This window comes from Arthrobacter sp. ok909 (genome assembly GCF_900104405.1).
GTDB classification, from domain to species: Bacteria; Actinomycetota; Actinomycetes; order Actinomycetales; family Micrococcaceae; genus Arthrobacter; species Arthrobacter humicola.
This window is the reverse complement of the sequence record NZ_FNJS01000002.1, coordinates 1-113,391: the sequence shown is the minus strand read 5'-3', so window position 1 is coordinate 113,391 and position 113,391 is coordinate 1. Positions and strand designations below refer to the sequence as shown.

Here is a 113,391-nt window from a genome sequence, read left to right as displayed (position 1 = left end):
GCTGCGGCGGCCGCCTTCGCCGCGGCCGGCAGGGCCTCGAAGATCCGGTTCATCGCGGCGTCGTCGTGCGCGGCGGAGAGGAACCAGGCTTCAAAGACCGACGGCGGCAGGTAGACGCCCGAGTCCAGCATCGAGTGGAAGAACGGGGCGTAGCGGAACACTTCCTGGCCCCGGGCGTCGTCGTAGTTGTGCACGCCCCGGGCGCCCGTGCCGAAGGCCACGGAGAACAGGTTGCCGGCGCGCTGGATGGAGTGGTCCACGCCGGCGGCGTCGAGGGCAGAGGACAGCGCTGCGGAGAGCTCCAGGGAGCGGGCGTCCACGAACGAGTACACCTCGGGGGTGGCGTGGGTGAGCGTCGCGACGCCGGCGGCCATGGCCACCGGGTTACCGGAGAGGGTGCCGGCCTGGTAGACGGGGCCCAGCGGTGCCAGGTAGTCCATAACCTCGGCGCGTCCGCCGAGGGCCGCCGTCGGCATGCCTCCGCCGATCACCTTTCCGAAGGTCAGCAGGTCCGGGGTCCACGGCTCGGCGGCGTCGGCGGCCCCGCCGGTCAGGCCCCAGTACCCGGAGTAGCCGGTGCGGAACCCGGTGAGTACCTCGTCAAGGATCAGCAGGGCGCCGTGCTCGCGGGTGATCCGGGAAAGACCTGCGTTGAAGCCCTCGCCGGGGGTGACCACGCCCATGTTGGCCGGGGCGGCCTCGGTGATGACAGCGGCGATGCTGTCACCGTGCTTGGCGAAGGCGGCCTCGACGGCGTCGAGGTCGTTGTAGGGCAGCACGAGGGTTTCGGCCGCCGTCGCGGCCGTGACACCGGCCGAGCCGGGCAGCGCGAGGGTCGCCAGGCCGGAACCTGCCGCGGCGAGGAGGCCGTCGAGGTGGCCGTGGTAGCAGCCGGCGAACTTGATGACGAGGTTCCGGCCGGTGAAGCCGCGGGCCAGCCGGATGGCGGTCATGGTGGCTTCCGTGCCGGTGGAGACCATCCGGACGCGTTCGGCAGCCGGGACGCGCTCCTTGACGATCGCGGCCAGGTTGGCCTCGTCGGGCGTGGACGCGCCGAAGGACAGCCCGCGGTCGACGGCGGCATGCACGGCGGCGATGACCTCCGGGTGGGCGTGCCCCAGCAGCGCCGGACCCCAGGAGCAGACGAGGTCGACGTAGTCCGCGCCGTCGGCGTCGGTGAGGTAGGCACCCTTGGCGGACACCATGAACCGCGGCGTCCCGCCCACGGAGCCGAAGGCGCGCACGGGTGAGTTCACGCCGCCCGGCATCAGCTGGCGGGCGCGGTCAAAGAGTTCCTCGTTGCGAGGCATGCTGGAAGTCATGGTTCCTATTCTTTCAGTTTTGCGGCCGGGTCATTTTCCTGCGGCCTTGGCCAGCAGTGCGGTGACGCGGGGCGCCACTTCGGTGCCAAACAGTTCGATCGAGCGCATCATGGCCGGGTGCGGCAGGGTGCCGTTGCTGTATTTGAGGTCGAAGCGGTCCACGCCCAGGTTCTTCTTCAGCAGCGCGATTTTTGCGGCCACGGTATCCGGTGACCCCACGTAGAGTGCTCCCTCGGGCATGCACATGGCATCAAACTCGGCCCGGTTGCCGGGGCCCCAGCCCCGCTCCGCGCCAATCCGGTTGCGCATCGCGATCCAGTGCGGGAAGAACTCCTCGCGTGCTTCCTCGTCGGTAGCGGCGATGTGGCCGGGTGAATGCGTGGCCATCTGCTGCATCGGGTGCCCGTATTTGGCCATGGCCTCGCGGTAGAGGCCGGCCAGCGGGGCGAAGGACCGTGGCTGGCCGCCGATGATGGCGAAGATGATCGGATAGCCGTATTCTGCGCAGCGCAGCACGGATTCGGGGGTGCCGCCGACGCCGATCCAGGTTGGCAGCAGATGGTGTTCCAGAGGCGGGTAGACGCTCAGGCCGTTGATGGCGGGCCGGGTGCGCCCTTCCCAGTGGACCGGCTTCTGTGCTCGGACCTTGTCGAAGAGCTCGAGCTTTTCCTCGAAGAGGACGTCGTAGTCGGCCAGGTCCAGACCGAACAGCGGGAAGGATTCGATGAACGAACCGCGGCCCAGCATGATTTCGGCCCGGCCGCTGGAGATGGCGTCCACGGTGGCAAAGCGCTGGAAGACCCGGATGGGGTCATCGGAGCTGAGGACGGTGACGGCCGAGCCGAGCCGGATGTGCCGGGTGCGGGCGGCCGCCGCGGCGAGGAAGACTTCCGGGGCCGAGACTGCGAAGTCGCGGCGGTGGTGCTCCCCCACGGCGAAGGCGTGCAGGCCGACCTCGTCCGCGAGCTCGGCCTGTTCGAGCAGCTGGCGCAGGACCTGGGCGTGCGGGACGGGATGGCCGTCGGGGAAAACGCCGACGTCACCGAAGGTGTTCAGGCCAAGGAGAATGCGTTCCGGCCCCACCGGGGCCGTGGGGTTCTCCCCGGATGCCGGCTCAGGCGCAGTCGCGGTGTTCACCGGGATTCCTTCAGCCAACCGGCGAGCTCGCTGGCCCAGTAGGTCAGCACCATGTTGGCGCCGGCGCGCTTGATGCCCAGGACGGATTCGGTGATGGCGGCCCGGCGGTCGATCCAGCCGTTCGCGGCGGCGGCCTCGATCATCGAGTACTCACCGGAAATCTGGTACGCGGCGACGGGCACCGGGCTCATGGCGGCGACGTCGGCGAGGATGTCCAGGTAGCTCATGGCGGGCTTCACCATGACCATGTCGGCGCCTTCGGCCAGGTCCAGGTCCACTTCGAGGATGGCTTCCCGGCGGTTGGCGGCATCCATCTGGTATGTGCGGCGGTCGCCGGTCAGCTGCGAGTCGACGGCCTCGCGGAAGGGGCCGTAGAACGCCGAGGCGTACTTAGCGGCGTAAGCGACCACGGCGGTGGTGGCGTGCCCGGATTCCTCGAGGGCCTGCCGAATGACGGCGACCTGGCCGTCCATCATGCCGGACGGGCCCAGGACGTGGGCGCCGGCGTCGGCCTGTGCGACGGCCATCTGGCCGTAGATTTCCAGGGTCGCGTCGTTGTCGACGTAGCCGTTGGCGTCCAGGACGCCGCAGTGGCCGTGGTCGGTGAATTCGTCGAGGCACACATCGCTCATGATCACGAGCTCGTCGCCAACTTCGGCGCGGACGTCCCTGATGGCTTTGTTCAGCACACCGTCAGGGTCCAGGGAGGCGGTGCCGCGCGCATCCCGGACGGCGGGGACACCGAACAGCATGATGCCGCCGAGGCCCAGCTGCACGGCCTCGGCAGCGGCCCGCTTGAGCGAATCGGTGGTGTGCTGCTGCACGCCGGGCATCGAGGCAATCGGGTTGGGCTCGGTCAGGCCTTCGCGGATGAAGGCGGGAAGGATCAGTTCCGCAGCGGAGAGGCGGTGCTCCGCGGTCAGGCGCCGCATGGCGGGGGTGGTGCGGAGCCTGCGGGGCCGGTGGGTCGGGAAGCTCATGTGTTGTCCTTCGCTGGATGCTGGGATGGTTGGGAGCGGACGACGGCGGCGACGAGGCCGGACGCGGTAGGAGCTTCGGCGACGGCGGCGACGGCGAGTCCAAGACCGGCCGCCTCCCCTGCCGTCGAGCGCCCGATCGCAACGAACCGGCACGCGCCGAGCGGGGCGAGGTCCGCGTGGATACGGCGGGCCGCGCTCGGCGAGGCGGCGACGACGGCGTCGAGCCGTCCGGCCCGGATCTCACGATTCGCGTCGGCGGCCGTGAGGACTTCTGCCGGCGGCCCGGCGTCGACCTCCTCCAGCGGGGGCCTGCAGGCCGGGAGCCTCAGGCCGGGATCGGCCGGGTAGTCCACCGTCCGGTAGGCGGTGACGGCCTGCACCGAGGCGCCGCGGGCTTCCAACCCGCGGCGGAGCCGGGAATCGGCGATGTCCGCCTGGGGCAGGAACACGCTGTTGCGGCCTTCGGGCCAGACGCCGAGCAGGCCGGCGCCGGACTGCAGTGCCGTCGGTGCAAGGTCTACGCTGACACCCCGGGATTCGAGGATCTGCCGCGTCGCGGGGCCGATCGTGGCCACCTGGACGTGGCCGGGAAGCCAGGCGCCCAGGGTAGAGCCACGCTCCGCGGCCTTGGCCTCCAGCACCTGGACGGTGGTCGCGCTGCTGATGACGAGCCAGTTGTAGGCGCCGGCGCCCAAGGCATCGAAGGCGACGTCGAGGGAGTGCTGGTCGCGTGCCACCTCGAAGTCGATCAGGGGCAGCAGCACCGGCTCGGCGCCCAGGCGGCGCAGGGCCGCGACCAGCTCGCCGGCGCGGTCCGGACTGCGGGCGATCAGGATCCGGGCTCCCGCGAGGGCCCCCTGGCCGTGGGTGGCCGGCCCGCTGCTGCCCTCATTGAGGGCATTGTCCCGTCCCATGATGCGGTCCCGTCCCATAATGCGCTGGATCCCCCGGGTCAGGATGCGGTCAGGTCCGCGATATCGGCGGCGCCGCGGGCCAGCAGGACTTCCGCCAGTTCGATCCCCAGCAGGGTGGCCCCGACCTCGGTCAGTCCGTCGGTGGCCTTCCGGTCCCGGACGGTGGCGGTGCCGTCGACGGCGCAGACCACGGCTTCGAGGTGCAGCATGCTTCCCTTGCGGTAGGCGTAGGCGCCCACCGGTGCGGCACAGCCTGCCTCGAGGCGGCCCAGGAGCGCCCGCTCGGCGGTGACGGCGAGCCGGGTGTCGTGATCGTCGAGGGCTGCGAGGGCCTGGCCGAGGACGCCCTGGGACCCTTCGGTGGACCCGGCCTTGCGGGGCGCGTCGGCCGTGCGGCATTCGATCGCGAGGGATCCCTGCCCGGCGGCGGGCAGCATGATGTCCGTCTCGAGGTATTCGCTGACCGAGTCCAGCCGGCCGATCCGGTGCAGCCCGGCGGCGGCGAGGACGACGGCGTCGAGGTCGCAGGACTTGCCGTCCACCACGGCGTCGGTCGTGTTGCCCGGCAGGCCGGGGACTCGTCCGAGCCGGGTGTCGACGTTGCCGCGGATGTCCCGGATGTCCAGGTCGGGTCGGGCGGCGCGCAGCTGGGCTGCGCGTCGCGGGGAACCGGTGCCCACGCTGGCGCCGGCGGGCAGGTCCGCGAGCTTGAGCCCGTCGCGGGCGCAGAGCACATCGCGGACGTCGACGCGTTTCGGCGTCGCCGCGAGCGTCAGGCCAAGCGCAGGCCCGGTGGGCAGGTCCTTGAGCGAGTGCACGGCGACGTCGCATGCGTTCTGCAGCAGGGCGTCGCGCAGGGCTGCCACGAACACGCCGGTTCCGCCCATTTGGGACAGCGATCCGGTGAGGACATCGCCGTCGGTCCGGATGTGGACAAGCTCCACGGCGAACCCGCCGACGGCGGCCAGCTGGTCCGCGGTCTGCTGCGTCTGGGTGAGGGCCAGTTTGCTGGCGCGGGTTCCGATCCGGACGGTCACGGCGTCGCCTGACCAGCCGCCGGGGTCGCCATATCCGCGGCTGCGGGCGTTGCGGCGGGGTAGGGATCGTGGCCCGTGCCGATGCTGTTGTCCGCGCCCGCGATGGTGGGCTTTTCGCCGCGGAAGTTGGCGCAGCAGCCGGGCCGGCAGACGTCGTACCAGGGGCCGAGTTTGGTCAGGTGGGGCCGGTCAGCGATGTTGTTCGCCGCGGTCCGTTCGCAGATCAGGTCCACGATCCCGCCGACGAACTTCCGGTGCGTCCCGGGGGTGGGGACGCGGGTGGCCGCCAGGCCCAGCTTGCCGCAGGTCTCCAGCGCCTCGGTGTCCAGGTCCCAGACAACCTCCATGTGGTCGCTGACGAAGCCCAGCGGCACGATCACGACGCCCTTGACGCCCTGGCCGGCGAGCTCCTCGATGGCGTCGTTGATGTCGGGTTCGAGCCACGGGACGTGCGGGGCGCCGGAGCGGGACTGGTAGACGAGGGACCACGGTGCGGTCAGGCCGGTCTCGGCCTCGACGCGGCGGATAACCTCGGTTCCGGTGGCCAGGTGCTGGGCCACGTAGGCGGAGTCTTCCTCGAAGTGGCGGGGCTCGCCCTCGGAGCGGCCGGCGGCTTCGGCGTCGCGGGTCGGGATGGAGTGGGTGGCGAACAGGATGTGCACCGGGGCATCGGGGGTGCCGGCCGCGGCGAGCTGTGCGCGGACGTCGGCCAGGCCGGCGGCGGTGCCCTCGATGAACGGCTCCACGAAGCCGGGGTGGTCAAAGTACTGCCGCACCTTGTCCACTTCGAGTTTTCCGTCCAGCCCGGTTTCTGTCAGTGCCATGCCAATGTCCTCGCGGTACTGGCGGCAGCTGGAGTAGCAGGAGTAGGCGCTCGTGGTGACCATGAGGACCTTGCGGTGCCCGGCGTCGTACATCTCTTGGAGCGTCTGCGGGATGTAGGGATCCCAGTTGCGGTTGCCCCAGAAGACCGGCAGTTCGATGCCGCGGGTGGCAAGTTCGGCCTCCATGGCGGCCTTGAGGGCGCGGTTCTGCTGGTTGATGGGGCTGATGCCGCCGTTGGCGCGGTAGTGGTGCGAGACCGCTTCGAGCCGCTCGTCCGGGATGCCGCGGCCGCGGGTGACATTGCGGAGGAACGGGATGACGTCCTCCTGGCCTTCCGGGCCGCCGAAGGAGGCGAGGAGGACGGCGTCGTACCCCTTGGGAGCCATTCGGCCTGCCTCGGTGACAGGGTTCACGACGGTCTCCTGGGGATCCAGCGGACTCATGCAAGGACCTCGGCGATCTCGGCGGCGCTGACGCGCCGGCCGGTGTAGAAGGGGATTTCCTCGCGGACATGGTGACGCGCCTCGGTGGCGCGCAGGTGGCGCATCAGGTCGACGAGGTCAACGAGTTCGGGAGCTTCCAGGCCGAGGATCCATTCCCAGTCGCCCAGGGCGAAGGAGGAGACGGTGTTGGAGATGACCTGCGGGAAGTCGCGGCCCAGGAGGCCGTGGTCGCGAAGCATAGCGCCGCGCTCGGCGTCCGGGAGGAGGTACCACTCGTAGGAGCGGACGAACGGGTAGACGCACAACCACTCTGCCGGTTCGACGCCGCGGGAGAACGCGGGCGTGTGGTTCTTGGCGAACTCCGCCTCGCGGTGGACGCCCATGGCGGACCAGGCGATCTCGGTCCCGGTGAAGAGCTTGCTGCGGCGGATGTCCCGGATGGCCCGCTGCAGGGCCTCGGGCTTGGGCCCGTGGAGCCAGATCATGATGTCCGCGTCCGCGCGCATGGCGGAAACGTCGTAGCTGCCGCGGTGGACCACGCCGGCGTCGGCGAGGCGTGCCAGCAGGGACTCGAAGTCCTGGGCCGCATCCGCGTCGCGGGCGGTGCCCGCGGACCGCTTGAAAACGGTCCAGAGGGTAAAGAACTGCTCGGTTGAATCGTCGGGCGCCGATGCCCCGGCGACTGATTCTCCGGGGACGGGTGTTCCGGTTTTAGTGACAGATTCGGCAGATGTGTGGCTCATGGTTACCAGTCTGCCTCCTCTCCCCAGCTAAGTCGAAAAAAAGCACTTCTACAACGCGTAGAAGTGCTTTATTTCACAAGCCGGGGGCGACTGCTTTGGAATCCGGGCCGCGGGGATGTCGTCAGGCCCTGCGCATCCGGACCGCGATGACGCCGGCGCCGACTGACAGCGCCACCAGGCAGACGCCCCAGCCGATCAGCGGGGACGGTCCGGCCGGTTCCACGGCGGACGTGGCCTGCAGCGACGTGCTGCCGGCGTGGCCCGGGCCTGTGGCCGGCGCTGTTTTCGAACCGGCCGCGTTCGAACCGGTGGAGGAGGACCGGGGCGTTGCATTATTCGATGCCGGCGACGGCGTGCCAGCGCCGCTTCCGGCTTGCCCGGCAGTTCCGGACCCGGTCCCGGCGGCAGGGACTGCACCGCTGCCAGCCGCGGACGGCTTGCCGGGCATCTGGCCGGCGACGGGCACGGATCCGGCTGCGGTCCCGTCCACGGGCGGCGCTCCCGGCGCTGTGCCGGGGTTTTGCGGTGCGGAGGGCGGGGCTACGTTCGCCGACGGGGTGCCGGATGGCGGCGCGCTGGTACTGGGAGCCGTGGACCCGGGGTTGCTGGGCTCCGGACTGCCGGACTCGGGGATCGTGGGTTGCGGGCTGCTGCTGCGGGACGGCGGCTGCGTAGGCTCGGCCTCTTCGTCCGAGCCGGAGGACGGCGAGGGGCTCGGTGTTGGCGACGGGCTCTGCGTCGGCGAAGAGCCGAGCAGGCTGTCCAGCACGTCACCCAGGCCGAGGGTTAAGGAGCCCTGGGTCGACGCCGGGGTGGATGCCGCTGCGGACAAACCAGTGGCAGCATTCGAGGCAGGAACTCCTGCGGAAACAGCCAGTACCGCCCCGAGCGCGGCTGCTGCTGCGCCGCGTCGAAGGCTCCTATGGCGCCGGGTCGTCGTTGTTGACACGTTGGACCTGAAAATAACCATGGTCATCGAGCCTAGCCGGAATCGACCGCGAGGAAAAACCGGCGGAATTCCGCGGAATACCGGGCAGTAGCCCAGGGGGCTAGAGGGGTACAGGATGCATTTGGGGCCGCTGTGATTCCTGTGACTGAGGGGGCGTCAGGGACTCCGATATGGGTCCCCGACGTGGCTGCAGGCGACGGTTCGACAGCCGCATGTGGGGCACCAGCGTCTATGGAAACAGCGGTCGGGGCGGCACCCTTTAGGCCAGGAGTGTGCGCACCTTAGGCCAAGAGGGTGCGCACCTGCTGGGGGGTGTCGGCCACGATCGCGGCCAGCCCGTTGCCGGACAGCCATCCCCCCACGACGGCGAGGGTGCCGTCCGCGGCACAGACGCGGCGGACGGCGGCGACACGCTGTTTGTGGCCGAGGGATGCAAACGGCAACGCACCGGCCCAGCGGACCACGTCCCAGCCCACCACGACTCCGGCAGTGACCGGGACCGACAGCAGGGCCGAGGCGTCGGCCAAGGCTGCGCTGAACAGTTCCTCGTCCGAGCGCGGCGGTTCTGAGCGCGGCACCGCCGCCCCCGGGCCGTGGGCTTCCGGCGTCGCGACGGGGTTAGCACCCCGTCCGTAGGAGAGCCGGAGCACGTGCCTCCCTGGTCCGGTCCGGTCCGCCAGCCAGGACCATTTGGCGGTGCCGTGCGTCAATGCCTTGGCCTGTATCCCGGGGCTCTGCGGGGCCACCAGCACGCCCGTACCGCGCGGTGCAGCGTCGAGCGCCGGGAGATCCACCACGAGGGTGACCAGGCTGACATCGGGTCCGGCATCGGGGCGGAGGCCCGCAAGCTCCGGCAGGGATTCTTCAAGCAGCCCCGCGGCGGCGGGTCCTTCGACCGCAACCACGAGCAACCCGGCGTCGAACGTGGTCTGGTCCGTGGTGACCCGCCAGCCGCCGGCTGTGCGCTGAACGGACCGGGCCGGAGTGGCGCTGAGCAGGATGACGCCGCGCCGGCGCAGGTCGGCCAGCAGGGCGGTCACCAGGGTGTGCATCCCGCCGCGCAGGCCGGCGACGGCGGAGCCGGCTTTCTGGAGCCCGGCGGGGCTGCCCGTCCCCGGTGCGGCTGCGCCGGTGCTCGAGTCGGCTCCACCCCTGCGTTGGGCCGCGACGGCGGCAGCGAGGGAACCGTGCCGGCGGATGCCGGCCCGCAGCCCGGGGGCCACCATGTCGACGTCGAGCACGGAGGGATCGGCCGAGTGGACGCCGCCGACCACCGGCGCAACGAGCCTGTCCAGCACGCGCCTGCCCATTCGCGCGCGGACCAGTGCTGACACACTGGTGGGCTCGTCGGCGGTACCAAGCGAGGCCGGCAGCACGGCATCCATGGAGGCGCGGAGGGAGCCCAGCAGGCCCAGGGACCGGCGGACTTCGGGGTCCCATGGGCTGGCCGGGATGCCCAGCACCCCGGTTTTGGGCAGTTCCCGCGGGCCGTCGGGCAGTTGCACCCAGGCACCGCCGGGGTTCGGTGCGACGATGTCGCCGGCAATCCCAAGCTCGGCGGCGAGATCGGCCACCGCGGCCGTTCGGGTGGCGAAGGACTCCGCGCCGCTGTCCAGGGTCAGCCCCGCCACAGCGTGGCTGCCGACGCAGCCACCCCAGGCGTCGCTGGCTTCCAGGACTGTGGTGCGGAGGCCCGCCCGGGCGAATTCCCTAGCCGCAAGCAGGCCGGAGATCCCTCCCCCGACCACGACGGCGGTCCCGTCCCGGGAGGTGCCCTCTGCGGCGGTACCCGCCGCGGACGTTACGGCGGCGCCTGCGTCCATGTTCCTACTCCGGTGAAATGGAGTGGATGAGTTCGACGACGCGCGTCAGCACCTCGGGATCCGTCTCCGGAGGCACGCCGTGGCCAAGATTCAACACGTGGCCGGGCGCTGCGGAACCGGCTGCGATCACCTCGCGGACGTGCGCTTCCAGGATCTCCCAGGGTGCGGAGAGGAGTGCGGGATCGATGTTGCCCTGCAGCGGAACGGTCCCGCCGAGGCGGCGGTTGGCCTCGTCCAGCGGCAGCCGGTAGTCGACCCCCACGACGTCGACGCCGACGTCGCGCATGGCGACGAGCAGTTCCGAGGTGCCGGTGCCGAAGTGGATGAGGGGTGCGCCGAGGTCCCGGACGTGGTCCAGGGCCCGGGACGACGCCGGGGCAACGTAGCGCTGGTAGTCGGCCAACCCCAGCGAACCAGCCCAGGAGTCGAAGAGCTGCGCGGCGGAGGCTCCGGCTTCCAACTGCGCCCGAAGGAACATGCCGGAGGCGTCGGCGGCCCAGTTGGCCAATGCCGTCCAGGTTTCCGGGTCGGCGTGCATCATGGTGCGCGGGCCGAGGTGGTCGCGGGAAGGCTTGCCTTCCACCATGTACGCGGCGAGCGTGAAGGGCGCGCCGGCGAAGCCGATCAGCGGAGTGCTGCCGAGCTCGGCCACGGTCAGCCGGACGGCTTCACGAATGGGTTCCAGGGCCTCCCACGTCAGTTGCGGCAGGGCGGCGACGTCCGCCGCCGTGCGCACCGGCACGTCCAGGACGGGGCCGACGCCGGGCACGATGTCCACGCCGACGCCGGCCAGCTTGAGCGGAATGACGATGTCGGAGAAAAAAATGGCGGCATCGACGTCGTGACGGCGGACCGGCTGCAGGGTGATCTCGGAAGCCAGTTCCGGGCGCAGGCACGAGTCCAGCATGGCGACGCCCTCGCGGACCTTGAGGTATTCGGGCAGCGAGCGGCCCGCCTGACGCATGAACCAGACGGGACGGCGGGAAGGCTTGCCGCCGCGGTAGGCGGTGATCAGCGGTGAGTCCGCGGTGCGGCCGTCCATCAGCGGGTGTCCGGCGTCGAGGCCGCCGGCGCCGGCCACTGAGCCTTCTACTGCGGCGGCGGCGTTTACTGCCCCATCGGCGGATGTTCCATGATCGGACGTACTGAATTTTGTCGTGCCGGCATGTGCCGCAGCGCTTGGAGTCATGACTTCGATTGTGCCCAAATTTGCGCCCAAAAGATAACGACAGCCTGTCACGCGGGCTGTCACACTGGCCACGAGTGCCCCGCCGTGGCGGGGATCACAGCCCTGGGTGCCGGACCCCACGCCGGGATAGTTGTTCTACACAGGCGCGAAAAAGCTATGATGGTCCTGCTGTGGTTCTTTTCTCATTGGTGGCTACACACGCCGACATCGACCTCGAAACCGTTGCTCAGTTGAGCACCGGCGCTTCCGGGCTTGCCACATCCGCCCTCGCCGGATCTCCGGCCGTAGCGGGTGCCGTTGTCCTTGCCACCTGCAACCGCTTCGAAATCTATGGGGAAGCCCCGCATCCGGACGCCGTCGACGCGGCCCGGGCTGCCCTTATCTCCCAGATCAGCGGAGCCAGCGGACTCAACGATCAGCTGGTCTCCCGCGCCTTCAGCACCCGCACGGGTGCCGAGGTCAGCCAGCACCTCTTCGCGGTGAGCTCCGGACTGGACTCCGCCGTGGTGGGCGAACGCGAAATCGCCGGCCAGGTCCGCCGCGCGTTGATCACGGCCCAGCATGAAGGCACGGCCAGCTCCGGCCTGGTGCGGCTCTTCCAGGCGGCGTCCAAGACCGCCAAGGACGTCGGCGCCCAGACGGCGCTTGGTTCCCGCGGCCTCTCCATCGTCTCCGTAGCACTGGACCTTGCCACCGACCTGTCGGAAGACCCGGACTGGTCCGCCAAGAAGGCCGTCGTCTTCGGGACCGGCGCCTACGCCGGGGCCACCATGTCACTGTTGCGCGAACGCGGCTGCACCGATGTCTCGGTCTACTCCTCCTCCGGCCGTGCGCCCGGTTTCGTCGCCACCCGGGGCGGCACCGCCCTGGATGAGGACACCCTTCCGACCGCCGTCGCCGCTGCCGATGTCATGATCGGCTGCAGCGGCTCGGACAGCCGAGTCGAAGCGGACGACCTCGCCCGGATCCGGTCGGGCGCGGCCCAGCCGCTCATTGCGATCGACCTCGCCCTGACGCACGACTTCGACCCCGCGGTCGGCGAGCTCGACGGCGTCGAACTCCTCACACTGGAATCCGTCCGGCTCGCCGCGCCCCAGGAACAGGCCGAGTCGCTCGCCCAGGCCAGCAGCATTGTGTCCGGTGCGGCCAGCGCCTTCGAGCAGGAGCGCGAGGCACGCTCCGTTGACTCGGCGATCGTCGCGTTGCGCCGCCACACGATGAACGTCCTGGATGCGGAAATGGAAAAGGTCCGCGCCCGGCACGGCTGCACCGCCGCCGCCGAGGAAGTCGAATTCGCCCTGCGCCGCATGGTGAAGCAATTACTGCATGTCCCCACCGTCCGGGCCCGCGAACTCGCCGCCAACGGACAGCAGGACGCCTACGTTGCCGGTCTTGAAGCGCTGTACGGCATTACGGTGGACCCCTCCCCCGCGACGACCGCTGCGACGGTCCCGGGTCCTGCAGCCTCCGAGGCCGACTGCCCTGTGGAGCACAGCCACGCGGAGCACGGCCCCGCCGCCGGCGACATCCGCGAAACCGCGTAACTGCCCTCGGCCCTAACTCCTGCCCCGCGGCTGCTGCCCCGCGGTGCTAGCTCGTGATGGCGACGCTCGTTGTTGCCCATTGGCTAGTTACCCAGTTGGGCCAGTTGCTTCCGGCAGCGCCACCAGGCTCACATCCCTTGGGCGGCTTACCCGGCGAACGCGTTAATTCCGGTCATGTCGGCCGACACCTGCCACAGCTGTGCGGCAGCCTCCCGGTCCACGGCATGGGCATCCACGCCCCTGATCCTCGCCTCTGGCGATCCCGGCACCGTGGGTTCGGCAATGTCGCAGTCCTCGCAGTAGACGCCGCCCATGCCTTCCAGGCCCGGTGACGTTGCGGCCCAGACCGAGGTGGCCGCACCTTGCGCCGGGGTCTTGAACCGGGCGTCGACGGTGCCGTTCTCATCCATCCAGCCCGCGGCGATCATTTCCTCGCGCGGCAGGTGCCGCTGCAGCTCCGTCATGATGCCGCCGGGATGCACGGCGAAGGCCCGCACGCCAAAGTCCCGACCCAGGGCGTCGAGCTGGACGGCGAAGAGCGCGTTGGCCGTCTTGGCCTGGCCGTAGGCCCGCCATTTGTCGTAGCCGGCGTCGAAGTTGATGTCATCGAAACGGATCCCCGAGAGCTTGTGCCCGGTGGAGGACAGCGAGACCACGCGGGCACCCTCCGCCGCGGTGAGCGCGGGCCACAGCAGGTTGGTGAGGGCATAGTGACCCAAGTGGTTTGTGGCGAACTGGGACTCCCAGCCGGGCCCCACCCGGTGCTCCGGACTTGCCATGATGGCCGCGTTGTTGATGAGGATGTCCAGGCTGCGCCGGGTGCCGGGTTCCGCGCCGGCCAGGAAGCCGGCGGCGAACTCCTTCACGCTGGCCTGGTCCGCAAGGTCCAGCTCGGCCACGCTGACATCGCCTCCGCGGGTTCCCGGCGTCAGCCCGGCCGCAGCGAGGACGTCGCGGGCGTGCTCCGGTCGTCGGGCCGGCACCACAACGGTGGCGCCGGCCGACGCCAGAGCCCGCACGGTCTCCAGGCCGAGCCCGGAGTAGCCGCCCGTGACCATCGCGGTCTTCCCGGTCAGGTCGATGCCGGCAACGACCTCGGCCGCCGTCGAATCCCGGCCGAAGCCGGAGCCAATCTTCTGCTGGGGCGTCAGGGTGTTTTCCTCGCTCATGACCAAGCCTTTCGCTGCAGGTGCCTTCGACAGGTAGTTGTTTTCAGGTGCCGTGGATGGACGGCCCGAAGGCCGCGACACCTGGGGGCCGGAAGTCCTCAGTACACCGGTTTCCCGGGTTCCACGTCGCGCACCCAGGCGAGGATGCCGCCTTCGAGGTGGCTGACGCGCTCGTACCCGGCCGCGCGGGCCGCGGCCAGGACGGCCGCGGAACGTGTTCCGGCCTTGCAGTGGAAGACGATTTCCGCGTCCTGGGGCAGGTCCTGCCACGCTTCGCCGGCCAGGATGCGGCCCTGCGGGATCAGCACCGAGCCCTCGATGCGGACGATCTCGTACTCCCCGCTCTCCCGCACGTCCACCAGGTGGAAGTCCTTGAGGCCGGCATTGCGCGAGGCCAGCATCGTGGCGAGCTGGGTCGCCGTCACGGTGTGTTCGGTGCCCGCATCCGCCGTGGGGGCGATCCCGCAGAACGCCTCGTAATCGGTGAGTTCCGTGATGCGCTCGGCTTCGGGGTCCCGGGCCACCTTGATCTCGCGCCAGGTGCCGCCCAGCGCGTCATAGAGCGCCAGCCGGCCCAGCAGGGACCGCCCGACGCCGGTGATCAGCTTGACGGCCTCGGTCACCATGAGCGATCCGACGGCGGCGCACAGCATGCCGAATACGCCGCCCTCCCCGCAGGACGGCACTGAACCGGCCGGCGGCGCCTCCGGGTAGAGGTCCCGGTAGGTGGGCCCGTGTTGTTCCCAAAAGACGCTGACCTGGCCGTCGAAGCGGAAGATCGATCCCCAGACGTAGGGCTTGCCGAGAATGGCGGCGGCATCGTTGACGAGGTAGCGGGTGGCGAAGTTGTCCGCGCCGTCGAGGATGAGGTCGTAGCCGGCGAAGAGCTCCAGGGCGTTGGATGCGTCGAGGCGGACGTTGTGGAGCCGGACGTCCACGAGCGGGTTCAGGGCCGCTATGGCGTCACGGGCGGACTCGATCTTGGGCCGGCCCACGTCCGCGATGCCGTGGATGATCTGCCGCTGGAGGTTGCTGAGGTCGACGTCGTCGTCATCGACAATGCCGAGGGTGCCGACCCCGGCGGCGGCGAGGTAGAGGAGGGCCGGAGAACCGAGGCCGCCGGCCCCAATCACCAGGACTTTCGCGTTCTTGAGCCGGCGCTGCCCGATTGCGCCGATTTCCGGAATGATCAGGTGCCGCGAGTAGCGTTCCACCTCGTCCGGGCTGAGATCCGTTGCCGGGTCAACCAGCGGTCCGGGCCGCGTATCCTGCTGCGTCTGTAGGGTTGCGGGGGCGGTGAACTTGGAGGCCATACTTCAATCTATGCCCGAAGATACCACCAGGTCATATTACCCGCGCGTAAAGTGTAGTTCAGTGCAATGTAGTTCAGTGCAATGCTGCTGAGTGTACTTGCGCGTTATTGGGTGAAGAGGGAAAGAAGGCCGACAGTGGTTCATCAGGCACCGGTGGAGCGGGACGAGACCGGCAAGCCGCCGGCCGGGCAGACGCGCAGCGGACAGCGCTCGGCACGTCTCCCCCGCGACGAACGCCGGGCGCAGCTCTTGGCGGCTGCGCAGGAAGTCTTCGTGGCGAACGGCTACCACGGTGCCGCCATGGATGAGATCGCCGAGACCGCCCATGTCAGCAAGCCTGTCCTGTACCAGCACTTCCCGTCCAAGCGGGACCTCTATCTGGCCCTGCTGGACAGCCATCTCAGCAAGCTGATCGAGCTCCTGCTGGGCGCCCTGAATTCCACCAGCGACAACGACGAGCGCGTCCAGGCGGTCATGCGCGCCTACTTCCGATTCATTGCCAACGACGACCAGGCACACCGGCTCGTCTTCGAATCGGACCTGATCAACGATCCCGACGTCAGCGCACGGTTGGAAACGTTCAACAAAACTTTTGCCGACGCCGTCGCGCGCGTGATCGCGGAGGACACCAAGCTGCCGGAACTCGAGGCCCAGCTCCTGGGCCGCGGACTCGCCGGAATGGCACACGTGAGTGCCCGGTACTGGCTGGAAACCGACGGGGACCTGGACCTCGATGTGGCGAGCGACCTCATCTACCGTTTAGCTTGGCGCGGAATCTCCCGCTTCCCCAAAGAGACCTAGACTACAACTAGAGATTGACCTTAGACATTTATTCGACTTTGACTGGCTGGGAGGCCCCCCTGTGGAAGTAAAGATTGGTATTCAGAACATCGGCCGCGAAATTGTGCTCGAATCGGCCCAAGACGCCGACGCCGTCGCCAAGGTGGTGGGCGACGCGATCGCCAAGGGCAGCGAGCTTCGGCTGACGGACGACAAGGGCCGCCTCGTCATCGTCCCCGCCAATGTGCTGGGTTACGTGGAAATCGGCGCAGAAGAGGCCCGCCGCGTCGGTTTCGGAGCCCTCTAGCACTGTTCTTCACTGCGGTTTCTGCACTGTCGTTTTCTTAGCCCGAGGGGTCCTGAATGCTTTCCCTGATTGTGGTCGCCATGGTCACCGTTGCTGTGGGCTTTGTTGTGTGGGCCAACGACAAGCGGCACACGAAGTACGGCATCAGCGTGCCGGCCGGAGTGGCTGCCTTCGTTGGCATGCTGAGCTGGATCATCTTCATGGCGGCCGGGTTCGGCTACCAGCCGGGCCTGACCTGGATTCCGTGGATCCTGCCGCTGATCCTGGGTGCCGCAGCCTCCGTCGCGGCCGTGGTGTACCTCGGCAGGACCCGGACCCGGCACGACACCGAGCGTCTCACCGCCATCCTGAAGCTTTAGCGGGTCCTCGCCGGCAGCGAGCAGGACGGGGCCCGCTCTCGGGCGAGTCCGGCCGTGTCCGTTCTCGTTAGGCCGGCACAGCCGGTTCCCCCGCGCAAACGTGACCACGTGCCCATTAGGGTGCGTGGCCATGTTGCGTTGAGGCGACGTCGGCGTCGGGGGCCCGCGCGCGGGGATGAAGCTTAAGTCCGGCTGGGCAGCGGGTGGGGTTCCAACGGTCTGACCCGCCACAGCGCCGGGAGTCCCTCGCAAGGGCAGAACTCAGGAGCCTGCTGGGCTGCGACGCGGTGGGAAGAAGATGCGTACAGGGAGCACGAGCCCGATCAACGCCCCGAAAAGGCCGAGTCCGGTCGAGGCGAGACCGTCCGCACGATACAAGGCAGCGTCCCCACCCATCGGAACGACCGCGACCACGACACCAAACACGAGGATGGCCAAGCTCACGATCGCGAGGCAGATCCAACCTATCTGCACCGTCAGCTTGATCGCGAGCACGACGTCACCTTACACCCCGCACGGGAATTGACGACCGTAGGAGCATCGTCGTAGGCGAACAGGGACAGGGATGGCCGGGGCCCGGCGACGGACAGCACTGGACCCCGACAGCCGGCCGCGCCAGCGACCGAAAGAGGAACGCGGGCGTTACAGGAACTCGGCCCGGCCTTCCATCGCCGACGACGCCAGCGCGTGCTCGCGCCGCGGGATCCTGCCGGCCGCTTTCGCCAGCCTGCCGGCGATGACGGCATGCTTAAAGGCCTCCCCCATGAGCGCGGGATTCTGGGCACGGGTCACGGCCGTGGCCAGCAGCACAGCGTCGCAGCCAAGTTCCATCGCCAGGGCCGCGTCCGAGGCCGTGCCGATTCCGGCGTCGAGCACCACGGGCACGGACGCCCGCGAGACGATCAGTTCGATGTTGTGGGGGTTCAGGATGCCCAGGCCGGTGCCGATCGGGGCGCCCAGCGGCATCACCGCCGTCGCCCCGAGGTTTTCGAGCCGCAGGGCCAGCACGGGGTCATCGTTGGTGTAGGCGAAGACCTTGAAGCCGCGGGCCACGAGCTGCTCAGTTGCGTCCACGAGTTCGACTGCGTCCGGCAGCAGGGTGTGCTCGTCGGCAATGACTTCGAGCTTGACCCAGTCCGTCTCCAGCGCCTCGCGGGCCAGTTCGGCCGTGAGTACGGCGTCCTTGGCGGTGAAGCAACCGGCAGTGTTCGGCAGTACGCGGATGTTGTGGTCCACGAGCAGCTGGAACAGCGATCCCGTTTCCGCCGGTGAATAGCGGCGCATCGCCACGGTGGTGAGTTCCGTCCCGGAGGCCAAAAGCGCTGCGCCCAGCCCGTCCAGGCTCGGCGCACCGCCGGTGCCCATGATGAGCCGGGATCCGAGCGTCACGCCGTCCACCACGAACGGATCGGCGAGGGCCCCGGCAGCCGGCAGGGCCGGCGATCCTGCAAGAGTCGTTTCGTTCATGCTGGTCATCCTCCCTGGACTGCCGTAACAAGTTCGACGTCGTCGCCGTCGGCGAGCGCGGTGGCGTGCCACTGGCTGCGGGGCACCACTTCAGAGTTGCGGGCCACCGCGACACCGAGCTTCTGCCCGTCGGCAGCCCGGCCGTCGGGGCCGATGCTCCGGCCCGTGAGCTGGCTGACGAGTGTGCTGACGGAGGCGCCGTCGGCGACGCTCTGCTCCGTTCCGTTGAGTCTGATGTTCATGCTGCTTCCTTGTTGGGGCTGTCCCCGGACGCATCCGGGGTGCGGGAGAAACGGTCGGGGCGGAACCCGGCCCAGCGCGGGTCCGGCGTACCGTCCATGAGTTGACGACAGACGACGGCGGCTGCCGGGGTCAGCAGGACGCCGTGCCGGAAGAATCCCGTGGCGATGATGAGGCCCGGGACGTCCCCGCCTTGCGGGCGCGAGACCCGCCCCAGCATCGGGGCGTTGTCCGGTGTGCCGGGGCGGGCGCGCGCCGTGGCTTCGAGCAGTTCCAGCTCGGCTACAGCGGGCACCAGCTGCTGGGCGTCACGGAGCAGCTGGTAGACGCCGCCGGCGGAAACAGCATGCGGATCCGACGGGCCGTCTTCGCGCTGGGTGGCGCCGATCACCACAGTGCCGTCCTGCCGCGGGACGATGTACACCGGCACCCCGCGCACCATGCCACGCACGGTGGCCGTAAGCAGTGGTTGCAGATGCGCGGGCACGCGGAGCCGAAGGATGTCGCCGTAGACCGGCCGCAGCGGGAGTTGCAGTCCGGCGGGCAGCCCGTCAAGGTTGGCGGCGCCGAGCCCGTTGGCGACCACGGTTTCGGCGGCCCGCACGGAACCGCCGCCCGCGAGCCGGACACCGGCGACGCGTCCGTCCTCCCACAGCAGCCCCACCGCGCGCCGACGGACGAAACGGCAGCGGCCCTCCGCGCCGAGCAGGCTGGTGAGCCGGGCAATCAGCATGCGGGGGTCCACTTGGTGGTCGGCCGGGATATCGAAAGCGCACGAGATGCCGGGGCTGAGCAAAGGCTCCCGACCACGGGCCTCACGCACGGTCAGGGGCTCCACGGTGAGGCCGGAGGCCTGCTGGACTTCCCTCAGGTCCGCGAGCGCGCGCCGGTCCGCCGCATCGGCACCGACTGCGAGGGTCGGCGTCGTCAGGTAACCGGTACCGGACGCTGCCCGGGATCCCGGTCCGGCGGCGGCACCGGCCCGGCTGTCGATCCCCGGACCGGCATCGATCCCGGCCACGAAGGCGGGCCACAGCCGGGAGGACTCAAGCATCAGTTCCAGGAGCTGTTCTTCCTGGTAGTGCAGTTCGCTGACGGGGGCCAGCATTCCGGCGGCGGCCCAACTGGCCCCGCTGCCGGGCGCGTCATCGATCACCACCACGGACCGGCCCGCACGGCTGGCCTCGAACGCGATGCCGTGGCCGATCACCCCGCCGCCGATCACCGCAACGTCAACGGTGAGGTCCTCTGCGAAACCGGGGTCCGTGTCACAAACCCGGGAAGCGGCGTCATCTGCGGCTTCGGCTTCACGGCTGGCTTTTGCATCCATAAAAAATTCCTTCCCTACGCCGGTACTAGCCGGATCAGGTCAAGCGGTCGGCTCTGACGCCCTCTCAGCCGTGCAGCGATGACGTGGCTGCTGCGGGCTCCCGCGGTATGCGCCCAGTTTAGAGGAACTAGGCTGGTGTCATGAGCCAGGACTCCCTCCACACCACCGCCCGCCTCTACTTGTGCACCGACGCCCGGCAGGACCGCGGCGACTTCGAGGACTTTGTGGACGCCGCATTCGCCGGCGGGGTGGACATCATCCAGTTGCGCGACAAGTCGCTTGAGGCGGCCGAGGAACTGGAACTCCTGGAGGTCCTGCACGCCGCAGCGCAGCGGCACGGACGGCTCTGGGCCGTCAATGACCGGGCGGACATCGCCTCCTTGTCCGGGTCTCCGGTGTTCCACATCGGGCAGAAGGATATTTCGCTCGACGCCGCCCGCGGCCTCCTCGGCAAGAACACCGTGGTCGGATTGTCCACCCACAGTCCGGAGCAGGTGGACGCCGCCATTGCATCCTCCCCCGGCCGCAAAGGACTCGACTACTTCTGCGTGGGACCCGTGTGGGCCACTCCCACCAAACCTGGACGCGCCGCCGTCGGCCTCGACCTGGTGCGTTACGCCGCCCAGGCGACCGGCCGGGCGGATGGGGAGGGAACCGGCAAGGTCGACGGCCGGGTCGAAAGCCTGTTGCCGTGGTTCGCGATCGGCGGCATCGACCTCGGCAATGTTGAGCAGGTCGTCGACGCCGGTGCCCGCCGGATCGTCGTGGTCAGGGCAATCACCGACGCCGATGATCCGGCCCACGCAGCCGGCGCACTGCTGGCGGCGCTGGACGCTGCCGATTCCTGAACAGGATCGTTCGGATTTCCGCCCGGAGGCGGTGCTACCCCGCGAGTCCCAGCGCGGCCATCCGGCGCGAGTGGTTTGTGGCGAGTTCAGCCGTCAGAGCCCTGACCAGTTCCCTGGCGCCGGCCTCGTCCAAGCCTGAGAGCCCGCCGAGGAAAGCGTGTTCGAGACTGACCCGCTGGGCCTGGGTCAGTGCCTCGCCCAGCAGGCGCCTGGCCCACAGCGCCAGGCGCGACGCCAGCCGCGGGTCATCGGCCAGGGCCGCCTTGAGCCGCTCCTGCAGCACGGCCGTGGCCTCCTCGGCGGACTGGATCTGCTCGATCAGTTCCCCCGTCGCGGCGTCGACATGCCGGGCGACGGCACGGTAGAAGTCCGCGGAGACGGTGTCGATCACGTAGGCCTTCATGAGGGATTCGTACCAGTCCGCCGGGCGCGTGCGCTCATGGAAGTGGTCCACGGACGGCTGGAACGGCAGCATGGCGGCCTCCGTGTCCAGGCCCATGGCCTCGAGCCTGGCCCGGACGAGTTCGTAGTGCTGGAACTCGACCACCGCGATCCTGCCCAGCACCGCACGGTCATGCAGCGTGGGTGAATAGCGGGCGTCCGAGGACAGCCGCTCGAAGGCCGAAAGCTCGCCGTACGCCATCACTCCCAGCAGATCCGTGAGGAAGCTGTTGTAGCGGGCAGGATCGTCCGGGGTTGGGCTCATAATCCAAGACTAATAGCGGAAATCGGGCTAACCTGATTTTCGTGTCCCATCATCGCCTGACCCCGAGTATCCACGAGCAGCAGAACCAGCTTGCCGGGGCTCTCAAGGCGTTGCGCACCACGCTGGAACTGCCCGGTCCGTTCCCCGAGGACGTGCTGCGTGACGCGCAGGCGGCGGTGGCCGAGCACAAGCTGCCGGACCTGGACTTCACCCATGTCGAGTTCGTGACGATCGATCCGGCGTCCTCCACCGACCTCGACCAGGCGCTGTTCATCGAGCGCAACGGCGAGGGCTACAACGTGCTTTACGCCATCGCCGATGTCCCGTCCTTCGTCGCTCCGGGAGGGGCGCTCGACGCCGAGACCCGCCGCCGCGGCCAGACCTTCTACACCCCGGACGGGCGGATCCCGCTGCATCCGGAGGTCATCAGCGAGGCTGCCGGTAGCCTGCTCGCCGGGCAGCTGTGCGCGGCATTTGTCTGGGAGTTCGAACTCGACGGCGCGGCGGAGGTGACCTCGGTGCTGGTGCGCCGGGCCCAGGTCCGCAGCCGCGCGAAGCTCAGCTACAAGGGTGTCCAGGCGGAGCTCGACGCCGGCACCGCAACGCCCATGCTGCAGCTGCTGAAGGAAGTGGGCATCAAGCGCGTGGAGCTGGAACGCCTCCGCGGCGGCGCGAGCCTGAACATGCCGGAACAGGAGATCCAGCAACTGCGCGACGGCGGCTACCGGATCGTGGCGGCCCCGCCGCTTCCGGTGGAGGACTGGAACGCCCAGATTTCCCTCATGACCGGGATGGCGGCGGCCGGGCTGATGCTTCGGGGCAAGGTCGGCATCCTGCGCACCATGCCAGCCCCGGACGAGGCGTCGCTGCGGCACTTCCACCGCCAGACCCACGCTCTCGGCAAGCCCTGGGACGGCGAAACGCCCTACGGCGAGTACCTGCGGACCCTCGACCCCACGGATCCCCGGCAGCTGGCCATTGTGCACTCGGCCGGCATGCTCTTCCGCGGGGCCGGCTACACGCCCTTCGACGGTACAGTGCCGCAGGCCGCCGTGCAGTCCGCCATCGGCGCGGCCTACGCCCACTCCACCGCGCCGCTGCGGCGGCTGATCGACCGCTTCGTGCTGGTGATCTGCGAGGCCCTGAGCAACGGCACCGAGGTTCCGTCCTGGGCCCGGGAAGCCCTGCCGTCCCTCCCCGCCATCATGGCCACTTCGGACCAGCTGGCCGCACGACTGGAGCGGCTCGCACTGGACACCGTGGAAGCAGCGCTGCTCGTCAACCACGTCGGCCAGGAGTTCGACGCCGTCGTGATCTCCGGCTCGAAACCGGCAAAAAGCGCCAGCGTCAGCGGCACCAGCAACGGGAACGGCGGCAAGTCCAACGGCAACGGGAACGGGCCGTCCGGAATCGTGCAGATCGCCGAGCCCGCGGTGACTGCACGGTGCCCCGGCGAGCTCGAACCGGGCACCCAGGTCCGGGTCCGGGTGGTGTCCTCGGACATCGCCACACGCGAAATCCGGCTGGAGCTGGTCGGCTGACGGACCGCCGCCCCGGTCCACTCCACGGCGCGATCGCGGCTCCAGTCGAGGATCCGGGCCTCGTACAGCTAGACTGGAGAGGTAGATATGGATGCCCGGTCGTTGATTTCCATGATTTTCGAATTCAACAAGCCCGCCCCTACGCGATCTTGAGATACACCCGCTGGTCCCCAGTGCCAGCATTTAGATAGCCCGCGATCGGCTTCCACTGGATTTGCTTGCGCGCCTGAGCGTGCTCCGGAACGGCCACGGCCGGCCCCGTTGAGCAAGCAGCGCAGCCCAAAATGAATAAGGAAACTCACCTGTGAGTGAATTGCACACGCACCAGCTTCTGACCGATGAGTCGGGCACGGAGACCATCGAGCCCGAAGAAACCATCATTTCGGACGAAAAGCCGCACGAGATTGCCGAAAAGACGTTCGCCGATTACAACGTCCGCGCGGACATTGTCGAGTCCTTGGCCGACGCCGGCATCACCCACCCCTTCCCGATCCAGGCAATGACGCTGCCGGTCGCCCTGGCCGGGCATGACATCATCGGCCAGGCCAAGACCGGCACGGGCAAAACCCTCGGCTTCGGCATCCCGGCGCTGCAGCGCGTCGTTGGCCGCGACGACGCCGGCTTCGACAAGCTGGCCGTGCCCGGCGCCCCGCAGGCCCTGGTGATCGTGCCCACCCGCGAACTCGCCGTCCAGGTCGCCAAGGACCTTGAGAACGCGGCCAAGAAGCGCAACGCCCGTATCGCCACCATTTACGGCGGCCGCGCCTACGAGCCGCAGGTCGATGCCCTGCAGAAGGGCGTCGAGATCGTCGTCGGCACCCCCGGCCGCCTGATCGACCTCTACAAGCAGAAACACCTCAGCCTGAAGAACGTCAAGATCGTCATCCTCGACGAGGCCGACGAAATGCTGGACCTCGGGTTCCTGCCGGACGTCGAAACCCTGATCGCCGGTACCCCCGCGGTCCGCCAGACGCTCCTGTTCTCGGCCACGATGCCCGGCCCTGTCATCGCCATGGCCCGGCGCTACATGACCCAGCCGACCCACATCCGCGCCGCGGACCCGGACGACGAAGGCCTCACCAAGCGCGACATCCGCCAGCTGATCTACCGTGCCCACAGCATGGACAAGGTCGAAGTTGTTGCCCGGATCCTGCAGGCCCGCGGACGCGGCCGCACCATCATCTTCACCAAGACCAAGCGCACCGCTGCCAAGGTGGCCGAGGAACTCGTGGACCGCGGTTTCGCGGCTGCCGCGATCCACGGCGACCTCGGCCAGGGCGCCCGCGAACAGGCGCTGCGCGCCTTCCGTAACAACAAGGTGGACGTCCTCGTGGCCACCGACGTCGCCGCCCGCGGCATCGACGTCGACGACGTCACGCACGTGATCAACTACCAGTGCGTCGAGGACGAGAAGATCTACCTGCACCGCGTCGGCCGCACCGGCCGCGCCGGCAACAAGGGCACCGCTGTGACCTTTGTCGACTGGGATGACATGCCGCGCTGGGGGCTCATCAACAAGGCCCTGGGCCTGAACTTCCCCGAACCCGTGGAAACTTACTCCTCCTCGCCGCACCTGTTCGAGGAACTCGACATCCCGGAGGGCACCAAGGGCCGCCTGCCCCGCGACAAGCGCGTGCTGGCCGGCGTCGACGCGGAGGTTCTCGAGGACCTCGGCGAGACCGGCAAGAAGAACACCCGCAGCAGCGCAAAGGACAGCGGAAGGGACGGCACCCGTGAGGGCAACCGCACCGGCGCCCGCGAAGGCAACCGCACCGCCAGCCGTGATGGCGCCCGTGAAGGCAGCCGCACCGGCAGCCGGGACACGCGCCGCAGCGGCGCCGAGGCAGGCGGACGCTCCGGCGACCGCCGCCGTCGTCCCGCCGACGCCGAAGCCGCTGCCGTTTCCACTGCCGGCGGACAGGGCCCCGAGGCTGCTGCCGGCGCCGCGCCGGCGAAGGCCCCGACCGAGGTGGACCGTGCAACCCGTGCGCGTCGCCGCACCCGTACGCGCCGCCGCAACGGTGAAGTAGTGGCCGGCGGCGACGCACAGCCGAGCGGCGCCGAGGCCTAATCCCCTCCATGACTGACACCGTCTGGGCGCCGGACGGCAGCAACCTGGTGGTTCACGCGGACAACGCGGAATACCTCCCCACGCTGCCGGACGGCGCCTTCACTCTGATTTACGTGGACCCGCCCTTCAACACCGGCCGGGTGCAGCGGCGCCAGGAAACCCGGATGGTCCTCAACGCCGACGGCGAGGGTGACCGCGTCGGGTTCAAGGGCCGGTCCTACGACACCATCAAGGGCGCGCTGCACAGCTACGACGACGCCTTCAGCGACTACTGGTCTTTCCTCGAGCCCCGGCTCGTGGAGGCCTGGCGGCTCCTGGCCGACGACGGCACCTTGTACCTGCACCTGGACTACCGCGAGGTGCACTACGCGAAGGTCATGCTGGACGCGATCTTCGGCCGCGAATGCTTCCTCAACGAGATCATCTGGGCGTACGACTACGGTGCACGCGCCAAGTACCGCTGGCCCACCAAGCACGACAACATCCTTGTCTACGTCAAGAACCCGGCGAAGTACCATTTCGACAGCGCCGAGGTGGACCGTGAGCCGTACATGGCGCCCGGTCTCGTCACCCCCGCCAAACGCGAGCTCGGCAAGCTCCCCACAGACGTGTGGTGGCACACGATCGTCTCGCCCACGGGCAAGGAAAAGACCGGCTACCCGACGCAGAAGCCGGAAGGCCTCATCCGGCGCGTGGTCGCGGCCTCAAGCCGGCCGGGCGACTGGTGCCTGGACTTCTTCGCCGGTTCCGGCACGCTCGGCGCCGTGGCTGCGAAGCTGGAGCGCAGGTTCGTGTGCGTGGACCAGAATCAGGCGGCCGTCGACGTGATGGCCAAACGACTGGACGCCAAAGCGCAGTTCACCGCGTTCCCGCCGGACCCCGGGGCCTGACCGGCGGTCCCAGCCGCCTTTCGTCGCGATGCGCCATCACTTGTGGCGGCTAACCGGGCCTCTGAGCGACCACAAGTGATAGCGCAATCAGGTTCGGGAAGGACTCAGCGCACCACGGCGGAGCCGGTGCCCAGTTCCTCGATCCGGGCAAAGACTTCGGGCGAGGTCAGGTTTTCCCCGAGCAGGTTCGGCTTCCCGGCGCCGTGGTAGTCCGAGGACCCGGTGACCAGCAGGCCGTACCGTTCGGCGATGCGGCGCAGGAACACCCTGCCCTCTTCGGGATTGTCGCGGTGGTAGATTTCCAGGCCGGCCAGCCCGGCGTCGATCATTTCCCGGTACGTCCCCTCCCCCACGATCCGTCCGCGGGCGGACGCGACGGGGTGCGCAAAAACCGGCACGCCACCGGCGTCCCGGACCAGTTCGACGGCGAGCGCCGGATCCGGCGCGTAGTGCTGGACCCAGTAGCGCGAGTGTGAGGTAAGGATGGAGTTGAAGGCCTCGGCACGGTCCTCCACCACGCCGGCGGCCACGAGGGCGTCAGCGATGTGCGGGCGGCCGAGGGTGGCGCCCGGCGCGACGTGGTGGATCACGTCGTCCCATGTCAGCGGGTAGTCCTCGGCCAGCAGGGTGACCATCTTTTGGGCCCTCGTGTGCCGAGCCTCCTTGGCCTTGGTGATTTCCTCAAGGAGTCCGGGGTGGGCCGGGTCATGCAGGTAGCTCAGCAGGTGGACGCTGATGCCTTCCCTGGTCCGGCAGGAGATCTCCATGCCCGGGACCAGGGCGACCCCCGATTTCCGGGCCGCGACGGCGGCCTCCGCCCACCCGTCGGTCGAGTCGTGATCGGTCAGCGCGACGACGTCCAGCCCGGCACCGGCAGCGGACTCAACGACGTCGGCCGGCGCCTGGGTGCCGTCGGAAACGTTCGAGTGCGCATGCAGGTCAATTCTCACCTCACCAGCCTAGTAGATGGCCCGGTCCAAAGCCCCGGCTCCGCGCGTCTATACCCTTCGCCCGCGCGTTGGAGTTGCCGTGCAGCGGGAGCGCGCCGTTGGCCTAAGCCGCGGCGCTGGTGAGACTATTGGACGGTGAACGATGCAGATAACACCCAAGTCTCCGCTTCCCAGCCCCTCGAAGAGCGCGTCAACAACCGCTCGCAGCGGCCCAGTTCCGACGCTTTCAAGGCTTTTATGGCCAGCAACTGGGCGCCGGCCACGCAGCAACTCCCCGAGCGGGACGCCGTCGCCGGCCACGCAGCAGCCCGGCGCCGCGCCATATCAGGCCAGTTCAAAGGTGAACGCCTGGTCATCCCTGCCGGCCCGCTTAAGGTCCGCTCGAACGACTGCGACTACCGCTTCCGGCCGCACTCGGCCTTCGCGCACCTCACCGGCCTCGGCGTGGACCACGAGCCCGATGCGGTCCTGATCCTGGAGCCGGTGGCCGAGGGTACGGGCGACGACGGCGGCAACCACCACGCCACGCTGTACTTCCGCCCGCTGGCCGGCCGCGACACCGAGCAGTTCTACGCCGACTCCCGCTCCGGGGAGTTCTGGATCGGCGCACGCCCCACCCTGGCCGAGTTCAAGGCCCGGCTCGGGCTGGACACCGCGGACATCAGCGAACTCGAACTCGCCATCACCAAGAACGTCGGTGCGCCCGAGATCGGCGGCATCTCCATCCGGCTGGTCCGCAAGGTAGACGAGAACATCGACGCGCTCGTGGACACCGCCCGCTACAACACGGCCAAGGATCCTGACAACCTTGACCTGAGCGTCCTCGATGCCCTGGACGAGAAGCTCAGCGAGGCCCTCTCCGAGCTGCGCCTGCTGAAGGACGAGTGGGAAATCGAACAGATGAAGACCGCCGTGGCCGCCACCGTGGCAGGCTTCACGGAGGTCGTCAAGGCACTCCCGCGGGCGCTGACCCACCACCGCGGCGAACGGGTCGTCGAAGGGGCGTTCTTCGCCCGGGCCCGCGAGGACGGCAATGAACTCGGCTACGACACCATCGCCGCGTCCGGCAACAACGCCACCATCCTGCACTGGACCCGGAACACCGGAAAGATCGCCGCCGGTGAACTGCTGCTCCTGGACGCCGGCGTCGAGGCCGATTCCCTGTACACGGCCGACGTCACCCGCACCTTGCCGGCCAACGGCAAGTTCACCGAGATCCAGCGCAAGGTCTATGAGGCAGTGCTCGACGCCGCCGACGCCGGCTTCGCGGCCGCCCAGCCCGGCACCAAATTCCGGGACATCCACACCGCAGCCACCACCGTACTGGCGGAGCGGCTCGCCGAATGGGGCCTCCTGCCCGTCTCCGTAGAGGAAGCCGTCAGCACCGAAGGGCAGCAGCACCGTCGGTGGATGCCGCACGGCACGAGCCACCACCTCGGCCTGGACGTCCACGACTGCGCGCAGGCAAAGCGGGATCTGTACCTCGACGGCGTGCTCACACCTGGAATGGTGTTTACGATCGAACCCGGCCTGTACTTCAAGAACGAGGACATCGGCATCCCCGAGGAATACCGCGGCATCGGTGTCCGGATCGAGGATGACATCCTCATGACGGCCGACGGCCCGGTCAACCTCAGCGCTGCGTTGCCGCGCAAGGTGGACGACGTCGAGTCCTGGATGGCGGGCATCTACCTGGAATTCGACGGCCAGACGCCGTAACGTCCGTCCGGCAGACGAGCCGAAGAAGCACAGGAAAGGGAGGGTCCTTGGGACCCTCCCTTTCCTGCGTCTGCAGCTTCTTGTGAAGCTTATATCGCGGCTTGCCTCGCGCAGGCTTCTTCTGAAGCCTTCTTCTGCCCCGAGTTAGTGCTGCTGGCCGTCGTGGCCCGGCGCGGGCTTGTCGCTGTCCGTGACCCTGACCCCGTACTGCGGGCGGCCGTCCGGGAGGTCGGGGTAGGTCACGCCGGAGACCCGGCCTGCCGGGCGGGCCGGCTCTTCCTCCGTGCCGGGGGCCGCCGGGGCGTGGCCCGGGGTCCCGGCCTGCTGGGGCTGACCGCCCTGGTACGGTCCGGCCGGCTCACTGCCGGGCTCCGGCGTCCTCTGGCCGTAGGGATCGTTCCAGCCCGCCGGGCGCTGGGGTGCCTGGCCCAGGTGGCCTGGCTGCTGCGGGCCCGGCTGCTGCGGGTTGTGCTGCTGGGGTTCCTGCTGCCGGTAGCCGGACGCGTCATGCGGCGTCATGGGCAACTGGTGGAGCAGGCGCCGCGCTTCGCCGGCAGCCTCGAAGGAGACCACCACGTCATAGTTGGTCGCCACCACCTGGCTGGTTGAGGTGAAGTCGCGCTTGCCGCGCTGCATGGCGTAGGTGACGATGCCAAACAGCATGAAGAATGCGGCGCCCATCAGCACCGACGTCACAATCGAGAAATACCCGGGGGTCGTGGAGAAGAACGAGAGCATGACGCCGACGAAAAGGCCGAACCACATGCCGCTGAGGGCGCCGGACAAGGCGACACGCGGGTAGGTCAGGCGGCCGGTCACCCGCTCGACCATCTTCAGATCGTTGCCCACGATCGACACCATCTGCACGGGGAACTGCTGGTCAGCCAGGTAGTCCACCGCCTTCTGGGCATCCAGGTAGGAGTTGTAGGAACCGACGACGTCGCCTCGCGGGACGGCGCGGGCCTCGTCCGAGCCATTGGGGGCACCGGCCCTGGGAGCACCAAAAATGTTTGACATATGCCCATTCTCACCCATCCGGCTGGTATACGGCTGGAAATTCAGCTAAAAGAGAGCAGACTGGGTAGCCTGTATAAGTGAGCACGAATCTTACGCGGGTGTTTGTCGCGCGCCTCCTCGGACTGGACGTCTTTGACCCACTGGGCGACCGTCTGGGACGGCTGCGCGATGTCGTGGTGCTCTCCCGCGGAACCAGAGGCGCCCCGCACGTGGTGGGCATCGTCGTCGAAGTCCCCGGGAAGAAGCGCGTGTTTGTGCCGATGACCCGGATTACGTCCATCGACCAGACCCAGATCATCTGCACCGGACTGGTCAATCTGCGCCGCTTCGAACAGCGTGGTGCGGAAACCCTTGTGGTCGCTGAAATGTTCGACCGCCGGGTGACCCTCGCGGACGGCAGCGGAGACGCGACCATCGAGGACATCGCCATGGACAAGCACCGCTCGGGCGACTGGTTCGTGAGCAAGCTTTTCGTACGCCGCGGCCACTCCCTCTCACCGCTGAGCCGGCTGCGCCGCAACGAAACCATGATCATCGACTGGGCCGATGCCCAGCAGGGCGCCAAGACCGAGCCCCAGGCCGCCACCCAGTTCGTGGCGACTCACGAGGACCTCAAGCCGGCCGACTTCGCCGAAGCACTCCAGGAAATGAGCGACAAACGCCGCTTCGAGGTCGCCAGTGAGCTCCAGGACGAACGGCTCGCCGATGTCCTGCAGGAGATGCCCGAAGGCGATCAGGTGGAGATCCTCTCCGCGCTGGACATCAACCGCGCCGCCGACGTCCTGGAGGAAATGGATCCCGACGACGCCGCCGACCTCCTCGCCGAACTTCCCAGCGCGCAGGCCGAGGAACTCCTGCAGCTGATGGAACCCGAAGGCGCCGAGGACGTCCGCCGCCTGCTCGAATACGACGAGGACACCGCCGGCGGCCTCATGACGCCGGTTCCGGTGATCCTTCCCCCGGAGGCAACCGTCGCCGAGGCACTCGCCCACGTCCGCCGGGAGGAACTCTCCCCCGCGCTGGCGTCCTCGATCTTCGTTGCCCGTCCGCCGCTGGAAACGCCCACCGGGCGATTCCTCGGCGTCGTGCATATCCAGCAGCTGCTGCGCTACCCGCCGCCCGAGCCGCTGGGAAACCTCGTGGACAAGAGCCTGGAACCGGTTTCCGACCAGGCCCATATCAGTGAGGTGGCCCGGGCATTGGCCACCTACAACCTCAATTCGCTCCCCGTGGTCAACTCGGACGGACGACTTGTGGGGGCGGTGACTGTTGACGACGTGCTTGATCACCTGTTGCCGGACGACTGGCGCGCCCACGAGGACGACGCCCCGATAAGGAAGCTTGGAGGCCGCATTGGCTGATCCCACCGCACCCCGGACCTCCAACGTCCGCCCCGGCAGCAGGACTTCCGGCGGCCTGGACACGCCCCTCAGCGGCCGGCAACGTATCCTGCCCAACTTCCGTCCCGACCCGGACGCCTTCGGCCATGCCACGGAAGGCTTCGCCCGCTTCATGGGCACCCCGCAGTTCCTGCTCTACATGACCGTGTTCTGTGTCTTCTGGCTGGGCTGGAACACGTGGGCCCCGGTTGAATGGCAGTTCGACTCACGGGCACTGGGCTTCACCCTGCTGACCCTCATGCTGTCCCTCCAGGCCTCCTACGCCGCTCCCCTGCTGCTGCTCGCGCAGAACCGCCAGGACGACCGGGACAAGGTCTCGCTCCAGCAGGACCGGCAACGGGCTGAGCGCAATCTCTCCGACACCGAGTACCTGACCCGGGAACTTGCGTCCCTGCGTATCGCGCTGCGCGAGGTCGCCACCCGCGACTACGTCCGCGCCGAGCTGCGCAGCCTGCTGGAGGACATGCTGGAGGCGCAGGAGGAACTGCGCACGCATGATCCTTCTGCCGGCGCCCACGAGACGCCGCGGGACAAGGTCAAGGAGAAGCTGAAGGAGCGTCGCGACAAGCAGCGCGGGCCCCGGACCCAGCAGATCCCCCGCGTCAAGACCGGCGGCAAGCGGGACACCGCGCAGGAGGACCGGAAAGCGAACCCGCCGTTGAACCCCTCCGCGAACCCGCCGTCGAGCCTCACTGCCGATGCCGCCGACCCCGCCCGCCTGCCTGCACACCGCACCTTCCCCGAAAGCTGAGCATCGCCCGCATGAGCATCCCGCTGGAACAGGCAGTGCACGCGGCACTTGCCACCGTGATCGACCCTGAACTCCGCCGTCCCATCACCGAGCTCGGCATGGTGGAGTCGGTGGAGATCTCCGACGGCGGCACGGTGCGGCTTGTGGTGCTTCTGACCATTGCGGGCTGCCCGCTACGCGGCACCATCACCGCGGACGCCGAAGCTGCCCTCTCCGCCGTCCCGGGCGTCACCGGCGTCGATGTTGACTTGAAAGTCATGACGCAGGCTCAGCGCGACGCCCTGAAGGAGCAGTTGCGCGGCTCCGGCGGCCAGCGCGGCATCCCGTTCAACGCCCCTGGCTCCCTGACCAGGGTGTACGCGGTCGCGAGCGGCAAGGGCGGGGTGGGCAAGTCTTCGGTGACAGTCAACCTGGCGTGCGCGCTGGCGGCCCAGGGGCTCCGCGTGGGGATCGTGGACGCGGACGTGTACGGTTTCTCCGTCCCGGCGCTGATGGGCATCACCCAGGCCCCCACGCGGGTGGACGACATGATCCTGCCGCCGGTGGCCTACGGGGTAAAGGTCATCTCCATCGGCATGTTCGTCACCGGAAACCAGCCCGTCGCATGGCGCGGGCCGATGCTGCACCGGGCGCTGGAGCAGTTCCTCACGGACGTGTACTTCGGCGACCTCGACGCCCTCTTCTTGGACCTCCCGCCGGGCACGGGCGACATCGCGATCTCGGTCGCCCAACTGTTGCCCAAGGCCCAGATCCTGGTCGTGACCACCCCGCAGGCGGCCGCCGCGGATGTTGCCGAGCGGGCCGGGGCCATCGCCACGCAGACCGGCCAGACCGTGGCCGGCGTCGTGGAAAACATGTCCTATCTTGAAATGCCCGACGGCGGCAGGATGGAACTGTTCGGCAGCGGCGGCGGCGCCGTGCTCGCCGGGCGCCTCTCCGCCACCGTGGGTGAGGACGTCCCGTTGCTGGGCCAGATTCCCCTCGAAGTCCTGTTGCGTGAGGGCGGAGATGCCGGGGTTCCGCTGGTGCTGGGGCGCCCTGAGACGCCGGCTGCCCTTGCCTTGGCCGGGATCGCCGGGAAGCTGGCGTCGGTGCCCCGCGGGCTCAACGGCACGCCGCTGGGCCTGCAGCCCCGCTGACCGGGCTTGCTGGTTGAGGCAGACGGCCGGCGCCGCTGTTTGCGTCCGCTGACCGGGGCAGGATTATTCGGGCCGGCCGGCATAGTGGGCGGCGCCGCGTGAGGTCCTAGGTCGCTTCTGAGTCGAAGGGCGCTGATTCGCCCGCGGGCAGGCGCTCGAAGACCCGGGCCGGGCGGTGTTCGGCGACGGCCGTGGCGGCCGCAGCCGCGGAAACCGTTACGGGCGCCCCGGAGCTCACCGGCTTCGTGTCGTCGTCCAGGAGCGCTTCCTTGATGATCCGGCGCGGATCGTACTGCCGGGGGTCATACTTCTTCCAGTCGACGTCGTCGATATCGATGCCGACTTCATCCTTGATCTGTTCCCGCGCACCCGACGCCATCCGGCGTACTTCCTTGACGATATTGGCAAGTTTCTGGGTGTACTCGGGCAGCCTGCTGGGACCAATCACCAGAAGGCCGATGATCAGCAGAAGTAAGAACTCCGGTCCATTGATTCCAAGCACTTTAGGAAGATTACCCTCTCGTTCGGGCTGGCGACGACTTCGCGAAGTCGGGCTGCCTATGATGTCGACCCCGTTGCTGCCTCACGGGGCCAGGTGCTCCAGGATTCGGCTCAGCCCGCGCTCGATCCGTTCCGGGATTCCATCGCGTGACGCGGGCTCCGAGGCTCGGCTGCTTACCCGGGTGAGCGCGGCAGCGCCGTCGCCGGCCTGGTCGGCCGGCAGATCCGACACGTATGTGTATGTGGCCGCGGCGGTCTGGTAGATGGCCCGGTAGGGCGGGCCAGGGTTGACCCAGAGCGCACTGTCCCCGGGTCCGGCGCCGGGCTCGGCGTCGGGCCCGGATTGAGGGGCGGCGGCCGTGCCGGCCTTCGCCACCGTGAAACCGTCCGCCATGGCGGTGTGGCCCGTCAGCACGTTGGTTGGCGAAGCATCCGCCCGGGCCCGTGCCGCTGGCGTTCCGGGCACCCGCGGCGCGGAATCGTGCTGTTCGAGGACCGTGGCGAAGTGCTGGCCGTCCGTGAGGCGAAGCTCCAGGACCTCGTCCCCGGACATGACACCGGCCCGGGCCCACATCAGGTGGAATCCAAGGTCCCGCAGTTCCGGACATGTCCATCCCTGCGCCCGTAAGGCCGCGAGCTGCCCGGCGCTCAACGCCCCGGCCGGGGCGAAGTCGGGCTCGCCACCCTGGCCGAGTCCAACCCAGGGTCCGCTTCCCGCGTCGCCCGGGGCGCCGGTTCCGCCTGCACTGGACCCGTCGACATCTGACAGGTTCCCCGTGGCAAGCGGCTCTCCGGTGGCGAGCTGCCCTGCGGTGTCGGGGTGGGAGAGTTTGGAGGTCTCTGCGCCGTCGGCCAGGACCGTGGCGTCGCCTCCCATGAAGTATGCGGTGCCGGCCATGAGGGCGAGGGCAGCTACGGCCCCTCCAGCCGCCACTGCGGGCAGGCGCGGGCCGCGGCGGCGGTGGGGATTCGCGGCTTCCGCCGGCCAGCCGCCAAGCGGCCGGGCCGTCCCTGGCCGATTTGTCGTGACGTTTTCTGCGGGCAAACGCCCTGGCGCCTGATGCGTGCCTCCCGACGCTGTATCCGCCCAGGCCGATTCCGCGCCTTCCGTGTCCGCGGGTGCCGCGTCAGCTCGCGCTGCGTCTGTGCCTTCTGCGGCTGCGCGTTCCGCGGCCAACTGCTCGGTCCGTGCCAGGAGCCGTGCGGTCAGGTCCTCGCTGGCCTCGGGCACGGCGGCGCCGCGGAGCCTCTCCAGGTACTGGCGCTCGCGCTGCTGCCGGGCGCGGCATTCGCCACAGGTCTCCATGTGATCGTGGTGGTCGGCGGACAGCTTCCGGGCGGCGCCGATGCGGCTACGGCCGGTCCTGCTCGAGAACCTGCAGCCGGAACCACCCAGCAAACGTTTCAGTAGACCCATGGACCGCTTCAGAGGAGGCCGGCGATGCGCGGCATTTTGAGCCGCGGCTTGAGGGACTGCTTGGCCTGCTGTGCAGGGCGCGGGTCGCGGTGCGCGAGCTTTTCGCGCAGCATCGTCCGGCCGCGGTGGATGCGGGACCTGACGGTGCCGAGTTTGATGTCCAGCGCGGCGGCTACCTCGTCGTAGGACAGGCCCTCGAGGTCGCACAGCACGACGGCGGCCCGGAAGTCCGGGGGCAGTTCTTCAAGCGCGGCCTGAACATCGACGTCGAGGTTGTTGAATTCGAAGCTCTGCTCCGGGCCGGGTTCCCGGCCGGGGAGCCGCGACTCGGCGTCGTCGGCCAGGGCGTCAAAGCGAATCCGGTTCTTGCGCCGGGCCTGGTCCAGGAAGAGGTTGGTGGTGATACGGTGCAGCCAGCCGTCCAGGGTGCCCGGCCTGAAGTTCTCCAGCGAACGGAACACCCGGACGAACACCTCCTGGGTGAGGTCCTCGGCGTCGTACTTGTTTCCGGTCAGCCGGTACGCAAGGCGGTAGACCTTGGCGGAGTGGTTCGTCACCACTTCCTCCCAGGTGGGCCGCACCCATTCGGCTTCCGCCGCGGTGCCGGACTGGCCGGTTGGATCAGTTGCCTCAGTTGCCGGGACAGGTGTCAGAACCGACATCGTCCGCTCCCCTCATGGATGGTACCTACGCCCGAACGGTGCCTGCTCGCGCAGGTTCCCGCACCCTTCATTCGACGCCGATCACCACGCGGATGAGCGGATACCTATCATTTCAAAATAAGCTGGGAATTTCCTGACGCGACGCAGTCTTCCGCCGAAGGCAGAACGTCTGCCCCGAGGCGGATCGCGTGGCCGCCTGCCGGGGCCACGGCCCGGCCGCCTCCGTGTCGCGTCCCGCCGGACACAGTACGCTGTAGGGAGTACTCCCCTGCCGCCCAGAAAGCGATTACCCATGAGCGCCGATAAGTCCACGAGCTGGTCCTACGCAGAAGATCTGCCTGCCGAGGATGAGGTCCTGTTGCACGCGCGCGAACGGTCCTTCGAGCTTGGCGTGACGCCGATCGGTCCCGGCGTGGGCGCCGTGCTGACGGTGCTGGCAGCGGCGTCCAAGGCACAGACCGCGGTGGAGATCGGCACCGGCGCCGGGGTGTCCGGCGTATGCATCCTACGCGGGCTCGGTCCGCAGGCGGTCCTGACGACGATCGACGTCGACGTCGAACACCTCAAGGCGGCGCGCGAAGCGTTCCAGGAAGCCGGCAGCCCCGCCAACCGCACGCGCACCATTTCGGGCCGCGCCGGCGACGTCCTGCCGCGGCTGACGGACGGGGCCTACGATCTCGTGTTCATCGATGCCGACAAACCGAACTACCCCAGCTACGTGGAGCAGGCCGTGCGGCTGCTCAAGTCCGGCGGCCTGCTGATCGTCAACGACGCCCTCGACAAGGACCGTGTGGCGAACCCGGCCGCCCGGGACGCCACCACCGTGGTGCTCCGCCAGATCGGCAAGTCCATCCGCGACGACGACCGACTCGCCTCCGCCATGCTGCCCACCGGCGACGGCCTGCTCATCGCCGTCAAGAAGTAAGCGTCAGGAACCACGCGCCAGACACAAGCAGGAGACGCACAAGCAGAAAAGGCGGGGTCCGCAGCCTGGTGGCTGGGACCCCGCCCTCTCGCGAAGCTCTTTGGTGTGAAGCTATTCGGTGACGCCGACGAGGCATTCCTTGAGGTTTGTCGCCTCAGCAGCGTTGAGCTCGACCACGAGCCGCCCCCCGCCTTCGAGCGGAACACGCATGATCAAGCTTCGTCCCTCTTTCGTCACTTCCATAGGGCCGTCGCCGGTGCGTGGTTTCATTGCCGCCATAAGGAATATCCCCTCCATTAGTCCCTGACATACCAGCCCGGCCGGGCTGCGTCCGCTTGGTCAATCAAGCCGTCCGGCAGCGCTCCAGGAGGCCGCCGTGACAGACCCGCTCACAACCGCTTACGAATAAACCGCTTGCGAATCAACCGCTTGCCATCAAACCGCCCGCGATTAAACTCAGTGTGCTTCTTGTCCTTGCTTATCCTCTATTATCGCGTAACAATCCGCCCGGAGCTAATCGTTGGACTTTCCAGCGCGCCCCGGAAAGCCGGGGCGGCAACGCGAAATGGTGCTGTGGGTCACGGCGGATAGTCCCCTCCGCCCGGCAGCGGCGCCCACGCCCACAGCCACACAATCCAGACGATCTGCAGCAGGACGAACATGACCACCACGGCTCCCCGGTAGGCGCGGGAGCGCGAGAGCAGTGCGGCGCTGAGGGCGAGCGGGAAGAGCGGCAGCAGCATCCGGAACGTGCTGGTCTGCGGTTGCAGGAAGGCCAGCAGGTAACCCATGTAGCAGCAGCACCAGAGCCTCAGTTCAGCGCCCAGCGCAACCACGGGCCGCGACATCATGAAAAGCGTGAAGGCGGCCACGAACACGAACGGCGCCAGCACTCCGAGCGTCGGCCCGAAGAGCATGATGCCGGTGTCGAACCATGGCCTGAACGGCACCAGGTCATCGCCGCGCCATGCGGTTTCGGTCTTGGTGTAGGCCCCGAGATCGCCGGTTGCGGCCCAGGCGATGGCCGGCCACAGCAGCGCACCGACCCCGCTGGCGGCTGTCAGTCCGGCCAGGGACCACAGCTGCGCGGTGGTGTGGACGGGAACCCCGCGCGCGGGCCTCCCTGCCACGCGCTGCCAGAGGCGGTAGAGGAACAACAGCCCCATCATCACCGCAAACGGGACCCCGGTGGGCCGGGAAAGGCACATGAGGAGCACCACGGGCACGGCCCACAGGTATCGGCGCTCCATGACCAGCAGCAGTGAGGCGCCAAGGAGCAGCAGGTTGAGGGATTCGGCGTAGGGCACCTGCAGCACCGGCGCCACCGGGAATGCCGCCATGAAGACGATCCCCCAGAGTGCCGTGCGGTGCGAGGCCCGGTGCCGGAAAATCCTGTAGGCCACGAGGGCTGCCCCCAGCCCGGCGGCCAGCGCGATGGCCGTCAGCGACCACGCCGGACCCGTGCCCGTCAGTCCGGACACCACCCGGCCCAGCACGGGAAACAGCGGGTAGAAAGCCCACGCATTCTCCTGAACGGTGCCGGCCGCGTCTGTCGGCAGCAGCGCCGGATACCCGTTCTGCAGCGCTTCGGCGTACCAACGGGCGTCCCAGATGTTGATGAAGTTCCAGTAGTCCGGTTTCGCGGGAAACCAGGGATTCACGCCCTGGTGCAGCGCGGCGGCCATAAAGATGCAGGCGCTGACCAGTCGGGCGGCGATGTACAGGCCAGCCACCTGCACCCACCACGGCCACCGCGACATCCGGGCGCCAGCGGCCGCGATGCTGCTCCACGCCGCCGCGTTCAGGCCCATTTGTCCCCCGGCGTCAAGCGCCGGGACTGTCTCCGGGTCGTCCACGTGGCTCACGGACGCTGCTCTGTCGGCCGGCGGAGGCGTTCCAGTTCCTCCCCCAGCGCCTCGATCTTTTGGTCTTTGACGGTGATCTGGTCCCGCAGATCGTCAAGGACCTGGTCCACTTGGTCCATCCGGTAGCCGCGGAGCCCGACGGCAAAACGGAGATGGTCGATGTCCTCAGCGGCCGCACGGGCAGGCAGCAGGACCGGCGGCAAGGACGCGACCGGCTCATCGAAACCGTCCTCAAAGGGCACGTCGGCGCCGCCGGCCGTGCCCCGGCGGAAGATTTTCGGCGCCAGGCCGGTGCCCAGGAGGACGGCGACGCCGATCAGCACAATCGCAAGGAAGACCAGAAAGAGACTCACTAGACCATCGTGCCAGAAGCCGGACGCCGGCGCGCTCAGCCCGGCGCTTCAGCCCCGGGTTGCGCCGCCGTTTCCAGTGCCGTTCCCATTGGTGGAGCCCCCGTTCGGGTTCCGGTGCCGGGCCGCGCCTTCGACGACGAGTTCGACGGCGAGCGCGGCGTCGTCCACCACCTGCACGAGGTCAAGGTCCTCCTCAGACACCATGCCCTCGGTGACGAGGGTGTCGCGGACCCAGTCGAGCATCGGGGTCCAGAACGCGGTCCCCACCAGGACGATCGGGAAGGACGTGACCTTGCGGGTCTGGACCAGGACCATGGCCTCGAAGAGCTCATCCAAGGTCCCCAGACCGCCCGGGAGCACAATGAAGCCCTGGGCGTACTTGACGAACATCGTCTTGCGGGCGAAGAAGTACCGGAAGTTGATGCCCAGATCCACCCACTGGTTCATGCCCTGTTCGAAGGGCAGCTCGATCCCGAGCCCCACCGAAATGCCATTGCCCTGAACGGCACCCTTGTTGGCGGCCTCCATCGACCCCGGGCCGCCGCCGGTGATCACGGCCAGTCCGGCCTCGGCCAGCTTGCGCCCGACCTCGACGCCGAGCTCGTAGTTGAGGGTTCCGGGCACCGTACGGGCGGAGCCGAAGACGCTGACCGCCGGGCCCAGGTCGGCGAGGGCGCCGAACCCTTCCACAAACTCGCTCTGGATCCGCAAGACGCGCCAGGGATCGGTGTGAACGAACTGGCCCGGCCCCTTGGTGTCGAGCAGGGTCTGGTCCGACATCGTGACCTTGGCGGCCTTCCGGCGCAGCTCGAGCGGGCCTTTATGGCGGATCCCGTTCGGCGCCGGGGTACTTCGGACCTCGCGGGCCGGCTTTCCGGCGGGGTTCTGTTCGGGATTTTGCTTGGGGCCGTGCTGCGGATCGGTACTCATGCCCATAGGCTAGCGCGGAACACCGTGCCCGCCGCTTCGGCGCGGCGGCGCCACGCCCGGCGGCAGGCTCCGAACGCCTGCGGCCCAGAGCCGCAAAAGAGCGGCCGGAGAGCGGGCGGTGGCCACGCCGGGGACCCGGGCGTACAGGTATCTCTTGAATCACGATCTGCACCAAACTCAGTGATTGCCGTCATATCTTGTCAATCTTCGTTAGATTCTTTATATGACTACTCAAGTGCCCGGCGATGCGCTCGTCTCCCTGAAGGCCGTGAACAAGCATTACGGCCAGTTGCACGTCCTGAAGGACATCAACCTGAATGTCCGCAAAGGTGAGGTTGTTGTTGTCATCGGTCCCTCGGGTTCCGGCAAGTCAACGCTCTGCCGCGCCATCAACCGCCTCGAGACAATCGACGACGGCGACATCAGGATCGATGGCAAGGAACTGCCTGCGGAGGGCAAGGAACTGGCGAAGCTGCGCGCCGACGTCGGCATGGTCTTCCAGTCCTTCAACCTGTTCGCCCACAAGACCATCCTGGAAAACGTCACCCTCGGCCCCATCAAGGTCAAGGGCGTTTCCAAGGCCGAGGCCGACAAGGACGCCATGGCACTGCTGGAGCGGGTCGGCGTCGGGCATCAGGCCCCCAAACTTCCCGCTCAGCTCTCCGGCGGCCAGCAGCAGCGTGTTGCCATCGCCCGCGCCCTGGCGATGAAGCCGAAGGTGATGCTCTTCGATGAGCCCACCTCCGCCCTCGACCCGGAAATGATCAACGAGGTCCTGGACGTCATGGTCCAGCTCGCCAAGGAGGGCATGACCATGATCGTGGTCACCCACGAGATGGGCTTCGCCCGCAAGGCTGCCGATCGCGTCGTGTTCATGGCCGACGGCCAGATCGTCGAGGACGCGACCCCCGAGGAATTCTTCACCAACCCCAAGAGCAGCCGGGCCAAAGATTTCCTATCCAAACTTCTGACGCACTGAGTTCATCACTCACGAGTTCGCACCCTGGCCGCCGGAAGGCGGCCGACCAATGAAAGGAATGTCATGAAGGCATTTTTGACCCGGAGGAAATCCCTTCTGGTTGCCGCATCCGCAGCACTGGCGCTCACCCTGAGCGCCTGCGGCGGCAGCTCCTCCACTACCACCAACCCGCCTGTAGCCGAGAAGCCGAGCTTTGCTGCCGATTCCACCATGGCCAAGCTTTCATCCGCAGGAAAGATCACCATCGGCACCAAGTTCGACCAGCCGCTGTTCGGCCAGAAGGGCCTCGACGGCAAGCCGGTCGGCTTCGACGTCGAAATCGGCAAGCTGATTGCCGCCAAGCTGGGCATCCCCGCCGACAAGATCGAGTGGGTTGAAACGGTCTCCGCCAACCGCGAGGAGTTCCTCAAGCAGGGCAAGGTGGACATCATCGTCGCCACCTACACCATCAACGACAAGCGCAAGACCCAAGTTGACTTCGCCGGCCCGTACTACGAGGCCGGCCAGGCCCTCATGGTGAACAAGGACAACAACTCCATCACCAAGCCCGAGGACCTCAAGGGCAAGAACGTCTGCTCCGTGACCGGATCCACCCCGGCCGCCACGATCGTGGAAAAGTACGGAGCAGTCCTGGTTCCTGCCGCGACCTACTCCGCCTGCCTTGAGCCGCTGCGCAACCACCAGGTCGAAGCCGTCACCACGGACAACGTCATTCTGGCCGGCTTCGTATCCAAGGAACCGGATGCCTTCAAGCTGGCCTCCGACCAGACCTTCACCAAGGAGCCGTACGGCATCGGCCTGAAGAAGGACGATAAGGCCTTCCGCATGTGGATCAACGACCAGCTGGAAGCCTTCGCCAAGGACGGGTCCTACAAGAAGGCCTGGGAAGACACCGCCGGCACCGTCATCAAGACCGCGCCCGAGCTTCCCACGATCGACCGCTACTAGCCGACTGTGGCGGCTGCCGGGCCCGCGGTTACCCCGCAGCCCGGCGGCCGCCACTGCCGTCTTTCGCTTGGAATCCCGTCAACGCAGCTGAAGGAACTTATGGACGTCATCATTGAAAACCTCCCCCAGTATTGGGACGGTTTTCTCAGAACCCTCTTCCTGTCCGTGGTCTCGGGGATCATTGCCCTGATCGTCGGCACCGTGCTCGCGGCGGCCCGAGTCTCCCCCGTCGCCGCGCTGCGCGGCTTCAGCATGGTGTACGTCGAGATCGTCCGGAACACCCCGCTGACCATTGCATTCTTTTTCGCCGCAGTGGTCCTGCCCCGCCTCGGCATCACGTTCCAACAGTTCGAGGTCGCCGCCATCATCGCCCTGAGCGCCTACACCTCGGCCTTCATTGCCGAGGCCGTGCGCTCCGGCGTCAACAGCGTCCCGGTGGGCCAGGCCGAAGCGGCCCGCAGCATCGGCATGAAGTTCAGCCAGGTGCTGACCCTCATCATCCTCCCCCAAGCCCTGCGCACCGTGATCCCGCCGCTGATCAACATCCTGATCGCTTTGGTCAAGAACTCCTCCGTTGCAGGTGCGTTCTATGTGCTGGAACTCTTCGGCTACGGCAAGCAGTTGGCCAACGCCAACGGCGACGCCGTCGTGTGGGTCCTGGTCGGCATCGCATTCTTCTACCTGCTGATAACCGTCCCGCTTGGCTTCCTCGCCAACTTCGTTGAACGAAAGGTGGCAATCGCGCGATGAGCTCTGTTCTCTACGACGTCCCCGGCCCCAAAGCCCGCCGGATTTCGCTGATCGGCTCGATCATCGGCGTCATCGTGATCGGCGGCCTCCTCGTCCTGGCGGTCATGACACTGGCCCAGCAGGGAATCTTCGACCCCAAACGCTGGGCGGTCTTCCAGATTCCCGATGTCTGGGTGCTGATCGGCAACGGCATCGGCGCGACGCTCGCCGCCGCGGCCGTGGCGGCCGTCATTGCCTTCCCTCTGGGCCTCCTTGTGTGCCTGCTGCGCATCTCGGACAACGCCTGGGTGCGGGTGCCCACAAGGGTGGTGCTGGAATTCCTGCGCGGCATGCCCGTGGTGCTCATGATGCTGTTCGTTCTGCTCGTCTTTGCCACGAGCTCGTTCGTCGCCGTCGTGGCCGGCCTGGTCCTGTACAACTCCGCAATTTTTGCCGAGATCATCCGCGCCGGCATCCAGTCGCTGCCCAAAGGCCAGCGCGAGGCCGGCTTGGCGATCGGCCTGACCAGTTTCCAGTCCCGGCTGACCATCGAGCTGCCGCAGGCCATCCGCCGCATGCTGCCCTCGTTGGTCGCGCAGCTCGTGGTGCTGCTCAAGGACACCTCGCTGGGCTACATCGTCGCCTACGGCGAGCTGCTCCGGGCAGTGCAGGTCATGGCCGACTTCCTCGGCCCGCAGTACCTGTTCCCGGTCTTCTTCGTCGCCGCGGCCATCTACATCGCGATCGACCTGGCGGTCTCCCGCCTGGCCATCTGGCTCGAACGCCGCGGCTCCAAGCGTGCCGCCGGCGGCGTTGCCCACGTCCCGGTCGCCGGTATCCCGACCAGGTAAGGCCTTTCGGCGCCGAAAAGGTCCGGAACCCCACAGGTTCCGGACCTTTTCAGCGTCCTGACGTGAGCGGTGCGCGTGCTGACGTGTGCGTGCTGCCCTGATGCCCCTGGCGGTTAGGCGCTGAGCCAGGTCCGCAGCGCCCGCAGGCATTCCCGGATCGCGTCCGCCTCGACGTGCTCGTTGTCCTTGTGCGCCAGCAGCGCATCGCCGGGCCCGAAGTTCACCGCCGGGATGCCCAGCTCGCTGAACCGTGCGACGTCGGTCCAGCCGTACTTGGGCTTCGGTTCCGCGCCGACGGCGGCCACGAAGGACGCGGCGGCCGGGTGGTTCAGTCCCGGCCGCGCCCCTGCAGCGCTGTCGGTGCGGACGACGTCGAATCCGTCCAGCAGCTCACGCACCACGGCCTCGGCCCCGTCCGGGGTCTTGTCCGGGGCGAAACGATAGTTGATTTCCACGACGCACTTGTCCGGGATGACGTTTCCGGCCGTGCCGCCGTGAATCTTCACGGCGTTGAGGCTTTCCCGGTAGTCGAGGCCGTCGACCGTCACGGTCTGCGGCTCGTACGCCGCCAGCCGTGCCAGGATCGGGGCGGCCGCGTGGATGGCGTTGCTGCCCATCCAGGCCCGGGCCGAGTGGGCTGCCTCGCCGAGCGTGGTCGCCTCGAAGCGCATCGTGCCGTTGCAGCCGCCTTCCACCGTGCCGTCGGTCGGCTCGAGCAGGATCGCGAAGTCACCGCCGAGCAGGGACCCGTGATTGCGCACCAGCCGGCCGAGGCCGCTCTTCACTGCCTCGACTTCCTCGTGGTCGTAGAAGACGAACGTGACGTCCTTGTCCGGCTCCGTGCCGGCGTCGAACATCGTGGCCGCCAGCGCCAGCTGCACAGCGACGCCGCCCTTCATATCGGTGGCGCCGCGACCGTAGAGGATGCCCTCCCCCGGCGCCCCGGAGGGCCAGTACGCCGGCACGGTTCCAAGCGAGCCTTCCGTGATGGGCAGCGGCACCGTGTCCAGGTGCCCCGCCAGGATCACGCGCTCGGCGCGGCCGAGGTTGGTGCGGGCGATGATCGAATCGCCGTCGCGGACCAGCTCCAACTGCGGCAGCAGCCGGAGGGCATGCTCCACGGCGTCGGCCAGCTCCTTTTCGTTGCCTGAGACGCTGTTGATGTCGATCAGGGCGGCCGTGAGCAGGGCGACATCCTGGCGGAGGTCCAAATGGACAGGGGCATGCCCCGGACTGCGGTCAAGGGCGCTGGCAGGGGTGCGGGGGTTCGTCGGGGTCACCGTCCCACTTTATCTGCTCGCCGGCCTCTCCCAACTGACCGCAGCGGGGGCCGTTTCAGGCGTCATAACGGCCCCCGCCGCGAGTCACTTGGGCGACTCACGTTTCAGCGCGCGAGGACGCTCTCGTTAGACTTGGGCCATGACTGAAACTGCTGCTTCCGCTGTGCCCGCCGACGCTCGTTCTGACGCCCGCTCTGCCTACGGCTATGGATTGGCCACCGTATCCACCCGCAATGGTGAAGCCACCGTGTTGGACGTGTGGTTTCCGGCTCCGGCGCTGGGAGTCGCGGCGCCGAGCCTGCGTGACGTGGCCAACGCGGACCAGTCGCTGATCGATATCGCCGCCAACGGCACCGACCCGGACCGCGGCACCGAGCAGAAGGTCGTATTCGCCCAGATCCACCTGGACGAAGCACCCGCGGACACCGCGGACGCCTACCTGCGCCTGCACCTGCTCTCACACCGGCTCGTCCAGCCCAACAGCATCAACCTTGACGGCATCTTCGGCAAGCTCCCCAACGTGGTGTGGACCAACTTCGGTCCCGCGGCCGTCGAGGACTTCGAGCTCACCCGGGCACGCCTGCGCAAGCGCGGCGCCGTCACCGTCTTCGGCGTGGACAAGTTCCCCCGCATGGTGGACTACGTGGTCCCCTCCGGCGTCCGGATCGCCGACGCCGGCCGTGTCCGGCTCGGCGCGCACCTCGCCGAAGGCACCACGGTCATGCACGAGGGCTTCGTGAACTTCAACGCCGGAACCCTGGGCACCTCCATGGTCGAGGGCCGCATCTCGGCCGGCGTCGTCGCCGGTGACGGGTCCGACGTCGGCGGCGGTGCCTCGATCATGGGCACCCTTTCCGGCGGCGGCAAGGAAAAGATCGCGCTCGGGGAGCGGGTCCTGCTCGGTGCCAACTCCGGCGTGGGCATCAGCCTGGGCGACGACTCCGTGGTGGAGGCGGGCCTTTACGTCACCGCCGGGACGCGCGTGCGAGTCATTAGCCCCCGGAATGCCGAAGGCGAGGACACCAGCCGGGTAGTCAAGGCCGTGGAGCTTTCCGGGGTTCCGAACCTGCTCTTCCGCCGCAATTCGACCACCGGCGCCGTCGAGGCGCTCCCCCGCAAGGGCCAGACCGTGGAGCTCAACGCGGACCTGCACGCCAACTGACCGGACCGGCTGGTACGGTATGGCGGGCGGTGAAGGCCGCTCCGGCGGGGCGCCCGTCGATGAAGCAGCCGATGACGCAGCCCGCTAGGGCCTGAGGGAGTAAGTTTCGTGGCACGACGTGGGAGCTGGCGACGCCGGATCGTCCTTCTGCTGACCCTTGCGATGGTTGCGGGCGCAATCTACACCGCGGTGGCGTTCCTGCAGCGTTCGGAAACGCTGATCACCGAACGCTGCACGGCGGTGGGCAGCGGAGGCGATGACCTCGCCACCGACCAGGCGGCCAACGCCGCCCTCATCACGGCTGTGGCGGTCCGGCGCGGGCTTCCTGCCCGCGCCGCCAGCATCGCGCTGGCCACCTCCATGCAGGAATCCAAGCTGCGCAACATCGGCCACGGCGACCAGGCCGGCCCCGACTCACGGGGGCTCTTCCAGCAGCGGCCGTCCCAGGGCTGGGGCACCACGGCGCAGGTGATGGATCCATACCACGCCAGCAATGCGTTCTACGATGCGCTCGTGGAGATCTCCGGCTACCAATCGCTGGACATCACCGACGCCGCCCAGCAGGTCCAGCACTCGGCCTACCCGGGTGCCTACGCCCAGCATGAGGGGATGGCCCGCGCGTTCGCCTCGGCACTGAGCGGCCAGACGCCCGCCGGCCTGGACTGTTCGCTGCGGTCGCCCGACACCGCCGGGGATCCGGCCGCGGTCACCGCAAAGCTGACCGCGGCGCTCGGTGACGTACCGACGTCGACGGACGGCCGGACCTTGATCGTGGAGGCCGACGGCACCCAGGCCTGGACTGTGGCCCAATGGGCCGTAGCCAATGCCAAAGCGCTCTCCATCATCAGCGTCGAGGTGGACGGCCAGGCATGGAACCGGCAGTCCCGCGACGGTTGGCAGCCGGCGCAGGTCCCGGCCGGGCAGGTCCGTGTGACCGTCGCCGACACGCCCGCCAGCTAGCGGCGGCCGGCCGGCTCACACGAGAAGATCGACCACCGGCTGGACGTAGCTGCGGAACAGTTCCGGCTCGGACAAAAGCTCCTGGCTCATGAGGATCTTGTCCGGCTCGAGGTACCAGGCCCGCGGCTCCGCCAGCGGGAGTTCGATGATCGTGAGGCTGAAATCCCGGGCCGGGCGGCCCACTTCCAGCAATCGGTCCTCCACCATGTCGGCCAGGAGCTCATTGTTGCTGTTGGATTCTCGCTCCGCTTCCAGGGACAGGTATTCCGCGCGGCGTTCCCGGGCCCACGTCAGCGCGGCGCCGAAGTGCGCCTGCAGCACCCGGCGAAGCGCCGGTGAATTGCTGAACGACCCGAAGCCCGGCGGGGTGAGCTCAGGCGACATGTCCGGGTGGGCCTTCAGCAACTGCTCCCACCAGGCCTCCCACTCGGTCTTGAGCACGGCGGTGCCGCCCACCTCCGCGATCAGGTGTGTATGGTCTGAGGCTCGGATCTTCGGCGCCACGTGACACAGTGCCGGATGCCCCGCGGTATCCAGTCCGGCGGCGTCACGAACGTAGAGGGCAATGAGCATGGGACCAGATGTATCCATGGTGATCCGCCAGCCCGGTCCGCCGGTGTGGTGCATCCAATTGCCTCCCTTGGCAAGACGTACTATCTCAGTCTATTCCTGTTGTTAGCGCACGTTAACGGCTGGGGCCCGGTCCGCCATCCGGCGGTTCAGGCCCTCGAGATGGGCCTCCAGCACATCCTTGCACATCCGGGCCGTCATCCACTCCGGCTGCAGGAGGGCGTGCATCGTCAGCCCGTCCAGGACGGCCAGCAGCAGCTCGGCTTCAGTGACGAGCACCTGCTGGTCCATCCCCGCCGCGGCGTCGTCACTGTCGCGGCCATTCGCCCCGGCGGCCAGGCCGAGGATGAGGCCGCCGACTATTGCGGCCACCGCACGATGGCTGCGGTCGGCCTCGGCGGCCAGGAACGGCCTGGTCCGGGCGGCGTTCTTAAAGGCCATCCACACGCATGCGTCCACGGCCCGTTCCTCGTCCAGCGGAAGAAACTCATCCAGCAGCGCGGCTACGGCGTTGTGGTGCTCGGCCGAGCCGGGCGGCGGCTCTCCCACCCGGGCGTCCGCGGCGGTAAGGCGGCCAAGAATCCGGTCCACCACAACGGCGAACGCGTAGGACAACAGCTCGTCACTGCTGGCGAAATAGTGCCGCACCGAGCCGACGGCCAGCTGAGCTTCATCGGCAACTTCGCGCAGGGAGGCCCGCTCAAGACCATCCGCGGCAATGATCCTGAAGACTGCGTCTACTACTTCCTGGCGCCGGATTGCGGCGTCGACAAATTTAGGCACTGGTCTTTTTTAGCACGTCCGTGCCGTTGCAGCCCCGGGGCACACCGGTTCGCCCGCGCACGTGGCGGGGGTCACAACAGCGCGGGTCACGACGGGGCTGGTCACGGCGCGCCCGGAGCCAGGCGCGCCGGAACCGCGGCCCGCCCCAAAGTACGACGCCGGCCGCGCACCTCAGCGGGAGGTGCGCGGCCGGCGTCGTGCTTTGCTGTGCGGCGCTGCCGTAAACGGCGGGTGCGCTACACCGAAGGGTAGTTCCGTTCCGGTTCGCCGACGTAGAGCTGGCGCGGACGGCCGATCTTGGTGTTGGGGTCGCTGATCATCTCGCGCCACTGGGCGATCCAGCCCGGCAGACGTCCGATTGCGAACAGCACGGTGAACATCTTCTCGGGGAAGCCCATGGCCTTGTAGATCAGGCCGGTGTAGAAGTCCACGTTGGGGTAGAGCTTGCGCTGGATGAAGTAGTCATCGCCCAGGGCCTTCTCTTCAAGGCGCATGGCGATGTCGAGGAGCTCGTCATTGCCGCCCAGCTTGCTGAGGACCTCATGGGCCGTGGCCTTGATGATCTTGGCGCGGGGGTCGTAGTTCTTGTAGACGCGGTGTCCGAAGCCCATGAGGCGGACGCCGTCTTCCTTGTTTTTGACCTTCTCCATGTAGTCCTCGGGCTTGATGCCGTCGGCCTGGATCTGGCGCAGCATCTTCAGCACGGCCTCGTTGGCGCCGCCGTGGGCGGGTCCGAAGAGGGCGTTGATGCCGGCGGAGACGGACGCGAACAGGTTGGCGTTCGAGGAGCCGACCAGCCGGACCGTGGAGGTGGAACAGTTCTGCTCGTGGTCGGCGTGCAGGATCAGGAGCAGGTCCAGGGCCTTGGCGATGACCGGGTCAACCTCGTACTGCTCGGCCGGCAGGCCGAAGCTGAGGCGCATGAAGTTCTCCACGAGGTTCATCGAGTTGTCCGGGTACAGCATGGGCTGGCCGATCGACTTCTTGTGGGCGTAGGCGGCGATGACCGGCATCTTGGCCATGAGGCGGATGGTGGAGACTTCCACCTGCTCGGCATTGAACGGATCCAGCGAGTCCTGGTAGAACGTCGAGAGCGCGGACACGGCCGAGGACAGTACCGGCATCGGGTGGGCGTCACGCGGGAAGCCGCTGAAGAAGCCCTTGAGCTCCTCGTGCAGCAGCGTGTGGTGGCGGATCCGCTGGTCGAAGGACTCCAGCTCCGTGGGGGTCGGAAGGTTGCCGTAGATCAGCAGGTACGAGACTTCGAGGAAGCTCGAGTGCTGGGCCAGCTGCTCGATCGGATAGCCGCGGTAGCGCAGGATACCGGCATCACCGTCGATGTAGGTGATGGCCGAGGTGGTGGCCGCGGTGTTCATGAAACCGGGGTCGAAGGCGACGGCGCCGGTCTGCTTCAGCAGCTTGGAAACGTCGTAGCCTTCGTTTCCTTCTACAACCTTGATGCGCGGGAGCTCAAGCTCGCCGCCGGCATGGCGCAGGGTTGCGCTGGTGGTTTCAGTCATGGAGTCTCCTCATGAGGCATCGGGGCCTCTGTCGAAAGCTGGTCCAACATCTGGTGAAGCTGCCCGCGGATCCTGTGCGGACAGGATTTCCAAAGGCTGCGCTGCCTTCTTGTGGAAAGCCACCATTGATCGTCAGTTAAAAAGTACCGTCACTTCGCGGGTGGCACTAATCCGAGAGGACTCCAAAGCGTCGAAAAGACGCCACATGTGGTAGGCGTCACAGCATTGTTACGCTCCGTTGGCCAGCCGCGCCGCGGCGGCGTCGATCCTCTCATCGCTTGCGGTCAGCGCCACCCGGATGAATCCGTTGCCGGCGTCGCCGTAGAAAACCCCGGGGCCAACGACGATTCCGCGGTCCGCGAGCTTGCCCACGGTGTCCCACGTCGCTTCGCCGGCGGTGGCCCACAAATAGAGGCCCGCGCGGGACTCATGAATCGTCAGTCCGAAGCTCTCCAGCGCGGGGACGATCCGCTCCCGCCGGCCCCTGTAGAGGTCCTTCTGCGCCGTGACGTGGGCGTCGTCGCCCAGGGCGACGCGCATGGCTTCCTGGACCGGGTAGGGGACGATCATGCCGGCGTGCTTGCGGCTGTTGACCAGGTTCGCCATGATCGCCGGATCGCCGGCGACGAAGGCGGCCCGGTAACCGGCAAGGTTGGACTGCTTGCTGAGCGAATAGACAGCGAGCAGACCGTCATGGGAGCCTTCGGCGACCTGCGGATCCAGGATGCTGGGGACCGGGGTGCCGCCGCGCTGGACGTCCCACTCCCCCCAGCCGAGTTCGGCGTAACATTCGTCGGATGCGACGACGGCGCCGAGCTCGCGGGCCTGCCGGACGATCCGTCGCAACGAAGCGATGTCCCGGACGCTGCCGGTGGGGTTGGCCGGTGAGTTGACCCAGACCAGCCGCACGCGGGCGCGGGTGCCGGCGTCGAGCTCGTCGAGGTCGTCGGCGGCGACGTGCTCGGCACCGGCGAAGGTGGCGCCGATGTCATAGGTGGGGTAGGCGACCGTGGGACGGACCACGACGTCGCCCGGCTTCAGGCCGAGCAGGAACGGCAGCCACGCGACGAGTTCCTTGGATCCCACCGTCGGCATCACGTTCTGCGGATCCAGCCCGGGCACTCCGCGCCGGCGCTCGAACCAGCCGGCGATCGCCTCCCGCAGTGCCGGCGTCCCGTGCACCGTGGGATAACCGGGGGCGTCCGCGGCGGCGCGCAGCGCGTCCTGGATGAGGGCCGGCGTCGGGTCCACCGGCGTGCCGATGGACAGGTTGACGGTTCCTGCCGCGTGCCTGGACGCCGTCGCGAGATAGGGCGCCATGGCCTCCCACGGGTAGTCGGGCAGGCTCAGGCCGAAAGTGCGCACCGCGGATGCCACTGCAGCGCCGCCTTAGTTGTCTTGGTTCTGCGGCGGCAGGGCGGCGATCATGGGGTGGTCCGTGTGGGTGTTCCCGACCTTCGCGGCGCCGCCCGGCGAGCCGAGCTCGTCAAAGAACTCGACGTTGGCCTTGTAGTAATCGGCCCACTCGTCCGGGGTGTCATCCTCGTAGTAGATCGCTTCGACGGGGCAGACCGGCTCGCAGGCACCGCAGTCCACGCACTCGTCCGGGTGGATGTACAGGGAACGCTCACCCTCGTAAATGCAATCGACGGGGCACTCCTCAATACATGCCTTGTCTTTGACATCTACACACGGCTGCGCGATTACGTACGTCACGTCCCTGGCCTCTCCACGTTGGTTCCCGGCGACCGGCCGGATGGTTTGCCCGGCCTGAGCGCCGGGCTGCTGACTTCTGAGCCTATTATCTCCCAGCCTGTTCCCGCGAACCTAGCGGGACGTCATACACGGTCCTCGTCTTACTATGATCTGATGAGCTCGCCATTGCCCTTGCCCCAGCAGTTCCTCTCCGGCGCCCCGCTCGGCACCCGGGTTGTGGTCCGCTACCGGATCGACGGCGGCCTGACGGATGCGCTCGGCGAGCTCGTGGAACGGACCGACGGCGCGTGCACCGTCCGCACCCGCCGGTCCGACGTTGTCATTGCGCTCCCGCTCGTCGTGGCGGCCAAGGAAGTCCCCCCGGCCCCGCCGCGCCGCGCCCCGCGGGTGCCGGCGCCCTGACCGGCCCGGCCAGTGGACATGCCCTTCCCACGCTCCGACCGTTGGACATGCCCCCTCTGATTGCCCGCAACCGATGGACATGCTCTCCCCTTGTTGCCAGCCGCGAGCATATCCGGCCGCAGCTTCTCCACCAATGGGCATGCCCTCCCCCGGGCTCTGGCAATGGACACGCGCTTCTTATTACCTGCCCGCACCCCGTGGACATGTCCTCCCACGGGCTCTGGCAATGGACACGCGATTCTTACCTGCCCGCACCCCGTGGACATGTCCTCCCCTCGCTCCGACCATTGGACATGCCCCCGCTGATTGCCCGCAACCGATGGACATGCTCTCCCATTGCTGCCAGACATGGACATCCCGGCATCATGTTCATCACTAACGGGCAGCGCGGGGCATGTCCAACGGTGGAACGACGCAGCCAGGGACATGTCCAGTGCCGGACCGGCACGGCGCAGGACATGTCCAATGACAGACTGGCACGGCGCAGGACATGTCCAATGACAGACTGGCACGGCGCAGGACATGTTCCATGGTGAAAGGACTTATCTCAAGGGCGCACTGCCGGGACGCATTGAGGCGGAAATTGCGTCCGACTCTAAGCGGCTGCTGACAACCTGTTGAGGGTTTCACGGACCATCGCGATGAATTCTTCAGGATGGTCCCGCAGCAGCGGGTAGCTCACGATCAGTGTCGGAATTCCGCGGCGAGTGGTGACGTTCCAGCGCCGTCGGTCCTCCTCGAAGCTGACTTTGTCCATGTGGAATCCGGCGCCGTCGGTCTCAATCCCAAGACGGCCGTCGACCATCAGGTCCAGATGCCCCAAGCCCGGAACGTTGAACTGTGATTCGACGTGGAAGCCGGCACGCCGCAGATGAAACCGGGCCAAGCACTCAATCAGCGACTGCGATTGCGGAACGATGGTCGACACGATGCGCCGCTCCCTTGCGTCGTTCCGGCCATCCAGCCGGCGGCGCAGGGCACCAATCTGAAGTCCCTTGAGTACGACGGCGGACTCGGCGATGATCAGCCCCTCGGGTTCCGGCAAACAGCGCAGGCATTGGACGACTGTGTCCAGGAGAGTCGGCGGGGTGGACGACCTGTGACAAACGAAGCCCTGGTAGCTCCGGCTGTGGGTGATGGAAACGTGCGGCTGGGCAGGGGCCGAGAGAACCCATAGGCCGCCGAACTGGGCCGCCGTGATGCAGGCCGTTTCTGCCGGAAGGGAGCGGATGGAAATCAGTTGCGCGTCAGCCCCGGGCAGCGCATAGACGCCACGGGCGACGCGGGATACGGCGCCCGTCGCCATCGCGGACTTGAGCTGGCAATCGGAGACACCCGCCGCTGCAATGTATTTGGCGCGGGCGACGCCGTCGTACTTGGAAAGCACTTCGATGATGTTGGCCATCCACCCATGGTGGCGTCGCACGCCGCGCCCGAGAAGTCCGATCCAGTGCTATGTGGAGAACTTGGAACCGCAGAGCCATTGCTGCCAGGACGTCGACCCGGAGTGACGGTGGGCATGTCCGTGCACCGGAAGTAGGACAGGGCATGTCCACCGGTGAGGACTGAGCATGTCCCGCGAAGCAGCCTTGCGCTGGACATGATGCCATTGTGCCCACTCGAGCGAGCGAAAAATGAGCATGTCCCGTGGAGGGAGCGGGTGCAAGGAGCGGGTGCAAGGAGCGGGTGCAAGGAGCGGGTGCAAGGAGCGGGTGCAAGGAGCGGGTGCAGGGAGCGGGTGCAGGGAGCGGGTGCAGGGAGCCGGAGGAGGGATCAAGGAGGGGCGCGCTTAGCCCGCGGGCAGCCGGTACCGCCGGCACCAGGCGAGCATGGCCACGGTGATGCCGGCGATGCCGAAGACCCAGATGTTGCCCGCAGTATCTCCGATGACCAGGCGCTTGCCCGTTTCCAGGGTGGACCACCACCCGGTCAGGGCGTAGCAGAGCAGTCCGCAGACCGCTATCGGAAGGACGGAACGGAACGCGGCCCCGAGCCAGAGCTCGGCCGAGCCCAGCAGGAGCAAGGCCGCGGCCGCGCCCCACGGAACCTGCACGCCGGCCAGAAACAGATCGTGCCGGTGCAGGGCGGTGCCGGCCAGGGCAACAAAAAGAGCTGCCGGCACGGCGGCGGCAATGCCGCCCGCCATACCGGCAGCTCTCTTAGTCACGTTTCAGCCGAAGCCCGGAGACCGGGATCAGACCTTGGCGCGGGCGCGGTTGGCCTTTGCACGCTCGTTGGTGTCCAGGATGAGCTTGCGGATGCGGATGGAATCCGGGGTAACCTCCACGCATTCGTCCTCGCGGGCGAATTCGAGGGACTCTTCGAGGGTCAGGTCGCGCGGCGGCGTCAGGTTCTCGAAGGTGTCCGAGGAAGCTGCACGCATGTTGGTGAGCTTCTTTTCCTTCGTGATGTTGACGTCCATGTCGTCGGCGCGGGAGTTCTCGCCCACGATCATGCCTTCGTAAACCTCGGAGGTGGGCTTGACGAAGAAGGAGCCGCGCTCTTGCAGGTTGATCATCGCGAACGGGGTCACAACACCGGCGCGGTCGGCGATCATCGAACCGTTGGTACGGTACTCGATCGGGCCGGCCCACGGCTCGTAGCCTTCGGAGATGGAGGCCGCGATGCCGGCGCCGCGGGTGTCCGTGAGGAACTTGGTGCGGAAGCCGATCAGGCCACGTGCCGGAACGATGAACTCCATGCGGCACCAGCCGGTGCCGTGGTTGGCCATGTTGGTCATGCGGCCCTTGCGGGCTGCCATGAGCTGGGTGACGGCGCCGAGGTACTCTTCCGGCACGTCGATGGTCATGTGCTCCATCGGCTCGTGAATCTTGCCGTCGACCGTCTTGGTCACAACCTGCGGCTTGCCCACTGTCAGTTCAAAGCCTTCGCGACGCATCTGCTCGACCAGGATGGCCAGCGCGAGCTCGCCACGGCCCTGTACTTCCCAGGCGTCAGGACGCTCGGTGGGGAGCACCTTGATGGAGACGTTACCGATCAGTTCCTTGTCCAGGCGGTCCTTGACCTGGCGGGCAGTGACCTTGGCGCCCTTGACCTTGCCGGCCAGCGGGGAGGTGTTGATACCGATGGTCATGGAGATGGCCGGGTCGTCAACAGTGATCAGCGGCAGCGGCTGCGGGTTGTCGACGTCGGTCAGGGTCTCACCGATGGTGATGTCTTCGATACCGGCGACGGCGACGATCTCGCCGGGGCCGGCAGATTCGGCCGGAACGCGGTCCAGTGCCTTGGTGGCCAGCAGTTCGGTGATCTTGACGCTCTTCAGCTCACCGTTGGCACGGGCCCAGGCAACGGTCTGGCCCTTGCGCAGGGTGCCGTTGTAGATGCGCAGCAGCGCGAGGCGGCCGAGGAACGGCGAGGCGTCCAGGTTGGTGACGTGCGCCTGCAGGACACCGTCCGGGTTGTAGGTCGGAGCCGGGATGTGCTCGATGATGGCTTTGAAGAGCGGCTCGAGGTCCTCGTTCTCCGGGGCGGTGCCGTCGGCGGGCTGCTCGAGGGAAGCGCGGCCGACCTTGGCGGCTGCGTAAACCACCGGAACGTTGAGGATCTTGTCCAGGTCCAGGTCCGGAACTTCGTCCGCGAGGTCAGAGGCCAGGCCCAGGAGCAGGTCCATGGACTCGTGGACAACTTCTTCGATCCGCGCGTCGGGGCGGTCGGTCTTGTTGACGAGGAGGATCACCGGAAGGTGCGCGGCCAGTGCCTTGCGCAGCACGAAGCGGGTCTGGGGCAGCGGGCCCTCAGATGCGTCGACGAGGAGGACGACGCCGTCGACCATGGACAGACCGCGCTCAACCTCGCCACCGAAGTCGGCGTGGCCGGGGGTGTCGATGACGTTGATGGTGATGGTCTCGCCCTGGGAGGACGGTCCGTTGTAGGCCACCGTGGTGTTCTTGGCCAGGATGGTGATGCCCTTTTCACGCTCGAGGTCACCGGAGTCCATGACCCGGTCCTCGAGGTGGTTGTGCTCGGCAAAGGAGTTGGTCTGCTTGAGCATGGCGTCGACCAGAGTGGTCTTGCCGTGGTCAACGTGGGCCACGATCGCGACGTTGCGCAGGTCACTGCGCGATGCAGTGGCTACCGCGGTGTTGGTGGTGGTTTCAGACATGCGTTATTGCTCGATTCAGTGGTGAAGTCAGCTGTGGTATCGCGACATTTCCAACCGGAACGCACGACGGATACGCCCTTTCGACACAGGGCACCTGATACAAGTCTAAGGGCTAGGCTATTTATTGGCCTAAAATGCGAACGTCCGATGATCCGGCGGCCGACCCTGCCGAGGTGGACGGCGCCGGAAGGACAAACGAAAGTTGATTGTTACCTGTGAGTAAAGTCACTGGATTTTCCCGCTCCCATACCCCATCATTGCTCTCATAGCAGCAAGCAAGCCCGGAGACATTCATGCGAAACGCCTCGGCTCTGTCCCGCTTCGTCGCAACGATGATCGCCGTAGGCGTAGTTCTTGGCGGCTGCGGGCAGGCTTCTTCCTCACCTGCGTCCGACGCGGGCACTTCCGCTGCGCCGCGGGCGGCCGGCCAGGCCGGTGGCGCAGCCAACGGCGCAGGCGTGCCGGTGGCTGCAGGCCCGCCGGGAAAGACTCGGCTCGGTTCCGGAATCAATCCCGCAGACTTGGCCGGCGGTTCGATCTACCGCAATCCTGCCAACGGCCGCGACGAGGTGATCGTCAAGGACTCCAGCAACACCGCGGTATTGATTGGTGACTCCCAATCGGAGCCGTCCTTCGGCTGGCCCAGGCAGGGCCTGGCCGCGGCGGGGTACAAAGTCTTCTTCTGCGGCCGGGGCGGCACCGGTTACGTGGCGTCGAACGGCAAGACCGGCAACTACATTGACGCGCTCCAGCGCGGTGACTGGAAGCTCCCGTACGGCACCCCTCCCCTGGTGGTGATTGAAGGCGGCGGAAACGACGCCGCACGCGGCGCCACGGACTCGCAGATCGTCGCCAACGCCGAGCGGCTGATCGCCAGCCTCCGTCAGCGCTATCCCGCGGCGCGGATGCTCATGGTCGGCACGCTCGCGCGTGGCGCCAGCTTCGGCGGAGGACGCCGGAGCCAGGTGGACACGCTGCTGGGGACCGTGGCGAGCCGGCACGGTCTGCCGTTCGTCAGCGCCGGAGACTGGCTCACCCGCTACAACCTCACGGGTTCGATGGCGGACGGGGTTCACCTGAACAGGCAGGGCCATGCGGCCCTCGGCGCCGTCTTCGGCCAGCGGCTTGAGTCCATGGGACTTGAATACCAGGACGCCGGCCTCGTCTCCGGTTTGGCCCACTAACGCCGGCCCGGTCAGGCCGGGCCCGGACCCGCGGCAAGCAGCAACGGGAACCTGCACGACAAAGGAGCCGGTGCGCGCCCTTACGGGCGAACACCGGCTCCTTTGTTGTTACAGATTTACAGGCCTACTTGCTGTTACAGGCGCACTTGGTGTTGCAGGCCTGCTGTTACCAGGCGCATCTGCTGCCAGGACCTGTCAGCTGTTTTAAGGGCTCAGGCGACTTCCGGCGGCAGCATGAGGCCGGCGCCGGGGATCGCGTTGAGCAGCGCCTTGGTGTAGTCCTGCTGCGGCGATTCGAAGACGTCGTCCGTGGACCCGGTCTCCACCAGCTTGCCCTTCTGCATGACGCACACGTGGTCGGCGATCTGCCGGACCACTGCGAGGTCGTGGGTGATGAACAGGTAAGTCAGGCCGAGCCGGGACTGGAGTTCGGCGAGCAGGTTCAGCACCTGGGCCTGTACCAGCACGTCCAGTGCCGAGACAGCCTCGTCGCAGATGATCACTTCGGGGTCCAGGGCCAGGGCACGGGCGATCGCGACGCGCTGGCGCTGGCCGCCGGAGAGCTCGTTCGGATACCGCTGCATCGTGGACTGCGGCAGCGCCACCTGGTCCAGCAGTTCCCGGACCTTCTTCTCGCGGCTGGCCTTGTCCCCGATTTTGTGGGTCCGCAGCGGTTCCTCGATGGTCCTGAAGATGTTGTACATCGGGTCGAGGGAACCGTACGGGTCCTGGAAGATCGGCTGCACGCGGCGCCGGAAGGCGAAGATCTCCTTGCTGTTCAGAGTGGAGGTGTCCACGCCGTCGAAGATGATCTTGCCTGAGGTCGGTGTCAGGAGGTTCAGGACCATCTGGGCCACCGTGGACTTGCCGGACCCCGACTCCCCGACGATCGCCGTCGTGGTTCCCCGCTTGACGCTGAAGGAGACGTCGTCGACGGCCGTGAAGTCGGTGGACTTGCCCAGGCCCGAGCGCAGCTTGAAGACCTTCCTGAGGTTCTGGATCTGCAGGACTTCGTCGCTCTTGGAGGGCTCAACCACGCCGGTTTCGGCGGGGGCGAGCATGTCGTCCGTTTCCACGCCCAGTTCCTTGGCGGCCTGGATGCGCCGGGACGCCAGCGACGGCGCCGAGGCGACCAGCCGCTGGGTGTACGGGTGCTGCGGGTTCTGCAGCAGCTCCAGCGAGGGTCCGGATTCGACCACCTGGCCGCGGTACATGACCACCACCTGGTCGGCGCGCTCGGCGGCGAGGCCGAGATCGTGCGTGATCAGCAGCACCGCGGTGCCCAGTTCCGTGGTCATCTTGTCCAGGTGATCAAGGATCTGGCGCTGCACGGTGACGTCGAGCGCCGAGGTGGGCTCGTCCGCGATGAGCAGCCGGGGCTGGCAGGAGAGCCCGATGGCGATCAGCGCGCGCTGGCGCATGCCGCCGGAGAACTCGTGCGGGTACTGCTTGGCCCGGCTGGCGGCGTCCGGGAGACCTGCCTGGGACAGGACCTTCGCGACGTCGTCGGGTCCGCTGGGCAGGCCGTTGGCCTTCAACGTCTCACGGACCTGGTCGCCGATCTTCCACACCGGGTTCAGGTTGGACATCGGGTCCTGCGGGACCATGCCGATGCTGTTGCCGCGGAGTTCGATCATCCGCTTCTCGCTGGCGTTGGAGATGTCCTCGCCGTCGAACACGATCTGGCCCGCCGAGACGCGGCCGTTGCCCGGGAGCAGGCCAATAGCGGCCAGCGCCGTGGTGGATTTGCCGGAGCCCGACTCGCCGACAATCGCGACGGTTTCTCCCGGCATGATGGTGAGGCGGGCGTTGCGGACGGCGTTGACCTCGCCGTTGCTGGTGGTGAAGCCGATGGCCAGGTCTTTGATTTCAAGCAGCGGACGCTCGGTGGCGTAGTCCGCTTCCTGGAAGTCAACTGAGGCGCTCATGGTGTCCCCTTTCATCGCTTGCGGGCTTTGGGATCGAGGGCATCACGCAGGGCATCGCCCAGCATGATGAAGCTCAGGACGGTGATGGACAGCGCGATGGCCGGGTAGAGCAGCGGCATCGGGTTGGACCGGAGCGAGGACTGCGCCGCCTGGATGTCGTTGCCCCAGGACATGACGCTGGGCGGCAGCCCGATACCGAGGAAGGACAGCGTGGATTCGGCCACGATGAACGTGCCCAGGGAGATGGTGGCCACGACGATGATCGGAGCCAGCGAGTTCGGCAGGACGTGGCGCATGAGGGCACCGAACTTCGAGACGCCAAGCGAGCGGGCGGCCATGACGAAGTCGGCATTGCGGACCTCGATGACGGCGCCGCGGGTGATGCGTGCGATCTGCGGCCAGCCGAAGACCACCAGGATAAGCACAAGGGTCCAGACCGTCCGGTTCGTGCGGAACGCCGGCAGCTGCATGAGCACGATCGCGCCCAGGATCAGCGGCAGCGCGAAGAAGATGTCGTTGATCCGGGCAAGGACGGAGTCGACCCAGCCGCCGTAGTAGCCGGCCACGGCACCCAAGATGCCGCCGATCAGCAGCACACCGATGGTGGTGAAGAGGCCCACCGTCACCGAGGAGCGCGTGCCGAAGATGACGCGGGCGTAGACGTCGCAGCCCTGCTGGGTGAAGCCCAGGGGGTGGCCCGTGGCGGGGCCGGCGTCGGAGTTGGCCAGTTGGCATGCCTCCGACGTCGGGTCGATCGGCGAGAAGAGTCCCGGGAAGAGGGAGACCGCCACGACCACCAGGATCAGGAATGCGGAGATGAGGAAGAGCGGCTGCTTGCGCAGGTTCTTCCACGCCTCGCCCCAAAGGCTCAGCGGTGCGGCTTCGTCCTTGACCCGGTCCGTTACCTGGAGCGGGGTCTCGGAGACATCGGCTACGAAGTGCTCGATCCGGCGGGCCGGACGGGTGGCAACGGCGTTGCGTGCGGTGATGTTCTCAGGAGTCATAACGGATCCTTGGGTCAAGCCAGCCGTAAAGCAGGTCAACGAGCAGGTTGGACAGGCAGTAGATCAGCACCAGGACGGTGACGATCGAGACCACGGTGGGGCCTTCGCCCGACAGGACGGCCCGGTAGAGCCGGTTGCCCACGCCCGGGACGTTGAAGATGCCCTCGGTAACGATCGCACCGCCCATCAAGGCACCGAGGTCGGCGCCCAGGAACGTGATGACCGGAATCAGCGAGTTGCGCAGGATGTGGACGCGGACCACCTGGAACCGGGACAAACCCTTGGCGGTGGCGGTGCGCACGTAGTCGGCGTTCATGTTTTCGATGACGGACGTGCGGGTCAGACGCAGGACATAGGCGAAGGATCCCAGTCCCAGCACGATCGCCGGCAAGATGAGGTCCGGGACGGTCGCGGCGGAGCTAACGGTCGGTTTGGCCCAGCCCAGCTGGACGCCGATGGTGAATTGCAACAGGAAGCCCAGGACGAAGATCGGAATGGCGATCACGACCAGCGAGGCGATCAGGACCGTGGCGTCAAAGAACTTGCCCTTGCGCAGGCCTGCGATGAGGCCGAAGACGATGCCGAAGACACCCTCGAAGATCAGCGCCATGATGGCCAACCGTGCCGTGACGGGGAAGACCTCGCCGAGCACGGTTGCGATGGGGCGGCCGGAGAAGTCCTGGCCGAGGTCGAACGTGAAGATGCTCCTGAGGTAGAGCAGGTATTGCATCCAGAACGGCTGGTCCAGGTGGTACTGCTCCCGCAGCTTGGCGGCCACGGCCGCGTTGACCGGCTTGTCGCCGAACAATGCCACGATGGGGTCGCCGGGCAGGCTGAAGACCAGGAAGTAGACCAGCAATGTTGCGCCTAGGAAGACGGGAATCAATTGCAGGAAACGCTTGAGGATGTAGGTCGACATCAGCGAGTCACACCCTCGTTGGCAGGCATCCTGTCCAGGGATGCGGCGGAGTTGTTCATCAAAGAACCTTTTCACTATGGATGCAGGCCGGCGCCGGTTCACTCACGGCGGCAGGGCTGCGAAAAGTTCGCCCGAAAAGCCGGGCATCAAGAAGATAAGGAGTGCGAAAAGCACGACGACGGCAGAGGCCCCAAAAAGGGCGGCCCCCGCCGTCGTTTAGGTGTTACTTGCCGGTAACGTTGTAGTACAGCGGGACGCCGTCCCAGCCGTAATCAACGTTGCTGACCTTGTCGCTCCAGCCGCCCTGGGCAACCTGGTACCACAGGGGGATGGCCGGCAGGTCGTTCAGGAGGATCTCCTGGGCCTTGTTCATTGCCTTGTTGCCGTCGCTGACCGATGAGGCGTTCAGGCCGTCGGAGACGGCCTTGTCGAACGTCGGGTTGGCGTAGTTGGCGTCGTTGGAGCCGGCACCGGTCTTGTAGATCGGGCCGAGGAAGTTGTACAGCGACGGGTAGTCTGCCTGCCAGCCGGCGCGGATGGAGCCGGTGAGGGTCTTGGCGGTGGCGTCGTTGCGGGCTTCCTTGAAGGTGGCGTACGGCTTGCCTTCAACCTTGATGCCGAGGGTGTTCTTGAGCTGGTTGACCACTGCTTCAACCCACGCCTTGTGTCCGCCCTTGTCGGCGTTGTAGGCGATGGTGAACGTCTCGTTGGGGTCCCACTTCTGGATGGCGTCGGCCTTGGCCCACGCGTCCTTGGCTTTGGTGGCGTCAAACTTCAGGTTGTCAGCACCCGGGATCGAGTCGCTGTAGCCGTCCAGCACGGGAGCCGTGAAGTCCTTGGCGGGCTTGCGTGCGCCGTTGAAGATCACCTTGGTGATCTCGTCGCGGTTGATCGCCATGGAGATCGCCTGGCGGCGGAGCTTGCCGGCGTCGCCGCTCCATTCCGGCAGGTATTCCGGGATGGCAATGGTCTGGTTGCCGGCGTACGGCTTGTTGATGGTGCGGTCGCCGAGGTCAGACTGGTAGTTCTTCAGCGCGCTGGTCGGGATGGTCTGCAGGATGTCCAGGTTGTTGGACAGCAGGTCCTGGTAGGCGGCGTCGTCGTTCTGGTAGATCTTGAAGGTCACGCCGGCGTTCTTGGCCTTGCGCGGGCCGTTGTAGTCCGGGTTCGGAACGAGCTGGATCTGCACGTTGTGCTGCCAGCCGCCGTCCGCAAGCTTGTAGGGGCCGTTGCCGACCGGCTTCTCGCCGAAGCCCTTCGGGTCCTTCAGGGCGCCGGAGGGAACCGGAACAAACGCGGTGTAGCCCAGGCGAAGCGGCCAGTCGGATTCCGGCTGCTTCAGTTCGACGGTGAACGTCTGATCGTCAACGACCTTCAGGCCGGACATGGTGTCGACGGTGGAGCCTTCTGCGCTGGCCTCGTCGTAGCCCTTGATGCTTTCGAAGAAGCCTCCGCTGAGCTGTGCGTTCTTGGCTGCGGCACCGAAGTTCCAGGAATCGACGAAGGTCTTGGCCGTGATGGCCTCGCCGTTCGTGAACTTCTGGTCCTTCTTGATCTTGATGGTGAAGTGCTGGCCGTCCTTGCCCTCGATGGACTCGGCGAGTTCGTTGACCGGCTTGCCGCCGGCGTCGTAGCTGACCAGACCCGCGAAGATCATGTCGATGACCTTGCCGCCGCCAACCTCGTTGGTGTCGGCCGGCATCAGGGGACGCTGGGGTTCGGAGCCGTCGGCGAGGATCACTTTGCTGGTGTCGCCGCCGGTACTGCCGCTACCGGCTGCGGAGCCGCTGGCACCGCATCCGGTCAGGGCGAGGGCGGCGATAGCCACCATGCCCAGTGCTTTGGAAGTGCGCGAAAAACGCATTCCGCCTCCTATGAGTTGTGGGAGTTCGTGAGGGAAAAACTTATGCTTCCCCGAAGGCAGGCACAGGGGTATCCCCTGTGACGTGGCCTACATAAGGAAGTAGCCTAGCCCCAAAATGTCCAAATGTTGGAACTCCGTTGCCAAACCGTGATCCGACAACCTCATGACTGCTAGCGTCACGCGAAAAGTATTTCAAGTCACACGCTACCGGCTGGTAGTATTCGCCCGAACTGTGATCCGGGTTACTCTGGATTAACTCGAAACGGGCGGTTTTCAGCCCCCGGGGCACACCTTAGCTGGCCCCCGACAGCAGCTGCGCGCGCAGCTCGCGGCGCTCGCGCTGCTTTTCCGGATCCGGCAGCGGAACCGCGGCCAGAAGCCGCTGGGTGTACGGCTCCTGCGGGTTGCGCAGGATCTGGTCCCGGGTCCCCTGTTCGACGATCCTGCCGCGCTGCATGACGCAGATCCGGTCCGCGAGCACGTCCACCACAGCGAGGTCGTGGGTGACGAAGAGGCAGGCGAAACCCAGTTCCTTTTGCAGGTTCTGGAAGAGATCGAGCACCTTGGCCTGAACGGAGACGTCCAGGGCCGAGGTGGGCTCGTCGGCGACCATGAGCTTCGGCTTGAGCGAGAGGGCGCGCGCGATCCCGACGCGCTGTTTCTGGCCGCCGGAGAGTTCGTGAGGGTAGCGGTTGCGGTAGTCCCGCGGAAGCTCGACCTGGTCCAGGAGCGCCTCGATCCGGTGCTGCAGCTCGGCGCCCTTCGCGACGCCCGCGAGGAACATCGGTTCGCCGATGCTTTCCCCGATGGGGAGCCTGGGGTTCAGGGACGAGGACGGGTCCTGGAACACCATGCCGACATGCCGGCGCATCTCGTGGAGCTGCCGGCCGTTCTTCTTGGCGGCGGAAATGTCCTGCCCGACAACCCGCATGGTGCCCGCAGCCACCGGCAGAAGGCCGACGGCGGCCCGGCCGATGGTGGTCTTGCCGGAGCCCGACTCGCCGACCAGGCCGACCACCTGCCCGGGGTAGATGACCAGGTTGGCGCCCTCCACAGCCCTGAAGGCCGGCACCCGGCCCTGCTTGGGGTAGTCGATGGCGACGTCGGTGAGTTCAAGGACCGGCTCACCCTTTGGCTTGGCGGCCTCGGCCGCAGCCAGGGCAGCGGCGTTCGCCCGCTCCCGCCGGATCAGCTCGTCTTCCGGGATGGAGAGGATCTCGGCGTGGGTGGCGGCGGCGAGGGCGGCAGTGACATCGACGTCCGGCACCGAATCCGAACCGCCCTGGCCCAGGTGCGGGACCGCGGCCAGCAGGGCCTGGGTGTATTCGTGCTGCGGGTTGTGGAAGATCTGCGCCGCGGTGCCCGTCTCCACGATGAGTCCCCGGCGCATGACGGCGATCCGGTCGGCGAGGTCGGCCACCACGCCCATGTCGTGCGTGATGAGCACAATGGCGCTGTCCAGCTTGTTCCGCAGGTTGCGCATGAGGTCAAGGATTTCGGCCTGGACGGTCACATCGAGGGCCGTGGTGGGCTCGTCGGCAATCAGCAGCTTCGGGTCGCAGGAGAGCGACTGCGCGATCATGGCGCGCTGGCGCTGCCCGCCGGAGAGCTGGTGCGGGTAGGACCGGAAGGCCTTCTCGGGATCGGGCAGTTCGACAAGTTCCAGCATGCGCAGGGCCTTGAGCCGCGCTTCTTCCGGGGAAACCTCGTTGTGCAGACGCACAGTCTCCACAATCTGCGACCCCACGGTGTAGACCGGGTTCAGTGCCGTCATCGGCTCCTGGAAGATCACCGCGACGTCCTTGCCGCGGACGGCCCGGATATTGGCCTCATTGGTCCCCAGCAGCTCCCGGCCGGCGAGCTTGACACTTCCGGTCACACGGCTGTTACTGGGCAGCAGGCCCAGCAGCGCCATTGAACTGGCACTCTTTCCGGAGCCGGACTCCCCCACGATGGCGAGCACTTCGCCGGCCCGCACCTCGTAGTTCAGGCCGATCGCGGCCGGGACCCATTTCTTGTCCACGCCGAAATCCACGCTGAGGTCCCGGACCTCCAGGACGATTTCCCCCTTGCCGTGCGCGGGTGCCGCCGGCGGATCGAGGGTGATGAAGTCAGTCATGATGGGGCCATCCTTCCGCCCGGGCCGCCGGTACACCGGGAATTAGTGCTGCGGCTCGGAATACTGAATTATTGGGGGCATGAGCACTGCGCCGCACGCCGGAAATGTTGAAGTCTTCAAGGCACGAACGAACAAATGGTTCGCCTGGCTGTCCTGGACGGTGGCCGCGTTCGGTGTCGTCGTCACGGTGGTCATGGCAGGGCCGGGGGCGCTGGCGGGCGTCGCCCCGCTGGCCTTCATTGCGTTCATGGGCTGGCAACTGTTCTGGATGCCGTCCGTGGTGGTGCACGATTCCGGCGTCACCCTGGAAAATCCGTTCCGCTCGATCGAGGTTCCGTGGGCCGCGCTCGTGCACGTCGATACCCGCTTTGCACTCACCCTGGTGACGGCCCGGAAGAGCTTCGTCTCCTGGGCCGCGCCCGCTCCCGGAATCTGGGGCGGTCGCAATGGCCGCCCGGAAGACATGCACGGCCTGCCGGCAACCACCTACGGACCCGGCAAGTCGGTCCGCCCCGGCGACCTGAAGACCACGGACTCCGGCCAGGCTGCCATGCTGGTGCGGGCCCGGTGGCATGAGCTGGTGGAAAGCGGACAGCTCGCCGCCGACGACGCTGCCGCCACCGAGGCGACCGTCACCGTCCGCTGGGTGGCGATTGGCGCCGTCGTACTGCTCCTGGCGGCGAGCTACCTGGCGGTTACCGCCGGCTAGCGCGGACCTGCGGCAGGGGGCCGGCATCTACTTGCCCTGTGTTCCGTCGGCAGGTCCGTCGTACCGGGATCCCTCGGGCCCGGATTCCTCATACCCGGGACCGTCGGGGGCCGTGAGAGCACTTGCCTGCACCGCGGTCCCCCTGTGGTCCACCGCCTTCTTGGCGTTGAACTTCTTCTGCCGCGGGTCAAAGGCATCGCGCAGGCCGTCGCCGATGAAGTTGATGCTGAGGCAGATGAGCACGATGAACATGCCCGGGAACCAGAAGAGCCAGGGCCGGGTGGCGAAGGCCTGCTGGTTCTGCGAGATGAGCAGGCCCAGGGACGTGTCCGGGGCCTTGACGCCGACGCCGAGGTAGCTCAGTGCCGTTTCGGTGAGGATGGCTGCGGACATCGTCAGGGTGACGTTCACGATCAGCACGCCGACGGCGTTGGGCAGGATGTGCTTGAAGATGATCCTGGCATTGCTGGCGCCGGAAATCCGGGCCGCATCCACGAACTCGCGTTCTCGCAGTGACAGGAATTCGCCGCGCATCAGGCGGGCCAGGCTGACCCAGCTGATCAGGCCCAGGAAGATTCCGAGGGCCAGGACGCCGTTGGTGCTGGCGAAGGAGGCGAACCAGCTCCCCTGGTCCCGGCGGCCGGCGAGCTGCGCCATGACGGCGGCCAGCAGCAGGGCAGGAATGATGATGATGACGTCAGTCACGCGCATGAGGATGGCCTCGGCCCAGCCCCTGAAGTAGCCGGAGATGGCACCGACCACCGCGCCGATCAGGCCCGCGATGAGGCCGATCACGAGCATGATGGTGATGGACTGCTGCGCGCCGCGCATGGTCATGGCGAACAGGTCCCGGCCGATCCGGTCCTGGCCGAACGGATGTTCGCCCCAGGCCAGGGGCCACAGCGAGGACGTCGGTGCCCCGTCGTTGACCAGCGGGGAGACTTGCTCGTGGGTGTACTTCCACCAGCCCGGAATGCCCAGGTAGCCCACCGAGGTGAAGGCCATGACAAAGATGAGGGCGAAGACCACGAGGCCGATGATGGCGCCGGAGTGTCCGAGGAACCGCTTCCGGACGATCTGGCCCTGGCTGAGGCCCTTGGCCTCGAGCACCGGCTCAATTCCTGCCGCGGCTGATACCCGCGAGCTGTCTTCGGCCATGATGACTTCCTGCTGACTTGGCTGGCTCATGATTTTACCCTTACGCGCGGATCCAGTGCGGAGTAGGCCAGGTCCGCAATGAGGTTGAAGACCATGGCCGTGATGGCAACGCAGATGAAGACGCCCATGACCGGGTTGGGGTCGACATGAGCGATTCCGTCCAGGAACAGGAAGCCCATGCCTCGGACCGAGAAGACCGTTTCGGTGATGACGGCGCCGCCGATCAGTGCCCCGATATCGAAGGCGACGATCGTGGCGATCGGGATCAGCGCGTTACGGAAGGCGTGGCGCATGACGACGGTCCGCTCGCTCAGGCCTTTGGCCCGGGCCGTGCGGATGTAGTCCATGTTCATGATTTCCAGCATCGAGGCCCGGGTGAACCGCGTGTAGCTGGCCAGCGAGATGAGGATCAGGGCCAGGGTGGGCAGGATCAGGTGGGTGAAGGAGTCAAGGCTCAGCACCCAGAAGTCGCCCTCAATGTTCGGTGTGCTGGCACCGATGGTGGCGATGGGCCGGCCGCGCACACGGCTGTTGTTGAAGTAGCTGGGCCACGCCTGCATGTACCGATCCAGCAGGATCAGGAAGCCGACCAGGAAGGAGGTGATCGCCGCGGCCCGCATGGACTGCCCACGGTCATAGCCCCCCACCACGTAGCCGATGCCCATGCCGATCAGGACGAAGGCGACCGCCAGGATCACGATCATGAGGAACGTCGCATCGTTGAGAAGCGGCTGCAGGACGAAGTACAGCACGACGCCGACGCCGACGGAGATCAGGGCCGACTGAAGGGCCTTGCGGTTCTTCAGTCCGGCGGAAAGCAGGGTGACGGCGAAGGCGATGCCTGCACCGGCGATGGCGATGATCACGGGACCGAGGCCCGGGGTCTTGAACCATTCGGTGGCGGAGAAGTAGATCAGCACCGCGGTGACGAAGGCGAAGGCGATGGCGCCGGTCAGCAGCCGGCGCTTCATGGCGCCGCCCGCCGCGACCGCTGTCAGCGCGCCTGCGACGACGCCGATACCGAGTGCCGTCGGCAGCGGAACCTCTGGGTTTCGCAGGAAGTTGTTGAACCCGATGGCGCCGAATTCCTTGAGCAGGACCGCAACCCAGAAGATCGGCAGGGAGAAGAACAGGAAGGCCATGAAGGTCACGCCGTAATCCAGCGTGCTGTACTGCCGCAGCGCGGTGACGATGCCCAGGGTGATACCGATCAGGATGGCAAGCACCGTGGCCCCGGTGACAAGCGTCAGGGTCTGCACGAGCGCGAAGCCGAGAGCCTCGGTGACGGGCTGGCCGGCGATGTTCTTTCCGAGGTCACAGGAATTGGCGAACGGAACGAGGCACTGGACCGCGCCGCCGAACCACTTGAAATACCGCAGCGGGGCGGGGGTGTCCAGCTGCAGGAGCTCGGTTCTCGCGTCCATGAGCTGCTGCTTCTGCGGCGAGTTGCTGGCACGGAACTCCTCCAGGGGATCGCCGGACGCCGCTGTCAGGAGATACACGAAGTAGGATGCGCCGAGAAGTATGAGGGCGGCAGTCACAAGCCGCCGGAAGATGTAGGTCACCATTGGAATAGAACCTCGGAGTTCGGGCCCGGGGATTGCCCGGACCGGTCGCGGAGTTTGGCCGGTACCCGCCGATATGGCGGCGGAACCACGGCATCGCCAGGGAGGTCGCCAGAAAGGCGCCGGGACCGAAGAGCTGTGGTCCCGACGCCTTTCCAGCAGTGTTACTTGCGGTCGCGGGCTACTTCTGTGCCCATTCCCAGAAGTTCCACCAAACGCCGGTCTGGTTCGGCATGTACTTCACACCGGTGATGCGGTCGCTGTATGCGTCCACGCCAACCGACTGGAAGAGCGGAAGGCCGTAGGCCGAGTCCCAGATCATCTTGTCGATCTGCTGGACGAGGCCGTCCTGCTTGCTCTTGTCGGTGGTGACAATCAGTTCGTCCATCAGCTTGTCGGCTTCCGGATCGCTGAACTTGTTGAAGTTGGAGTCGTTGCCGGTCTTGAAGATCTGCGGGACGCCGGACACGCCGACACCGGAGTTGCTCCATCCGAAGATGGTGGCGTCGTAGGTGCCGTCGCCCAGGGCCTTGCCCCAGTCGGACTTGCCGAGGCCGCCGTCAACGATCTTGAAGCCGGCCTTGGTGGCGGACTCGCTGATCAGGGAGAAAGCGTCGACACGGTTGGGGTTGTCCTTGTTGTACATGATGCGGACCGTGGGGGTGGCACCGTTGAGGAGCTTCTTGGCGCCGTCGATGTCCACGCCCTGGTAGGCGGAGGATCCGTTGTTCTTCACGGAGTCGGCGTAGGGGGCCTGGTCCGGGACGAAGAGCTGCGAGTCAAGCGGTGCAGCCTTCGGGTCAAGCTTCTTGACGATCTTGTCGACGATGTCCGCGCGCGGGACGGCCTTCATGAACGCCTCGCGGACGTTCTTGTCGGCAAAGGGGCCCGAGTAGTTCAGGTCGATGTGGTCGTACGCGAGCTGGTTGCCGACGTCGACCGTCACGCCCTGGCTCTCAAGCGCCTTGAGCTGCTCCACAGTGTCAGCGGACGCCTGCGGGGCGATGATGTCGGCTTCGCCGTTCTTGAGGGCCTGGACCTGGGCGGGGGCCTCACCGATGTAACGGACGGTGATTTCGTCCAGGTTGGGCGTCGGGCCCCAGTTGTAGTCCTGGTTCCTGACCATGGTCAGGGACTGGTCCTGGTTGACGCTCTTGACGATGAACGGGCCGTTGGAGAGGTAGAGGCTCGGATCGGCCGGCAGGGTCTTGGTGTCAAAGCCGGTGTTCCACAGGTCCGCCATGGCCTTCAGCTGAGCGTTCGCCGGCTTGGGGGCCTTGGAGTCGCCGCGGGGCGTGCCCTTGAGGAGGTCGACGAATGCCTTGGCGTCCGCCAGGCCCGCCTTCTTGGCGAGGACGTGGGCCGGGATGTCGACGCCGGGGCCGCCGAGGGCGATTTCCCAGTCGGCGAAGGGCTTGGAGTACTTCAGCGTCATGGACTTGCCGTCGTCGCTGAGCTCCGGGAAGTCGGTGAGCGCCAGGCCGGTTGGGTCACCGGCGTAGGAGAAGTAGGACGTTCCGGTCTTGGCGTCCGCATTGAGGTCGTTGTAGTAGCCGGAGAAGGCGGCCCACTGCAGGAGGAGGTCGGCCGAGGTCACAGGCGTGCCGTCTGACCACTTCACGCCGTCATTGATGGTGTACTTGACCGTCAGGGGGTCGTCCGAGACCTTTTCCATCTTGCCGAACTTTTCATTGCGGACGACGTTGAGCTTGTTGTCGATGTAGAAGAACCCTGAGTGCGTGGCGTAGCTGATCTTTGAGTTGATGTCAGTGTTTCCGTCAGCCGTGTTCGGGTTGAACGTGTTGAACGCGTTGACCTCGACTACGGTTGCCGATCCGCCTTGCTTGCCTGCTGCGGCCGCAGTGGACGGGGTTGTCCCGCCGCTGTTGCCTGCGCAGGCGCTGAGGGCGATGGCAGCTACTGCCGCCACGCCCACTGCTTTGGAAATACGACCCAAGCGCATTCCGCCTCCTTGTTTCTGTGGTGTGGGTGAGACCGGCGCCTACAGCGCCGGACAGACGTCCACACTCCCCCAGCGGCAGTGTGGGCCGTCTCACATGGCATGAAGCGTAAACCCCAAATGCGGCCGAGAGCCACCAAAGTTGACTCACTGTAAAGTTCGTTACCGAGCTGCAACATTGGACAGGCTCAGCGGAGCCACTGTTCCACAGAAACCTTTCCACACAAACATTGACGGCCGGGATGGAAAAAGTTAATAGATCCGCACACAGGGAAGGCCCCGATTCGAAAATCGGGGCCTTCCAGTTAATCTGCCTTTACTTAGCAAAATTACCGCACTGCCGGGCGGAGGACATCAGACGTTGAAGCGGAATTCGACGACGTCGCCGTCGGCCATGATGTATTCCTTGCCTTCGATCCGGACCTTGCCGCGGGCCTTCGCCTCGGCCATGGAGCCGGCCTCGATCAGGTCATCGAAGGAGACGACCTCGGCCTTGATGAAACCGCGCTGGAAATCGGAGTGGATCACGCCGGCTGCCTGGGGGGCGGTGTCGCCCTGCCGGATGGTCCAGGCGCGGGTTTCCTTCGGACCGGCCGTGAGGTAGGTCTGCAGTCCGAGGGTGTGGAAGCCGACGCGGGCCAGCTGGTCCAGCCCGGACTCATCCTGGCCGTTCATTTCCAGCATCTCGCGGGCTTCTGCCTCGTCGAGCTCCACGAGATCGGACTCAAGCTTGGCGTCCAGGAAGATGGCGTCCGCCGGGGCCACAAGCGCGCGCAGTTCGGCCTGCTTCTCCGGGCTGCCCAGAATCCCCTCGTCGGCGTTGAAGACGTAGATGAAGGGCTTGGCGGTCAGGAGGCCGAGCTCCTTGAGGTGCTCCATCTCCAGCTTGTCGCTCTTGATCGAGGAGAAGATGGTGTCGCCGCGTTCCAGGACGGCCTGGGCCGCCAGGATGGCTGCCAGTTCGGCCGCCTCGCGCTTTTTGATCTTAACTTCTTTTTCGATCCTGGGGATGGCCTTTTCGATGGTCTGCAAATCGGCCAGGATCAGCTCGGTGTTGATCGTCTCCATGTCGGAGCGGGGATCGACCTTGCCGTCGACGTGGATGACGTCCGGGTCATCGAACACGCGGACGACCTGCGCGATGGCCTCGGCCTCGCGGATGTTGGCGAGGAACTGGTTGCCCAGGCCTTCGCCCTCGGATGCGCCCTTGACGATGCCGGCGATGTCCACGAAGGACACGGCGGCGGGCAGGAGGCGCTGGGAGCCGAAGATGCCGGCCAGCTTTTCAAGCCGGGCATCCGGCAGGTTCACGACGCCGATGTTCGGTTCGATCGTGGCGAACGGGTAGTTCGCCGCAAGGACCTGGTTGCGGGTCAGTGCGTTGAAAAGGGTTGATTTGCCGACGTTGGGCAGTCCGACGATGCCAATAGTAAGAGCCACGAGCATATATTCTACCCGCACAGGCTGGTGATCGCCGTGGCGGGTCCGGCAGGGGGTCCGGGCGGCAGGTCCGAAGCCGGCAGGAGCACAGTCCCGGGACGTTTCCGGGCGCCTTGCGGGCGTCTTACAGGCGGCCTTACGGGCGGTCTTACCGGCCCGTTCAGGGCTTCATCCGGGCGTCGGCGCGAAAACTGTCACAGGGGCGTGCGACAGTGAAGTCATGGATGCTTTTGCACTGATTCTTGCCCTGCTCATGCTGCTCACGGGCGCCGTTGCCGGCGCTGCCGTCGTTTTCGTTCTGCTCCGCCGGCGCTACCTCGCCGTGGAACAGGACTTCGACGGCGTATCGGCCCGGCTTTCGGAGGTCAGCGCGCAGTTCGCCGCCGCCGACGCCGAGAGGCGCCTTCTCGCGGCCCAGAACCGGGAGCTGGGCGAGTCCCGGAACCAGGACGGAAGTGTGCTCCGGGCGCTGGCGCCGGTGGCGGAAAAACTCACGGCCGTGCAGCAGCAGGTCTCACTGCTGGAACGCGACCGGCTGGAGCAGTACGGCCAGCTCGCCCAGCAGCTGCAGGAGGCCCGCTTGTCCGACGAGCAGCTCCTGCGGTCCACGCATGCGCTCGAGTCTGCCCTGCGGTCCAACAGCGCACGCGGCCAATGGGGCGAGGTCCAGCTGCGACGGGTGGTCGAGGCGGCAGGGATGTTGCGCCACGTGGACTTCCACGAACAGGTCCACAGCGGGCAGGCCCACGGTGCCGGGACGGACGGCAGCCTCCGGCCCGACCTCGTGGTGCAGCTGCCCGGAGATAAGCAGCTCGTCGTCGACGCGAAGGTGCCCCTGGCGTCGTATCTCGCCGCCCAGGAGCTCGGCGCGGTGCCCGCGGGCCGGCAGGCCGCCCAGCCGTCCGGCAGCCAGCAGGCGCACCTCGCCGCCCACGCAAAGGCCCTCAAGGCCCACGTCGACGCGCTGGGCAACAAGAAGTACTGGGACATCCCCGGCAACTCCCCGGAGCTGGTGATCTGCTTCCTTCCGGCCGAGTCCATTCTGGCCGCCGCCCTTTCAGCGGATCCTGCACTGCTGGATTATGCACTGTCGAAGAACGTGGTCCTGGCTTCGCCCGGAAGCCTGCTGGCCGTGCTGAAGGCCGTGGCGTTCACGTGGCGGCAGGACGTGTTGACGGACAGCGCCCGGGAACTCTTCGAGCTCGCCCGGCAGCTCTACGACCGGATGGGAACACTCGGCGAGAACGTCACCAAGCTGGGATCCTCGCTGAAGACCTCGGTGGAGCGGTACAACTCCATGGTCGGGACCCTCGAGGCCCGGGTCCTGCCCACCGCCAGGAAGCTGAACTCCCTCGAAGCCACCGGCCTGGTCACTCCCCCGCCCGTCGAGGTCACGCCGCGGGCGGTCGCAGCCCCCGAGCTGCAGCCCCGTGACGAGTCGGAAGAGTCCGCGGCCTAAGCCGGGCCCGGGTTCCGGGCCCGGACCCTACGACTGCTCGGGGCGGGTGCCGCGGCCCCCGAGGGCGCGGGAGACATCGCCGGCCTGCTTCAGGGTGGCCCGGAGTTCCTTGGGCAGGGAGAAGAGGAGGTCTTCCTCGGCCGTGACGACTTCCTCGACTGATCCATAGCCGTAGTCGGCCAGGAGCCGCAGCACGTCCTTGACGAGCACTTCGGGGACGGAGGCCCCCGATGTCACGCCGACCGTGGCGACGCCCTCGAACCAAGCCTCGTCGACCTCGTTGGCGAAGTCGACACGGTACGAGGCCTTGGCGCCGTATTCCAGCGCCACCTCCACGAGGCGGACGGAGTTGGACGAGTTGGCGGAGCCCACCACGATCACGAGGTCCGCCTGGGGCGAGATCTTCTTGATGGCCACCTGCCGGTTGGTGGTGGCATAGCAGATGTCGTCGCTGGGCGGATCCTGCAAGGTGGGGAACCGCTCCTTGAGGAGGCGGACGGTCTCCATGGTTTCGTCAACGCTGAGGGTGGTCTGCGAGAGCCAGATGACCTTTTCCGGATCGCGGACCGTGACCTTGTCGACCTCGTGCGGGCCGTTGATGATCTGGATGTGCTCGGGCGCCTCGCCGGCGGTGCCTTCCACTTCCTCGTGGCCGTCGTGGCCAATCAGCAGGATGTCGAAGTCGTCTTTGGCGAACCGGACGGCTTCGCGGTGCACCTTGGTGACCAGCGGGCAGGTCGCGTCAATGGTCCGCAGGCCGCGGTCTTCCGCTGACTGGACGACGGCCGGTGAGACGCCGTGCGCCGAAAAGATCACGAGGGCGCCCTCGGGGACCTCGTCGGTTTCGTCAACGAAGATGGCGCCCTTCTCCTCCAGGGAGCTGACGACGTGGACGTTGTGCACGATCTGCTTGCGCACGTAGACGGGCGGGCCGTAGTGCTCAAGGGCTTTTTCCACCGCGATGACTGCGCGGTCAACGCCGGCGCAGTAGCCGCGCGGGGCTGCCAGGAGAACCTTTTTGGGGCCGGCGACAGGGGCCGCTGCCAGAACGTCTTCGGGTGAACGCCGCCGGCGCGGAACGGATGGCATCGGAACGGATACAGCGGTGGAGGTCATGCTCCCATGCTACCGGTGTTCAAAGTTGCCCCGTTTGCGGGCCCCGGCCACGCGGACAGCAATTCCCGTGACCAGCAGGGCCGCTCCGGCCACGGCGGCAGCGACGATCCACTGCCCGAAACTGGCTGAGCACGCCGCGACAAACTCGCTCTTGAAGAGCTCCGCCACATCGTTGCCGCTCGAGGTGGCGGCGACGGCTGTACCGACAGCGTCGCTGGCCAGTTTCCATACCCCGGCCAGCACCAGCGCCCCGACGCCCATGCCTGCCAAAACGGCCCACCGGCGTCGGGCCGCAATGAACGCGATCACGAAGGCGATGCAGGCGCCGACTGCGACGGCGTATCCCATCGGAGCGTAGACGGTGACCCGTTCGATGAGCTGGCGCTGGTCGGACTGCCCAATATGGATCAGCACCTGGCCGGGGCCCTCCAGCGGCAGGGTAGTTGCCTCAGAAACCTGCCGTGCCACGAGTCCCACGAGCGGTGCCACATCAAGAGTCAGCGACGAGGTCACGTCCGCGTCCGGTGGCACCGTGCTGGGGTCGGCGAACGTCAGGCGGTGGCTCTTGCGCAACGTTTCCGCCCAGGCGTCGGAATAGCCGGGCAGCACGGTCAGCGATTGTGCCGCGTTGTCCAGGACCGGCCGGGCAAGCTGGGTAAGGGCTTCGGGGATGTTGGCGCGGGAGGCCAGAGCGTCGACGGCGGCCGTGGCCAGCCGCTGCTGGAACGCCGGGTCCTTGCCCAGCGGCGCGGTCAGGGCAACGAAACCGTCTTCCTGGACGATGTTCCGGTCCACCCACATGGCAGGAACGGCGACGGCGGCCATCAAGAGCCCGACGAGGACGGCGGCAGCGGAGACAAAAGTGCGCAAGGGATTCCTAGGAGGTCGTTGGGGTCCCACCCATTCTATGGCGGGCCCGCGCATGACCATAAAGTCAGGCCCCGCTGGTAAGGCTATGGACAGTAAAGCTATGGATAGAGTTGAAAGCGATAACTTCCGGCTGCCGGCCGGCGCTCCCCGACGGGAAGCGGGTGCCGGCAGTCCCGCCCGGGCAAAGGACACGCACGCATATGCACAAGGCATTCCACGAGGCAATCTCCGCCATGGAACCCCCGCATGCCTGAGGAAGCGGCGGCGGCCACCACGCTACCGGCCACCGCGGCCCAGACCAGCCCGGACAATCCCTGGCCGCTGCAGTTGCTGTCCCAGAAGCTCAAGATGCATATCGACCGCGCCCCCTCGGCCTGGGTCGAGGGGCAGGTGATCGAGCTGAACCGGCGGGGCAGCAATGCCTACCTGACGCTGCGGGACATCGACGCCGAAATCTCGTTGCCGGCGTCGGTCTGGACCACGGTGCTGGACCGCCAGGACACTCCGCTGGAACGCGGCTCCCGGGTGGTGGCCTTGCTCAAGGCCGAATTCTGGCTCAAGACGGGCCGGCTGAACATGTCGGTGAAGGACATCAGGCCTGTGGGGCTGGGCGACCTCCTCGCCCGGATCGAGCGGCTGCGCCAGGCCCTCGCTGCCGAGGGGCTCTTTGCCGATTCACGCAAGAAGCGGCTCCCCCTGCTCCCGCACCGGATCGGCCTGATCACCGGCCGTGATTCCGATGCCAAGAAAGACGTACTCCGCAATGCTGCCCTGCGCTGGCCGGCCGTTGAATTCGAGATCCGCGAAGTCGCGGTCCAGGGCAACACCGCCGTCGCCCAGGTGATCGCGGCGTTGCGCGAGCTCGATGCCCATCCCGAGGTCGACGTCATTGTCATTGCCCGCGGCGGAGGCGCCCTCGAGGACCTGTTGCCGTTCAGCAACGAGGAACTCATCCGGGCCGTCGCGGACGCGTCCACCCCCGTGGTGAGCGCCATCGGACACGAGGCCGACCGGCCGATCCTCGACGATGTTGCCGACCTCAGGGCTTCGACCCCCACCGACGCGGCGAAGAGGATCGTTCCGGACGTCGTCGAGGAACTCGCCCGGGTCCGCCAAGCGCGCGATCAGCTCCGCCGCGGGGTCGTCCGGCTCGTCGAACGCGAGGGCGACCGGCTGGCGTCCCTGCGGTCCCGACCGGTGCTGCTGTCCCCCGACGTCATGATCACCCAGCGCCACGACGACGTCGAACGGCTCAAAGTCCGCTCGCACTCGGCCATTAGCACAGCTGTGGTCCGGGCCGCGGACCAGCTGGTCCACCTCAAGGCCCAGGTGCGGGCACTCTCGCCGCAGAAGACGCTCGATCGCGGCTACGCCGTGGTCCAGCTCGCCGACGCCGACGCCGCCCCCGGGACACGCCGGGACGTCGTGCGACACCCCTCGCAGGCGCCCGCCGGCACGGACCTGACGGTCCGGGTGGCCGGGGGCCGCTTCAGCGCACAGTCCACCGGCGGCCAGGTACCGGCCGAGGAGTGACCCGCCGGAGCGACTCTGCGGAGCGAATCCGCAGGCCCCGGAACAACCCGACATTGCTGTCAGCAGGCACGGCAATCATCAGACATTGCACTAGCCAGATTTCGCACAAAACCAGACCCCCGCACTAACCAAGGAGCACCACCCCCATGGCAGCAGAATCAATCCCCAACGCCGACATCGAGGCCCTGAGCTACGAGGACGCCCGCGAGCAGCTGGTCGGGGTTGTCGGCAAGCTGGAAGCCGGCGGCGCCAGCCTGGAGGAATCACTCGCGCTGTGGGAGCGCGGCGAGGCGCTGGCCAAGCGCTGCGAACAGTGGCTCGAAGGCGCCCGCAAGCGGCTCGCCGCGGCCCGCGACCAGGCCGCGGAAGAGAGTTAGGAATCCGCCCTTTAGAGACCGCAGTTCAGGACCGCAGCACCAATTCGCGTTCCATGTCGACGTCGAGGTCCGGAACCGGCCACTGAAGTTTCAGGCTCTCGAGGGCTTCCAGGAGCAACTGCTGCACGGCGATGCGGGCGTACCATTTTTTGTTGGCCGGGACGACGTGCCACGGGGCCAGCTCGGTGCTGGTCTTGTCGAAGGCCTTCTGATAGGCGTCCATGTAGTCTGCCCAGAAGGCCCGCTCCTTCAGGTCCCCGCCGCTGTACTTCCAGAGCTTGGCGGGGTCGTCCAGACGGGCCAGGAGGCGCGCCTTCTGCTCGTCGCGGCTGATGTGCAGCATCACCTTGACGATCTTGGTCCCGGCCCCCGTCTGCCGTGCCTCAAACTCGTTGATGGCCCGGTACCGGCGCTCCAGCTCCTCGGGACTGGCCCAGCGGTGGACGCGGTGAATCAGGACGTCCTCATAGTGGGAGCGGTCGAAGACCCCTACCATCCCGGACGCCGGCACTTCTTTCTCAATCCGCCACAAGAAGTCGTACGACTTTTCCGCCTGGGTGGGTGCCTTGAAGGACTTAAGCTGGACGCCGTGCGGATTCATGGCGCCCATGACGTGGGTGACGATGCCGCCCTTGCCGGCAGTGTCCATGGCCTGCAGGACCAGCAGGATCCGTTTGGTGCCGCCGAACCGGGACTCTGCGAAGAGCTGCTCCTGGAGCCGGGCGAGTTTGTCGTCCAGCCTGTCCAGCAGCTCCTCGCCGTCGGGCTTCTCGCCGTCGTAGCCCGGGGTCGATTCGGGGTCCAGCGCCTTCAGGCTAAAGCCCTTCCCGACCTTCAGGAGTTTCGAGGGGTGGTCATCGAATGTCGCGGAGCCTGCCATCAACGCCTCTTTCCGGTTGGCGCAGCGCGGGCCGCGGGGCGAGTGCCCCATTGCGCTGCTGACCGAAGCCTAGTTCCCCTTGTACCGGCTCAGGAAGTCCGCCATCCGGTTAATCGCTTCCTCGAGGTCCTTGACGTTGGGCAGCGTCACCATCCGGAAGTGGTCCGGCCGGACCCAGTTGAACGCCCTGCCGTGGGAGAGGAGGATCTTCTGCTCGCGGAGCAGGTCCAGAACGAATTTCTCGTCGTCGCGGATGTGATAGACCTCAGGGTCCAGCCGCGGGAACAGGTACATGGCACCGCGGGCCTGCTGCGTGCTGACGCCAGGGATGGCGTTGAGCATGTCGTAGGCCTTGTTCCGCTGCTCCAGGAGCCGCCCGCCGGGCAGGATCAGGTCATTGATGCTCTGATAACCGCCGAGGGCGGTCTGGATCGCGTGCTGGGCCGGAACATTCGCACAGAGGCGCATGTTGGCGAGCAGGTTGATGCCCTCAAGGTAGTCCGCGGCGGCCTTCTTCGGCCCGGAGATAGCCATCCAGCCGGCCCGGAAGCCGCAGACCCGGTAGGCCTTGGAGAGGCCGCTGAAGGTCAGGCACAGGACGTCGTCGCCGGTAAGCGAGGCGAGATTTACGTGCACGGCGTCTTCGTAGAGGATCTTCTCGTAGATTTCGTCGGCGAAGAGAACGAGCCCGTGCTTTTCGGCGAGGGCGACGATCTTCTTCAGCGTCGCCTCCGGATACACCGCACCCGTGGGGTTGTTGGGGTTGATGACCACGATGCCCTTGGTGCGGGGCGTGATCTTCGCTTCCAGGTCCTCGAGGTCGGGCTGCCAGCCGGACTCCTCGTCGCAGAGGTAGTGCACTGGCTTGCCGCTGGCCAGGGCGACCGAGGCAGTCCACAGCGGGTAGTCCGGGGTGGGGATCAGGACTTCGTCGCCGTCGTCGAGGAGGGCCATGAGCGACATCGTGATGAGTTCGCTGACGCCGTTGCCCAGGTAGATGTCATCGACGTGGATGTTCTGGATCCCGCGGGTCTGATAGTACTGCGAGACGGCGGTGCGGGCGGAGAAGATGCCGCGGGAGTCACTGTAGCCCTGGGCATGCGGCAGGTGGCGGATCATGTCCACCAGGATCGCGTCCGGCGCTTCAAACCCGAACGGAGCCGGGTTTCCGATATTCAGTTTGAGGATCCGGTGCCCCTCTGCCTCCATCTGCTGGGCGGCCTGAAGAATCGGTCCACGGATGTCGTAAAGGACATTATGAAGCTTGGTGGACTGCTTGAATTCTGCCATCCATCAAATATGCCATATGGAGGATGTACTTCCGCTGAGACATGACTCACACCCGGCCCCGGCGGTAGCAACGACGCCGGCAGCCGGGCTCGTGGCCCGGCCACCGGCGTCGCCGGTATGTCATCACATCGGCATCAGGCCGCCGTCAGTTCGTCGACGGCCCGGCGCGCGTCGGCGGGGGTCCCTTCCGGCATGTTGCCGCTGCGCTCCCCCTTGCCGCGATTCCCTGCCGTGCCGGCTACTGCTTGACGAAGCCCTTCTCCTTCAGCCAGGCATCCGCGGCGTCCTTCGGGTTCTGCTTCTGGCTGCCGCTGACGGCACGGTTGAGGTTGATGAGGTCATCCGTGGTGAGGACCTTGGACACGGCGTTCAGGGTTTCCTTTGCCTTGTCCGTCATCTTGGCCGAGTTGTACAGCGGCAGAACCTGCTGGGCGATGAAGTTGTTCTTCGGGTCCTCCAGCACCACGAGGTCGTTGTCCGGAATGGACGGGGTGGTGGTGTAGATGTCCGCGACCTGGACCTGGTCCGAGAGCAGCGCCTTGAGCGTCACCGCGCCGCCGCCGTCGCTGAACGGCTCAAGGCTCTTGGGCACGCAGTTGTAGTTCTTCTTCAGGCCGGGCAGCCCGTACGCGCGCTCGGCGAAGGTTGCCGGGGCGCCGATGACCAGATCCCCGCAGACCTTCGCCATGTCCTCGATCGACTTCAGCTGGTACTTCTCGGCCGTGGCCTTGGTGACCACCATGGCGTCCTTGTCCTCGGCCTTGGAGGCGTCGAGCACCGCCAGACCCTGCGGCAGCTTGGTCGGGAGTGCCTTCGCGATGTCCTCGGCGGAGACCTCAGTGGCGTCCTTGTTCACGTACAGCAGCAGGTTGCCGCTGTAGTCGGGTACGACGTCCACGGATCCGTCCTGGACCGCTTTGATGTAGACCTCGCGCGAGCCGATGTTGGGCTTGGTGCTGGCGGTGACACCCGCGGCATTCAGGGCGCCGGCATAGACCTCGCCCAGGATCTGGCTCTCGGGGAAGTCAGCGGAGCCGATCACCAGGGCACCGCCGGAACCGGAGGCGGCGCCGCTGCTGGCCGGGGCCGAGCTCAGCGGATTGGATGAGCCTCCGCAGGCGGACAGGGCCATGGCCAAGCCCACGCCTGCGGCCAGGCCGCCGAATGCGCGCCGGCCGAGGGCTCGTTGGCGGGATTCCTTCATGACATACCTCCTTGAACAACAGTCCCCGTGAATACGGGGTCTGTGAGATCAACCGCAGCCTGCTGGCTGCGGTCTGGCTGGGAAAAGGCGCCCCGTGACAGGAAGAGCCTCTGAATCAGGGCAAGGACAAGGTCGACGGCGATGGCAAGGGCCGCGATCAGCAGGGACCCGCCAAGCATCTGCGGGAAGTCGGAAAGCACCAGCCCGTCGAACAGGTAGCGGCCCAGGCCGCCCAGATTGATGTAGGCCACCACCGAGACGGTGGCGATCACCTGCAGCACCCCGGTCCGGAAGCCGCCGTACATCACGGGCAGCGCGTTGGGGAATTCCGCACGGAACAGCACCTGCATCTCGGTCATGCCCATGGCGCGGGCGGCATCCACTACGTTGGCGTCGACGCTGGAGATCCCGGCGTACGTGCCGGCCAGCAGGGGCGGGACCGTCAGGATCACCAGTGCCCAGATCGGCGGCATCAGCCCGATCCCGGCGACCAGGACGAACAAGGTCAACAGGCCGAGGGTGGGCAGGGCACGCAGCGCACCGGCGAGGGCCACGATGGCCACCCGCCCACGGCCGGTATGGCCTACGAACAGGCCCACCGGCACAGCGATCGCGATGGCGATCACCATGACGAGCCCGGTGTACGCCAGGTGCTCGACAAGCCGCACCGGAATCCCGTTGCTGCCGCTCCAGTTCGCGGGATCGGTGAGCCAGTTAACGGTATCCGTGACGACATTGCTCATGCGGTGCCCCGCGCCTTGGACTCAGAGAAGCGCCGCGCCACGCCCCGCCGCCCGGCCGCTTCGCTCCCGGCTCCGGGTTTCGCGGCTCCGGCGGGCCCGGCCGCGCGCGTCCACGGCGTCAGCACCCGTTCCAGCAGCACCAGGACGGAGTCCATGAGGAGCGCAAGTACCAGGATGGCAATGATGCCCACCACGACCTCGGTGACGAAGTCCCGCTGCAGGCCCGAGGTGAACAGCATCCCCAGGTTCCCGATGCCGAGCAGGGCGGCGACGCTGACCAGCGAGATGTTACTGACCGAGACCACACGCAGTCCGGCAAACATCACGGGCAAAGACAGCGGCAGGTCGATGTGGAAGAACCGGGCCACCGGCGTGAAGCCCATGGCGACGGCGGCCTGGCGGAGGTCCTCGTCCACCGAATCAAAGGCGTCCAGGGCGGCGCGGACCAGGAGTGCCACCGCATAAATGGTCAGGGCGACCACCACATTGACAGGATCCAGGATCCGGGTTCCCAGGACAGTGGGCAGGATGATGAAGAGCGCAAGCGAGGGGATCGTGTACAGCAGCGATGACCCGGTGAGCACCACGGACCGGAGTCCCCGGTTCTGCCGGGCAAATTGGGCCAGCGGGATGGAAATCACCAGGCCAAATATCATCGGCAGGACCGCGAGTACAAGGTGCTGGCGTGCGAGCGTGAAGACCTCCGCGCTGTTGGCCAGAAACCATTCCATCAGAGCCCTCCGTGCCGGACATTGCGGTCGGACTCAATCACGGCGAGGACTTCGGCTGCGGCGATGACCCCGGCTACCCGGCCGTCGTCGTCGACCGCGACGCCAAGGCCTGACGGGGAGGACAGGGCCGCGTCCAGGGCCCGGCGGAGGGTGTCGCCCTTGCGGAAGAGCGAGCCGCCGGGCACCATCGCCGGGGCGGCACCGGCACCGATGCGAGGGCCGGCCCAGCCAAGGGGACGGAGCTCGCCGTCGACCACCAGCTGCCAGTCGCCGGAGCTGCCTTCCTGCCGGAGCTGGTCCGGCGTGACGGTGCGGACGGGGTGGATGGTGACGCCGTCGGACGGGCTGAATCCCAAGTGCCGGAATCCCCGGTCCCGGCCCACGAAGGACGCCACGAAGTCGCTGGCGGGGGCGCGCAGGATTTCTTCCGCGGCGGCGTACTGTGCCAGCTTGCCGCCGAGGCCGAACACGGCCACCTTGTCGCCCAGGACGGTGGCCTCGTCGATGTCGTGGGTGACAAAGACGATGGTCTTGGCGAGGTCGCGCTGGAGCCGGAGGAGCTCCTGCTGCAACTCGTCGCGGACCACGGGGTCCACGGCACTGAAAGGCTCGTCCATGAGCAGCACGGGCGGATCGGCTGCCAGCGCCCGCGCGACGCCGACGCGCTGCTGCTGGCCGCCGGACAGCTGGGAGGGGTAGCGCTTGCCGAGTGAGGAGGCCAGTCCGACGACGTCGAGCAGTTCCTGCGCCCGCTTGCGGGCCTCCGTTTTGGATACCCCATTGAGCCGGGGCACGGTGGCGATGTTGTCCAGCACCGAGCGGTGCGGCATCAGGCCGGAGGACTGCATGACATAGCCCATGGACCGGCGCAGGTGCGCGGCCGGGACGGAGGTGACGTCGGCGCCGTCGACCGTGATGGTACCGGATGTGGGTTCGACCATGCGGTTGATCATCCGCAGGGAAGTGGTTTTCCCGCAGCCGGACGGTCCGACGAAGACCGTGATGGCGCCCTTGTCGATAGACATGGTCAGCCCGTCAACGGCGGCCTGGCCGCCTTGGTACTGCTTTGTGACGTTTTGGAACTCGATCATGGCTTCGGCCATTTCCGGGCTTACCTAACTGTTGGCGCAACATCGAACGGACCAGCCTACTGTTCGTCAGTGTGCTGGCCATAAAGCAGTTAGCACTTAGACTAACCAGCACTCATGACAAAGTCATGGAAATGTGGCCAGCGGCGTAGCGGCTCCTGTAAGGCTTCGGAACCACAGCGGAGCCGGATGGGTGACGGGCCGGACAAGCTTCCGGCCCGCTACCCGGCCCGCGGCGGCAATCCGCGGTGCACGTCAGCGAGGGCGCCGGCCGCCTTTGCCGCCTTTGCCGCGGGCGCTCTTGCCGCTGCGGTCCCGCTCTTGCTCGAGGCTGTCCCGTTCGGCCGACCGGTTGCTCTTGCCCGCCGTCGCGATCTTCTGGTGCCATTCACGCTGGTAGGCCCGCCGCGCGGCCGCGTCGTGGCGCCGGGCGAGGGCGGCGAGTTCGCGCTGGAGCTTCAGGTAGCTGGACCAGCGGCGGTCATCGAGGACGCCGTCGACGAGCGCGGCCTGGACGGCACAGCCGGGCTCCCGGCTGTGGGCGCAGTCTGAGAAGCGGCATTGCCCGAAGAGCTCCTCGAGATCGCCGAACATCTCCTCCATTCCGTCCCCGGCGTCGAAGATCCCGAAGCCGCGCACTCCCGGCGTGTCCATCAGGACTGCGCCGCCGGGCAGGGGAACGAGTTCGCGGGACGTGGTGGTGTGCCTGCCCTTGCCGTCGCCCGCCCGGACTTCCCCGGTCTCCTGGGCCGCAACGCCGGCGAGGGCGTTGATGAGCGTGGATTTACCGGCGCCCGAGGGCCCCAGCAGCACCAGGGTGCCGCCGGGCGGCACATGGCCGAGCAGTTCGTCGAGGCCGTCGCCGTGCTCGGCCGAGGTGGTGACGACGTCGACGCCGGCCGCCTGGCGCACCACCGTCCCCACGACGTCGTCCGCCACGTCCGCGAGGTCCGCCTTCGTGACGATGACCAGGGGTTTGGCCCCCGAGTCCCAGGCCGCGACGAGAGTGCGTTCCAGCCGGTTGTGCGATAATGGCCGGTCCACCGGGACGACGATGCCCACCACATCGATGTTGGCGCCCAGCACCTGCGCGTCGGAGGATGACTCGAAGGCACGCTTGCGGCTCAGCTCGGAATGGCGCGGCAGGATACCCACGATGGCGGGCTCCCCCGCCGTGTTCGGGCCGATCCAGACCCAGTCCCCCGTGGCGGGAGGCTCCCCGCCGCGGGGGTAGGCCAGATGGGCGGTGCCGCCAGCCTCGGCCACCAGGACGAGGTTGCGGTCCACCCGGATGACGCGGCCCGGGCTGTGGCCTCCCGGCACGGGATGGGCCGCGAACCGCTCCGCGACGCCGGCCGTGTAGCCGTAGCGGACAGGACCTGTGCCCAGTGAAGTGGTGTCAAGGGCGCCACGGGCGCCCGGGAATGCAGCAGGATTGGTCAACGAAAACCCCTTGATGGGGCCCCGTGGTACGGCGCATGGGCGCTTGCTGCGGCATGCGGAGCCGAGCGTGCGTGGCGACTAGCGGGAAAGGCTAGGCTGCGCCGTGGGACGGGGCAGGAATAATGACATGGCTTGTCTCGGCGTGCTGTGCGCTTAGAAATATCGCGTTCATTGCTTCCACCTCCCCGTCCTTTGCCGGCTGGCTACGGCTGTTGATTCCGGCCAATCAACCGCGCTAATCCATCGGGCTAATCATTCTGGCTAATCCCCGGGCCAAGGGCCGCCCGGCGGTTTCTACACAATAGCCAAGGGGCCCGCGCCTGGCTAGGGAATCAGCCGGAAAGTTTACCGTTCAAGGGCCGCTCGCGGTACAGGCGCAGTCCGGCATCCACCAGCGAGACCCTGTTCAGCTCTGCCACCTCATCCAGCGGAATCCATGCCGCGTGGGTGGTGCTCCCGTTCACCTCGTGGCGGAGTTCCCCGCCGGTGATCGTCGCGTCGTAAACGAGCCGCAGCGACTGGAAGTCCCGCTCGCCGCCGTCGAGCCGGACCTCGGAAGGCCAGTGCCCGACGTCGATCCCCAGCATGGCGCCGATCTCGGCGTCGTAGCCGGTTTCCTCCTGGATCTCCCGGCGGCACCCGTCGACCGGATGTTCGGCCAGGTCCAGGCCACCGCCGGGCAGTGTCCAGCCCTCGCGTCCGTCCTGTTTCCAGTACGCCAGCAGGATCTCGGCGTCGCGGATGATGACGGCGTAGGCGGCGGGCCGGGTATCGAATTGCATGCTCATCCCTCCAGCGTAGTAGCCGCCGGTCTTCCGCCGGCCGACTGCTGCCCTGCCTAGTCCTGCTCTGCCACCAGCTGCAGCACCCCGAACACGGGTTCCTGTTGCAGGACCCGCACATCGGTGATCCCGGCGGTGGCCAGGGCCGCGCGGAACGCCTCCTGCAGCCGTGGCACGTTCATGCCAAGTCCGCTCCCCAGGATGACGGGTCCGTCGATGCCGAGCTGCCTGACGGTCTGCTCCGCCAGGGCCGCGAGGTCGCGCCCGGCCTGGTCCATCAATGCCTGGCTCGGCACATGGCCGGCGTCCGCGGCCTCCACCACCAGCCGGGCCTGCTGGGCCCAGAAACGGCGTCCGGTCTCCGGTGAATGGAACAACGCGATCAGTTTGTTCGGGTGGTCCACCCCGCAGGATGCCAGGAGGGCCCTGGTGAGTTCGTCCGGTTCCAGCCCCTGGTTCATCCGGCGCAGGCTGTGGCGGACGGCCTCCCGGCCCAGCCAGTAGCCGCTGCCTTCGTCGCCGAGCAGGTAGCCCCAGCCACCGGCCCGGGCTTCCTCGCCGCGGCTGTTCCTGCCCCACGCCGCCGAGCCGGTGCCGGCGATCACGGCGACACCGGTGCTGGCGCCGCCTGCGGCGAGCAGCAGCCGGGAGTCATGGACCACCGTGACCCGGGCGCCGGGCACGTGCGGGGCAATCAGAGCGGCGAGCGCCGCCGCGTCGTCGTCGGTGTCGATGCCGCCGGCGCCGGCGTAGACCTGGGCGACTTCTCCACCGCCGATCCGGGCAAAGAGTTCGGCCAGGTTGCGGGCGGCCTCCTCGGGAGTGACGTTCTGGACGTTGGAGCTGCCCACGGATTCGTCGGCGACGGGGATGCCGTCCTCGAATCGGACGCCCCGGGTCTTGGTCCCGCCGATATCCAGCCCGATCACGGCACCCTTTGCCGCCGGGGCGCCAGCGTCCGCTGCCGGAACGGTCGCACCGGCCACGGTGCCGGTCGAGGTGGTGGAAGATGGAACGGAGTCCGCCGCCGGCGGGTTGTCTGTGTTAGTCACTGGAACAGAGTACTGAATCGCTGCAAGGAGCCCGCAATGCCCCACGACCTTTTCGGCACCCCCGTCATTGCGGCGCCCATGGCCGGAGGTACGTCCACGCCCGCATTCGTTGGGGCCGTGCACTGGGCCGGCGGACTTGGCTTCCTGGCGGCAGGCTACAGGAGCGTGGCGGCCATGCAGGCGGAAGTCCGCACCACCCGGGAATCCGGCGCCCGGTTCGGCATGAATGTGTTTGTCCCGGATCCGGCCCAGCTGACGCCGTCCGCATCGGTGGTGGCGGAGCTTGAGGAGTACCGCCGGCAGTTGCGCACTGATGCTCTGCGGTACGGTGTGGAACTCCCGCCGTTGCGGCTGGATGACGACGACGAGTGGCAGGCAAAGATTGATGCCCTGCTGGCAGATCCCGTGGAGCTGGTCAGTTTCGCCTTCGGGCTCCCGGGCCCGGACGTGGTCCGCGCCCTGCAGCGGGTGGGGTCAGCGGTGCTGGCCACTGTCACCACCGCGGCCGAGGCACGGCAGGCGGCCGGACAGGGTGTGGATGCGCTGGTGGTGCAGCACGCGAGCGCCGGCGGACACAGCTCGGCGTTCCTTCCGGCGTCGGCGCCGCCAGCGCGGCCGGCCGGTTCCCCGCTTATCGGCTCACCTCAGGGCGGGTCATTGCGTGGCTCGTCGCGGCAGGTTGGCACGACGGCGGAGCTGCTCGCGGAGGTCCGGTCCGCCGTCGACCTCCCGCTCGTGGCGGCCGGCGGCGTGATGGACGCGGCCGGGCTCGACGCCGTGCTGCGCGCCGGGGCCGTAGCGGCCCAGCTGGGCACGGCCTTTCTTCGCACGGACGAAAGCGGGGCCCGGCAGCTGCACAAGGATGCCCTGGCGGATCCGCATTTCACCCGGACCCGCCTGACGCGTGCCTTCACCGGCCGGCCGGCGCGGGCCCTGGAGAACGAATTTGTCCGCGACCATCCCGGGGCGCCGGAGGCCTATCCGGCTGTCCACCACCTGACCGCTCCCCTCCGGGCTGCGGCGGCCGCTGCCGGGGATGCGGAACGATTGAACCTGTGGGCGGGCACGGGCTGGCAGCAGGCACAGGCCGGACCAGTGGCCGGGGTCCTGGCGCGTCTTCTGGGCTGAGCGGGTCACCGCAGCGCCGAGGTCACCCCCGGTTCGCACCGAGTTCGCCGGAAGCGCCCCATTTCGCCGTAACCTTCGGGCGACGTCGCAGCTTTCCGGCGAACTCGCGCCCACAGGACCGGCACCCCGCGGACGGGCAGCGCGCCGGACCGGCTCAGCCTTCCGAGCGTTCCCGCACGAATCCTGCCAGGAGCGCCGGGCCGTCGCGCAGCACGAGTTCGCGGAAAAGTCGCACGGGGTCCGGCTCGGCGTCGGCCCCGCCGCGGCGTTCCCGCCATGCGAGGCCGATCTCGCGGAACGCCAGGGCCGAATCCAGGGGAATTTCCACCCACCCGGGACCGCCGTCGTCGGCGCCGTTGCCTTGGCCGTTGCCCTCCGACGGATAGCGCCGCCCGGGTGCGGCGCCGCCAGGCGGCAGGATGCTGACGCCGAGCCCTGCCGAGACCAGCCCGCGGGCGGTGTGCGAGTCCTGGCTCTCGAAGGCTATGCGGGGACGGAATCCTGCCTCCCGGAACAGCGCGTCGGTCAGCGAGCGCATGCCGTAGCCGGTTCCCATCGCCACGAACGGCTCGTGCCGGATGTCGGCAACCCGTGCCCGAAGGCGGCGGGCCAGCGGATGCCGGTGGTTCACCACCAGGCGCAGCGGTTCCCGGTACAGGGCGGCCGAGCCGATGCTCCTGCCCGGTGTGGCAACCGGGGCCGTGAGTGCCAGGTCGGCGGAGCCTGCGGCCAGTTCCGCGAGGCAGCCGTCCCGGGCCCCCTGGCTGAGGTCAAAGGCAGTCTGCGGATGCCGGCTCCTGAACGCACTGATGAGCAGCGGCAGCATCGCCTCGCCGAAGGTGTGCTGGAAGGACACGGCGATCCTGCCACGGACCACGTCGGATTCGTGCCGGACAACGTCCAGCCCGGTCTGGAATTCCGCCAGGGCGGCATGGATGTGGGGCAGGAGGGCCTTCGCGGCGGGAGTCAGCCGCACCCCGCGGCCGTCCCGGATCACCAGGTCCGTGCCCACGATGGCGCTGGCGCGGGCAATCGCCCGGCTCACGGTCGACTGCGGCAGGCCCAGGATCTCGGCGGTCTCGGTGATGTGCTCCGTCCGGCCGAGTTCTGCCAGCAACGGCAGGAGGGGCAGCAACTGCACCAGCTGTCTGTGTTCTACATCCACGCCCTACCCGCACTCTTCCGCTCGCCTCGGGATTTCTGCCCTCGGGATTTCTGCCATGACTCTTCCAGATTTGCTATCTATCCTATGGAAATCATGCATTGGAAGCATCCCTCAGGCACGTTCTACCCTGAAGGCATGCCTCGCTTTTCCGCGGCCTCCGTAGCCGGTCCCACTCCCGCGGCCACCTCTGCTGCCAAGGCTGCCCCGTGGGCGGGTCATCCGAAAGGCTCCGAGGCCTACCGCCGGATCCTCGCCGGACTTGCCTTCGCCGGCGTCGCAACGTTCGCCCAGCTCTACTCCACCCAGGCGGTCCTCCCCATCCTGACGGCGGATCTGAAGGTGTCGGCCGCCGAAGCCGCACTGACGATCTCCCTGGCCACCGTGGGGCTGGCCGTGACGGTGCTCCCGTGGTCCTTCCTGGCCGACCGGATCGGCCGCGTCCGGGCCATGATGTGGGGCATTTCCGCGGCCACCGTCCTGGGCCTGCTGGTCCCGCTGGCCTCCAGCTTCCCCATGCTGCTGTGCCTGCGGATGCTTGAGGGAATGGCCTTGGGCGGCATCCCGGCCATCGCCATCGCGTACCTCAACGAGGAGGTCAACAAGGCCCATGCCGCGCTCGCCGCCGGAAGCTATGTCGCCGGGACCACCCTGGGCGGCCTCGCCGGCCGGCTGGTCGCGGGCCCGGTCGGCGAACTGTGGGGGTGGCGGGCCGCGGCCCTGGCCGTCTCCGTACTGGCCACCGCCGCCGCCGTCCTGTTCCTCGTCCTTGTGCCGCGGGCGCAGGGGTTCACGGCCGCGGCGGCGGGCGGATTCCGCGGGGCCGTCCGGACCCTGACCGGCCATGCCCGCAATCCCCGGCTGCTGGCCCTGTACACCCAGGCGTTCCTGCTGATGGGCGGCTTTGTGGCCGTGTACAACTACCTCGGTTTCCGGCTTTCGGGGGAACCATTCAGCCTGCCGGCCACGGCGATCAGCCTGATCTTCCTGGCCTACCTCTCCGGAACCGTTTCGGCGCGGTGGGCAGCAGGGCTGACCCTGCGGTTCGGCCGGCGCACCGTCCTGATCACCGGGACGGCGCTGATGGCCGGCGGCCTGGCCCTGACGCTCACGCAACTGTTGGTCCCGATCCTGATCGGGCTGCTGCTGTTCACCGGAGGCTTCTTCGCGGCGCACAGCATCGGTTCAGGCTGGACCGGACTCATCGCGACGACGGGCCGGGCGCAGGCGGCCTCCCTGTACAACCTCGCGTACTACCTCGGCTCCAGCGTGCTCGGCTGGGCCGGCGGCCTGCTCTTCCAGGGACTCGGCTGGACGGCCCTGGCACTGGCCGTCATCGGACTGGCGGGCGCGACGGCGGTCATCACCGCCGTCGCACATCCCGCGTCGGCGCCGGCAACCGGAGGCACGGCAACCCTGAACGCCGCAACCGGAGCCGCCCCAGCCGGAAGCACCGAGGCACCCGGCGGGACGGCCGCGGTCGGCGGCCAGGCGGCCCTACCCAGGTAGGCGCCGGAAGGCCGCCCCCTACCGGGTTGCCTCGATCGCCTGCACGAGGTCGGCGATGATGTCCGCCGGGTCTTCCAGCCCCACGGAGATCCGCAGCAGGCTCGCGTGCGGCTTGGCCGAGGCTTCGACCGGACGGTGGGTGAGTCCGGCCGGGTGCTGGATGAGGGTATCGATGCCGCCAAGGGAGACGGCGTGCGTGATCATGGCGACGGCGGCCGGGATCCGCTCGGCGTGCTCGGCGGTGGCGAGCTCGAAGGCCATGAGCGATCCCGGGCCGGACATCTGGGTGCCGATGAGGCCCTGCGGGTCGCATTCGGCCAGGCCCGGATAGTAGACCCGCTTGACGAGCCCGTGCCCTGCCAGGGCAACCGCGACCTTTCCGGCGCTGGCCTGCTGGGCGCGGACCCGGACGGGAAGCGTCGCCAGTCCGCGGTGAAGCAGATAGGCCGGCCATGGGGTCAGGATTCCGCCGGTCACGGCCCTGATCTGGCGCAGACGCACCGCCCAATCGGAGGCCGTGGCCACCACGCCGCCCATGGCGTCGCCGTGGCCGCCCAGGAACTTCGTCGCACTGTGCAGCACCATGGCGGCGCCGTGTCTGAAGGGCTGCTGCAGCACCGGGCTGGCGAACGTGTTGTCCACAAGGAGCGGCACACCGTCGGCAGCGGCAACCACCCGGGCAATGTCGACGAGCTCAAGGGTCGGGTTGGCCGGCGTCTCCAGGATCACCAGGCCCGTGTCCGGACGGAGGGCCGCACGAACGCCGTCCGGCGTCGTGAACGTGACCTCGTTGCCGAGGACCCCGGAGGCGAGCAGATAGTCGCTGCCGCCATAAAGGGGCCGTACGGCCACGACATGCTTCTTGCCCGCCGCGACCACGGCGAGGAGCACCGCGCTCAGCGCCGCCATGCCTGTGGCAAAGGCGACGGACTCGGGGGTGCCTTCCAGGACGGCGACGCCTTCTTCGAACCGTGCCACCGTGGGATTCCACAGACGCTGGTAAACGGTACTTTGACCCTCCACGTGCGAGCCGCCCGTGGCCATGTGCTCGTAAGCCAGGCCGCCGTCGTGCACGGAAGGAAGGGGCGCGGTGGTGGACAAATCGATCGGCACCGCATGCACGCCCAGTTCGGTGAGCCCGTCCCGGCCTGCATGTACCGCCATTGAATCTTGAGAGAGCACCTTACTCCTTACGAATTTTCACCATTGAATGCCGCAAGTATCTGGCAATAATTCGAGGTTTAGTAGGGGTTCTGAATGGAACTGTTGGATTGTGCCGCTTATGATGAACTGACAACACTTCAAGGAGGATCCGTGAGCAGCAGTGCGAAGAATGTTCGGCCGGGAGCGGGGGCCAGCGAGCCGCTGGACGCGATCGACGAGCGCCTGCTGGCTGCCCTCGTCGCGGATGCGCGCATCTCGAACAAACAACTGGCAGAGCTCGTGGGGATCGCGCCGTCGACGGCCCTCATGCGCACCCGCGCCCTGTCGGAGCGCGGCATCATCGAGGGCTTTGAGGCCAAGCTGAGCCTGTCCGCGATCGGGCGCTCGGTCCAGGCCCTCATTGCCGTCCGGCTCCGCGCCCACGACCGCGAACAGATCGACCGCTTCACAGCCCGGGTCCCCAAGCTCCCGGCAGTGCTCTCGACCTTCCACACCTCCGGATCAGTGGACTACCTGCTGCACATCGCCGTGGCCACCACCGAGGACCTCCGGGACTGGGTGCTGGATAACCTCGCCACCGATCCCGTCGTGGGCCACACCGAGACCACCCTGGTGTTCGACCACATCCAGGGCAACCACGGCCCGCTGCCGTAACCTCTTGGCTTCCCGGACTGCCGGGGCATTTTCCCGGGGCTCTTCCGGGCCCGTTTCCGGCCCGTCCCCTGGCCGCTAGGCCCGCCGGCGCAGTGCGGTCCGCAGTGTGATGCCCGCCAGGGTCAGCGCAGCGGCGGCGCACACCACGACAAAGCCGGCGACGGCGCTCTGCAGCCCCACCATCCCGGTCGCGAGTCCCAAACCGATCACCGGGATGGCGCTCCCGAGGTACGTGATGACGTAGACAGTGCTGATGATCTGGGCATGCCGGGCGGCCTCCACCTTGCCGGCAACATCGTTGAAGACGGTCCGGAATGCCACGCCCTGCCCCACGCCGGCAGTGATGCTGGCCAGAATGAGCAGCCACGGGCTGCTCCAGGCGGCGGCAGCGGCGATCATCAGGACTGAGATGCCCAGGACGGCCAGGCCCGCGGGCACGGCGAACCTGCCCCGGACGGCCAGCAGCTGGCTCAGGGCTGAGGAACCCAGCGTCAGTCCGGCCAGCAGCCCGATCAGCGGCCGTGAATCTGCGTGGACAATCTGGGCAAAATATCCGGGCGCGAGCGAGAGACAAAAGCCGAAGACGGTGAAGCTCAGGAAGCCCACGGACGAGGCCAACCAGAAAGCGCCCCGCGCCTCGCTGGAGACGGACGGACGCCGTGGCGCCAAGACCCGCAGCGGCTGAGGACCGGCATGCAGGCTGATGGCGGGCCGCGCTTTGAGCAGGTAGAGCGGCACCAGCACGGCGGCGAGGACCACGGAGTGCACGTAGTACGGCGTCGAGGTCGGCCCGGGCAGCAGCGACAGCATTCCGCCGATCGCAGGGCCGGCGGCAACGCCACCCGCCGAGGCCAGGAGGGTGAACCTGGAGGCCCACTCGGGCCTGCTGGGCAGGAGTTCGCGGAGCGCGGCAGAACTTGCGCCGGTGGCAAGCGCTACGGCGATGCCCTGCAGCGCACGCCCGACGGAGAGCGCCACGAGGCTGTCCGCGGTGGCGAAGACAAAGCCGCCGGCCAGGCCCACCAGGACCGCCAGCATCAGTGCGGCCCGGCGTCCGATGTGGTCGGACCAGTGGCCGGCCAGGACGAGCGTGGCCACGAGCGCCAGGACGTAGGCCGAGAACGCCACCGTGACATCGAGTGACGTAATTCCGAGCTTTGCCTGCAGCAGGGGGTACAACGGCGTGGCAAGATTCGCGCCGACGAGCAGCGTGAAGATCACGACTCCGGCCATCACGAGCCGTGCGGTGGTGGACGCGTCCCAGCCCCAGCGGTCAGCTGTGGCCGGGCGCATGCGGAGTTCACTGAAGACTGTCATGTCCGTGCCCTTGCAAAATATCGGGCCAGGCTTTCCCTTTGTGGAGGAACAGCCCGGCCCGGTCGAAGATTGGTACCTATAGGATGCGACACCAGTGAGCTGCATGGCCAAGTTTTGTGCCAGAATTGAGCAAAACAGTCATTCTCAGGCTGTCAAAGTGAACCGGAGTGATGATTTGAACAGTCTGGACCCCACCGACCTGAAAATCCTGCTGGAACTGATCCGGGATCCGCGGATCCAGATCGGCGACCTCAGTGATGCCCTGGGCATCGCGCGGAACACCGCCCAGTCGCGGGTGCGGCGAATGCTGCGCTCGGGCATACTGCACGACGGCGGCCGTGAGATCGACCTCGAAGCGGTGGGCTACGACGTCGTCGCCTTCGTGACCATCGAGGTCAATCACCGGGAACTCGACGGCGTCGTGGGCGCCTTGCGGCTGATCCCCCAGGTGCTGGAAGTCCACGAGATCTCCGGGCGGGGTGATGTCTGGTGCCGCGTGGTGGCGACCGATACGCATAACCTTCAGGCCGCCCTGCGGTCGATCCTGCGGATCAAGGGAGTCATCCGTACCGAAACCGTGTTGGCGCTGCACACCCATATCCCCTATCGGACCGAACCGCTCATCAGCAGGCTTGTCCAAGGCAGTGCCCTGGTTCCCGGCCGGTCCGCGTCGCGCCGGGGCGGCGCCGACGAACTCCAGGTGAACACTGGATAATGTCCCGGTGACTATCATCGACAACGCCGTCTATGTTGACGGAATCCGTGCCGTCGAGCCGCGGAACCTCGAACAGACCTTCGAGGCCCTGACCGAGCACGGCGGCATGGCCTGGATTGGCCTGTACCGGCCTACGCCGGACGAAATGTCCGCCGTCGCGGCGGAATTCGGACTGCACCGTCTGGCGGTGGAGGACGCGATTTCCGCGCACCAGCGGCCCAAACTCGAGCGCTATGACGACAACCTGTTCACGGTGCTCCGCCCTGCCCGGTATCTGGATGAGACCGAGACCGTGGAGTTCGGCGAACTGCACGTCTTCACGGGCCGGAATTTCGTGGTCACGGTCCGGCACGCCGAGACGAAAGTGGTGGGCGAGGTTCGGCGCCGGCTGGAGAGCCGCCCGGACCTGCTGTGCCACGGCCCCGAGGCGGTCCTGTATGCACTCATGGACCAGGTGGTGGATGATTATGGGCCGGTAGTGGCCGGGCTGGAAAACGACATCGACGAGATCGAGGACCAGCTCTTCAGCGGCGACCCGCTGGTATCCCGGCGCATCTACGAACTCGCCCGCGAGGTCATCCATTTCCAGCGCGCCATTCATCCGCTGCCGGCTATGATGCACCAGCTCCGGCGCGGCTTCGAAAAGTACATGGTGAACACCGAACTGCAGCACAGCCTCCGCGACGTCGAGGACCATGTGGAGCGGCTGATTTCCCGCGCCGATTCCTTCCGGGACCTGCTGCAGAACGCGCTCACCCTGGACGGGACACTGACCGCCAACCGCCAGAACGAGGCCAGCGCGGAACAAAACGAACAGGTCAAGAAGATCTCATCGTGGGCCGCGATCTTCTTCGCACCGACGTTCGTGGCCGGGCTCTACGGCATGAACTTCGACGTCATGCCCGAACTGCACTGGACGCTGGGCTACCCGATGGCAGTCGCGCTCATGGTCGGCACGGCGGCGCTCATGTACGCAATCTTCAAGAAGAAGGGCTGGCTCTAAGAAGGTCCCGTTCTGCCAACGACCGGACCTAACCCGACGTCCGCCTGTTCCGAGCCTGGGCCACGAGCCGGCGGAACGCCAGGACGAAGATGACCTCTATCACCACCATGAGCCCGAGCAACAGCCACTTCCCGCTGCCGATGAAGACGATGGCTCCGGTGAGGACCAGAATGCTGCCGAGCGCCAGGGAGTAGACGGCAAATCCGAAGGCCACCCGGGCGCTGCGGACGCCCGTCCGGAAGCCGAAGCCTTGGGGTTCCCCGCCGGGGTAGCCGGCAACGCGGTCCGGGCCAGCCGGCTTGAGGCTGTCAAACTCCTCCCACGGATCGCGGTCCTGCTGCTGGTCGGTCATGCTTCCATTATCCCGCGGACCCGGCACCCCGCGCCCGGCGGCGGGCCTGCGGTGTCATTTTTCCGCGGTGTCGTTCCGGGTCCTGGAATTTCCGGGCCGTGGCATTTTCGGGCCGTCACGACGGCGGGGGCCCGGACCAGTGGGCCGGACCCCCGCTTTGCAGGGCCTTCTAACTAGTCGTCGTGGCCGTGGCCACCGGAGCCGCCGTGTTCGTTGGACGTGCCGGCGTGGTCGCCGCCACCATCACCGCGGTGTTCGGCAGCGTTGGTTTGACCAGCGGCGCGGTGCGCGTCAGCGTTCTGGTGTGCCCATCCGCTGTTGCCGTGCTCTTCGGCCGGTGCCGGAGGAGTAGCCGGTGCCGGGGCTGCGGGTCCAGTCGTAACGCTCGGCTCCGCCGTCGGGGAGTCAGTCGGCTCAGACGTCGGGGAGTCGGTCGGCTCCGCAGTCGGACTGTCGCTCGGCTCAGACGTCGGGGAGTCAGTCGGCTCCGCAGTCGGACTCTCGCTCGGCTCAGACGTCGGGGAGTCAGTCGGCTCCGCAGTCGGACTGTCGCTCGGCTCGGACGTCGGGGTGTCGGTCGGGCTGTCGCTCGGCTCCGCCGTCGGGGAGTCGGTCGACGTCGTCGACGTGGGGTCAGCCGGGAAATCGGCGGTCGCGGCAGCAGCCGCCGCGCCTGCCCCGCCGGTGACGACGACGGATGCAACTACTACTGCCTTGCCGGTCGTGCCCAGTGCGCTGAGCCAGCCGAAAATTCCTGCCATGGGAGATTCCTTTCACAACGGATAGTGAGACCGCTGCCGGTCCCCCACCGGCAGCCAGCGCCACATTACCCTTCAGAATCAGCCGTCTTGTGGCTCATCAGCCGCTTCTGCCCCATCCTGAGCCAATGCTGGGCAAACGCTGAGCTTCCGTTCATCTCCGCGTTCTTTGAATCGCGTTCTTTTGTCCGGCGTCCACTCAGGCGGCGCGGACGTCAACCTCGCCGGGTTGCGCGCCGTCGCTGCCGAAGACCAGGTGACGATTGGCGATTTTCTCACTAAAGAAGCGGTCGTGACTGACCACCACCACCGCCCCGGGGAAGTGGAGCAGTGCCCTCTCCATCACTTGGGTGCTGGTCATGTCGAGGTGGTTGGTGGGCTCATCGAGGAGCAGCACCGAGGCCCCGGACAGAAGGCACTGAGCCATGGCGACACGTGCTTTCTGTCCACCGGATAGGTTCCCGATCCTCTGTTTGAGGTCGGCCTCGGAGAACTGGAACATCGCGAGGAACCTGTTGACGGACTTCTTCGTGGCGCTGAAGGCGAGGCTGTCCGGCAGCGCGTTGACCGCATGGGACACGGTGTCGGCGTCGTCGAGCTCATCCAGCATTTGGTTGTATGACACAAAACCGGGCCCCTTGGCCCAGGCTACGTCGCCGGAATCCGCCTGTTCCTCGCCGGTCAGGACTTTGAGGAGCGTTGACTTGCCGCTGCCGTTGGAGCCCAGGACCACAATCCTGTTGCCGCGGCGGATCTCAAAGCTCAGGTCCTCGAACAACACTTTGTCGCCGTAGGACTTGCCCAGCGCTTCCACGCGGCAAAGGACATCCTTCACGTGCAGGCCGCCGTAGATCTCCGTGACGATCTGGTCAACCGGCCGTGGCGTGCGCGATTTCTTGATCTTGGCGAGCTGGTTCCCAAGCCCGCGGCTGGCGGCCTTGGTGGCCTCGCGGCGGTCGGCGATGCCCTCTGCTTCGAAGGCCAGAAGCTCGGATTCATGGACGAACTGCGCCTCGAGCGTCTTGAGCCGGAACTGCTTCTGGACAACGTACTCAGCGAAATTTCCCGGGTACTCGTGCAGGTGGAAGTTTTCCACCTCAATGATCCGGGTGACGACGGCGTCAAGGAATTTCCGGTCGTGCGAGACGATGATCGCAGCGCCCTTGAAATCGCGGAACCAGCTTTCCAGCCATTCGACGCCGGCCACATCCAGGAAGTTGGTGGGCTCGTCGAGAAGCAGGACGTCCGGGCCCTCCAACAGGATCTTGGCCAGGGCGGCGCGGTTTCGCCAGCCGCCGGACAGTTCGTCAATCGAGCAGGTGCGGTGGGCCTCGCTGAACCCCAGCGTGGTCAGGACGGTGTCGATGCGCCGCGTGTAGTCCCATCCGTCGAGGCGGTCCATGTCCTCGAACAGCTCGGCCTGACGCCGGATCAGCCGGTCGAGTTCGGCGCCGTCAGGGTCCGCGGCAATGGCCGCGTCAATAGCCGCGAGCTCGGCCTCGGCAGCCTTGATGTCGACGAACAGGCCGTCAAGTACCTCAAGGATTGTCGCCTCGCCGTCGAGCTCGGAAAACTGGGAGAAGTACCCCACCCTGGTTCCCTGTTCCACGGTGACCGTTCCGGCGTCCGGGGAGACCTGGTCCAGGATCAGCTTGAGGATGGTCGTTTTGCCGGAGCCGTTCTTGCCAATCAGGCCCACCCGGTCTCCCGGTTCGAGGCGGAAGAACGCCTCGCGTAAGATTTGTGCGTTCTCGAAGCGGACCCCGACGTCATGCAGCCGGATCAGGCTCATTGCTGCGAGAGACGGTTGCGCACGATTTCGCTCACGGCTTTGCCGTCAAATCGTCCGGCCACCTTGGCGGTGACAGGCTTCATCACTGCCCCGAGCTGGCGAAGGGACAGTTCGACGCCCTCGGCCTTGAGTGCGGCGATGGCCTCGTCCACGATCGTCTCGACCTCCGCCGCGGTGAGCGCCTTAGGCAGGTAGGCCTCGATCACCTCGGCCTCGGCGATCTCGGCGGCGGCACGTTCGGCTTCACCGGCTTCGGTGTAGATGCGGGCCGTGTCGCGGCGTTTGGCGGCTTCCTTTTGCAGGAGGGAAGTCACTTGCGAGTCGTCCATGACAATCGGCGTCTTGCCCGACTTCTCCCGGGTTTCGATCTCGCCCAGGACGTTGCGCACAGTGGTGAGGGCAACCTTGTTACGGTCCTTCATGTGGCTCACGACGTCGGCGTGCAGGCGTTCTTTCAGGGTGGTCATTGTTCTCCTCGTGTCACCTACAAGGCTAACGGCAGAACCCGTTGGCCCCGATCGCCGAGAGAATCCGCTGGGCTTCCTCGTCCGAGACAACCGGGACGTCGCCGTTAGTGAATGCCGCCTTTGCCGCGGCGATGAGCTGGTCCGCCGACGATTGCCCCAGCAGGCGCCCGCACAGGCCGCGGGCCGTCTCGACTGCGTGATCGTTCGACAGGCGCGGGTTGATCCGGGCGAAGGCGGCCAGGAGCGCGTCCTGCTGGGCCGGGTTCGGTTTGGGAAGCGACGCCGCCAGCCCCGTGGACCTGCTGCCGGCGGTCGGTTCTGAAGTGGGGGCGGCGGAGCAGGCGGCCAGCAGAAGAGCCAGCAGAACCAGAGCGAGCGAGAGGGTGTTCTTCATGGTTCGTGGCCTTGTCTACAGTGGATTTCCGCCCTGGTTTGCGGCACTGGATTCCGGCGCTGGCGTGGCTGTCGCGGGCTGCAACGTTCACAGGGCCGCCACGGCAACTGTTCCGCCGGGCCGCCCATCAACTGTGGAGCTAAGGAGATTCGAACTCCTGACCTCTTCGATGCGAACGAAGCGCTCTACCAACTGAGCTATAGCCCCGAAGCAACGCCGGTCCTGTCGGAACGGCGTTGCCGGTGTCCCTAGGCTACAAACTATCTGCGTGGTTTGCCAGCCAGCCACGGAATGTCTCGGTACCGTGTCGCGCTTCCGGCTCCAGATTGAGCCCTGCGCGCAGGTAGCGGCCCATCGCCCCCGGCAGCGGCAGGCGCACCAGACGGCCCTTCGCGCCGGTGGCCCGTTGCCATTCCCGGGCGAAGTCGGCCATGTCCCTGGCTTCCGGGCCGCCGATGGTCAGCACGCGGTGCCGCGGGCGCCCCGATTCAGGCGTGGGTGCCGTCGCCGTCTCCGGCTCCGGCGCCCGGCCGCGCCCCGGATCCGGTGCGGGCTCCAGGGCGGCCTCCAGGAGCACCGCACCGACGTCGGCCGGTGAGACGGGCTGGAACCCGGCGCCCCTCACCACCGGGATGACCCTGACCTTTGATCCGGCGCCGAACTTCATCGCCAGCAACGAGTGAAACTGAGTGGCCCGCACCACCACCGTCTCGAGCCCGGACAGCTCGTAGACGTGCTCCTTCGCCGCCTTCGAGCGGTAGAAGGCATGGCTGCTGCGATCACAGTTCACGATGGAGAGCATCACGGCCCTGGCCGTGCCCGCCTCCTGGGCGGCGGCCAGAAGCCGCGCGCCGCCGTCGGCGAAGTTCCTGCGCGCTTTCCCGGAGCGTCCCTCCAGGCAGTCGATCACGACGTCGGCCCCAGCCAGGGCGGCCGCGAGCCCGTCCCCCGTCGTCACGTCCGCGCGGAAGTATTCGGCTCCCCCGACGTTGCCGGCCGTGTTGGTGTCGGCGGCGATGCTATCGGCGGTGGTACTGCCGGCGGTGCCGGCCCCGAGTGGGTGGCGGCTCAGCACGGCCACGGAATGCCCGGCGTCGAGAGCCTGACGCACCACCTCACGGCCCACTTGGCCGGTTCCACCGGCGACGCAGATCCTTGTCATGACCAGAGGCTACCGCAGCGGCCCGTGCAGCGCTCCCTGCCGGGGCGCTGCGGGGAAAGGAAAACCCCGGACAGCCATCATTGGCTGCCCGGGGCAGAGACTCCGGAAGAACGGAACGAGTCAGGCGCGTCGCCGTTGAAGAACGTCGTCGAGGTTGCTCAACGCGCTCTGGGCCTTGCTGAGCTGCTTCGTCTCGGGATCGTCGGCGATCCGGGGATCGGAGCCGGCCGGCCGGGCCGAGGCCTGCTTGAGCGACGGCTTGCCGACCGCTTTTGGTGCCTGGGGCAGGTCCAGCGGCTTGGGGGCCGCGCGTTCGGCCTTCGGCGCTTCGACATACGTGGGTTTGGGAACGTCCACGGGCTCCCAGCTCGCGCCTTCCGCAGGTGCCGTCGATGCGACTGCCACAGCTGCCGCGGTGTCGCCCGAGGCTGCCGCTTCGGCCAGGGCTGCCTGGCGGAGATCCAGTGCGGTGAGCGGCTTGGGCGACGGTTCCGGTGTGGAGCGGTCCGCTTCGGCGTCGAAGAGCGGACTCTCGGGCCGCACGCCGGGGCGCTCCGCAGGAAGGGACGGGGTCTCGTCGGGCACCGACTTGCGCACAGGCCTGTGCGCCGGGCTGCCCATGGCTGCACGGAATGCGGCGTTCATTTTCCGCCGGCGGTCGCGGACAGCCAGACGGCGGAGCACTGCCACGGACGCGACGGCGCCCACCAGGGCTGCCACCGGCAGCCATCCGGATCCGACGCCGAACAGTCGAAGGAGCGCGGACACCACGCCGGTGAGCAGGGAGAGCATCCCGGCCAGCGCAAGCATAAGCCGGCCCCAGCGAATCCTGAACGCCGGGGAGGCGGCCGCGGCCAGCGGGCTTGCACCGCGTGTTTCCGTTGGCGTCTCCCCAGGCCCTGCGGTGCCGCCGACAGGTTCTGCGCGCCGGGTGATGTTCATGGGCTTCTCCTGCTGCGCCGCCATTTTCATAACCTTCCCCGCTTGTGGGTCTACTGGTTCTATGTCGATGACGTCCGCCAGGAATTCGCCTGCAGGCTGCAGCTGGTGGCGCCCGTTCCGCAGAACGTAGGGCGCCACCCATACGATCCAGAGCGCAACAGCAATGACAAGGATCACAGAGCTGCTAAGAGGGAAGTCCACACCCAAAACCGTATGAGGTATATGGGGTGCTAGGCCGCATTGTCAGGGGTGTGTCGCGGGCGCGCCGGCAATTGGTCCGGGCCGGGGCGTAGTGGCTGGTCAAGCGGCTATCACGGGCTCACGCCGGCCGACTCCGCAACCACCGGGCGAGAAGGCCTTCCGGCACTTCCTCAGCCGTGAGCGCGAAGGTGCGGTGGTCGGCCCATTCACCGTTGATGTGCAGGTATCGGGGCCTGAATCCTTCGTCTCGGAACCCGAGTTTTTCCACCACTCGCAGGCTCGGCCCGTTTTCCGGCCTGATGTTGATTTCCATCCTGTGCAGGCCAAGGGTTCCGAAGCAGTAATCCGTCGCCATGGCCACGGCGGTGGGGGCAATCCCCCGGCCGGCCCGGTCCTTGTCGACCCAATAGCCCAACGTCGCCATCATGGCCGATCCCCACACGATCGAGGACACCGTCAGCTGCCCCACGATCACAGGCTTCTCGTGACCGGGCCTCCATTCGGCGATCACGAACGGCAGGGCCGTGGCCTGTGCGGCCTGGGCCTTCAGCGACCGCACCATCTGCCGGTAATCCGGCAGACCGCCGCCGGGGACCGGGTTTGATGCCTCCCAGGGGGCCAGCCACTCGCAGTTGCGTGACCTAAGCGCTGTCCACTCTTTGCGGTCGCGGTACCGGATAGGGCGCAGCACGATGTCGCCGCTCTCCAGAGTCACCGGCCAGGTGAAGCTGCCCCCCACGGGAATTACTTGGCGAGGCTGGGGGTAAGGCTGGACGCGAAGCCGGGCAGCCATTCGCGCAGGCCCGGGCCGAGGTCCTCGCTGTCGCAGGCGAGCTGGACACAGGCCTTGAGGTAGCTGAGCTTGTCGCCGGTGTCGTAGCGGCGGCCGCGGAAGACGACGCCGTACACACCGTAGCCCTCGCCGGTGCCGCTGGAGAGTTCCTGCAGCGCATCCGTCAGCTGAATTTCGCCGCCGCGGCCCGGCGCGGTGCGCTCGAGTACTTCAAAGACGGCCGGGTGCAGGACGTAGCGGCCAATGACCGCGAGGTTTGACGGGGCGTCCTCGACGTCGGGCTTCTCCACGAGCTGCTTGACGCGGACGTACTCTTCACCGGCGATCGCCTCGACGTCGGCGCAGCCATAGGCGCTGATCTGGGACGGGTCCACCTCGATCAGCGCGACCACCGACCCGCCGGTTTTGGCCTGGACTTCGATCATGGTGCTGAGGAGCTCATCGCGGGCGTCAATAAGGTCATCGCCCAGGAGCACTGCGAATGGTTCCTGGCCGACGTGCTGCTTGGCCCGGAGGACCGCGTGGCCAAGGCCCATGGGGTCGCCCTGGCGGACGTAGTGGATGTCGCCGAGGTTGCTGGCGGCCTGGATGGACTCGAGCTTGGCCGTGTCACCCTTGGCTTGGAGGGTGGCTTCGAGCGCGGGAACGCGGTCGAAGTGGTCCTCCAGCGCCCGCTTGTTGCGGCCCGTGATCATCAGGATGTCGTTCAGACCGACATTCACGGCCTCCTCGACGACGTACTGGATGGCCGGCTTGTCAACGACAGGCAGCATTTCCTTGGGCATGGCCTTCGTGGCCGGAAGAAACCTAGTACCAAGGCCCGCGGCGGGGATGACGGCCTTGCGGACGGAAGCATTGGGTGTATTCACTCGACTAATCTAACGGAGGGACCAATCATTGCGTAATTATTCGGCCTGCCCCGCGGGCCCCCTGACGTTGCGGAGCAGGCTGCACGATGCAGAGGACGGACCAGTCATGGCGTCAAAAGACGAAATACGCTCCAGCCACAGGGCAAGGCGTGCGGCGCTCCCGTTGGACGCGCTCGATGCCGCAGCGGCAGGCATCGCCCGCCACGGGCTCGAATGGGCATCCGATCTGACCGGCGGCCGCCGGGGTACCTTCGCCGCATATCTCGGCGTGGGCGCCGAACCGCCCACGCTGCCGCTGCTGTCAGCCTTGGTCGATGCCGGGCACCGGGTGCTCCTTCCCGTCTGCGAACCCGAACTCGAACTCAGCTGGGTGTACTGGACTCCGGAATCCGGGTTTGTCCGCAGCCGGTTCGCCCCCATCCAGGAGCCTGTTGGCGAGCGCCGCAGCACCGCTGTGACGCTGGACGCGACCGCAATCTTCCTCCCGGCCACTGCAGTGGATTTCTCGGGCAACCGCATCGGACAAGGCGGCGGCTACTACGACAAGTTCCTTGCCACCCTAGCCGCCCTGTCCTCCGCGTCCGGCTCGTCCGGGTCCGGCGGGGCGTCCGACGCCGTGCCGCTGCCGACCGTCGCCGTCGTCTACGACACTGAGGTACTGCCCGCGGGCAGCATTCCCGCCGAGTCCTTCGACCGGAAGGTCGACGCGGCGCTGACACCGGGCGGGATCATCCGGCTCCGCTGATCCGGGGTCCTGCGAGGGTGATAGAATTAGCACTCAGGCCCTGCGACTGCTAAGACGGAACCCGCCGACAGGTATATCGAAAGATATATCGACCGGGTCCCGACTCGACAGCACGGGACCTGCTCGTTTGTCCCAGAGGAGGATTTCCAGTGCCCACGTATGCATATGCCTGCAAGGACTGCAGCCACGCCTTCGAGATCGTGCAGTCGTTCAGCGACAACTCCCTGACGTCCTGCCCCGAGTGCCAGGGCACGCTGCGCAAGAAGTTCAACAGCGTCGGCGTTGTGTTCAAGGGCTCCGGCTTCTACCGGACCGATTCGCGCGACACCAAGGGCAGCACGGTTGCCCCGGCCCCCGCTGCAGCTCCCGCGCCCGCAGCGGCGCCTGCCCCGGCCGCTGCCAGCTAGGTCCCGGGGCTGCCGTATGCGCAGCCCTGGTGCACCGTTTCCGGACGGCACCGGCCCCCCGTCCGCGTAGCCTCCGGCCGCCGTCCGCGAGCGTTGTTCGCGAAAGACACTGCTGCCATGTCAGCACCGCAGCCGCAGTCCCTGTGCCGTGCAATCGCGCACTAACGCCGGCATGCCGCGGCCCGCACAGTTTTCCTGCCTCCCGTTGTCCACATAGGCAGTTCCGCGACTCCCGCGAGCATGCCAGAGTCCGTAGCGTGGCAGCCATGGCACCCTCACTCAACCCGGCTTCCTGGCCGTCTTTCAAGGCCTCTTCGTTGCCGCCCCGGCCCCGGAACGGAATGATGCCCGCCAGCCGGGCACGCGCTGGGAGCCGCTCGGCCGGCCTGCTTCCGGCCACGTTTCCTTCTGCCGGCGGCTCCACCCGCAATCACCCCCGGCCCGGGAAGCCGCCCCGGCAGCGGTTGCCGCGCGGCAGGACGCCGCGGCGCCGCCTGAGCAACTGGTTGAACCGGAACCGCCGGCTACTGGCGGCGCTCATGTTGTGCATCGCCGCTGGCCTGACTGTTCAGCAGCTAACTCCTGCGCCCGCCGACACCGTCACTGCGTTCGCAGCTGCAGCCGATCTTCCCGCCGGAAAAACCCTGGAACCCGGCGACGTCCGCATGATCAGCATCCCGCCCGGGCTAGTGCCAGCTGGCAGCCCGGACGGCGAAAACGCGTTCGAGGGCAAGCGGTTGGCCGCACCGCTGCGCCAAGGCCAGCTCCTCACCGACGCCCAGATCCTTGGCCCGGGCCTGCTGGCCGGGAGCCCGGCCGGTTCCGCGGCTGTACCGCTCAGGATGGCGGATGCTGCGTCTATCCGGCTGCTCTCCCCCGGACAACTCGTCAACGTGGTGCTCACCGTCGGCAGCGGCTTCGAACAAGCCTCTGAAGGCCGAATCTTGGCCGAAGCCGTCCCTGTACTGTGGACCTCCGTGCAGGGCGGCAAGACGGGCCAGTGGCTGGCCACCGCGGACGCAGACGCGGACGGGCTGATCGTCGTGGCAGCCGCGGACGATCAGGCGCGGCGGTTGGCCGGCGCATCTACCCAAGGCAAGCTGTTCTTCGTGCTTGTGCCGGCAGCGCCGGGGTGAGCAGCTGGGTGACGGGCGTGCTCGCGCCATGGCGAGCGCCCGGATAAGGGCCTGACCGCCCGGCCGATAGTCCGTGCATCGGATGACCGCCGGCTTCGGGGCGAGCGCCCGGCTAAGTCCCTAACCACGCGCCCGGATAAGGGCCTGACCGCCGGCCGCTTGTCCCTGAGGCCGATTGCGTTCGCCGGCTACTCGGCACCGGCCATACATCTCACCCCCAGTGCGGAGGCTTCTGCTCCTGGAGCCACGCGTCGTGGTCGTAATTCTCCGGCTGGTCGCCCCAGCGCCGCGGGTCGTCTTCGGCCGCCTTGTTCGGTAGCACTGCCCCGGCAGCCGTGGCCGGCGCCGCCGCGCGCCGGGACTTCTCCTTTGCCGTCGCCTGGTCCCGCGCTTCTCCTGCGGGCTGCCCCGCGGCCTGCTCCCCCGCCGCCGGTTCCCCGGCAGCCGACCCGGAGTCGCCGTTCGCTTCAGCCGCGGTAGCGCCGGTGCTGTTCTGGATGTCGCCGTCTGCACTCATGCCGCCGGACTCCTTACTGCCTGTACTGCCTGCCATGCCATTGTTGCCGGTCGTTCCTGCACTGTTTGTGGTCCCAGTCTCTGGCCTCAGCAGGGGCGTAGCGCCTGCCTCATGCGCCTCGCCCGGACGCCCGGCAGACTGGGTGGACGCGGTCTCGCGCCCATGAAAATCATCTCGCGCCGGTGCGCGCCCTGAGAAGACGTGGCTTTCCTGGCCCCGGGCGTCGTTGATCGCCAGGTTCTCAATGTCGTCATCGAAAGACCCGTGGGATGCCCGGAGCCGACTGGACACGGCAGGCTTCTCCAACCCGAGGTAGCCGCCAATCCGGTCGGCGCAGGCCGATGGATCAGTGAAGACCTCGATGGTCCACAGCGGCATATAACGCCAGCCAAGCCGCTCGAGCAGTTGCGGCCGGAGCCGGCTCCGTTCGCGGACGCTCATTCGCCGGTAGTGGCCGGTGCCGTCTGACTCAATCGCCACAGGACGGGGAATCTCCGCATCGTCCTGGCCGATCGTGGTCATCGGATCGGCGGCGGCCACCATGTTGAGGACGCCGTCGTACTGGTGCCACACGCGCGCACCGCGGGCCCGGAGCCGGTCACCCAGGTCTGCCACAAGCGGATCAGCGCCGAGCGCCTGCTCGCTGGCGGCCGCCCGGGAAGCGGGGCTGCCTAGATCCGTATTGCCCGCGATCTCGCGGTCCAGTAGTTCGTAGAAATCCACGGCACCATGGCTCAGGCGGCTGACGTCGAGGTCCTCGGGGCGGAAGCAACTGAGCACGTGCAGGGATCGCCGCGCACGCGTCATCGCCAAGGCGAATTTAGCGCGTCCGCCGTCGGCGGAGAGCGGTCCGAGGCTGTGGAGCGTACGTCCGTGCGGCGTGCGCCCATAGCCCGGGGAGAAAATGACGTGGTCGCGGACCAGTCCCTGGGCCCTTTCCAGATCTACCACGCGGAAGGATTCCTCCCCTGCCGTGAAGAAACTGCCAAGCATCGGGTAGTTGGGCAGCTGGGCCCGGATGGCTTCGCCGATCCGGGCGGCGTGACGGAGGCTGCCGGTCACCACAGCCAGCGAGGTCCGGGGACGAAGCCGGGCGTGTTCGAAGACTAGCTCCACCGCACGGTTCACCTCGGCAACTACCGATTCAACGCCGTCGTGGTCGGCGCTGGGCAGCCCAGTGCCATCGGGAAGGTATTCCACGCTGAGGGCGCGGTCGAGGCCTGTGGCGGATTGCCCTTCCGGGAGCCGGGTGAGTTCCCCGCCGTAATATCCCTTGCTGAGCTGGCGCACCAGGTCTTCATCGACCGCGCGGTACACGGTCCTCAGGTTCCACACGGGCAGTACGCCAGTCAGCGCACGGTAAGCGCTCTCGACGCTCTGGTAGGAGCTCTCCCCTGCGGCGAGCCGTTCGACCCCCACGGTGAAGGTTCGTGGGCTGGCGATCTGCTCATCCCCGAAAGCGATGACCTGCCGGGCCCGTGCGATAGCCGGGAGGACGGCCTGCAGCGATGTTGTCTCGGCGTCCAGGATCACTACGGCATCAAAGGTCTGCTCGATCGGCAGGAGGCCCGTCATGAGGTACGGGCTGACGGACCATACAGGCACGAGTGTGGGCAGCAGCTCCTGAGCCTGGCCGCTGAGTGCCGCAAGGGTAACCCTGCCGTCCTTCAGCAGACTGCGCAGCAGCTCGGCCTGGCGCGGGTACGCTTCGATGGCCGTGCGCCAGCGCTCGGACAGGTTCCACCGGAGCCGGGCAGCGCCGCTGGCGATATGCGCGTTGTCAGCGAGCCGGTACTCCGCTTCCAGCTGGCGCAGGGCGTCGCCGTCGGACATGGCGAGGTAGTCATCGCCGCTAATCATGGCTTCCAGGGCCGACTGCCACCAGGCCAGCTCGAGTTCTGCGGTCACAGATCCCTCGGGGACCTCACGCTCGGCCAGGTCGGCGAGCAGCTCGCCCAACCCGTGCTCGCGCATGCTCTCGACCAACAGCGTACGCTCCGGGAGGGTTTCGAGTGTCGCGGTGTCGGCGACGAGTCGCTGAACGCGGGTCAGGAGATCGGCGTAGGGCACGCGGTCCAGATCGCCGCCCGCGGCGGTGTGCTTGACTGCCTGGCCCAGTTCGGCCAGTTCTGACTCGAGCTCCCGGTAGAGGCCGGAGATTTCGGCCAGCCCGGACGGCACGGCAGGGTGCCGCTGCGTCGTGGCATAACCGGCCCATGCGGCGCGCTGCTCCTGCACGAGGACAAGGGAGCTGTGCAGGTCAGCGATGTGCACGCCGGGCCGGACATATTCCTTGGCCACCCGGCGCAGGCGGGATCGCTGCATGGAGGGCATCTCGATCCCCCGTTCCCGGCGCCAGGAGGAGGGCGCCGTGGCAGAGATGAGGTCATGGACGGGGCGGTCAAAGATGTCGGGAGTGAACTTGTCCAGGCTTTCGCGGACGGCCACGAGCAGTTCGATCTGCTCGCCCCATTCGGTGAAAGTCCCGCCGAGGCGGATCTCGGCGTGTTCTGCCACCTCGTCCATTCGCCCGCGCAGCAGCGGCAGCTTCTCCGCGACGGACCGTGCAACGGCCTGCGCTTCCTGCGTCTCCTTGCGGGTCAGGAGCCGTGCTCCGTGCCAGGGGCTGGTGGTCGACGCACGGCTGAAACCGCCGAGCTCGGCAGCGCGGCGGAGCCTGCCGGCGAGCTCCTCGCGGTCCCGGATGTTATCCAGCACGCTGCGCTTGAGCCGGACCGTCGTGGCTGGCGCCGGCTGGATGGAGGTCAGTTCGGCCAGCGACTGCATGGCCTCGTACGGGGAACAGCCCCAGCGTTCCCGGACGTTGTGCAGCGACGCAACATGGTCCATCAGGGCGTGCCGGTGCCCCGTCAGCGTGGCGTGCAGGTTGCTTAGCTGCGGTTGGAGCGACTTCTCGTTGCGGACGATCGCCCGGACCAGCTGCCCCTTGAGCTGCAGCGGACTGGCATTGCCGGCGAGCTGCAGCAGTACGGAATCCAGGCCGAGGCTCTCCAGCTGGGTGGAGATTTCGGCGAGGCTGGCACGCCGGTCGCCCACTACCAGGACGGTTTTGCCCTCGTCGACGAGGGCGCCGATGGTGTTGATGGCGGTCTGGGTCTGGCCGGTGCCCGGCGGGCTGCTGACCACCAGCGAGTCGCCCGCCCGAACGGCGTCGACGACGTACTGCTGGTCCGTGTCGGCGTCGAGCAGCAAAAGCTCATCGGCGGGGTCCCGCTCATCCGTGCTGGGGAAACGCCCAGGTTCAAGCACGGGCACCTCGACCAGTTCGCCGGAACCGGATCGGGCCAGGGCGGTGACGAGGGGGTTGTTCGGGTTGATCCACGGATCATCCAGGTTGCCGGAGAGGTCCGCAAACGTGGAGACGAGGAGGTTGTGCTCTATCTCAGCACCGGCAATCGGCTGGATCAGCGTGCCCAGGCGGTCCAGGACGGGCTGGGGGTCATAACGCGCCGTGCTGTAGGCCATCCGCGTCACCGCGCTGACGTCAAAGACGATCCCGTGGACTGACTTGAGGTGCCGGATCAGTGCGGGGTTGATCTGCGCCTGTTCGGTGAGTTGCAGTTCATAGTCGTCCTCGCCGGGGCGCACCGTGAGGGAAATGGAGGTGAGCATGACCGGGGCGGAAATTCGCTGCGGTTTACCTCCGACGGCGGACGTCCATACGACCGTGCCGGCGGAGAAATAGCCCGCGTCAATGCCGCGGTCGTTGGCGAGTTCGAAGATTTTCGAGCGCAGGTTTCGCGAGGCCCTGGCGGCAACCACGTACTGCTGGCGGTCCCGGATCAGGGTTGAGAGGCGGGTGCGCCGGCCTGCCATCAGCTGGGCAAGCCCCGACGGATGGGCATGGGTCAGGTCAATCGAGCCTTCGGGCGTCTTGGTGAAGCGCAGCATCGTATCTGCTCCGGTGACGGGTTTGAGCCCCGACAGCCATTTCCTGAACTCCTCGGAGCCCTCGGGGTGGCCTTGACCAACTGACACTGCTGCCTTCTTTTCTGTGCTCGACTTCTCTGTGCTGGATGAATCCATGCTGGACTTCTCCGGGCTGGATTTCTCCCGGCCGGATTCCTCCATGCCGGACCGCGGCGCGCTCGACCTTAGCGCGTTCGACGTGTCAACGCGTGTCTGTGTTGCGTCCGCGCTTTCCATGGCCGCGTTTTGTGTGCTCGCGGTTGTCTGGCTCGCGCGGGACGCCTTGGACCATACCGGCATGCCTTCGAGGGTAGCCCGAATCAGGACCACCTGCGGGGCCGCAACACTGGGCGGTGCGAAATTCAACTCGAATTGCCAGAAACAAAATGAAATGGCCGGCCTCGAAAGGCCGGCCATTCACACTGCTATTCCCACTCGATGGTTCCCGGCGGCTTGCTGGTCACGTCCAGCACCACGCGGTTGACGCCGTCCACCTCATTGGTGATCCGGTTGGAGATCCGGGCCAGGAGATCGTAGGGCAGCCGCGACCAGTCCGCCGTCATGGCGTCCTCGGAGGACACGGGACGGAGCACGATCGGGTGTCCGTAGGTGCGTCCGTCGCCCTGGACGCCTACGCTGCGGACATCCGCCAGCAGCACGACGGGCATCTGCCAGACCTCGTTGTCGAGTCCGGCCGCGGTGAGCTCGGCGCGGGCGATCGCGTCGGCCTTGCGGAGCAGGTCCAGGCGTTCCTTGGTGACGTCGCCGACGATCCGGATGCCCAGGCCGGGCCCGGGGAACGGCTGGCGGCCGACGATTTCCTGCGGGAGTCCGAGCTGGGCGCCGACCGCGCGGACCTCGTCCTTGAACAGTGCGCGCAGCGGCTCAACGAGTTCAAACTGCAGGTCCTCGGGCAGGCCGCCCACATTGTGGTGGCTCTTGATGTTGGCTGCACCTTCGCCGCCGCCGGATTCGACGACGTCGGGATACAAGGTGCCCTGGACGAGGAACTTGATCTTTTCACCGTGCGCCGCTGCCTCGGCGATGATCGCCAGTTCGGCTTCCTCGAAGGCTCGGATGAATTCGCGGCCAATGATCTTGCGCTTGGTCTCGGGATCGCTGACACCGGCCAGGGCGCTCAGGAAGCGCTCCTGCTCGTTGGCGACGTAGAGCTTGACGCCGGTTGCGGCCACGAAGTCGCGTTCGACCTGTTCGGCCTCACCCTCGCGCAGCAGGCCGTGGTCCACGAAAACGCAGGTCAGCTGGTCGCCGACCGCGCGCTGCACCAGGGCGGCAGCCACTGCTGAGTCGACGCCGCCGGATAGGCCACAGATGACCTTGGAGTCCCCGATCTGCTCGCGGATCCGGTCAACCTGTTCCTCGAGAATGTTGCCTGCAGTCCAGTTCGGTTCCAGCTTGGCGCCCTTGAACAGGAAGTTCTCCAGGACCTGCTGGCCGTAGGCCGAGTGCTTCACCTCCGGGTGCCACTGCACGCCGTACAGGCATTTCTCTTCGTTGGCGAAGGCCGCCACCTCGGCGCCTGCCGTCGTCGCGAGAACCTCGAAGCCTTCGGGGGCCTCATGGACGGAGTCGCCGTGGCTCATCCACGTGCTCTGGTGCTGAGGCATGCCAGCCAGGATGGACCGGCCTTCACCCAGGGTGGTGGTCTCGGTGGCACCGTACTCGCGAAGACCCGTCTGGGCTACCTTGCCGCCGAGGGCGTTGGCCATGGCTTGGAAGCCGTAGCAGATGCCAAAGACGGGGACACCCGCTTCGAAGAGATCGGCGCCAACGCTCGGGGCGCCTTCGGCGTAAACGCTTGCGGGTCCGCCCGAGAGGATGATCGCGGCGGGGTTCTTGGCCAGCAGCTGCTCGGTGGTGAAGGTATGCGGAACCACTTCCGAATACACATTCGCTTCCCGGACGCGGCGGGCAATCAGCTGCGCGTACTGGGCACCGTAGTCAACAACCAGAACCGGCCTGTGGGACGTCTGGGATGCAGTGGGAGTAGTCACCCCACTAGCCTACTTTGCACCGCTACCCGCCCGCACATTGAGAAGCCGCTGTGGGGCCCGAATCGCGCCCCGGGTAAGCGAACTCACACGCCCGACGGCGGCTGCCGCCGTTCGCGGCGTCTCCCGGGCTCAGTAGCGCTGGGGAGCCTGCGGGTTCGCCGCGAGTTCGGCCTCAACCTCTGCATGGAACTTCTTTTCGACGAAGAAGGACAGGAACGGCACGACGCCGCCGAGGGCCAGGATCACCAGTTTGGTGAACGGCCAGCGCATGAGCGACCACAGCCGGAAGTTGGAAATCAGGTACACGACGTACATCCAGCCGTGCACGATCAGCACCGTGATGGAGAGGTTGACGCCCCCGATCACTCCTGGCGGCTCGGCGTCGGCGAAGCCCAGGCCGAACGGCTGGCCGGTGACGGCGTCGGTGCCGCCGGCGTAGAGGTACTGCCCGAAGCCGTACCGGGCGATCAGCTCGGCGCACAGCAGGAGCAGCATCGAGCCCGTCAGGTAGGCGAGCACTTTGTAGAACTTCAGGGCGGACCGGATTTGGGCCTCGGTGCCGCCGAAGCGGCGCTTCTTGCCGGTTGTCCCTGTGCCGTTGGTTGGCTGCGGCTGGATGGCAGGTTGGGGCTCGATCATGATTGCACTCTCGGGTCTGTGGGATAGGGGGCTGTGCGTTGCGCTTCGGCTGCCAGCGGCTGCGGGGCTTCGGAGGTGCCGGGCGCCTGTCCGGCCCGTTCCTTGACCGGTTCCTCGGCCGGGTCTGCGTCCGAATCAATGTCCGGTTGCGCGGCCGATTCCGCGCCTGATTCCGCGTCAAGGGCGTCTTCGAGGTCGCGGCGGTAGTCGTCTTTGACCAGACGCCACCAGATGAACAACGCGAACCCGGCAAAGACCACCCATTCCACGGAATAGAACAGGTTTAGCCAGTTGACCTGCTGCGCAGGCGGCTGCGGGCCAATCAGGAGCGGCTTGACGTCGCCTCCGGTGGCCAGCGCACTGACGTCGGTGCTGCCGGAGAGTTCAGTCTTCGCCGCGACAAATCCCGGGTAGCTGCTGACGCTCCAGTCGTTGATGAGTTCGGCGACCGAGACGGCACTCGCGCGGCCGAGCCCGGGGTCGGTATTCGCCAGCGGGGATTCGGACGGCAATAGCCGCCCGGTCAGTACGATGGTGCCCGACGGCGGCGCGACGGCGTCCGAGGGATCCGCGATCCAGCCGCGGGCGACCGGAATCCAGGTCTGCGGTGTGGCCCCGCCGCCCTTCAGGACAGGAGCATCCTTGACGGCGAAGGCGGACACGATCCAGTAGCCCCTGGCCCCGTCGTTCAGTCGCCCCGGGACGAGGACCTGTTTCTGGGGGTCATAACTTCCGGTGGCCGAGACCATCTGATCGGCCACCGAACCAGGGAAAAATCCGCCCGGTTGCAGGACCGACGTAAGCTGGCGAGTTTCCTCGGTTGTGGTGGAGACCGGGGCTTCGGGTTGTGTTGAGCGGCCAAACTGCCACTGGCTCAGCAGCACAAAGACCCCGGAAATGGCGATCGCGAACACGAGTCCTGCGATCCAGCGGGGTTTGAGGGCAGTTTTTAGCACCTCTTAACCGTACTTCGTCCCCCTGTAGAACAACGAAACGGGCCGACGCCGGACCCCGCTCTCCCTGACCCGGCAACGACGAGGTCGACAGGACCGGACCTAGTTGAGGTGATGTCGAGCTTGCCGTCCCCCGGGCCGTGGTCATGCGGCCCGGGCAAGTCGGGCGGGGGTGAAGTAGTGGTTGCGGCGGGGTTTTTGGCCCGGGTCGATGTGGGGTGGCGGGATGAACCAGGGAACCCCGGTCCGGAGCCGGATGGTCCACGCCTCTTTGTGGATCAGGTGGTGGTGATGGGAGCACAGCAGGGTTCCGTTCTCGGTGCCGGTGGTTCCGCCGCGGGACCAGTATGTGATGTGGTGGGCTTCGCACCAGGGCGCGGGGATGGTGCAGCCGGGGAAGGCGCAGCCGAGGTCCCGGGCGATGAGGGCTTTGCGGAGGTGGGGCGGGAAGAGCCGTGTGGCGCGTCCGATGTCCAGGATCCGTCCCTCACCCCCGAGCAGGACGGGGATGATGTCGGCGTCGCAGGCGATCTTCCGGATGGTGGAGGCGGTGACGGGTCCGGTGAACAGCAGCGAGCCCGTTTCCCGCACCGCCCCCGCGGGCCGGAACGCCCCACCGGCCGCTGCCTGACTTTCTGTCGTGCCGGTCTGAGCGGCCGCACCGGTTTCG

General features: G+C 67.3%; 105 protein-coding genes, 1 tRNA gene and 1 riboswitch (1 of these 107 only partly in view). Of the genes, 33 read left to right on the top strand and 73 right to left on the bottom strand.

Translation table 11 applies throughout. The features are described 5' to 3' along the window. From hemL to hemE, 10 genes are all read right to left on the bottom strand, one after another. A protein-coding gene (gene hemL / locus BLR03_RS02760) for a glutamate-1-semialdehyde 2,1-aminomutase (RefSeq protein ID WP_091249105.1) crosses the window boundary here: on the bottom strand, positions 1-1,322 show its 5' portion. 10 nt of this gene lie to the left of the window's left edge; 1,322 of the gene's 1,332 nt are visible here — the first part of the coding sequence; it begins with the start codon at positions 1,320-1,322; the stop codon falls past the left edge of the window. 30 nt (positions 1,323-1,352) lie between these two features. Beyond that, positions 1,353-2,459, bottom strand: a complete 1,107-nt coding sequence (locus tag BLR03_RS02755) for an LLM class flavin-dependent oxidoreductase (protein WP_091249102.1) — start codon at positions 2,457-2,459, stop codon at positions 1,353-1,355. Then, positions 2,456-3,439: a porphobilinogen synthase gene (hemB, locus tag BLR03_RS02750; protein ID WP_091249100.1), complete on the bottom strand. Its 984-nt coding sequence runs from the start codon at positions 3,437-3,439 to the stop codon at positions 2,456-2,458. The genes BLR03_RS02755 and hemB overlap by 4 nt, the downstream gene beginning before the upstream one ends. Then, positions 3,436-4,353, bottom strand: a complete 918-nt coding sequence (locus tag BLR03_RS02745; RefSeq protein WP_091249414.1) for a uroporphyrinogen-III synthase — start codon at positions 4,351-4,353, stop codon at positions 3,436-3,438. Before BLR03_RS02745 ends, hemB begins: the two co-directional genes overlap by 4 nt. Positions 4,354-4,391: 38 nt before the next feature. Then, positions 4,392-5,390: a hydroxymethylbilane synthase gene (gene hemC, locus BLR03_RS02740; protein WP_091249097.1), complete on the bottom strand. Its 999-nt coding sequence runs from the start codon at positions 5,388-5,390 to the stop codon at positions 4,392-4,394. Next, entirely contained in the window at positions 5,387-6,658 is a 1,272-nt protein-coding gene (locus BLR03_RS02735; protein ID WP_091249095.1) for a ferrochelatase, read from the bottom strand. Before BLR03_RS02735 ends, hemC begins: the two co-directional genes overlap by 4 nt. Then, a complete protein-coding gene (hemQ, locus tag BLR03_RS02730) occupies positions 6,655-7,401 on the bottom strand; it encodes a hydrogen peroxide-dependent heme synthase (protein WP_091249093.1) in 747 nt (248 codons plus the stop codon). The genes BLR03_RS02735 and hemQ overlap by 4 nt, the downstream gene beginning before the upstream one ends. 121 nt (positions 7,402-7,522) lie before the next feature. Beyond that, on the bottom strand, positions 7,523-8,350 hold the full coding sequence (locus BLR03_RS23855; protein ID WP_139184458.1) for a hypothetical protein: 828 nt from the start codon (positions 8,348-8,350) through the stop codon (positions 7,523-7,525). A gap of 281 nt (positions 8,351-8,631) precedes the next feature. Next, a complete protein-coding gene (gene hemG / locus BLR03_RS02720; protein ID WP_091249087.1) occupies positions 8,632-10,173 on the bottom strand; it encodes a protoporphyrinogen oxidase in 1,542 nt (513 codons plus the stop codon). A gap of 4 nt (positions 10,174-10,177) precedes the next feature. Beyond that, the gene (hemE, locus tag BLR03_RS02715; RefSeq protein ID WP_254788132.1) at positions 10,178-11,215 is read right to left on the bottom strand and encodes a uroporphyrinogen decarboxylase; all 1,038 of its coding nucleotides are present in this window, start codon (positions 11,213-11,215) and stop codon (positions 10,178-10,180) included. Between the two features lie 317 nt (positions 11,216-11,532). Here hemE and BLR03_RS02710 point away from each other — a divergent pair, with 317 nt between their 5' ends. Beyond that, the gene (locus tag BLR03_RS02710) at positions 11,533-12,906 is read left to right on the top strand and encodes a glutamyl-tRNA reductase (protein WP_091249081.1); all 1,374 of its coding nucleotides are present in this window, start codon (positions 11,533-11,535) and stop codon (positions 12,904-12,906) included. A gap of 146 nt (positions 12,907-13,052) precedes the next feature. Here the strand turns inward: BLR03_RS02710 and BLR03_RS02705 are convergent, their stop codons facing one another. Then, positions 13,053-14,075 carry an SDR family NAD(P)-dependent oxidoreductase gene (locus tag BLR03_RS02705; protein WP_091249078.1) on the bottom strand — a complete coding sequence of 341 codons (1,023 nt, stop codon included), beginning with the start codon at positions 14,073-14,075 and terminating at the stop codon, positions 13,053-13,055. A gap of 98 nt (positions 14,076-14,173) precedes the next feature. Continuing rightward, positions 14,174-15,388 (bottom strand): molybdopterin-synthase adenylyltransferase MoeB, encoded by a 1,215-nt coding sequence (gene moeB / locus BLR03_RS02700; RefSeq protein WP_091249075.1) that lies wholly within the window; start codon positions 15,386-15,388, stop codon positions 14,174-14,176. A gap of 135 nt (positions 15,389-15,523) precedes the next feature. Here moeB and BLR03_RS02695 point away from each other — a divergent pair, with 135 nt between their 5' ends. The 3 genes from BLR03_RS02695 to BLR03_RS02685 all read left to right on the top strand — a co-directional run bounded on the left by BLR03_RS02695 (position 15,524) and on the right by BLR03_RS02685 (position 16,834). Next, entirely contained in the window at positions 15,524-16,189 is a 666-nt protein-coding gene (locus BLR03_RS02695) for a TetR/AcrR family transcriptional regulator (RefSeq protein WP_091249072.1), read from the top strand. A 61-nt stretch (positions 16,190-16,250) separates the two neighbouring features. After that, positions 16,251-16,475: a DUF3107 domain-containing protein gene (locus tag BLR03_RS02690; protein ID WP_091249068.1), complete on the top strand. Its 225-nt coding sequence runs from the start codon at positions 16,251-16,253 to the stop codon at positions 16,473-16,475. 56 nt (positions 16,476-16,531) lie between these two features. Then, the gene (locus BLR03_RS02685; protein WP_091249065.1) at positions 16,532-16,834 is read left to right on the top strand and encodes a hypothetical protein; all 303 of its coding nucleotides are present in this window, start codon (positions 16,532-16,534) and stop codon (positions 16,832-16,834) included. A 261-nt stretch (positions 16,835-17,095) separates the two neighbouring features. Here BLR03_RS02685 and BLR03_RS02680 read toward each other — a convergent pair whose 3' ends face one another. The 4 genes from BLR03_RS02680 to thiO all read right to left on the bottom strand — a co-directional run bounded on the left by BLR03_RS02680 (position 17,096) and on the right by thiO (position 19,871). Beyond that, positions 17,096-17,329, bottom strand: coding sequence for a hypothetical protein (locus tag BLR03_RS02680; RefSeq protein WP_091249062.1), 234 nt, complete (start codon positions 17,327-17,329; stop codon positions 17,096-17,098). Positions 17,330-17,476: 147 nt separating this feature from the next. Further along, the gene (locus tag BLR03_RS02675) at positions 17,477-18,301 is read right to left on the bottom strand and encodes a thiazole synthase (protein ID WP_302846563.1); all 825 of its coding nucleotides are present in this window, start codon (positions 18,299-18,301) and stop codon (positions 17,477-17,479) included. A gap of 5 nt (positions 18,302-18,306) precedes the next feature. Next, entirely contained in the window at positions 18,307-18,543 is a 237-nt protein-coding gene (thiS, locus tag BLR03_RS02670; protein ID WP_091249059.1) for a sulfur carrier protein ThiS, read from the bottom strand. After that, entirely contained in the window at positions 18,540-19,871 is a 1,332-nt protein-coding gene (gene thiO / locus BLR03_RS02665) for a glycine oxidase ThiO (protein ID WP_091249057.1), read from the bottom strand. Before thiO ends, thiS begins: the two co-directional genes overlap by 4 nt. Beyond that, positions 19,865-19,985, bottom strand: a riboswitch (TPP riboswitch). (Overlaps the previous gene by 7 nt.) Positions 19,986-20,011: 26 nt before the next feature. On the opposite strand from thiO, the gene thiE reads away from it, so the two are divergent. After that, positions 20,012-20,719 (top strand): thiamine phosphate synthase, encoded by a 708-nt coding sequence (gene thiE / locus BLR03_RS02660; RefSeq protein WP_091249054.1) that lies wholly within the window; start codon positions 20,012-20,014, stop codon positions 20,717-20,719. 34 nt (positions 20,720-20,753) lie between these two features. Here the strand turns inward: thiE and BLR03_RS02655 are convergent, their stop codons facing one another. Then, the gene (locus BLR03_RS02655; RefSeq protein ID WP_091249051.1) at positions 20,754-21,425 is read right to left on the bottom strand and encodes a ferritin-like fold-containing protein; all 672 of its coding nucleotides are present in this window, start codon (positions 21,423-21,425) and stop codon (positions 20,754-20,756) included. Positions 21,426-21,466: 41 nt separating this feature from the next. Between BLR03_RS02655 and BLR03_RS02650 the strand changes: the two genes are divergently transcribed. From BLR03_RS02650 to BLR03_RS02640, 3 genes are all read left to right on the top strand, one after another. Then, a complete protein-coding gene (locus tag BLR03_RS02650; protein ID WP_091249048.1) occupies positions 21,467-22,966 on the top strand; it encodes an RNB domain-containing ribonuclease in 1,500 nt (499 codons plus the stop codon). A gap of 304 nt (positions 22,967-23,270) precedes the next feature. Next, positions 23,271-25,037 (top strand): DEAD/DEAH box helicase, encoded by a 1,767-nt coding sequence (locus tag BLR03_RS02645; protein WP_091249046.1) that lies wholly within the window; start codon positions 23,271-23,273, stop codon positions 25,035-25,037. A gap of 8 nt (positions 25,038-25,045) precedes the next feature. After that, positions 25,046-25,927: a DNA-methyltransferase gene (locus BLR03_RS02640; RefSeq protein WP_091249043.1), complete on the top strand. Its 882-nt coding sequence runs from the start codon at positions 25,046-25,048 to the stop codon at positions 25,925-25,927. 104 nt (positions 25,928-26,031) lie between these two features. Here BLR03_RS02640 and BLR03_RS02635 read toward each other — a convergent pair whose 3' ends face one another. Further along, positions 26,032-26,877 (bottom strand): PHP domain-containing protein, encoded by an 846-nt coding sequence (locus tag BLR03_RS02635; RefSeq protein ID WP_091249042.1) that lies wholly within the window; start codon positions 26,875-26,877, stop codon positions 26,032-26,034. A 135-nt stretch (positions 26,878-27,012) separates the two neighbouring features. Here BLR03_RS02635 and BLR03_RS02630 point away from each other — a divergent pair, with 135 nt between their 5' ends. Further along, positions 27,013-28,596 (top strand): aminopeptidase P family protein, encoded by a 1,584-nt coding sequence (locus BLR03_RS02630; protein ID WP_091249039.1) that lies wholly within the window; start codon positions 27,013-27,015, stop codon positions 28,594-28,596. A 144-nt stretch (positions 28,597-28,740) separates the two neighbouring features. On the opposite strand, the gene BLR03_RS24300 is transcribed toward BLR03_RS02630, so the two are convergent. Further along, positions 28,741-29,613, bottom strand: a complete 873-nt coding sequence (locus BLR03_RS24300; protein WP_091249038.1) for a YflT domain-containing protein — start codon at positions 29,611-29,613, stop codon at positions 28,741-28,743. Positions 29,614-29,690: 77 nt separating this feature from the next. Between BLR03_RS24300 and BLR03_RS02620 the strand changes: the two genes are divergently transcribed. The 3 genes from BLR03_RS02620 to BLR03_RS02610 are packed head-to-tail and all read left to right on the top strand — an operon-like array spanning position 29,691 to position 32,903. Continuing rightward, a complete protein-coding gene (locus BLR03_RS02620; RefSeq protein ID WP_091249035.1) occupies positions 29,691-30,974 on the top strand; it encodes a magnesium transporter MgtE N-terminal domain-containing protein in 1,284 nt (427 codons plus the stop codon). 55 nt (positions 30,975-31,029) lie between these two features. Continuing rightward, the gene (locus BLR03_RS02615) at positions 31,030-31,764 is read left to right on the top strand and encodes a DUF1003 domain-containing protein (protein ID WP_254788131.1); all 735 of its coding nucleotides are present in this window, start codon (positions 31,030-31,032) and stop codon (positions 31,762-31,764) included. Positions 31,765-31,775: 11 nt separating this feature from the next. Then, complete coding sequence (locus BLR03_RS02610) at positions 31,776-32,903, top strand: Mrp/NBP35 family ATP-binding protein (RefSeq protein WP_091249033.1); 1,128 nt, start codon at positions 31,776-31,778, stop codon at positions 32,901-32,903. Positions 32,904-33,009: 106 nt separating this feature from the next. Here the strand turns inward: BLR03_RS02610 and BLR03_RS02605 are convergent, their stop codons facing one another. The 3 genes from BLR03_RS02605 to sigE all read right to left on the bottom strand — a co-directional run bounded on the left by BLR03_RS02605 (position 33,010) and on the right by sigE (position 35,483). Beyond that, complete coding sequence (locus tag BLR03_RS02605; protein WP_091249031.1) at positions 33,010-33,405, bottom strand: twin-arginine translocase TatA/TatE family subunit; 396 nt, start codon at positions 33,403-33,405, stop codon at positions 33,010-33,012. Between the two features lie 81 nt (positions 33,406-33,486). Then, the gene (locus BLR03_RS24295; RefSeq protein ID WP_175460386.1) at positions 33,487-34,821 is read right to left on the bottom strand and encodes a hypothetical protein; all 1,335 of its coding nucleotides are present in this window, start codon (positions 34,819-34,821) and stop codon (positions 33,487-33,489) included. Between the two features lie 8 nt (positions 34,822-34,829). Further along, positions 34,830-35,483, bottom strand: coding sequence for an RNA polymerase sigma factor SigE (gene sigE, locus BLR03_RS02595; RefSeq protein ID WP_091249029.1), 654 nt, complete (start codon positions 35,481-35,483; stop codon positions 34,830-34,832). 292 nt (positions 35,484-35,775) lie between these two features. Between sigE and BLR03_RS02590 the strand changes: the two genes are divergently transcribed. After that, a complete protein-coding gene (locus BLR03_RS02590; RefSeq protein ID WP_091249026.1) occupies positions 35,776-36,408 on the top strand; it encodes an O-methyltransferase in 633 nt (210 codons plus the stop codon). Positions 36,409-36,519: 111 nt separating this feature from the next. On the opposite strand, the gene BLR03_RS02585 is transcribed toward BLR03_RS02590, so the two are convergent. From BLR03_RS02585 to BLR03_RS02570, 4 genes are all read right to left on the bottom strand, one after another. Continuing rightward, positions 36,520-36,687: a DUF3117 domain-containing protein gene (locus tag BLR03_RS02585; protein ID WP_079550332.1), complete on the bottom strand. Its 168-nt coding sequence runs from the start codon at positions 36,685-36,687 to the stop codon at positions 36,520-36,522. Between the two features lie 299 nt (positions 36,688-36,986). After that, a complete protein-coding gene (locus BLR03_RS02580; protein WP_368086933.1) occupies positions 36,987-38,219 on the bottom strand; it encodes a hypothetical protein in 1,233 nt (410 codons plus the stop codon). Positions 38,220-38,269: 50 nt separating this feature from the next. Further along, entirely contained in the window at positions 38,270-38,626 is a 357-nt protein-coding gene (locus BLR03_RS02575) for a DivIVA domain-containing protein (protein ID WP_091249020.1), read from the bottom strand. Between the two features lie 48 nt (positions 38,627-38,674). Beyond that, a complete protein-coding gene (locus BLR03_RS02570) occupies positions 38,675-39,562 on the bottom strand; it encodes an LOG family protein (protein ID WP_254788125.1) in 888 nt (295 codons plus the stop codon). 217 nt (positions 39,563-39,779) lie between these two features. Here BLR03_RS02570 and BLR03_RS02565 point away from each other — a divergent pair, with 217 nt between their 5' ends. The 4 genes from BLR03_RS02565 to BLR03_RS02550 all read left to right on the top strand — a co-directional run bounded on the left by BLR03_RS02565 (position 39,780) and on the right by BLR03_RS02550 (position 43,063). Then, on the top strand, positions 39,780-40,535 hold the full coding sequence (locus tag BLR03_RS02565; RefSeq protein WP_091249018.1) for an amino acid ABC transporter ATP-binding protein: 756 nt from the start codon (positions 39,780-39,782) through the stop codon (positions 40,533-40,535). 63 nt (positions 40,536-40,598) lie between these two features. Then, entirely contained in the window at positions 40,599-41,483 is an 885-nt protein-coding gene (locus BLR03_RS02560) for a glutamate ABC transporter substrate-binding protein (RefSeq protein ID WP_091249015.1), read from the top strand. Positions 41,484-41,582: 99 nt separating this feature from the next. Beyond that, the gene (locus BLR03_RS02555) at positions 41,583-42,233 is read left to right on the top strand and encodes an amino acid ABC transporter permease (protein WP_091249013.1); all 651 of its coding nucleotides are present in this window, start codon (positions 41,583-41,585) and stop codon (positions 42,231-42,233) included. Further along, positions 42,230-43,063 (top strand): amino acid ABC transporter permease, encoded by an 834-nt coding sequence (locus tag BLR03_RS02550; protein ID WP_091249010.1) that lies wholly within the window; start codon positions 42,230-42,232, stop codon positions 43,061-43,063. The genes BLR03_RS02555 and BLR03_RS02550 overlap by 4 nt, the downstream gene beginning before the upstream one ends. 113 nt (positions 43,064-43,176) lie before the next feature. Here the strand turns inward: BLR03_RS02550 and dapE are convergent, their stop codons facing one another. Continuing rightward, on the bottom strand, positions 43,177-44,274 hold the full coding sequence (gene dapE, locus BLR03_RS02545) for a succinyl-diaminopimelate desuccinylase (protein ID WP_091249008.1): 1,098 nt from the start codon (positions 44,272-44,274) through the stop codon (positions 43,177-43,179). Between the two features lie 208 nt (positions 44,275-44,482). Between dapE and dapD the strand changes: the two genes are divergently transcribed. Both dapD and BLR03_RS02535 read left to right on the top strand, forming a co-directional pair. Then, positions 44,483-45,505 (top strand): 2,3,4,5-tetrahydropyridine-2,6-dicarboxylate N-succinyltransferase, encoded by a 1,023-nt coding sequence (dapD, locus tag BLR03_RS02540; protein ID WP_091249006.1) that lies wholly within the window; start codon positions 44,483-44,485, stop codon positions 45,503-45,505. A 162-nt stretch (positions 45,506-45,667) separates the two neighbouring features. Then, the gene (locus BLR03_RS02535; protein ID WP_091249003.1) at positions 45,668-46,465 is read left to right on the top strand and encodes a hypothetical protein; all 798 of its coding nucleotides are present in this window, start codon (positions 45,668-45,670) and stop codon (positions 46,463-46,465) included. A gap of 15 nt (positions 46,466-46,480) precedes the next feature. Here BLR03_RS02535 and BLR03_RS02530 read toward each other — a convergent pair whose 3' ends face one another. The 5 genes from BLR03_RS02530 to fdxA all read right to left on the bottom strand — a co-directional run bounded on the left by BLR03_RS02530 (position 46,481) and on the right by fdxA (position 51,054). After that, positions 46,481-47,092, bottom strand: a complete 612-nt coding sequence (locus tag BLR03_RS02530; RefSeq protein ID WP_091249001.1) for a hypothetical protein — start codon at positions 47,090-47,092, stop codon at positions 46,481-46,483. Positions 47,093-47,140: 48 nt separating this feature from the next. Further along, positions 47,141-47,818: a TetR/AcrR family transcriptional regulator gene (locus BLR03_RS02525; RefSeq protein ID WP_091248999.1), complete on the bottom strand. Its 678-nt coding sequence runs from the start codon at positions 47,816-47,818 to the stop codon at positions 47,141-47,143. Between the two features lie 236 nt (positions 47,819-48,054). After that, entirely contained in the window at positions 48,055-49,338 is a 1,284-nt protein-coding gene (locus BLR03_RS02520; RefSeq protein ID WP_091248997.1) for a citrate synthase, read from the bottom strand. Between the two features lie 228 nt (positions 49,339-49,566). Continuing rightward, positions 49,567-50,715 carry a succinyldiaminopimelate transaminase gene (dapC, locus tag BLR03_RS02515; RefSeq protein ID WP_091248994.1) on the bottom strand — a complete coding sequence of 383 codons (1,149 nt, stop codon included), beginning with the start codon at positions 50,713-50,715 and terminating at the stop codon, positions 49,567-49,569. A gap of 12 nt (positions 50,716-50,727) precedes the next feature. After that, positions 50,728-51,054, bottom strand: coding sequence for a ferredoxin (fdxA, locus tag BLR03_RS02510; RefSeq protein WP_091248992.1), 327 nt, complete (start codon positions 51,052-51,054; stop codon positions 50,728-50,730). A gap of 153 nt (positions 51,055-51,207) precedes the next feature. Here fdxA and BLR03_RS02505 point away from each other — a divergent pair, with 153 nt between their 5' ends. Further along, positions 51,208-51,456 carry a putative acetyltransferase gene (locus tag BLR03_RS02505; protein WP_091248989.1) on the top strand — a complete coding sequence of 83 codons (249 nt, stop codon included), beginning with the start codon at positions 51,208-51,210 and terminating at the stop codon, positions 51,454-51,456. 595 nt (positions 51,457-52,051) lie between these two features. Here the strand turns inward: BLR03_RS02505 and BLR03_RS02500 are convergent. The 3 genes from BLR03_RS02500 to typA all read right to left on the bottom strand — a co-directional run bounded on the left by BLR03_RS02500 (position 52,052) and on the right by typA (position 55,579). Further along, positions 52,052-52,861 carry a type IV toxin-antitoxin system AbiEi family antitoxin domain-containing protein gene (locus BLR03_RS02500; RefSeq protein WP_091248986.1) on the bottom strand — a complete coding sequence of 270 codons (810 nt, stop codon included), beginning with the start codon at positions 52,859-52,861 and terminating at the stop codon, positions 52,052-52,054. A 384-nt stretch (positions 52,862-53,245) separates the two neighbouring features. Beyond that, positions 53,246-53,623, bottom strand: a complete 378-nt coding sequence (locus BLR03_RS02495; RefSeq protein WP_254788124.1) for a hypothetical protein — start codon at positions 53,621-53,623, stop codon at positions 53,246-53,248. A 27-nt stretch (positions 53,624-53,650) separates the two neighbouring features. Then, positions 53,651-55,579 carry a translational GTPase TypA gene (gene typA, locus BLR03_RS02490; RefSeq protein ID WP_091248983.1) on the bottom strand — a complete coding sequence of 643 codons (1,929 nt, stop codon included), beginning with the start codon at positions 55,577-55,579 and terminating at the stop codon, positions 53,651-53,653. A gap of 293 nt (positions 55,580-55,872) precedes the next feature. On the opposite strand from typA, the gene BLR03_RS02485 reads away from it, so the two are divergent. Beyond that, a complete protein-coding gene (locus BLR03_RS02485; RefSeq protein WP_091248981.1) occupies positions 55,873-56,763 on the top strand; it encodes an SGNH/GDSL hydrolase family protein in 891 nt (296 codons plus the stop codon). 212 nt (positions 56,764-56,975) lie between these two features. Here BLR03_RS02485 and BLR03_RS02480 read toward each other — a convergent pair whose 3' ends face one another. The 5 genes from BLR03_RS02480 to BLR03_RS02460 all read right to left on the bottom strand — a co-directional run bounded on the left by BLR03_RS02480 (position 56,976) and on the right by BLR03_RS02460 (position 64,597). Continuing rightward, positions 56,976-58,691 carry an ABC transporter ATP-binding protein gene (locus tag BLR03_RS02480; RefSeq protein ID WP_175460385.1) on the bottom strand — a complete coding sequence of 572 codons (1,716 nt, stop codon included), beginning with the start codon at positions 58,689-58,691 and terminating at the stop codon, positions 56,976-56,978. Between the two features lie 11 nt (positions 58,692-58,702). Beyond that, positions 58,703-59,695: an ABC transporter permease gene (locus BLR03_RS02475; protein WP_091248976.1), complete on the bottom strand. Its 993-nt coding sequence runs from the start codon at positions 59,693-59,695 to the stop codon at positions 58,703-58,705. After that, positions 59,685-60,614, bottom strand: a complete 930-nt coding sequence (locus BLR03_RS02470; protein ID WP_091248974.1) for an ABC transporter permease — start codon at positions 60,612-60,614, stop codon at positions 59,685-59,687. The genes BLR03_RS02475 and BLR03_RS02470 overlap by 11 nt, the downstream gene beginning before the upstream one ends. A gap of 223 nt (positions 60,615-60,837) precedes the next feature. Next, entirely contained in the window at positions 60,838-62,478 is a 1,641-nt protein-coding gene (locus tag BLR03_RS02465) for a peptide ABC transporter substrate-binding protein (RefSeq protein ID WP_091248971.1), read from the bottom strand. A gap of 292 nt (positions 62,479-62,770) precedes the next feature. After that, entirely contained in the window at positions 62,771-64,597 is a 1,827-nt protein-coding gene (locus BLR03_RS02460; protein WP_091248969.1) for an ABC transporter ATP-binding protein, read from the bottom strand. Positions 64,598-64,676: 79 nt separating this feature from the next. Between BLR03_RS02460 and BLR03_RS02455 the strand changes: the two genes are divergently transcribed. Continuing rightward, complete coding sequence (locus tag BLR03_RS02455) at positions 64,677-65,306, top strand: PH domain-containing protein (protein ID WP_091248966.1); 630 nt, start codon at positions 64,677-64,679, stop codon at positions 65,304-65,306. 27 nt (positions 65,307-65,333) lie between these two features. On the opposite strand, the gene BLR03_RS02450 is transcribed toward BLR03_RS02455, so the two are convergent. The 4 genes from BLR03_RS02450 to ychF form a co-directional block, all read right to left on the bottom strand. Next, positions 65,334-66,464 (bottom strand): ABC transporter permease, encoded by a 1,131-nt coding sequence (locus tag BLR03_RS02450; RefSeq protein ID WP_091248964.1) that lies wholly within the window; start codon positions 66,462-66,464, stop codon positions 65,334-65,336. Between the two features lie 26 nt (positions 66,465-66,490). Beyond that, positions 66,491-68,032, bottom strand: coding sequence for an ABC transporter permease (locus tag BLR03_RS02445; RefSeq protein WP_091248962.1), 1,542 nt, complete (start codon positions 68,030-68,032; stop codon positions 66,491-66,493). 178 nt (positions 68,033-68,210) lie between these two features. Beyond that, the gene (locus BLR03_RS02440; RefSeq protein WP_091248959.1) at positions 68,211-69,992 is read right to left on the bottom strand and encodes an ABC transporter family substrate-binding protein; all 1,782 of its coding nucleotides are present in this window, start codon (positions 69,990-69,992) and stop codon (positions 68,211-68,213) included. A gap of 351 nt (positions 69,993-70,343) precedes the next feature. Further along, on the bottom strand, positions 70,344-71,429 hold the full coding sequence (ychF, locus tag BLR03_RS02435) for a redox-regulated ATPase YchF (RefSeq protein ID WP_091249401.1): 1,086 nt from the start codon (positions 71,427-71,429) through the stop codon (positions 70,344-70,346). 220 nt (positions 71,430-71,649) lie between these two features. On the opposite strand from ychF, the gene BLR03_RS02430 reads away from it, so the two are divergent. Continuing rightward, complete coding sequence (locus tag BLR03_RS02430) at positions 71,650-72,888, top strand: DNA recombination protein RmuC (RefSeq protein WP_091248956.1); 1,239 nt, start codon at positions 71,650-71,652, stop codon at positions 72,886-72,888. A 27-nt stretch (positions 72,889-72,915) separates the two neighbouring features. Here the strand turns inward: BLR03_RS02430 and BLR03_RS02425 are convergent, their stop codons facing one another. Further along, positions 72,916-74,004 carry a 4-hydroxy-3-methylbut-2-enyl diphosphate reductase gene (locus BLR03_RS02425; RefSeq protein WP_091248953.1) on the bottom strand — a complete coding sequence of 363 codons (1,089 nt, stop codon included), beginning with the start codon at positions 74,002-74,004 and terminating at the stop codon, positions 72,916-72,918. Between the two features lie 9 nt (positions 74,005-74,013). Next, positions 74,014-74,874: a hypothetical protein gene (locus BLR03_RS02420; protein WP_091248950.1), complete on the bottom strand. Its 861-nt coding sequence runs from the start codon at positions 74,872-74,874 to the stop codon at positions 74,014-74,016. Between the two features lie 246 nt (positions 74,875-75,120). On the opposite strand from BLR03_RS02420, the gene xseA reads away from it, so the two are divergent. Further along, the gene (xseA, locus tag BLR03_RS02415) at positions 75,121-76,407 is read left to right on the top strand and encodes an exodeoxyribonuclease VII large subunit (RefSeq protein WP_091248948.1); all 1,287 of its coding nucleotides are present in this window, start codon (positions 75,121-75,123) and stop codon (positions 76,405-76,407) included. Between the two features lie 146 nt (positions 76,408-76,553). After that, complete coding sequence (locus BLR03_RS02410; RefSeq protein WP_091248946.1) at positions 76,554-76,784, top strand: exodeoxyribonuclease VII small subunit; 231 nt, start codon at positions 76,554-76,556, stop codon at positions 76,782-76,784. Between the two features lie 25 nt (positions 76,785-76,809). Here the strand turns inward: BLR03_RS02410 and BLR03_RS02405 are convergent, their stop codons facing one another. The 9 genes from BLR03_RS02405 to BLR03_RS02365 all read right to left on the bottom strand — a co-directional run bounded on the left by BLR03_RS02405 (position 76,810) and on the right by BLR03_RS02365 (position 85,874). Continuing rightward, on the bottom strand, positions 76,810-77,664 hold the full coding sequence (locus BLR03_RS02405) for a polyphosphate kinase 2 family protein (RefSeq protein WP_091248944.1): 855 nt from the start codon (positions 77,662-77,664) through the stop codon (positions 76,810-76,812). Between the two features lie 69 nt (positions 77,665-77,733). After that, complete coding sequence (locus tag BLR03_RS02400; RefSeq protein WP_091248941.1) at positions 77,734-78,954, bottom strand: pyridoxal phosphate-dependent aminotransferase; 1,221 nt, start codon at positions 78,952-78,954, stop codon at positions 77,734-77,736. Between the two features lie 238 nt (positions 78,955-79,192). Next, positions 79,193-80,158, bottom strand: coding sequence for an ABC transporter substrate-binding protein (locus tag BLR03_RS02395; protein WP_091248940.1), 966 nt, complete (start codon positions 80,156-80,158; stop codon positions 79,193-79,195). Next, the gene (locus tag BLR03_RS02390; protein ID WP_091248938.1) at positions 80,155-80,901 is read right to left on the bottom strand and encodes an ABC transporter permease; all 747 of its coding nucleotides are present in this window, start codon (positions 80,899-80,901) and stop codon (positions 80,155-80,157) included. Before BLR03_RS02390 ends, BLR03_RS02395 begins: the two co-directional genes overlap by 4 nt. Beyond that, on the bottom strand, positions 80,898-81,632 hold the full coding sequence (locus BLR03_RS02385) for an ABC transporter permease (protein ID WP_091248936.1): 735 nt from the start codon (positions 81,630-81,632) through the stop codon (positions 80,898-80,900). Before BLR03_RS02385 ends, BLR03_RS02390 begins: the two co-directional genes overlap by 4 nt. Then, on the bottom strand, positions 81,632-82,735 hold the full coding sequence (locus BLR03_RS02380; RefSeq protein WP_091248933.1) for an ABC transporter ATP-binding protein: 1,104 nt from the start codon (positions 82,733-82,735) through the stop codon (positions 81,632-81,634). Before BLR03_RS02380 ends, BLR03_RS02385 begins: the two co-directional genes overlap by 1 nt. A gap of 240 nt (positions 82,736-82,975) precedes the next feature. Further along, positions 82,976-84,109 carry a ribosome small subunit-dependent GTPase A gene (rsgA, locus tag BLR03_RS02375; protein WP_254788129.1) on the bottom strand — a complete coding sequence of 378 codons (1,134 nt, stop codon included), beginning with the start codon at positions 84,107-84,109 and terminating at the stop codon, positions 82,976-82,978. A gap of 386 nt (positions 84,110-84,495) precedes the next feature. Beyond that, a complete protein-coding gene (locus BLR03_RS02370; RefSeq protein WP_091248929.1) occupies positions 84,496-84,951 on the bottom strand; it encodes an NUDIX hydrolase in 456 nt (151 codons plus the stop codon). 50 nt (positions 84,952-85,001) lie between these two features. Continuing rightward, positions 85,002-85,874 carry an N-acetylglucosamine kinase gene (locus BLR03_RS02365; RefSeq protein ID WP_175460393.1) on the bottom strand — a complete coding sequence of 291 codons (873 nt, stop codon included), beginning with the start codon at positions 85,872-85,874 and terminating at the stop codon, positions 85,002-85,004. Positions 85,875-86,033: 159 nt separating this feature from the next. Between BLR03_RS02365 and BLR03_RS02360 the strand changes: the two genes are divergently transcribed. Then, entirely contained in the window at positions 86,034-87,125 is a 1,092-nt protein-coding gene (locus BLR03_RS02360; RefSeq protein ID WP_175460384.1) for a nitronate monooxygenase, read from the top strand. A 154-nt stretch (positions 87,126-87,279) separates the two neighbouring features. On the opposite strand, the gene BLR03_RS02355 is transcribed toward BLR03_RS02360, so the two are convergent. Beyond that, the gene (locus tag BLR03_RS02355; RefSeq protein ID WP_091248928.1) at positions 87,280-88,290 is read right to left on the bottom strand and encodes a LysR family transcriptional regulator; all 1,011 of its coding nucleotides are present in this window, start codon (positions 88,288-88,290) and stop codon (positions 87,280-87,282) included. Between the two features lie 135 nt (positions 88,291-88,425). On the opposite strand from BLR03_RS02355, the gene BLR03_RS02350 reads away from it, so the two are divergent. Next, positions 88,426-89,796 (top strand): MFS transporter, encoded by a 1,371-nt coding sequence (locus tag BLR03_RS02350; RefSeq protein ID WP_254788123.1) that lies wholly within the window; start codon positions 88,426-88,428, stop codon positions 89,794-89,796. 18 nt (positions 89,797-89,814) lie between these two features. Here BLR03_RS02350 and BLR03_RS02345 read toward each other — a convergent pair whose 3' ends face one another. Then, positions 89,815-90,960 carry a trans-sulfuration enzyme family protein gene (locus tag BLR03_RS02345; RefSeq protein WP_091248925.1) on the bottom strand — a complete coding sequence of 382 codons (1,146 nt, stop codon included), beginning with the start codon at positions 90,958-90,960 and terminating at the stop codon, positions 89,815-89,817. 150 nt (positions 90,961-91,110) lie between these two features. Between BLR03_RS02345 and BLR03_RS02340 the strand changes: the two genes are divergently transcribed. Then, positions 91,111-91,614 (top strand): Lrp/AsnC family transcriptional regulator, encoded by a 504-nt coding sequence (locus BLR03_RS02340; protein ID WP_091248924.1) that lies wholly within the window; start codon positions 91,111-91,113, stop codon positions 91,612-91,614. Between the two features lie 75 nt (positions 91,615-91,689). Here BLR03_RS02340 and BLR03_RS02335 read toward each other — a convergent pair whose 3' ends face one another. Beyond that, on the bottom strand, positions 91,690-92,931 hold the full coding sequence (locus tag BLR03_RS02335) for an MFS transporter (protein WP_091248921.1): 1,242 nt from the start codon (positions 92,929-92,931) through the stop codon (positions 91,690-91,692). 175 nt (positions 92,932-93,106) lie between these two features. Here BLR03_RS02335 and BLR03_RS02330 point away from each other — a divergent pair, with 175 nt between their 5' ends. After that, positions 93,107-93,646 (top strand): Lrp/AsnC family transcriptional regulator, encoded by a 540-nt coding sequence (locus BLR03_RS02330; protein ID WP_091248919.1) that lies wholly within the window; start codon positions 93,107-93,109, stop codon positions 93,644-93,646. Positions 93,647-93,653: 7 nt separating this feature from the next. After that, on the top strand, positions 93,654-94,649 hold the full coding sequence (corA, locus tag BLR03_RS02325) for a magnesium/cobalt transporter CorA (protein ID WP_091248916.1): 996 nt from the start codon (positions 93,654-93,656) through the stop codon (positions 94,647-94,649). Positions 94,650-94,677: 28 nt separating this feature from the next. Here corA and BLR03_RS02320 read toward each other — a convergent pair whose 3' ends face one another. The 10 genes from BLR03_RS02320 to galU form a co-directional block, all read right to left on the bottom strand. Then, complete coding sequence (locus tag BLR03_RS02320; RefSeq protein WP_091248913.1) at positions 94,678-95,001, bottom strand: hypothetical protein; 324 nt, start codon at positions 94,999-95,001, stop codon at positions 94,678-94,680. Between the two features lie 173 nt (positions 95,002-95,174). Further along, on the bottom strand, positions 95,175-95,762 hold the full coding sequence (locus tag BLR03_RS02315) for a hypothetical protein (RefSeq protein WP_091248910.1): 588 nt from the start codon (positions 95,760-95,762) through the stop codon (positions 95,175-95,177). Positions 95,763-95,958: 196 nt separating this feature from the next. Continuing rightward, entirely contained in the window at positions 95,959-97,551 is a 1,593-nt protein-coding gene (locus tag BLR03_RS02310) for an ABC-F family ATP-binding cassette domain-containing protein (RefSeq protein WP_091248908.1), read from the bottom strand. Then, positions 97,548-98,018: a GatB/YqeY domain-containing protein gene (locus BLR03_RS02305; RefSeq protein ID WP_091248904.1), complete on the bottom strand. Its 471-nt coding sequence runs from the start codon at positions 98,016-98,018 to the stop codon at positions 97,548-97,550. Before BLR03_RS02305 ends, BLR03_RS02310 begins: the two co-directional genes overlap by 4 nt. A 25-nt stretch (positions 98,019-98,043) precedes the next feature. After that, the gene (locus BLR03_RS02300) at positions 98,044-98,412 is read right to left on the bottom strand and encodes a hypothetical protein (RefSeq protein ID WP_091248901.1); all 369 of its coding nucleotides are present in this window, start codon (positions 98,410-98,412) and stop codon (positions 98,044-98,046) included. Positions 98,413-98,546: 134 nt separating this feature from the next. After that, a tRNA-Ala gene (locus tag BLR03_RS02295) sits at positions 98,547-98,619 on the bottom strand. A gap of 46 nt (positions 98,620-98,665) precedes the next feature. Further along, on the bottom strand, positions 98,666-99,574 hold the full coding sequence (locus BLR03_RS02290) for an SDR family oxidoreductase (RefSeq protein ID WP_091248899.1): 909 nt from the start codon (positions 99,572-99,574) through the stop codon (positions 98,666-98,668). A gap of 120 nt (positions 99,575-99,694) precedes the next feature. Next, the gene (locus BLR03_RS02285; protein ID WP_254788122.1) at positions 99,695-100,717 is read right to left on the bottom strand and encodes a hypothetical protein; all 1,023 of its coding nucleotides are present in this window, start codon (positions 100,715-100,717) and stop codon (positions 99,695-99,697) included. 118 nt (positions 100,718-100,835) lie between these two features. Then, positions 100,836-101,456: a GNAT family N-acetyltransferase gene (locus BLR03_RS02280; protein WP_091248894.1), complete on the bottom strand. Its 621-nt coding sequence runs from the start codon at positions 101,454-101,456 to the stop codon at positions 100,836-100,838. A 5-nt stretch (positions 101,457-101,461) separates the two neighbouring features. Continuing rightward, a complete protein-coding gene (gene galU, locus BLR03_RS02275; protein WP_091248892.1) occupies positions 101,462-102,379 on the bottom strand; it encodes a UTP--glucose-1-phosphate uridylyltransferase GalU in 918 nt (305 codons plus the stop codon). 106 nt (positions 102,380-102,485) lie between these two features. Here galU and BLR03_RS02270 point away from each other — a divergent pair, with 106 nt between their 5' ends. The 3 genes from BLR03_RS02270 (at position 102,486) to BLR03_RS02260 (ending at position 104,667) form a co-directional block, all read left to right on the top strand. Then, the gene (locus BLR03_RS02270; protein WP_091248889.1) at positions 102,486-103,124 is read left to right on the top strand and encodes a 5-formyltetrahydrofolate cyclo-ligase; all 639 of its coding nucleotides are present in this window, start codon (positions 102,486-102,488) and stop codon (positions 103,122-103,124) included. Between the two features lie 149 nt (positions 103,125-103,273). Beyond that, positions 103,274-103,531 (top strand): FmdB family zinc ribbon protein, encoded by a 258-nt coding sequence (locus tag BLR03_RS02265; RefSeq protein ID WP_091248888.1) that lies wholly within the window; start codon positions 103,274-103,276, stop codon positions 103,529-103,531. A gap of 539 nt (positions 103,532-104,070) precedes the next feature. Further along, positions 104,071-104,667, top strand: a complete 597-nt coding sequence (locus BLR03_RS02260) for an RcpC/CpaB family pilus assembly protein (RefSeq protein WP_254788121.1) — start codon at positions 104,071-104,073, stop codon at positions 104,665-104,667. Between the two features lie 211 nt (positions 104,668-104,878). Here the strand turns inward: BLR03_RS02260 and BLR03_RS02255 are convergent, their stop codons facing one another. The 5 genes from BLR03_RS02255 to BLR03_RS02235 form a co-directional block, all read right to left on the bottom strand. Then, entirely contained in the window at positions 104,879-109,231 is a 4,353-nt protein-coding gene (locus BLR03_RS02255) for an AAA family ATPase (RefSeq protein WP_091249393.1), read from the bottom strand. A 308-nt stretch (positions 109,232-109,539) separates the two neighbouring features. Continuing rightward, on the bottom strand, positions 109,540-111,129 hold the full coding sequence (gene guaA, locus BLR03_RS02250; RefSeq protein ID WP_091248885.1) for a glutamine-hydrolyzing GMP synthase: 1,590 nt from the start codon (positions 111,127-111,129) through the stop codon (positions 109,540-109,542). 129 nt (positions 111,130-111,258) lie between these two features. Further along, positions 111,259-111,768 (bottom strand): DUF3817 domain-containing protein, encoded by a 510-nt coding sequence (locus tag BLR03_RS02245; RefSeq protein WP_091248883.1) that lies wholly within the window; start codon positions 111,766-111,768, stop codon positions 111,259-111,261. Further along, positions 111,765-112,724 carry an SURF1 family cytochrome oxidase biogenesis protein gene (locus tag BLR03_RS02240; protein WP_091248880.1) on the bottom strand — a complete coding sequence of 320 codons (960 nt, stop codon included), beginning with the start codon at positions 112,722-112,724 and terminating at the stop codon, positions 111,765-111,767. Before BLR03_RS02240 ends, BLR03_RS02245 begins: the two co-directional genes overlap by 4 nt. 141 nt (positions 112,725-112,865) lie before the next feature. Continuing rightward, on the bottom strand, positions 112,866-113,391 hold a 526-nt coding region (locus BLR03_RS02235), incomplete at its 5' end, for an HNH endonuclease signature motif containing protein (protein WP_139184457.1).

What these genes read in the sequence shown, in the direction of transcription:
- BLR03_RS02390 (WP_091248938.1), bottom strand. Translation starts at nt 80,901, where the DNA reads ATGAGCAATGTCGTCACGGATACCGTTAACTGGCTCACCGATCCCGCG.
- BLR03_RS02270 (WP_091248889.1), top strand. Translation starts at nt 102,486, where the DNA reads ATGGCGTCAAAAGACGAAATACGCTCCAGCCACAGGGCAAGGCGTGCG.
- BLR03_RS02350 (WP_254788123.1), top strand. Translation starts at nt 88,426, where the DNA reads ATGCCTCGCTTTTCCGCGGCCTCCGTAGCCGGTCCCACTCCCGCGGCC.
- BLR03_RS02345 (WP_091248925.1), bottom strand. Translation starts at nt 90,960, where the DNA reads ATGGCGGTACATGCAGGCCGGGACGGGCTCACCGAACTGGGCGTGCAT.
- BLR03_RS02405 (WP_091248944.1), bottom strand. Translation starts at nt 77,664, where the DNA reads ATGGCAGGCTCCGCGACATTCGATGACCACCCCTCGAAACTCCTGAAG.
- BLR03_RS02380 (WP_091248933.1), bottom strand. Translation starts at nt 82,735, where the DNA reads ATGGCCGAAGCCATGATCGAGTTCCAAAACGTCACAAAGCAGTACCAA.
- BLR03_RS02500 (WP_091248986.1), bottom strand. Translation starts at nt 52,861, where the DNA reads ATGGCCAACATCATCGAAGTGCTTTCCAAGTACGACGGCGTCGCCCGC.
- BLR03_RS02310 (WP_091248908.1), bottom strand. Translation starts at nt 97,551, where the DNA reads ATGAGCCTGATCCGGCTGCATGACGTCGGGGTCCGCTTCGAGAACGCA.
- moeB (WP_091249075.1), bottom strand. Translation starts at nt 15,388, where the DNA reads ATGGCCTCCAAGTTCACCGCCCCCGCAACCCTACAGACGCAGCAGGAT.
- BLR03_RS02685 (WP_091249065.1), top strand. Translation starts at nt 16,532, where the DNA reads ATGCTTTCCCTGATTGTGGTCGCCATGGTCACCGTTGCTGTGGGCTTT.
- sigE (WP_091249029.1), bottom strand. Translation starts at nt 35,483, where the DNA reads ATGTCGGTTCTGACACCTGTCCCGGCAACTGAGGCAACTGATCCAACC.
- BLR03_RS02570 (WP_254788125.1), bottom strand. Translation starts at nt 39,562, where the DNA reads ATGGGCATGAGTACCGATCCGCAGCACGGCCCCAAGCAAAATCCCGAA.
- BLR03_RS02445 (WP_091248962.1), bottom strand. Translation starts at nt 68,032, where the DNA reads ATGGTGACCTACATCTTCCGGCGGCTTGTGACTGCCGCCCTCATACTT.
- BLR03_RS02470 (WP_091248974.1), bottom strand. Translation starts at nt 60,614, where the DNA reads ATGTCGACCTACATCCTCAAGCGTTTCCTGCAATTGATTCCCGTCTTC.
- BLR03_RS02585 (WP_079550332.1), bottom strand. Translation starts at nt 36,687, where the DNA reads ATGGCGGCAATGAAACCACGCACCGGCGACGGCCCTATGGAAGTGACG.
- BLR03_RS02505 (WP_091248989.1), top strand. Translation starts at nt 51,208, where the DNA reads ATGAGCTCGCCATTGCCCTTGCCCCAGCAGTTCCTCTCCGGCGCCCCG.
- BLR03_RS02735 (WP_091249095.1), bottom strand. Translation starts at nt 6,658, where the DNA reads ATGAGTCCGCTGGATCCCCAGGAGACCGTCGTGAACCCTGTCACCGAG.
- BLR03_RS02450 (WP_091248964.1), bottom strand. Translation starts at nt 66,464, where the DNA reads ATGGCCGAAGACAGCTCGCGGGTATCAGCCGCGGCAGGAATTGAGCCG.
- hemB (WP_091249100.1), bottom strand. Translation starts at nt 3,439, where the DNA reads ATGAGCTTCCCGACCCACCGGCCCCGCAGGCTCCGCACCACCCCCGCC.
- BLR03_RS02655 (WP_091249051.1), bottom strand. Translation starts at nt 21,425, where the DNA reads ATGAGCCCAACCCCGGACGATCCTGCCCGCTACAACAGCTTCCTCACG.
- hemE (WP_254788132.1), bottom strand. Translation starts at nt 11,215, where the DNA reads ATGGACGGCCGCACCGCGGACTCACCGCTGATCACCGCCTACCGCGGC.
- BLR03_RS02580 (WP_368086933.1), bottom strand. Translation starts at nt 38,219, where the DNA reads ATGGGCCTGAACGCGGCGGCGTGGAGCAGCATCGCGGCCGCTGGCGCC.
- BLR03_RS02440 (WP_091248959.1), bottom strand. Translation starts at nt 69,992, where the DNA reads ATGCGCTTGGGTCGTATTTCCAAAGCAGTGGGCGTGGCGGCAGTAGCT.
- BLR03_RS02675 (WP_302846563.1), bottom strand. Translation starts at nt 18,301, where the DNA reads ATGAACGAAACGACTCTTGCAGGATCGCCGGCCCTGCCGGCTGCCGGG.
- BLR03_RS02530 (WP_091249001.1), bottom strand. Translation starts at nt 47,092, where the DNA reads ATGCACCACACCGGCGGACCGGGCTGGCGGATCACCATGGATACATCT.
- BLR03_RS02485 (WP_091248981.1), top strand. Translation starts at nt 55,873, where the DNA reads ATGCGAAACGCCTCGGCTCTGTCCCGCTTCGTCGCAACGATGATCGCC.
- BLR03_RS02260 (WP_254788121.1), top strand. Translation starts at nt 104,071, where the DNA reads ATGTTGTGCATCGCCGCTGGCCTGACTGTTCAGCAGCTAACTCCTGCG.
- BLR03_RS02410 (WP_091248946.1), top strand. Translation starts at nt 76,554, where the DNA reads ATGGCAGCAGAATCAATCCCCAACGCCGACATCGAGGCCCTGAGCTAC.
- BLR03_RS02745 (WP_091249414.1), bottom strand. Translation starts at nt 4,353, where the DNA reads ATGGGACGGGACAATGCCCTCAATGAGGGCAGCAGCGGGCCGGCCACC.
- hemQ (WP_091249093.1), bottom strand. Translation starts at nt 7,401, where the DNA reads ATGAGCCACACATCTGCCGAATCTGTCACTAAAACCGGAACACCCGTC.
- BLR03_RS02560 (WP_091249015.1), top strand. Translation starts at nt 40,599, where the DNA reads ATGAAGGCATTTTTGACCCGGAGGAAATCCCTTCTGGTTGCCGCATCC.
- BLR03_RS02460 (WP_091248969.1), bottom strand. Translation starts at nt 64,597, where the DNA reads ATGACTGACTTCATCACCCTCGATCCGCCGGCGGCACCCGCGCACGGC.
- BLR03_RS02640 (WP_091249043.1), top strand. Translation starts at nt 25,046, where the DNA reads ATGACTGACACCGTCTGGGCGCCGGACGGCAGCAACCTGGTGGTTCAC.
- BLR03_RS02520 (WP_091248997.1), bottom strand. Translation starts at nt 49,338, where the DNA reads ATGACTGAAACCACCAGCGCAACCCTGCGCCATGCCGGCGGCGAGCTT.
- BLR03_RS02705 (WP_091249078.1), bottom strand. Translation starts at nt 14,075, where the DNA reads ATGAGCGAGGAAAACACCCTGACGCCCCAGCAGAAGATTGGCTCCGGC.
- thiS (WP_091249059.1), bottom strand. Translation starts at nt 18,543, where the DNA reads ATGAACATCAGACTCAACGGAACGGAGCAGAGCGTCGCCGACGGCGCC.
- BLR03_RS02320 (WP_091248913.1), bottom strand. Translation starts at nt 95,001, where the DNA reads ATGACCGACCAGCAGCAGGACCGCGATCCGTGGGAGGAGTTTGACAGC.
- BLR03_RS02565 (WP_091249018.1), top strand. Translation starts at nt 39,780, where the DNA reads ATGACTACTCAAGTGCCCGGCGATGCGCTCGTCTCCCTGAAGGCCGTG.
- BLR03_RS02535 (WP_091249003.1), top strand. Translation starts at nt 45,668, where the DNA reads ATGGTTGCGGGCGCAATCTACACCGCGGTGGCGTTCCTGCAGCGTTCG.
- BLR03_RS02315 (WP_091248910.1), bottom strand. Translation starts at nt 95,762, where the DNA reads ATGGCAGGAATTTTCGGCTGGCTCAGCGCACTGGGCACGACCGGCAAG.
- BLR03_RS02610 (WP_091249033.1), top strand. Translation starts at nt 31,776, where the DNA reads ATGAGCATCCCGCTGGAACAGGCAGTGCACGCGGCACTTGCCACCGTG.
- BLR03_RS02480 (WP_175460385.1), bottom strand. Translation starts at nt 58,691, where the DNA reads ATGAGCGCCTCAGTTGACTTCCAGGAAGCGGACTACGCCACCGAGCGT.
- thiE (WP_091249054.1), top strand. Translation starts at nt 20,012, where the DNA reads ATGAGCCAGGACTCCCTCCACACCACCGCCCGCCTCTACTTGTGCACC.
- xseA (WP_091248948.1), top strand. Translation starts at nt 75,121, where the DNA reads ATGCCTGAGGAAGCGGCGGCGGCCACCACGCTACCGGCCACCGCGGCC.
- BLR03_RS02425 (WP_091248953.1), bottom strand. Translation starts at nt 74,004, where the DNA reads ATGACCTCCACCGCTGTATCCGTTCCGATGCCATCCGTTCCGCGCCGG.
- BLR03_RS02475 (WP_091248976.1), bottom strand. Translation starts at nt 59,695, where the DNA reads ATGACTCCTGAGAACATCACCGCACGCAACGCCGTTGCCACCCGTCCG.
- BLR03_RS02555 (WP_091249013.1), top strand. Translation starts at nt 41,583, where the DNA reads ATGGACGTCATCATTGAAAACCTCCCCCAGTATTGGGACGGTTTTCTC.
- dapD (WP_091249006.1), top strand. Translation starts at nt 44,483, where the DNA reads ATGACTGAAACTGCTGCTTCCGCTGTGCCCGCCGACGCTCGTTCTGAC.
- BLR03_RS02465 (WP_091248971.1), bottom strand. Translation starts at nt 62,478, where the DNA reads ATGCGTTTTTCGCGCACTTCCAAAGCACTGGGCATGGTGGCTATCGCC.
- BLR03_RS02550 (WP_091249010.1), top strand. Translation starts at nt 42,230, where the DNA reads ATGAGCTCTGTTCTCTACGACGTCCCCGGCCCCAAAGCCCGCCGGATT.
- BLR03_RS02455 (WP_091248966.1), top strand. Translation starts at nt 64,677, where the DNA reads ATGAGCACTGCGCCGCACGCCGGAAATGTTGAAGTCTTCAAGGCACGA.
- hemG (WP_091249087.1), bottom strand. Translation starts at nt 10,173, where the DNA reads ATGGACGCAGGCGCCGCCGTAACGTCCGCGGCGGGTACCGCCGCAGAG.
- BLR03_RS02395 (WP_091248940.1), bottom strand. Translation starts at nt 80,158, where the DNA reads ATGAAGGAATCCCGCCAACGAGCCCTCGGCCGGCGCGCATTCGGCGGC.
- thiO (WP_091249057.1), bottom strand. Translation starts at nt 19,871, where the DNA reads ATGGATGCAAAAGCCAGCCGTGAAGCCGAAGCCGCAGATGACGCCGCT.
- BLR03_RS02290 (WP_091248899.1), bottom strand. Translation starts at nt 99,574, where the DNA reads ATGACAAGGATCTGCGTCGCCGGTGGAACCGGCCAAGTGGGCCGTGAG.
- BLR03_RS02400 (WP_091248941.1), bottom strand. Translation starts at nt 78,954, where the DNA reads ATGGCAGAATTCAAGCAGTCCACCAAGCTTCATAATGTCCTTTACGAC.
- BLR03_RS02255 (WP_091249393.1), bottom strand. Translation starts at nt 109,231, where the DNA reads ATGGATTCATCCAGCACAGAGAAGTCGAGCACAGAAAAGAAGGCAGCA.
- BLR03_RS24300 (WP_091249038.1), bottom strand. Translation starts at nt 29,613, where the DNA reads ATGTCAAACATTTTTGGTGCTCCCAGGGCCGGTGCCCCCAATGGCTCG.
- BLR03_RS02590 (WP_091249026.1), top strand. Translation starts at nt 35,776, where the DNA reads ATGAGCGCCGATAAGTCCACGAGCTGGTCCTACGCAGAAGATCTGCCT.
- BLR03_RS02430 (WP_091248956.1), top strand. Translation starts at nt 71,650, where the DNA reads ATGGATGCTTTTGCACTGATTCTTGCCCTGCTCATGCTGCTCACGGGC.
- typA (WP_091248983.1), bottom strand. Translation starts at nt 55,579, where the DNA reads ATGTCTGAAACCACCACCAACACCGCGGTAGCCACTGCATCGCGCAGT.
- BLR03_RS02245 (WP_091248883.1), bottom strand. Translation starts at nt 111,768, where the DNA reads ATGATCGAGCCCCAACCTGCCATCCAGCCGCAGCCAACCAACGGCACA.
- BLR03_RS02385 (WP_091248936.1), bottom strand. Translation starts at nt 81,632, where the DNA reads ATGGAATGGTTTCTGGCCAACAGCGCGGAGGTCTTCACGCTCGCACGC.
- BLR03_RS24295 (WP_175460386.1), bottom strand. Translation starts at nt 34,821, where the DNA reads ATGGGTCTACTGAAACGTTTGCTGGGTGGTTCCGGCTGCAGGTTCTCG.
- BLR03_RS02370 (WP_091248929.1), bottom strand. Translation starts at nt 84,951, where the DNA reads ATGAGCATGCAATTCGATACCCGGCCCGCCGCCTACGCCGTCATCATC.
- BLR03_RS02305 (WP_091248904.1), bottom strand. Translation starts at nt 98,018, where the DNA reads ATGACCACCCTGAAAGAACGCCTGCACGCCGACGTCGTGAGCCACATG.
- BLR03_RS02300 (WP_091248901.1), bottom strand. Translation starts at nt 98,412, where the DNA reads ATGAAGAACACCCTCTCGCTCGCTCTGGTTCTGCTGGCTCTTCTGCTG.
- BLR03_RS02360 (WP_175460384.1), top strand. Translation starts at nt 86,034, where the DNA reads ATGCCCCACGACCTTTTCGGCACCCCCGTCATTGCGGCGCCCATGGCC.
- BLR03_RS02335 (WP_091248921.1), bottom strand. Translation starts at nt 92,931, where the DNA reads ATGACAGTCTTCAGTGAACTCCGCATGCGCCCGGCCACAGCTGACCGC.